111 protein-coding genes, 3 pseudogenes and 2 riboswitches (2 of these 116 cut by a window edge) are annotated in these 115,343 nt (G+C 37.7%); of the genes and pseudogenes, 30 read left to right on the forward strand and 84 right to left on the reverse strand.

What is annotated here, in order from left to right; genetic code table 11:
* Positions 1-641: the 3' portion of a tryptophan--tRNA ligase gene (gene trpS / locus LT143_RS00645; protein WP_246938609.1), read on the forward strand. Its footprint begins 346 nt before the window's first position; 641 of the gene's 987 nt are visible here — the last part of the coding sequence; its start codon lies off the left edge, out of view; its stop codon occupies positions 639-641.
* A gap of 102 nt (positions 642-743) precedes the next feature.
* On the opposite strand, the gene LT143_RS00650 is transcribed toward trpS, so the two are convergent.
* From LT143_RS00650 to LT143_RS00695, 10 genes are all read right to left on the reverse strand, one after another.
* Entirely contained in the window at positions 744-1,496 is a 753-nt protein-coding gene (locus tag LT143_RS00650; protein WP_246938610.1) for a YjbA family protein, read from the reverse strand.
* A 118-nt stretch (positions 1,497-1,614) separates the two neighbouring features.
* Positions 1,615-1,824: a YuzI family membrane protein gene (locus LT143_RS00655; protein ID WP_246938611.1), complete on the reverse strand. Its 210-nt coding sequence runs from the start codon at positions 1,822-1,824 to the stop codon at positions 1,615-1,617.
* A gap of 335 nt (positions 1,825-2,159) precedes the next feature.
* Positions 2,160-3,080 carry an oligopeptide ABC transporter permease gene (opp4C, locus tag LT143_RS00660; protein ID WP_246938612.1) on the reverse strand — a complete coding sequence of 307 codons (921 nt, stop codon included), beginning with the start codon at positions 3,078-3,080 and terminating at the stop codon, positions 2,160-2,162.
* Between the two features lie 10 nt (positions 3,081-3,090).
* The gene (opp4B, locus tag LT143_RS00665; protein ID WP_246938613.1) at positions 3,091-4,056 is read right to left on the reverse strand and encodes an oligopeptide ABC transporter permease; all 966 of its coding nucleotides are present in this window, start codon (positions 4,054-4,056) and stop codon (positions 3,091-3,093) included.
* 177 nt (positions 4,057-4,233) lie between these two features.
* Positions 4,234-5,997, reverse strand: a complete 1,764-nt coding sequence (gene opp4A / locus LT143_RS00670) for an oligopeptide ABC transporter substrate-binding protein (protein WP_246938614.1) — start codon at positions 5,995-5,997, stop codon at positions 4,234-4,236.
* A gap of 75 nt (positions 5,998-6,072) precedes the next feature.
* On the reverse strand, positions 6,073-7,059 hold the full coding sequence (locus LT143_RS00675) for an ABC transporter ATP-binding protein (protein WP_246938615.1): 987 nt from the start codon (positions 7,057-7,059) through the stop codon (positions 6,073-6,075).
* Positions 7,059-8,087 (reverse strand): ABC transporter ATP-binding protein, encoded by a 1,029-nt coding sequence (locus LT143_RS00680; RefSeq protein ID WP_246938616.1) that lies wholly within the window; start codon positions 8,085-8,087, stop codon positions 7,059-7,061. The genes LT143_RS00675 and LT143_RS00680 overlap by 1 nt, the downstream gene beginning before the upstream one ends.
* Before the next feature lie 147 nt (positions 8,088-8,234).
* Positions 8,235-9,026: a DUF2268 domain-containing putative Zn-dependent protease gene (locus LT143_RS00685; RefSeq protein ID WP_246938617.1), complete on the reverse strand. Its 792-nt coding sequence runs from the start codon at positions 9,024-9,026 to the stop codon at positions 8,235-8,237.
* 138 nt (positions 9,027-9,164) lie between these two features.
* On the reverse strand, positions 9,165-10,403 hold the full coding sequence (gene fabF, locus LT143_RS00690; protein ID WP_246938618.1) for a beta-ketoacyl-ACP synthase II: 1,239 nt from the start codon (positions 10,401-10,403) through the stop codon (positions 9,165-9,167).
* 86 nt (positions 10,404-10,489) lie between these two features.
* Positions 10,490-11,422, reverse strand: a complete 933-nt coding sequence (locus LT143_RS00695) for a beta-ketoacyl-ACP synthase III (RefSeq protein WP_246938619.1) — start codon at positions 11,420-11,422, stop codon at positions 10,490-10,492.
* A gap of 193 nt (positions 11,423-11,615) precedes the next feature.
* Here LT143_RS00695 and LT143_RS00700 point away from each other — a divergent pair, with 193 nt between their 5' ends.
* Positions 11,616-11,882 (forward strand): YppG family protein, encoded by a 267-nt coding sequence (locus LT143_RS00700; RefSeq protein WP_246938620.1) that lies wholly within the window; start codon positions 11,616-11,618, stop codon positions 11,880-11,882.
* A gap of 161 nt (positions 11,883-12,043) precedes the next feature.
* Here the strand turns inward: LT143_RS00700 and LT143_RS00705 are convergent, their stop codons facing one another.
* From LT143_RS00705 to LT143_RS00720, 4 genes are all read right to left on the reverse strand, one after another.
* On the reverse strand, positions 12,044-12,229 hold the full coding sequence (locus tag LT143_RS00705) for a ComZ family protein (protein WP_246938621.1): 186 nt from the start codon (positions 12,227-12,229) through the stop codon (positions 12,044-12,046).
* Positions 12,230-12,243: 14 nt separating this feature from the next.
* A complete protein-coding gene (locus LT143_RS00710) occupies positions 12,244-13,200 on the reverse strand; it encodes a BMP family ABC transporter substrate-binding protein (protein WP_246938622.1) in 957 nt (318 codons plus the stop codon).
* A gap of 137 nt (positions 13,201-13,337) precedes the next feature.
* Positions 13,338-14,210 (reverse strand): NAD-dependent epimerase/dehydratase family protein, encoded by an 873-nt coding sequence (locus LT143_RS00715; protein ID WP_246938623.1) that lies wholly within the window; start codon positions 14,208-14,210, stop codon positions 13,338-13,340.
* A gap of 183 nt (positions 14,211-14,393) precedes the next feature.
* Complete coding sequence (locus tag LT143_RS00720) at positions 14,394-15,125, reverse strand: alpha/beta hydrolase (protein ID WP_246938624.1); 732 nt, start codon at positions 15,123-15,125, stop codon at positions 14,394-14,396.
* 484 nt (positions 15,126-15,609) lie between these two features.
* On the opposite strand from LT143_RS00720, the gene LT143_RS00725 reads away from it, so the two are divergent.
* The gene (locus tag LT143_RS00725) at positions 15,610-15,798 is read left to right on the forward strand and encodes a YjzD family protein (RefSeq protein ID WP_246938625.1); all 189 of its coding nucleotides are present in this window, start codon (positions 15,610-15,612) and stop codon (positions 15,796-15,798) included.
* 152 nt (positions 15,799-15,950) lie between these two features.
* Entirely contained in the window at positions 15,951-16,229 is a 279-nt protein-coding gene (locus LT143_RS00730) for a hypothetical protein (RefSeq protein ID WP_246938626.1), read from the forward strand.
* A 5-nt stretch (positions 16,230-16,234) separates the two neighbouring features.
* Here LT143_RS00730 and LT143_RS00735 read toward each other — a convergent pair whose 3' ends face one another.
* From LT143_RS00735 to LT143_RS00755, 5 genes are all read right to left on the reverse strand, one after another.
* Complete coding sequence (locus tag LT143_RS00735) at positions 16,235-17,254, reverse strand: nuclease-related domain-containing protein (RefSeq protein ID WP_246938627.1); 1,020 nt, start codon at positions 17,252-17,254, stop codon at positions 16,235-16,237.
* A gap of 249 nt (positions 17,255-17,503) precedes the next feature.
* Positions 17,504-20,095: an ATP-dependent chaperone ClpB gene (gene clpB, locus LT143_RS00740; RefSeq protein WP_246938628.1), complete on the reverse strand. Its 2,592-nt coding sequence runs from the start codon at positions 20,093-20,095 to the stop codon at positions 17,504-17,506.
* A gap of 173 nt (positions 20,096-20,268) precedes the next feature.
* Positions 20,269-20,448, reverse strand: coding sequence for a YjzC family protein (locus LT143_RS00745; protein ID WP_246938629.1), 180 nt, complete (start codon positions 20,446-20,448; stop codon positions 20,269-20,271).
* A gap of 251 nt (positions 20,449-20,699) precedes the next feature.
* A complete protein-coding gene (locus LT143_RS00750) occupies positions 20,700-21,011 on the reverse strand; it encodes a metal-sulfur cluster assembly factor (protein WP_246938630.1) in 312 nt (103 codons plus the stop codon).
* Positions 21,012-21,060: 49 nt separating this feature from the next.
* Positions 21,061-22,389 carry a Na+/H+ antiporter NhaC family protein gene (locus LT143_RS00755; RefSeq protein ID WP_246938631.1) on the reverse strand — a complete coding sequence of 443 codons (1,329 nt, stop codon included), beginning with the start codon at positions 22,387-22,389 and terminating at the stop codon, positions 21,061-21,063.
* Between the two features lie 103 nt (positions 22,390-22,492).
* On the opposite strand from LT143_RS00755, the gene LT143_RS00760 reads away from it, so the two are divergent.
* The 4 genes from LT143_RS00760 (at position 22,493) to LT143_RS00775 (ending at position 25,041) form a co-directional block, all read left to right on the forward strand.
* The gene (locus tag LT143_RS00760; protein ID WP_246938632.1) at positions 22,493-23,311 is read left to right on the forward strand and encodes a Cof-type HAD-IIB family hydrolase; all 819 of its coding nucleotides are present in this window, start codon (positions 22,493-22,495) and stop codon (positions 23,309-23,311) included.
* A gap of 128 nt (positions 23,312-23,439) precedes the next feature.
* The gene (locus tag LT143_RS00765) at positions 23,440-23,592 is read left to right on the forward strand and encodes a hypothetical protein (RefSeq protein ID WP_246938633.1); all 153 of its coding nucleotides are present in this window, start codon (positions 23,440-23,442) and stop codon (positions 23,590-23,592) included.
* Between the two features lie 2 nt (positions 23,593-23,594).
* Positions 23,595-23,798 (forward strand): DUF3813 domain-containing protein, encoded by a 204-nt coding sequence (locus tag LT143_RS00770; protein ID WP_246938634.1) that lies wholly within the window; start codon positions 23,595-23,597, stop codon positions 23,796-23,798.
* Positions 23,799-23,904: 106 nt separating this feature from the next.
* Positions 23,905-25,041: a hypothetical protein gene (locus LT143_RS00775; RefSeq protein WP_246938635.1), complete on the forward strand. Its 1,137-nt coding sequence runs from the start codon at positions 23,905-23,907 to the stop codon at positions 25,039-25,041.
* A gap of 204 nt (positions 25,042-25,245) precedes the next feature.
* On the opposite strand, the gene LT143_RS00780 is transcribed toward LT143_RS00775, so the two are convergent.
* The 3 genes from LT143_RS00780 to LT143_RS00790 form a co-directional block, all read right to left on the reverse strand.
* A complete protein-coding gene (locus LT143_RS00780; RefSeq protein WP_246938636.1) occupies positions 25,246-25,401 on the reverse strand; it encodes a YpzG family protein in 156 nt (51 codons plus the stop codon).
* 164 nt (positions 25,402-25,565) lie between these two features.
* A complete protein-coding gene (locus LT143_RS00785; protein WP_246938637.1) occupies positions 25,566-26,441 on the reverse strand; it encodes a BsuPI-related putative proteinase inhibitor in 876 nt (291 codons plus the stop codon).
* A gap of 70 nt (positions 26,442-26,511) precedes the next feature.
* The gene (locus tag LT143_RS00790; protein WP_246938638.1) at positions 26,512-27,357 is read right to left on the reverse strand and encodes a YitT family protein; all 846 of its coding nucleotides are present in this window, start codon (positions 27,355-27,357) and stop codon (positions 26,512-26,514) included.
* Between the two features lie 258 nt (positions 27,358-27,615).
* On the opposite strand from LT143_RS00790, the gene LT143_RS00795 reads away from it, so the two are divergent.
* Together LT143_RS00795 and LT143_RS00800 are read left to right on the forward strand one after the other, a co-directional pair.
* Entirely contained in the window at positions 27,616-28,464 is an 849-nt protein-coding gene (locus LT143_RS00795) for a DegV family protein (RefSeq protein ID WP_246938639.1), read from the forward strand.
* Positions 28,465-28,646: 182 nt separating this feature from the next.
* Positions 28,647-28,781, forward strand: coding sequence for a DUF3941 domain-containing protein (locus LT143_RS00800; protein ID WP_246938640.1), 135 nt, complete (start codon positions 28,647-28,649; stop codon positions 28,779-28,781).
* Between the two features lie 59 nt (positions 28,782-28,840).
* Here the strand turns inward: LT143_RS00800 and mscL are convergent, their stop codons facing one another.
* The 4 genes from mscL to LT143_RS00820 all read right to left on the reverse strand — a co-directional run bounded on the left by mscL (position 28,841) and on the right by LT143_RS00820 (position 33,154).
* Positions 28,841-29,293, reverse strand: a complete 453-nt coding sequence (mscL, locus tag LT143_RS00805) for a large conductance mechanosensitive channel protein MscL (protein ID WP_246938641.1) — start codon at positions 29,291-29,293, stop codon at positions 28,841-28,843.
* Positions 29,294-29,360: 67 nt separating this feature from the next.
* Positions 29,361-31,013, reverse strand: coding sequence for a methyl-accepting chemotaxis protein (locus LT143_RS00810; protein WP_246938642.1), 1,653 nt, complete (start codon positions 31,011-31,013; stop codon positions 29,361-29,363).
* A 15-nt stretch (positions 31,014-31,028) separates the two neighbouring features.
* On the reverse strand, positions 31,029-32,009 hold the full coding sequence (locus LT143_RS00815) for a BMP family lipoprotein (RefSeq protein ID WP_246938643.1): 981 nt from the start codon (positions 32,007-32,009) through the stop codon (positions 31,029-31,031).
* A gap of 278 nt (positions 32,010-32,287) precedes the next feature.
* A complete protein-coding gene (locus LT143_RS00820; RefSeq protein WP_246938644.1) occupies positions 32,288-33,154 on the reverse strand; it encodes a CvfB family protein in 867 nt (288 codons plus the stop codon).
* A gap of 163 nt (positions 33,155-33,317) precedes the next feature.
* On the opposite strand from LT143_RS00820, the gene LT143_RS00825 reads away from it, so the two are divergent.
* Together LT143_RS00825 and LT143_RS00830 are read left to right on the forward strand one after the other, a co-directional pair.
* The gene (locus tag LT143_RS00825) at positions 33,318-33,809 is read left to right on the forward strand and encodes a YajQ family cyclic di-GMP-binding protein (RefSeq protein ID WP_246938645.1); all 492 of its coding nucleotides are present in this window, start codon (positions 33,318-33,320) and stop codon (positions 33,807-33,809) included.
* 72 nt (positions 33,810-33,881) lie between these two features.
* Positions 33,882-34,751: an SDR family oxidoreductase gene (locus LT143_RS00830; RefSeq protein WP_246938646.1), complete on the forward strand. Its 870-nt coding sequence runs from the start codon at positions 33,882-33,884 to the stop codon at positions 34,749-34,751.
* A 54-nt stretch (positions 34,752-34,805) separates the two neighbouring features.
* Here the strand turns inward: LT143_RS00830 and LT143_RS00835 are convergent, their stop codons facing one another.
* From LT143_RS00835 to asnB, 5 genes are all read right to left on the reverse strand, one after another.
* Entirely contained in the window at positions 34,806-35,108 is a 303-nt protein-coding gene (locus tag LT143_RS00835) for a hypothetical protein (RefSeq protein WP_246938647.1), read from the reverse strand.
* Between the two features lie 16 nt (positions 35,109-35,124).
* Positions 35,125-36,042, reverse strand: coding sequence for an HD domain-containing phosphohydrolase (locus LT143_RS00840; RefSeq protein ID WP_246938648.1), 918 nt, complete (start codon positions 36,040-36,042; stop codon positions 35,125-35,127).
* 76 nt (positions 36,043-36,118) lie between these two features.
* Positions 36,119-36,206, reverse strand: a riboswitch (cyclic di-GMP riboswitch).
* Positions 36,207-36,366: 160 nt separating this feature from the next.
* On the reverse strand, positions 36,367-37,089 hold the full coding sequence (locus tag LT143_RS00845) for a 3-ketoacyl-ACP reductase (protein ID WP_246938649.1): 723 nt from the start codon (positions 37,087-37,089) through the stop codon (positions 36,367-36,369).
* Between the two features lie 82 nt (positions 37,090-37,171).
* A complete protein-coding gene (locus LT143_RS00850; RefSeq protein ID WP_246938650.1) occupies positions 37,172-38,647 on the reverse strand; it encodes an alpha-amylase family glycosyl hydrolase in 1,476 nt (491 codons plus the stop codon).
* A 177-nt stretch (positions 38,648-38,824) separates the two neighbouring features.
* Entirely contained in the window at positions 38,825-40,672 is a 1,848-nt protein-coding gene (gene asnB, locus LT143_RS00855; RefSeq protein WP_246938651.1) for an asparagine synthase (glutamine-hydrolyzing), read from the reverse strand.
* A 377-nt stretch (positions 40,673-41,049) separates the two neighbouring features.
* Here asnB and LT143_RS00860 point away from each other — a divergent pair, with 377 nt between their 5' ends.
* Entirely contained in the window at positions 41,050-41,601 is a 552-nt protein-coding gene (locus tag LT143_RS00860; protein WP_246938652.1) for a DUF2777 family protein, read from the forward strand.
* Here the strand turns inward: LT143_RS00860 and LT143_RS00865 are convergent.
* Positions 41,596-42,276, reverse strand: coding sequence for a hypothetical protein (locus LT143_RS00865; RefSeq protein ID WP_246938653.1), 681 nt, complete (start codon positions 42,274-42,276; stop codon positions 41,596-41,598). The genes LT143_RS00860 and LT143_RS00865 overlap by 6 nt on opposite strands.
* Positions 42,277-42,854: 578 nt before the next feature.
* Positions 42,855-43,199 (reverse strand): YisL family protein, encoded by a 345-nt coding sequence (locus LT143_RS00870; protein WP_246938654.1) that lies wholly within the window; start codon positions 43,197-43,199, stop codon positions 42,855-42,857.
* 165 nt (positions 43,200-43,364) lie between these two features.
* On the opposite strand from LT143_RS00870, the gene LT143_RS00875 reads away from it, so the two are divergent.
* Together LT143_RS00875 and LT143_RS00880 are read left to right on the forward strand one after the other, a co-directional pair.
* Positions 43,365-44,555, forward strand: coding sequence for an ornithine--oxo-acid transaminase (locus LT143_RS00875; RefSeq protein WP_246938655.1), 1,191 nt, complete (start codon positions 43,365-43,367; stop codon positions 44,553-44,555).
* A 222-nt stretch (positions 44,556-44,777) separates the two neighbouring features.
* On the forward strand, positions 44,778-44,927 hold the full coding sequence (locus tag LT143_RS00880; RefSeq protein WP_246938656.1) for an aspartyl-phosphate phosphatase Spo0E family protein: 150 nt from the start codon (positions 44,778-44,780) through the stop codon (positions 44,925-44,927).
* Positions 44,928-44,939: 12 nt separating this feature from the next.
* Here LT143_RS00880 and LT143_RS00885 read toward each other — a convergent pair whose 3' ends face one another.
* Genes LT143_RS00885 through LT143_RS00900 form a run of 4 tightly spaced genes read right to left on the reverse strand, consistent with a single transcriptional unit; the run spans position 44,940 to position 48,410 of the window.
* On the reverse strand, positions 44,940-45,467 hold the full coding sequence (locus LT143_RS00885; protein WP_246938657.1) for a DNA topology modulation protein: 528 nt from the start codon (positions 45,465-45,467) through the stop codon (positions 44,940-44,942).
* A gap of 54 nt (positions 45,468-45,521) precedes the next feature.
* Positions 45,522-46,037 (reverse strand): GDYXXLXY domain-containing protein, encoded by a 516-nt coding sequence (locus LT143_RS00890; protein ID WP_246938658.1) that lies wholly within the window; start codon positions 46,035-46,037, stop codon positions 45,522-45,524.
* Complete coding sequence (locus tag LT143_RS00895; RefSeq protein ID WP_246938659.1) at positions 46,030-47,229, reverse strand: DUF2157 domain-containing protein; 1,200 nt, start codon at positions 47,227-47,229, stop codon at positions 46,030-46,032. Before LT143_RS00895 ends, LT143_RS00890 begins: the two co-directional genes overlap by 8 nt.
* Positions 47,226-48,410: a DUF418 domain-containing protein gene (locus tag LT143_RS00900; RefSeq protein WP_246938660.1), complete on the reverse strand. Its 1,185-nt coding sequence runs from the start codon at positions 48,408-48,410 to the stop codon at positions 47,226-47,228. Before LT143_RS00900 ends, LT143_RS00895 begins: the two co-directional genes overlap by 4 nt.
* 197 nt (positions 48,411-48,607) lie before the next feature.
* Between LT143_RS00900 and LT143_RS00905 the strand changes: the two genes are divergently transcribed.
* The 6 genes from LT143_RS00905 to LT143_RS00930 all read left to right on the forward strand — a co-directional run bounded on the left by LT143_RS00905 (position 48,608) and on the right by LT143_RS00930 (position 50,677).
* The gene (locus LT143_RS00905; protein WP_246938661.1) at positions 48,608-48,829 is read left to right on the forward strand and encodes a spore germination protein; all 222 of its coding nucleotides are present in this window, start codon (positions 48,608-48,610) and stop codon (positions 48,827-48,829) included.
* 12 nt (positions 48,830-48,841) lie between these two features.
* Positions 48,842-49,051, forward strand: coding sequence for a spore germination protein GerPB (locus LT143_RS00910; RefSeq protein ID WP_246938662.1), 210 nt, complete (start codon positions 48,842-48,844; stop codon positions 49,049-49,051).
* A gap of 104 nt (positions 49,052-49,155) precedes the next feature.
* Positions 49,156-49,788, forward strand: a complete 633-nt coding sequence (gene gerPC, locus LT143_RS00915; protein ID WP_246938663.1) for a spore germination protein GerPC — start codon at positions 49,156-49,158, stop codon at positions 49,786-49,788.
* Positions 49,785-49,955 carry a spore gernimation protein GerPD gene (locus LT143_RS00920; RefSeq protein WP_246938664.1) on the forward strand — a complete coding sequence of 57 codons (171 nt, stop codon included), beginning with the start codon at positions 49,785-49,787 and terminating at the stop codon, positions 49,953-49,955. Before gerPC ends, LT143_RS00920 begins: the two co-directional genes overlap by 4 nt.
* A gap of 33 nt (positions 49,956-49,988) precedes the next feature.
* Positions 49,989-50,390, forward strand: coding sequence for a spore germination protein GerPE (locus tag LT143_RS00925; protein ID WP_246938665.1), 402 nt, complete (start codon positions 49,989-49,991; stop codon positions 50,388-50,390).
* Between the two features lie 68 nt (positions 50,391-50,458).
* A complete protein-coding gene (locus LT143_RS00930) occupies positions 50,459-50,677 on the forward strand; it encodes a spore germination protein (RefSeq protein WP_246938666.1) in 219 nt (72 codons plus the stop codon).
* Positions 50,678-50,715: 38 nt separating this feature from the next.
* On the opposite strand, the gene LT143_RS00935 is transcribed toward LT143_RS00930, so the two are convergent.
* From LT143_RS00935 to addB, 5 genes are all read right to left on the reverse strand, one after another.
* Positions 50,716-51,021, reverse strand: a complete 306-nt coding sequence (locus tag LT143_RS00935; RefSeq protein ID WP_246938667.1) for an HNH endonuclease — start codon at positions 51,019-51,021, stop codon at positions 50,716-50,718.
* Positions 51,022-51,101: 80 nt separating this feature from the next.
* On the reverse strand, positions 51,102-54,485 hold the full coding sequence (locus LT143_RS00940; protein ID WP_246938668.1) for an AAA family ATPase: 3,384 nt from the start codon (positions 54,483-54,485) through the stop codon (positions 51,102-51,104).
* A gap of 2 nt (positions 54,486-54,487) precedes the next feature.
* Positions 54,488-55,669, reverse strand: coding sequence for an exonuclease SbcCD subunit D (locus LT143_RS00945; RefSeq protein ID WP_246938669.1), 1,182 nt, complete (start codon positions 55,667-55,669; stop codon positions 54,488-54,490).
* A 156-nt stretch (positions 55,670-55,825) separates the two neighbouring features.
* Positions 55,826-59,572: a helicase-exonuclease AddAB subunit AddA gene (gene addA / locus LT143_RS00950; protein ID WP_246938670.1), complete on the reverse strand. Its 3,747-nt coding sequence runs from the start codon at positions 59,570-59,572 to the stop codon at positions 55,826-55,828.
* A complete protein-coding gene (gene addB, locus LT143_RS00955; RefSeq protein WP_246938671.1) occupies positions 59,544-63,056 on the reverse strand; it encodes a helicase-exonuclease AddAB subunit AddB in 3,513 nt (1,170 codons plus the stop codon). The genes addA and addB overlap by 29 nt, the downstream gene beginning before the upstream one ends.
* Before the next feature lie 161 nt (positions 63,057-63,217).
* Between addB and LT143_RS00960 the strand changes: the two genes are divergently transcribed.
* Positions 63,218-64,360: an MFS transporter gene (locus LT143_RS00960; protein WP_246938672.1), complete on the forward strand. Its 1,143-nt coding sequence runs from the start codon at positions 63,218-63,220 to the stop codon at positions 64,358-64,360.
* A gap of 101 nt (positions 64,361-64,461) precedes the next feature.
* On the opposite strand, the gene LT143_RS00965 is transcribed toward LT143_RS00960, so the two are convergent.
* The 16 genes and pseudogenes from LT143_RS00965 to LT143_RS01040 form a co-directional block, all read right to left on the reverse strand.
* Positions 64,462-65,001: a GNAT family N-acetyltransferase gene (locus LT143_RS00965; protein WP_246938673.1), complete on the reverse strand. Its 540-nt coding sequence runs from the start codon at positions 64,999-65,001 to the stop codon at positions 64,462-64,464.
* 57 nt (positions 65,002-65,058) lie between these two features.
* Positions 65,059-66,552 (reverse strand): class I adenylate-forming enzyme family protein, encoded by a 1,494-nt coding sequence (locus LT143_RS00970; RefSeq protein WP_246938674.1) that lies wholly within the window; start codon positions 66,550-66,552, stop codon positions 65,059-65,061.
* Between the two features lie 299 nt (positions 66,553-66,851).
* Positions 66,852-68,027, reverse strand: a complete 1,176-nt coding sequence (locus LT143_RS00975; protein ID WP_246938675.1) for a thiolase family protein — start codon at positions 68,025-68,027, stop codon at positions 66,852-66,854.
* Between the two features lie 101 nt (positions 68,028-68,128).
* Complete coding sequence (gene fabG, locus LT143_RS00980; protein ID WP_246938676.1) at positions 68,129-68,869, reverse strand: 3-oxoacyl-ACP reductase FabG; 741 nt, start codon at positions 68,867-68,869, stop codon at positions 68,129-68,131.
* Positions 68,870-69,074: 205 nt separating this feature from the next.
* The gene (phaZ, locus tag LT143_RS00985) at positions 69,075-69,986 is read right to left on the reverse strand and encodes an intracellular short-chain-length polyhydroxyalkanoate depolymerase (protein WP_246938677.1); all 912 of its coding nucleotides are present in this window, start codon (positions 69,984-69,986) and stop codon (positions 69,075-69,077) included.
* Between the two features lie 123 nt (positions 69,987-70,109).
* Complete coding sequence (locus LT143_RS00990; RefSeq protein ID WP_336296584.1) at positions 70,110-71,126, reverse strand: 3-oxoacyl-ACP synthase; 1,017 nt, start codon at positions 71,124-71,126, stop codon at positions 70,110-70,112.
* A gap of 6 nt (positions 71,127-71,132) precedes the next feature.
* Positions 71,133-71,312, reverse strand: a complete 180-nt coding sequence (locus tag LT143_RS00995) for a hypothetical protein (RefSeq protein ID WP_246938678.1) — start codon at positions 71,310-71,312, stop codon at positions 71,133-71,135.
* 7 nt (positions 71,313-71,319) lie between these two features.
* Positions 71,320-72,336, reverse strand: coding sequence for a branched-chain amino acid ABC transporter permease (locus LT143_RS01000; protein ID WP_246938679.1), 1,017 nt, complete (start codon positions 72,334-72,336; stop codon positions 71,320-71,322).
* Between the two features lie 5 nt (positions 72,337-72,341).
* Positions 72,342-73,202 carry a branched-chain amino acid ABC transporter permease gene (locus tag LT143_RS01005; RefSeq protein WP_246938680.1) on the reverse strand — a complete coding sequence of 287 codons (861 nt, stop codon included), beginning with the start codon at positions 73,200-73,202 and terminating at the stop codon, positions 72,342-72,344.
* A gap of 21 nt (positions 73,203-73,223) precedes the next feature.
* Entirely contained in the window at positions 73,224-73,925 is a 702-nt protein-coding gene (locus LT143_RS01010) for an ABC transporter ATP-binding protein (protein ID WP_246938681.1), read from the reverse strand.
* Positions 73,915-74,676, reverse strand: coding sequence for an ABC transporter ATP-binding protein (locus LT143_RS01015; RefSeq protein ID WP_246938682.1), 762 nt, complete (start codon positions 74,674-74,676; stop codon positions 73,915-73,917). Before LT143_RS01015 ends, LT143_RS01010 begins: the two co-directional genes overlap by 11 nt.
* A gap of 71 nt (positions 74,677-74,747) precedes the next feature.
* Entirely contained in the window at positions 74,748-76,004 is a 1,257-nt protein-coding gene (locus LT143_RS01020; protein ID WP_246938683.1) for a substrate-binding domain-containing protein, read from the reverse strand.
* Positions 76,005-77,151: 1,147 nt separating this feature from the next.
* The gene (locus LT143_RS01025; RefSeq protein ID WP_246938684.1) at positions 77,152-80,385 is read right to left on the reverse strand and encodes a winged helix-turn-helix domain-containing protein; all 3,234 of its coding nucleotides are present in this window, start codon (positions 80,383-80,385) and stop codon (positions 77,152-77,154) included.
* A 90-nt stretch (positions 80,386-80,475) separates the two neighbouring features.
* Positions 80,476-81,031, reverse strand: a pseudogene (gene lepB, locus LT143_RS01030) (signal peptidase I).
* Entirely contained in the window at positions 81,028-81,678 is a 651-nt protein-coding gene (locus LT143_RS01035) for a TVP38/TMEM64 family protein (RefSeq protein ID WP_246938685.1), read from the reverse strand. The pseudogene lepB and the gene LT143_RS01035 overlap by 4 nt, the downstream one beginning before the upstream one ends.
* A 353-nt stretch (positions 81,679-82,031) precedes the next feature.
* On the reverse strand, positions 82,032-84,005 hold the full coding sequence (locus LT143_RS01040) for a S9 family peptidase (protein WP_246938686.1): 1,974 nt from the start codon (positions 84,003-84,005) through the stop codon (positions 82,032-82,034).
* A 389-nt stretch (positions 84,006-84,394) separates the two neighbouring features.
* Here LT143_RS01040 and LT143_RS01045 point away from each other — a divergent pair, with 389 nt between their 5' ends.
* Complete coding sequence (locus LT143_RS01045; RefSeq protein ID WP_246938687.1) at positions 84,395-84,754, forward strand: YhjD family protein; 360 nt, start codon at positions 84,395-84,397, stop codon at positions 84,752-84,754.
* Here LT143_RS01045 and LT143_RS01050 read toward each other — a convergent pair whose 3' ends face one another.
* Together LT143_RS01050 and LT143_RS01055 are read right to left on the reverse strand one after the other, a co-directional pair.
* Positions 84,755-85,285, reverse strand: a complete 531-nt coding sequence (locus tag LT143_RS01050) for a competence protein ComK (RefSeq protein WP_246938688.1) — start codon at positions 85,283-85,285, stop codon at positions 84,755-84,757. It abuts the gene before it with no gap.
* A 166-nt stretch (positions 85,286-85,451) separates the two neighbouring features.
* Positions 85,452-85,655 carry a hypothetical protein gene (locus LT143_RS01055; protein WP_246938689.1) on the reverse strand — a complete coding sequence of 68 codons (204 nt, stop codon included), beginning with the start codon at positions 85,653-85,655 and terminating at the stop codon, positions 85,452-85,454.
* Between the two features lie 199 nt (positions 85,656-85,854).
* On the opposite strand from LT143_RS01055, the gene LT143_RS01060 reads away from it, so the two are divergent.
* Positions 85,855-86,085, forward strand: coding sequence for an IDEAL domain-containing protein (locus LT143_RS01060; protein WP_246938690.1), 231 nt, complete (start codon positions 85,855-85,857; stop codon positions 86,083-86,085).
* Positions 86,086-86,242: 157 nt separating this feature from the next.
* Here the strand turns inward: LT143_RS01060 and LT143_RS01065 are convergent, their stop codons facing one another.
* On the reverse strand, positions 86,243-87,718 hold the full coding sequence (locus LT143_RS01065; RefSeq protein WP_246938691.1) for a flotillin family protein: 1,476 nt from the start codon (positions 87,716-87,718) through the stop codon (positions 86,243-86,245).
* Between the two features lie 12 nt (positions 87,719-87,730).
* Positions 87,731-88,264 (reverse strand): NfeD family protein, encoded by a 534-nt coding sequence (locus tag LT143_RS01070; RefSeq protein ID WP_246938692.1) that lies wholly within the window; start codon positions 88,262-88,264, stop codon positions 87,731-87,733.
* A 192-nt stretch (positions 88,265-88,456) separates the two neighbouring features.
* Here LT143_RS01070 and LT143_RS01075 point away from each other — a divergent pair, with 192 nt between their 5' ends.
* Both LT143_RS01075 and LT143_RS01080 read left to right on the forward strand, forming a co-directional pair.
* Entirely contained in the window at positions 88,457-89,785 is a 1,329-nt protein-coding gene (locus LT143_RS01075; RefSeq protein WP_246938693.1) for a DUF2254 domain-containing protein, read from the forward strand.
* Positions 89,786-89,913: 128 nt separating this feature from the next.
* Positions 89,914-90,843 carry a processed acidic surface protein gene (locus LT143_RS01080; RefSeq protein ID WP_246938694.1) on the forward strand — a complete coding sequence of 310 codons (930 nt, stop codon included), beginning with the start codon at positions 89,914-89,916 and terminating at the stop codon, positions 90,841-90,843.
* 184 nt (positions 90,844-91,027) lie between these two features.
* On the opposite strand, the gene LT143_RS01085 is transcribed toward LT143_RS01080, so the two are convergent.
* The 13 genes from LT143_RS01085 to LT143_RS01145 all read right to left on the reverse strand — a co-directional run bounded on the left by LT143_RS01085 (position 91,028) and on the right by LT143_RS01145 (position 105,557).
* Positions 91,028-91,918 (reverse strand): TIGR01777 family oxidoreductase, encoded by an 891-nt coding sequence (locus tag LT143_RS01085; protein ID WP_246938695.1) that lies wholly within the window; start codon positions 91,916-91,918, stop codon positions 91,028-91,030.
* Between the two features lie 353 nt (positions 91,919-92,271).
* On the reverse strand, positions 92,272-93,549 hold the full coding sequence (aceA, locus tag LT143_RS01090) for an isocitrate lyase (protein ID WP_246938696.1): 1,278 nt from the start codon (positions 93,547-93,549) through the stop codon (positions 92,272-92,274).
* A 403-nt stretch (positions 93,550-93,952) separates the two neighbouring features.
* Positions 93,953-94,894, reverse strand: coding sequence for a hypothetical protein (locus tag LT143_RS01095; protein ID WP_246938697.1), 942 nt, complete (start codon positions 94,892-94,894; stop codon positions 93,953-93,955).
* A gap of 127 nt (positions 94,895-95,021) precedes the next feature.
* Positions 95,022-96,083 carry an aminoimidazole riboside kinase gene (locus tag LT143_RS01100; RefSeq protein ID WP_246938698.1) on the reverse strand — a complete coding sequence of 354 codons (1,062 nt, stop codon included), beginning with the start codon at positions 96,081-96,083 and terminating at the stop codon, positions 95,022-95,024.
* A 76-nt stretch (positions 96,084-96,159) separates the two neighbouring features.
* Positions 96,160-97,431, reverse strand: coding sequence for a M48 family metallopeptidase (locus tag LT143_RS01105; RefSeq protein WP_246938699.1), 1,272 nt, complete (start codon positions 97,429-97,431; stop codon positions 96,160-96,162).
* Between the two features lie 173 nt (positions 97,432-97,604).
* Positions 97,605-99,128 carry an NCS2 family permease gene (locus LT143_RS01110; protein WP_246938700.1) on the reverse strand — a complete coding sequence of 508 codons (1,524 nt, stop codon included), beginning with the start codon at positions 99,126-99,128 and terminating at the stop codon, positions 97,605-97,607.
* 19 nt (positions 99,129-99,147) lie between these two features.
* Positions 99,148-99,741: a xanthine phosphoribosyltransferase gene (locus LT143_RS01115; protein ID WP_246938701.1), complete on the reverse strand. Its 594-nt coding sequence runs from the start codon at positions 99,739-99,741 to the stop codon at positions 99,148-99,150.
* Between the two features lie 142 nt (positions 99,742-99,883).
* Positions 99,884-99,985: riboswitch (purine riboswitch) on the reverse strand.
* 103 nt (positions 99,986-100,088) lie between these two features.
* Positions 100,089-100,394 (reverse strand): AzlD domain-containing protein, encoded by a 306-nt coding sequence (locus tag LT143_RS01120; protein WP_246938702.1) that lies wholly within the window; start codon positions 100,392-100,394, stop codon positions 100,089-100,091.
* On the reverse strand, positions 100,384-101,097 hold the full coding sequence (locus LT143_RS01125; protein ID WP_246938703.1) for an AzlC family ABC transporter permease: 714 nt from the start codon (positions 101,095-101,097) through the stop codon (positions 100,384-100,386). The genes LT143_RS01120 and LT143_RS01125 overlap by 11 nt, the downstream gene beginning before the upstream one ends.
* 162 nt (positions 101,098-101,259) lie before the next feature.
* On the reverse strand, positions 101,260-101,919 hold the full coding sequence (locus tag LT143_RS01130) for a VOC family protein (RefSeq protein ID WP_246938704.1): 660 nt from the start codon (positions 101,917-101,919) through the stop codon (positions 101,260-101,262).
* 31 nt (positions 101,920-101,950) lie between these two features.
* A complete protein-coding gene (locus LT143_RS01135) occupies positions 101,951-102,727 on the reverse strand; it encodes an enoyl-CoA hydratase-related protein (RefSeq protein WP_246938705.1) in 777 nt (258 codons plus the stop codon).
* 393 nt (positions 102,728-103,120) lie between these two features.
* The gene (locus LT143_RS01140; RefSeq protein ID WP_246938706.1) at positions 103,121-104,674 is read right to left on the reverse strand and encodes a fatty acid--CoA ligase family protein; all 1,554 of its coding nucleotides are present in this window, start codon (positions 104,672-104,674) and stop codon (positions 103,121-103,123) included.
* Positions 104,675-104,822: 148 nt separating this feature from the next.
* A complete protein-coding gene (locus tag LT143_RS01145) occupies positions 104,823-105,557 on the reverse strand; it encodes an MBL fold metallo-hydrolase (RefSeq protein WP_246938707.1) in 735 nt (244 codons plus the stop codon).
* Between the two features lie 253 nt (positions 105,558-105,810).
* On the opposite strand from LT143_RS01145, the gene yhfH reads away from it, so the two are divergent.
* Positions 105,811-105,942 (forward strand): protein YhfH, encoded by a 132-nt coding sequence (yhfH, locus tag LT143_RS01150; protein WP_246938708.1) that lies wholly within the window; start codon positions 105,811-105,813, stop codon positions 105,940-105,942.
* A 489-nt stretch (positions 105,943-106,431) separates the two neighbouring features.
* Here the strand turns inward: yhfH and hemH are convergent, their stop codons facing one another.
* From hemH to LT143_RS01165, 3 genes are all read right to left on the reverse strand, one after another.
* On the reverse strand, positions 106,432-107,370 hold the full coding sequence (gene hemH, locus LT143_RS01155) for a ferrochelatase (protein WP_246938709.1): 939 nt from the start codon (positions 107,368-107,370) through the stop codon (positions 106,432-106,434).
* Positions 107,371-107,391: 21 nt separating this feature from the next.
* Positions 107,392-108,435, reverse strand: a complete 1,044-nt coding sequence (gene hemE / locus LT143_RS01160; protein WP_246938710.1) for a uroporphyrinogen decarboxylase — start codon at positions 108,433-108,435, stop codon at positions 107,392-107,394.
* Positions 108,436-108,666: 231 nt separating this feature from the next.
* Entirely contained in the window at positions 108,667-110,799 is a 2,133-nt protein-coding gene (locus LT143_RS01165; protein ID WP_246938711.1) for a transglycosylase domain-containing protein, read from the reverse strand.
* 199 nt (positions 110,800-110,998) lie between these two features.
* On the opposite strand from LT143_RS01165, the gene LT143_RS01170 reads away from it, so the two are divergent.
* Together LT143_RS01170 and LT143_RS01175 are read left to right on the forward strand one after the other, a co-directional pair.
* A complete protein-coding gene (locus LT143_RS01170; protein ID WP_246938712.1) occupies positions 110,999-111,508 on the forward strand; it encodes an antibiotic biosynthesis monooxygenase family protein in 510 nt (169 codons plus the stop codon).
* A 265-nt stretch (positions 111,509-111,773) separates the two neighbouring features.
* A pseudogene (locus LT143_RS01175) lies at positions 111,774-112,067 on the forward strand (hypothetical protein); the annotation flags it as partial.
* Between the two features lie 113 nt (positions 112,068-112,180).
* Here the strand turns inward: LT143_RS01175 and LT143_RS01180 are convergent.
* The 6 genes and pseudogenes from LT143_RS01180 to LT143_RS01200 all read right to left on the reverse strand — a co-directional run bounded on the left by LT143_RS01180 (position 112,181) and on the right by LT143_RS01200 (position 114,820).
* The gene (locus LT143_RS01180; protein ID WP_246938713.1) at positions 112,181-112,444 is read right to left on the reverse strand and encodes a hypothetical protein; all 264 of its coding nucleotides are present in this window, start codon (positions 112,442-112,444) and stop codon (positions 112,181-112,183) included.
* Between the two features lie 3 nt (positions 112,445-112,447).
* Positions 112,448-112,930 (reverse strand): glycine/sarcosine/betaine reductase selenoprotein B family protein, encoded by a 483-nt coding sequence (locus LT143_RS01185; RefSeq protein WP_246938714.1) that lies wholly within the window; start codon positions 112,928-112,930, stop codon positions 112,448-112,450.
* A gap of 71 nt (positions 112,931-113,001) precedes the next feature.
* Positions 113,002-113,445: a thioredoxin family protein gene (locus LT143_RS01190; protein ID WP_246939169.1), complete on the reverse strand. Its 444-nt coding sequence runs from the start codon at positions 113,443-113,445 to the stop codon at positions 113,002-113,004.
* Positions 113,446-113,454: 9 nt separating this feature from the next.
* Positions 113,455-113,661: pseudogene (locus LT143_RS20545) on the reverse strand (thioredoxin domain-containing protein); the annotation flags it as partial.
* A gap of 15 nt (positions 113,662-113,676) precedes the next feature.
* Positions 113,677-113,790, reverse strand: a complete 114-nt coding sequence (locus tag LT143_RS20665; protein ID WP_418909786.1) for a peroxiredoxin family protein — start codon at positions 113,788-113,790, stop codon at positions 113,677-113,679.
* A gap of 295 nt (positions 113,791-114,085) precedes the next feature.
* Positions 114,086-114,820: a GGDEF domain-containing protein gene (locus LT143_RS01200; protein WP_246938715.1), complete on the reverse strand. Its 735-nt coding sequence runs from the start codon at positions 114,818-114,820 to the stop codon at positions 114,086-114,088.
* Between the two features lie 385 nt (positions 114,821-115,205).
* Here LT143_RS01200 and LT143_RS01205 point away from each other — a divergent pair, with 385 nt between their 5' ends.
* Positions 115,206-115,343, forward strand: the 5' portion of a protein-coding gene (locus LT143_RS01205) for a spore germination protein (protein ID WP_246938716.1). 972 nt of this gene lie beyond the right edge of the window; only the first 138 of its 1,110 coding nucleotides appear in the window; the start codon lies at positions 115,206-115,208; its stop codon lies beyond the right edge, outside the window.

Here is a 115,343-nt window from a genome sequence, read left to right on the forward strand (position 1 = left end):
AAGGAGTTTCTGCATCACTTCTTACTTACCCTCCATTGATGGCAGCTGATATCCTTCTCTATAGTACAGACCTAGTACCTGTTGGTGAGGATCAAAAGCAACATATCGAGCTAACTCGTGATTTAGCAGAACGTTTTAATAAAAAATATAATGATATCTTCACTATACCTGAACCAAAAATCTCTGAAGTAGGCGCTCGAATTATGTCCCTACAAGAACCAACGAAAAAAATGAGTAAATCAGATGAAAATCTAAAAGCGACTATTTTTATTTTGGATGAAGAAAAGCAAATTGAAAAGAAAATTAAAAGTGCCGTTACTGACTCTGAGGGAATTGTTAAATACGATAAAGAGAATAAGCCTGGCGTATCTAACCTTTTAACCATCTATTCTATTCTCTCTAATAAGACGATTGCCCAACTAGAAGAACAATATGAAGGTAAAGGTTACGGAGAATTTAAAGGGGATCTAGCAAAAGTCGTAGTAGATGCATTAAAACCTATACAACAGAAATATCATGAACTAATTAATTCAGACCTATTAGATACCTACTTAGATACTGGTGCAGAAAAAGCAAATACAGTTGCGAATAAGATGCTTCGTAAAATGGAAAATGGTATGGGGCTCGGAAGAAAGAGATAGACTTAAGATACAAACGGACGTTTTATTTAAACATAATCATAGTTATAAACTCAATAATGATATATTAGAATGAAAATTAACAGGGATGCAGCAGCATCCCTGTTAATTTACTCTTGTTTCATGTTCTAATTCCCAAAGTTTTTCAAAGAAGGGTTGTCCCTTAATTAAGTTTTCACATAACTGAACATGACGTTCACTCCAGCCATATTGAACCTCTTCTATTAAGTTCTCACAAACTTCATCTAGTTCCATCTTTTGAATTTCATTGTATTTTGATGGTTCCCAATCTGTATACCAGTATCTAATTTCAGCAACATTCTTAGAATTATATAATTGATCCAATGCCATAAATAAAAGCTGCTTTAATTGACGTTCTTTTCTTGTTAGTCCACTCATAAATTGAGGGGAAGGAGATAGAATATGATATTCTTTATATGTATCCATATTACTTGAATTAAATTGATAGCTAGTTGGCTCTAAGTCTTTTACCATATCATATACTAACTGCTCTTGTCTTGGTATTAGTCTACTCTTTCGAATAGGAATATTGTAACCAATTGTATCAACTGCTAGTATACCGATTCCATCCGTAATAATAAAACAGTAGTCAAGTTGGATACGCTCATGATTTTTGCGCAAATATGCTTTATGAAATACATCATTCATAAGCTGCCCTGGAATCTCAAATAAGTCATTCTCAATGTAATGAAATAATGAAGAATCAATTTTCAGTAATGGCACCTGGTCTAGTAGTTCAACTCGGTCATCCTTGCGCCATTCGTGAAAATGACAGACATTATAACCATTTTCTTCACCCTCAAACCAATTCACCCATACATCATGCAGATACAACATTTATGACCCCTCACTTTATATCTGTTTGTTATGAATCAGTATAGGCAGAACTTGTCTAATTTATTCCAATGACGGAAAGTTCTTGTATTTAATTTTCATACACAAACATTCAATCCTCTTACTCTCTCGTATTCGGTAAATATAAACTGAGCCATATAAAGGAAACCCCTAAAGGTAATAAATAACACTCAATCCGCATTGATATAAATAGTAAGTATTCATAAAGACCATGTCCGTGAGTTAAAAGATTTAGATAAGCAATGGTAGATACCCCACCCGCCACAGAAATACCAAAGCCTATAAGAAAAAATAATAATCGAAAGACCATTTATTGTCCCAACCCTTCTATATTTATACGTCTGCAGGCCTTGTCCATCTGTTTATACATATATATGACAAGCTGTTTCTAAGATATTCCGTTTTATTTCCATAATTATTGGTCTTATGAACAAAAGGAGTAAGTGCACCGATTAGGCTCAGCCATAGCAAATGTTCCTTTGAAAGTGAAAAGGTGGTTGATCTTTTTATTTCTCAAAGGGTTATTTGGCCGAGGAAACACTCTTATGAGGGACTGGAAGTGGGATTTAGATTCATTGACCGTAGTTACCCACAACCTATAACAACAAAAAAACCATCACATATGTGATGGTTTTTTGTGTAATATTAGCGGCTAGATTTAGGGTTGAATGCATCTTTTAAACCTTCACCAACAAAGTTAATAGATAAGATTGTTAGTGAGATGATAGCTGCAGGTGGCACCCAAATCCACCATTTCTTACTTAATACATCTGGACTTCTTGCTTCTTGAAGCATGTTACCCCAAGTAGGAGTTGAAGAAGAAACACCAAATCCTAGGAAACTTAGTCCAGTTTCAACTACGATCATAACAGCAAGTAATAGTGTTGCTTGTACGATAATCGTAGACATTACGTTTGGTAATAAGTGTTTAACAATTACTTTAAATGGCGAACATCCAATTGAGATTGCACTCAATGCATATTCATTTTCCTTTTCTGCTAAGATCTTACTACGTACAAGACGAGCAAGTCCTCCCCAAGATAACAAACTAATTACGACAATTAACGTTAAAAGCCCAGAACCTTGGAAAATAGAATTTAGTACGATAACAAAGATTAAGAATGGAAAAGTTAGAATGAAATCTGTGAATCTCATTAGGATTGAATCTATTCTTCCACCAAAGAATCCAGCAGTTGCACCTACTATAGTACCGATTACACTAATACATAAAGTGATAGTGTATGCTAGTGTTAAGGAAACCTTCCCACCATACAGAAGGCGTGGTAGAATTTCTCTTCCCGCTTTATCTGTACCTAGTAAAAACTCTGACGAAGGCTCTTTTGCCATTTGAGAAAGGTTAACTTTCTGTACTTCTTCATAAGGAAGTGTAATATATTGAGCAAACATAGATACAAGTGTAACAGTTACTAGAAAAACTAATCCAATCATTGCTGGTATATTACGTAAAAATTTTCTTCTTGCAATCACCCATGGAGATTGGCCCTTTGTTACAGTATTCTGATTGTTTACCACAACTGTGCTTTCGTTTTGTGTAACTGGTTCCATGGTCTCACCTCTATTCTAATCTAATACGTGGATCAACTAATCCAAGTAGTATATCCGCAAGTAAATTTCCTATCAGTGTGAAGATCGTAAGCATTAATGTGATAGCTAGAACAACTGAGTAGTCACGTGATCCGATAGATTCTACGAAGAGATATCCGATTCCAGGGTATGTGAAAATTGTTTCAGTAATTACTGCTCCACCTACTAAACTAGCAAAGTCAAAACCGATAAGTGTAACAATCGGAATTAATGAGTTACGTAGAATATGCTTGTTAAAGATAGTAGATTCTTTTGTACCTTTAGCTCTTGCAGTACGAACATAATCTTTTCTTGAACTTTCAATCATATCGTTACGTAAAAACTGCGTGTAACTTGCTGTTGAGAGCGCTCCAAGACAAAGTGCAGGAAGAATCGTGTGCTTAATCTTACTTAAATAGAATTCTAGTGATCCAGGTTCTACACCAATTCCAATACTCCCCGTAGCAGGTACCCAGCCCAATTGAAAGGCAAAGATATAGATAGCAACTAATGCAGTAACGAAACTTGGAATAGCAAGTCCCAAATAATTATAGAATGAAATAGCGTAATCTCCAATGCTATATGGGTGACGTCCTGCATGACGCCCCATAAAGAAAGCAAGCACATAAGTGATTAATAAAGCAAATAAGGCTAAGAATATAGTGTTTGGTAAACGAGATCCTATTAGTTCCATTACCGGCATCTTATGATTAAATGAATCACCGAAATCTCCTTTAAGTACCCCGCCGATCCAATTAAAATATTGAATGTGTACTGGATCATTCCAGCCCATCTTCTCTCGCATTTCTTCAATATAAGCTGGATCTGAGTTTAACGGGTCTACTTTTCCAGTTAGTGCATCTCCTGGCATTAGCTTTGCTAGAGAGAATACCACTACTGAGATAAGGAAAAGTAATGGAATCATTCCTAGTAATCTACGAAGTGTGTAAATTAGCATTATGAATTCCCCTTATCTGTTGTTTATTCTTGTGAGGCTCTTACTGTCGGTTGTCCTCCACTTATTCATCATACCACATGTGGGGGATAACCGACAGTAAGAACTAAATTTGTTTTTAACAGAACACTAAGTGGGAGTTGCCTCCCACCTAGTGAACATTAGTTCTTAGAACTGTTATTATTGTTGTTCCTTAACCCACCATAAGTGTACATCTTTTTGTACAGTAAATGCGTTAGCATCTACGTTTTGAAGACGCTTGTTAGCTGCATAAACATCTAACGGTTGGAACATAAAGATTGATGGTAGTTCATCGTTTACAAGTTTTTGCCACTCGTAGTAGATTTCCTTACGGTGTTCAATTACATCCTTGCTTGCATCTTCAGGGAATTTAACACCAGCTTTGATTAGCTCATCAGATTTAGGATTATCCCATCTCATCATATTCCACTTATCTGTGCTTAACCAGATACCAGATGGATCTGGATCTGTAGCTAGACCCCATCCACCGTTGAATGTTTCAAATGATGGATCGTCAGCATCGATTGAATCATAGAATAAGTTGAAGTCTTTTAACGCTCCACCATTAAGTTGAGCATTAATTCCTACGTCCTTCCAGTTTTGAAGGATGTATTGAGCACGTGGCTCAGCAGTTGACGTACTATTCATTCCGTCAAAGTTTACAGTGAACTTTTCACCATTTGGATCTTCAACGAATCCATCTCCGTCGATGTCCTTGTAACCAGCTTCAGCAAGTAATTCTTTTGCTCTTTCTGGGTTGTACTCATATTGATTGATTTGATCATCAGGAATCTTAGCCCAAGATACTGATGGAAGTGGTACGTTTACGATTTGTCCTAAACCGTTAGAGAATCCATCTAAGATACCTTGACGGTCTAAAGCGTGTGCCATTGCTTGACGTAATAACTTGTTTTGGAACTTAGGGTTGTCAGAAACAACTTTACCAGCTGCCTCGTCCCAACGTCCGAAGTCAAATCCAATGTAATTGTAGCCTAAGCTTGGCTCTTCAAATAGGTTTAAGTTTGGAAGTTCTTTAATATCTGGATATTGATCAGATGGAGCTTCCATAATATCAATTTCTCCACTTTCAAGTAATCCACTTGCAAGTGCAGGATCGATGATTTTGTAAACTACACCATCAAGTAATGGAGCACCTTGCCAGTAATCATCAAAGCGTTCGAATTCAATCATTTCACCAGGAACGATGTTCTTCACTTTAAATGGTCCGAATCCAACTGGGTTCTTACGAACTTGCTCAGAATCAACCATGTCAGCTACTGCAATACCATCATAGTGAGTTTTGTTCATTGGGTATAACCATAGGTTATCAAGTAAGTTTACTACAGGCTCTTCTACAGTAATTGTGATTGTGTAATCGTCAACTACAGTGATACCTTCAATTTTGTCAGCAGTGCCGTCTTTGTAAGCTTGAGCACCTTTGATCATAGATACGTTAGTGAAACGTGGTCCAGCATAGTCAGGGTCAGCAAGTACATACCAAGCAAACTCCATGTCTTCTGCCTTTAGTTCTTTACCATCGTGCCATTTAACACCTGGTTGAATTTTGAAAGTTAACTGAGTTTGATCTTCGTTGAACTCCCAAGAAGCTACGTTTTCTTCAGGTAATAAGTCATCACCAGTAGAAAGTAAACCTTCAGACATAAATGCTAATGCTAGTGAATCATCTTGTCCTTCATAGAATGCATACTCTAGAACACCTTTGAAAGGTTGAGTATAAGCGTAAGTTACTGTTCCACCTGCTACAGGCTCATCTTCAGCAGCTTCTTTGTCGCCTTCATCTGTACCTTCAGTTTCTTCTGTTTCAGGTTCAGTTGGCTCAGCTTCTTCTTTACCGCCACAAGCAGCTAAGAACATTGATAGTACTAATAGCATAGCTACTAGCCATAATACTGACTTCTTCATTGATTTCCCCCCAATAAAATTTAAAGATTTTCTTTAAAGGCTGTATTTGCTAGAACTTAGAAAGAGTGTCTCTCTTTAGTTATAAAGGTGACAAGCTACTCTATGTCCTGGCTTCACCTCCTTTAAAGAAGGTTTTGTTTGCTGACATTCTGGCATCGCATGACGACAACGTGGATGGAATGTACAGCCTGAAGGTGGATTAATTGGACTTGGAACATCACCTTCTAAAATAATACGGTCTTTTTTCTTACGTGGATCTGGCTCAGGAATAGCTGAAATCAAGGCTTGTGTATAAGGATGTAAAGGTTCAGCATATAAGCTGTTCTTATCAGCAACTTCTACTAATCCACCAAGATACATAACACCGATTCTGTCACTCATATGCTTTACGACACTAAGATCATGAGCAATGAATAAGAACGTTAAGCCGAATTCTTCTTGTAATTCTTTTAGTAGGTTTAACACTTGTGATTGTACGGATACGTCTAGGGCAGAAACTGGTTCATCGGCAATAATTAACTTTGGTTTTAATGCTAATGCACGAGCAATACCAATACGTTGACGCTGACCACCTGAAAATTCATGTGGGTACTTGTAATAAGCATCTGCAGGTAAACCTACTTTTGTTAATAATTCCATAACTTCGTCTTTTAGATCATTTTCAGATCTTTTTGTATAGTTACGAATTGGTTCAGATACTAAATGCCCAACCATCATTGTTGGATTTAGAGATGCATATGGATCTTGGAAGACCATTTGAAAGTCTTGGCGAATCTTTCTAAGTGAAGTTCCACGAAGATTAGTAATATCCTGACCTTCAAATATAATTTGTCCATCTGTTGGTTCTAATAGTCGTAAAATTGTTCTTCCGGCTGTTGACTTACCACAACCTGATTCTCCTACTAAACCAAGTGTTTCACCTTTTTTAATTTCAAATGATACACCGTCAACTGCTTTAACTGCACCAATTTGACGTCTAAAAAATCCACCTTTGATTGGGTAATGAGTTTTAAGATTTTTAACTTCTAGTAGTATGTCTTTTTCTTTGACTGCTTGGCTCATTAGTTTGCCTTCACCCCTTCTTTAGGATAGCTAACGTCATACAGCAAACAGGAAACTTCATGTCCCGGGGATACTTCAGCAAGCTGTGGTGTTATCGTTTTACATTCAGCAGTTGCTTGAGGGCAACGACCAGCGAAACGACAACCAACTTGTGGCATGTTTACAAGGGATGGAACAATCCCTTTAATTGTACTTAACTCTTCCACTTCTTCATCCATTTTAGGAATAGCTCCCATTAAAAGCTTTGTATATGGATGCTTAGGATCGTGGAATAATGTATCTACATCCGTTTTTTCGACAATTCTTCCTGCGTACATTACGATGACCTCGTCACACATCTCTGCAACTACTCCAAGGTCATGGGTAATTAATAGTACTGACATATCGTTTACTTCTTGAATTTCTTTTAGCAAGTCAAGAATTTGGGCTTGTACGGTTACGTCAAGAGCCGTAGTAGGCTCATCAGCAATTAGTACCTTTGGCTGACATGCGATTGCAATCGCGATCATAACCCTTTGTCTCATACCACCTGATAATTGATGAGGATATTCGTCAACAATTTTCTCAGGTCTAGAGATCCCAACGCTCTTTAAGAGTGCAATACTCTTTAGACGTGCTTCTTTTTTCGTAATGTTTGTATGATTTAAAAGTGCTTCTTGGAGTTGAAATCCTATTGTAAATACAGGATTTAAAGATGTCATAGGTTCTTGGAAGATCATACCGATATCTTTTCCTCGAACTTTATTAATCTCTTTATCTTTTAATTTTGTAAGATCCTGTTCTTGGAACAGAATTTCACCATCCATAATTTTACCGTTTTCTTTTGGTAGAAGTCCCATAATAGATAGTGACATAACACTCTTTCCACAGCCTGATTCACCAACTATACCAATTACTTGTTTAGGCTTTACAGAGAAAGATACGCCATCTACTGCATTATGATATTTACCACCAATACGGAAACCTGTTTTTAGGTTATTAATCTCTAAGACCGGTGCTCCATTGCTAGGTTTAAGTTTTGCGTTCATTATCACACCTCTGAATATTTTGATAATTCCCAATGTTATCTGAATCTCATATTATTACAATATCATTACAATTGCAACACTCTTTTTATTTTTAAGCTCGGAATAAATCCTTTTAATATTACGCAATCGTTGTTACATGAGGGTTTATTATGACTCTGAAGGGATATATTTACAGTATTCCTCACTCATCAATTTTTCAAGAGATTGTAAAGAATGTTTACATTTAGGTAAAGCTTGCTTCACCATGTAAAGACCAACGGCATATCCAAGCATACGAGGATATCCCTTTAAACCAAACAATAATTCATGATACTTAGGATGCCGCTTTGTAATATGCTTGTTTGGTTCTATAAACTCATTGTACCATTTAAGAAGTTGATCATCACTGTAAAATCTTGTCCACGATGCATTCTGGTCCTCTCCACATTCTTCCTTAACAGATAGTTCTGCGAGACCTTCTAATACCATCGCATCTAACAAAGTCATACTTTCCTCTTCTTTATTTAAATACTTTAATCTGCAAACATGATGATATTCATGTGTTAGCAATGCTTTAATTTCTATGATTTCCAGATTGGGAGATAGAAACATAAATAGTTTATCATAAAAAGCAAGTCCTGACTTCCCCTTGTTTTCTTCCATCATCCTAGTTTCTCTCTGATTGATTGGAAATATAAACACTGGTATATCAGGACCTTTTTGTTTTTTGCGGAGTGAACGATAGAGTTTATCAACCTCACTCCAGTAATCTAATTCAATTAGTTGATTCACTTCTTTATTTCTGTTAAATATAGATGGTTTATACATGCCATATAAACACAGATAATCGTAAATTTCTCGTGGAGAGTTTCCCTTAAAGTATTTTACTAAGTGCTCACAGAGCTGAATTGGGTTTTCCCCTGATTGAGACAACCACTCTTTCGTATCGATGACAGCCAACACTTTTCACTCCTTAACATTTTTACAGCTATTATATGAGGAGTGTATGAACTTGTTAGCCCTTACATATTCATTATAGATGAAATTCCTATAAAAAAACCTGTCAAAATATTTCCATTGACAGGTTGAACAGTATAATTATTCGTATTTTTTGAATATTAATGTAGCGTTGTGTCCACCGAATCCTAGGGAGTTACTTAGGACAGCATACACTTCTTGCTTTCTCGCCACGTCAGGAACATAATCTAAATCACAATCTGGGTCTGGTGTTTTAATGTTTATAGTTGGTGGTATGATTCCTTCTGAAATCGCCATTACAGAAAAAATTGCTTCAACGCCACCAGCTGCGCCTAACAGGTGTCCTGTCATTGATTTAGTTGATCCTACTGCCATTTTATACGCATGCTCTCCGAACACTTCTTTTACAGCCATTGTTTCAAATTTATCATTGTATGGAGTGCTTGTTCCATGAGCATTCATATACGTAATTTGTTCAGGTTGTAAGCCAGAATCTTTTAGAGCCTGTCTCATTGCACGAACTCCACCCTCTCCTGCTGGAGCAGGCTGCGTGATATGGTAAGCATCCCCTGTTGCACCGTATCCAACGATTTCAGCATAGATTTTGGCCCCTCTTTCAAGTGCGTGGTCAAGCTCTTCTAATATTAGGATACCTGCACCTTCTCCCATAACAAACCCATCACGGTTTAAATCAAATGGGCGGCTAGCTGTCTCAGGATCTGGATTAAAAGATAGTGCCTTCATAGAACTGAATCCTGCAAATGCCATATTTGTTAAAGGTGCTTCTGTTCCACCTGTTACCATTACATCTGCATCACCACGTTGTATAACCTTAAAGGCATCTCCAATTGAGTTTGCACCAGATGCACAAGCTGTTACTGTACATGAATTAATCCCTCTTGCTCCTAATGCAATGGAAACTTGACCTGCTGCCATATCCGGAATCATCATTGGTACATAAAATGGACTTACTCTTCTGTAGCCTTTTGCTTGGAAATTTTGGTATTGTTCTTCATGTGTTTCCATCCCTCCAATACCTGAACCAATCCAAACTCCTACACGTGGAGCAATCTCTTCTGTTATAGTAAGGTCTGCATCTTTAACAGCCATTAGTGAAGCTGCTAGAGCATATTGTGTAAATCTGTCCATCTTCTTTGCATCTTTACGATCCATAAATTCTTCAGGATTAAAATCCTTTAGTTCAGCTGCTACTTTAGCTGGAAAATCATCAGGATTAACTCGTGTAAGTGGTCCAATACCAGACACTCCGTTAATTAGGTTATCCCAAGTTGTTTCTAAATTATTTCCGATTGGAGATAGAATTCCAAGTCCTGTTACAACTACTCGTTTTTTTTCCATTGCTACAAACACTCCTTTACCTGTAATAAAATTTATTTGAATGATAGCTGAAGTTAATCTTTAGTTTTGTTTACCCAGAAGGGAGACTATCTTCCCCAGCGTAATGCAACTGCTCCCCAAGTTAATCCTCCACCGAATCCTACCATGACAAGAAGATCATCTTCCTTAATCTTTCCTTGTTCTAATTCTTCTACAATCGCCATCGGAATAGATGCTGCGGATGTATTTCCGTATTTAGCGACTGTTTTTGCCATTTTTTCTTCTGGTAACTCTAGTCGTTGTCTTGCTGCTTCCATAATTCTAATATTAGCTTGGTGCGGGATTAGAAAGTCTACATCTTCTTTATTGAGTCCTGCTTTCTCTAGAACATTAAGACTGGATTCTCCCATTTGACGCACAGCAAATTTAAACACTTCTCTTCCGTTCATTACAATAAAATCATCTTGATATAAATGTTTCGCTCCGCTCCCGTCAGAACCTAATTCAAACGAAAGGATTCCACGACCTTCAGAAACTGGTCCCATAACTGCTGCACCTGCACCGTCACCGAATAATACTGCCGTGTTACGATCATTCCAATCTGTAATCTTTGATAACTTCTCTACGCCGACCACCAAAATGTTTCGGTAAACCTTTGATTCAATGAACTGTTTTGCCATAACCATCCCATACATAAAACCAGCACATGCTGCTCCGACATCAAAAGCAGCTGCATTTTTCGCCCCAAGTTTCTCTTGAATTAAACATGCGACTGAAGGAAATGGATGATCTGGGGTAACAGTAGCCACTACAATTAAATCAATATCCTCAGGAGATATCCCTGCATCTTCAATTGCTTTTTGTGATGCAAAATATGCCATATCTGATGTATCTATATCATCTGAAGCTACTCTTCGTTCTTCAATACCCGTTCTTGTACGTATCCATTCGTCAGAAGTATCTACTATCTGTTCGAGATCCTTATTAGTAAGGATCTTTTCAGGGAGATAGCGTCCAATTCCAATAATTCCAGCATTCATGGAAAAACCCCTTTTCCGTTATTTTATTATCAAATATTATGACTTGGTACTAATTTTATAGTAAATTTATCTTTTTTTCAATTGTTTTCACCTTTCTATTTTTTTGAGGCTATTGTCTATATCACTCGGAAGCTTTCCTCATAAATTAATACTAGATACAACTGTTCTAATCCATTTATTAGGAGGTGTTAACATGAGTGATCAAGCAAATGACAAAAATACCAAGTTAAGTCGTTTTGATCAGTTAATGTTTGGAGCGAGAAAAACGGAGTCAACTGATAAGAGAGAGGCACCTACTAGCAATAACAATAGTCCTAACTCTAGTACCTCTTCAGAAGGAAAATTTGACTTATTTCAAATGATGCAGAGTGTAGATGAGCTTATGTCAAATGTGAAACAAATCAAACCAATGGTTCAACAACTTGCCCCTCTCCTAGATATGTTTAAACAAAAAAAATAGACGCTCAGTGGAAGCGTCTATTACTTTTTTTAAATAAAATGCTCTTTTCGTATAGATTGTTGCTTCGTACAAATCCCAAAAGCCGGATTTGTACTTACTAGTTTAATGTCACCTAATTTTCAATGCTAGTGAGCAACACTTATACAAATAGTATTTGTAGTTTAGTTTTCTGTTGCCTCTGATTTTCCTAGCTCATATGCGTCTGACATCACTTTCGTTAAAAGTTCAATCACGGGCTGCATCTTAGACATATCTAATTCTATACCGGAGTCATCTAAGATGGCTTTTGCCTCGGGTAAGTACTTCATCGCTATTTGCATAAACTGCATTTGTTTTTGTGCATCCATTTTTTTGGCTCCTTTTAGTCAATTTGATTGGGAAGATTACCTGTTTTTATGTAGGTACTCACTGCTTCATCAACATCTGCTATTAATTCTTGACTTACGTCGGGACTATATTTCCCTAAAGTTATAACTTTATCATCAAAATCATAATAAATATTACCACTTTTGAGAGATCCAGCGTTAAATTCTTTTGCTACTTCTTCATAAAGCATATCGACATGTTGTATAGTGCTTGTTAAGACGGTTGCTTGACCAATATCAGACTGATCTGAAATATAGCCAATAGCATATAAGCCATTTTCTTTAATACGCTCAATGACAGGTACATTGAATCCATCTCCTGCAGGGTAGATTACATCTACTCCTTCGTTCATCATACTCTCCAATTGCGTAAGTGCCTTTTGGGGATCATTCCAATCCTCGGTATAACTTATTTTCACTTTTACATCAGGGTTTTGATGGATGGCCCCTTCAAAAAACCCGTTTACCTCTGGTTGCCATTCAAAGGCTGCAATGACACCCACTTTGTTTGTTTTCGTCATCTCACCTGCAATCATTCCACCAAAGAAACCCATTGCATCAGCTTTAAAAGTTAAGCTTGTTACGTTATTTCCACGGACATCTCCGTTAAAACAAACAAAATGAATATCTGGATATTTCTCAGCTAATTTATTAAACCAAGGTGCATATTCACTTCCATGGCCAAAAATTAGATTAACTCCTTTTTCAGAGAGCTCCTCAATCGCCTGAGCTACATTTGCTTCGTTATTCATCGCCTCTTTATAGTAAACATCTACCGAAAGATTGGATTGTATTTTTAGTAAGCCCTTATATCCTTTTGTCCCCCATACTTGGTCATTAATGGTTTCAGGCACTAGTAGGCCAACTTTTTCAATGTTTCCGGTTCCCGTCGCATTCGCACAACCTGATAAGATTATAATAAGAAGTAGAAGTGCAATAAATGGTTTTCTCATAAAAGTGAGTCACTTCCTTTAATAACCTAGATTCAATTTAGTTCTTTCTTTCTAAACTTGTCCAGTTTATTTTACCCTTTAACCATTAAAATGGTAAAGGATAAATCCTGTAATCTTCAATTACCTTTCATTTACTCCTAATTTCTTCCAATATCTTTAGTGAGTGTGTGGATAAACTCTTTTTGTTTCTCTATTCCCTCCTGAATAGATACAGAAGGTGAAAAGGATAATAATTCTTGAGCCTTCTCACTCGAGAGTGTAATAGTATTTTCTCCTCTTTGTTTATTTGATTTATTTATTATATAGGCTATCCCTTTTGCCCATTCGTCTACTTTCCCAGTTGTAATATGAATAATTTCGCTTCTTGATTCTGAAATTCCTGCTTGAACTAATGCCTCAACTGCATCATCAATAAACAAAACATCTCCTTTATACTCATCCCAAGTCTCTCCATGTTTGTGTTCGTTCTGAAGCAACTGATGGTAGGCAAAACGTTCAGGTTGCCAAGGTCCATATAAAGTTGGCAACCTAAGAAGCAGATACGCAAAACTTTTCTTCTTATATTCACTCCTGAGTAGGTCCTCTAGTTTGGCGTATACCCTTCCTCTTTCATTAACAGGTAAACTTGGCGTATTTTCCGTAATTTTCTCATGTGTACGATGATCTACAACTTCTAAAGTTGAAGCAAAAATTAAGGAGGTGGATGTTGATTGACAGTATTGGATTGCTTCTTTTAGAAGGTCTTCTGCTCTCGCTAAGTCTTCTCCTCCTGTAACATCTACACAATAAAATAAAGTATCCACTTCCTGTAGTGATTCCCATTCATTATCTTCTATATAGTTAAAATTTGCATTACGTCCAATCGCCAAAATCTTTTCTTCCTTTAGGTCACTTGCTTGCTCTGATAACTCAATATCTACGCCATGAACAACCACTCCATCATTTAATAACTTGTTTAACAAGTTATAGCCAATGAAATCGAAAGCTCCTATAATAATTGCTTCTTCCAAGTGAATAGCTCCTTTCCATTCTTTCCTCTTCTATCCTATGACGCTTTTTAAACATTCTATGACGATTAACCATACAGATTCCATTTTCTGTGAGAATGAGAAAAGAAAAGCTAGTAATGTTTATTTCTACTAGCTGGACACTAAGCGATAAACACAATAAAAGCCCCATTTTGAATGGGGCTCTTAAAGGGTCTTCTCATTTTTACTAAAAAATTGGAGGATCGAACTTCCTATTCCAAATCTTTTTTCATTAAGATGTAAAGTAAGCTGAATAGGTGAATATTCCTTTCGGCTTTCCTCAAACATTCTAGCTATCTTCTTGGATTGGTAAGTTTGCTCATCTGTAGAAATCCAGATTTTTACTGGAATTGTTGACTGGTGACTCTTTAAATCCGGTAACTGGGCTAACCCATCTTCTATTATATGCTCTTCCCATTGATAAGCTTCGACGACTTCTTTAATCATTCTTTTATAGAATAATTTATTTTCCTGCTCGTGTTTTAATTGCTCCTTTAAGCTTAAACAAGGATTAAGCATGGCTACAGATCGAATATTTTCTCCCATTTGGTCCATAAGTTCTAGACCTGATAAAGCTCCCATTCCCTCTAATAACAGATGTACATGCTCATTTAGTATTTCTCTCTTCATGACAACATGGTATAGTCGCTTTGCAAGGTTTGTGGCTTTAGGAGAGCCCCAATGCCTACCATAAAGGTTAGAGTAAAAGACCGTATAACCACTTCTGACAAACTGTTCAATAAACGTATATCTTCCAGCATTTTGAATCCAGAAGCTTGAGTTGCTGTCTACAAAATGATGGCGATCCCCTATAATAAAAATGGCAAAGCCATTTGGGCGTTCCGGTAAATGAACGACGCTCCATTCTTCGTCTAATAAAAAAAACTGTTGATTCATAGATAACTCCCCCGCTCAGGCTCCGTTCCTGGATAAGATTCGCGCACATAATAATCTATGTAAGCGTCCCTTCTCTTGAAAGGGGAATTGCCTATTTTATTATTCTTTTCTAAAACTTAGGTGCTTTTCTCCTTATTTTAACAGGATTAAGTACCCTTCAAGATTGTTTCATTTCCTCTATGAGCTCATCTAATCGGTTCTTACCTGTGGCTGTTAAGTTAGACTCTTCTTGTTCTAACAAGAGCTCAAGTTCTTTTTGTTTATCAGACATCTAACTCCCTCCTTTAGCTCCACATGTTTGAAGTATGTCTAACTCAATAAATTAGCACCAAATAGTTTATTACAAGTATTTTCCTTTACTATCTATTTTATGACTTTACTAAAATAATTTATGAAAATATTCAATCATATTTTTATATACTTATTTTTATTTCTTACATGTGATACAATACTTTTATATGCTTGTAGAAATAGAGGTGAACGTATGCGTTACTTTTGGACACTTTTCTGGACATTCCTACTCATTCAAATGGTACTTTATGTAGTAAGCTCCATGCAAGGTGGTACATATGACTTTGTTCAAGGCTCCATTATTGCGGTAGTCTTCTCAATCCTGATTTTCATTTTAGGAGATGCATTAGTACCTAAGGAGAATGCTCAAAAACACCATTAAGAACAAAGGTAAACGTGCTACAAACCGTCATTGATTTATGATGGCGCATAGGCCGTCCCTACTTGTTGTTCTAAATATCGTAAACCCTTCAGGCCTCGCTTGAAGGGTTTTCATTATTTTAGGTATACTAGAAGAGAAAGGAGAGATTTCATATGACACTAACAAAAAGGGTTTCCACTTGGATTCTCATTGGTTCATCTGTTTCTTGGTTAGTCTGGATACTAGTCGAAACATTAATTGGAAAAGGTTTGGGTTATAATGTTCCAGGGTTACTATTTGGGTTAGTCCTCACCTTACTTGCGTTTATACTGTATATCTCTTATTTTAGGCTTCAAAATACAAAACTAATTTATATTCTTCTGACTACTGGCTGCCTATTCTCAATCACGTTATACATATATGCATACTTCTTTATGCAAGGTCATCATTAAGGTAGTCACCAGAACAGTTTATTCGGGGCATAGTTCCTGTGTGTTATACAATCACATGAGCTACGCTCCAGATTTAATAAATATCTCTTATCCTTTGTTGCTCCTGTCGATTCAAGGCTCATGGATTGTAATAGGTAAAGTGAGGTACATCTTGATGGTATTTGGAGAAAATCTCTTAGTTCCTTGTTACTAATAGTGTTGCTAATCAGTAATGAGTAGTCTGATAGTGAATCTATATGAGCTGTTTTTGAATGATCATTACAAGCTGTGCAGTACCACTTCTTTCTTTTCCTTTCCATCGGGATGTAGTTACACGGTGGACAATGCACACCTCTTATTACGTCTTCTTTACGTACACCAAAGCTTTCCGCTGATATAGCTTCATGGGTATGATACTTTAATAAAACGGAGGATAATTTTTTCATATCTTTTGGAGTTATGATTTCTTTTTGATATTTGTCTTTAATAAGGTTCATTCTAAAAGGAAGTTCTGCACGATGGATAATGTTGGATAGTTCGTGAGGAGCGTATTCAGGAGATGCCTTTATTAATGTGTGGGGGTTACTAAACACAATTAAAGATTCAACAGGAATATTAAACTTATGTAGTCGGATTAATTCCATAAGATGTAGTCTCTGACGTTTAATCTGAAGAAGTGGATCTGAGAATGCTTCCTCTACACCGTTGTAAGAACGTATTAGTTGATTAAATTTCTTATCAAAATACACGGTTCCTGCGATATTTTTCACTTCAATGATGACGATGAAAGACTTTGTCACAAGTAGAGTATCTAGTTGGAAAAATTGTTCTCGATTAGGTAGCCTTAAATCATGAAAAATGTAATCTTCTTTTGTGTGTAACTGGCTTAACTCGTAATCAATGGATTGTTCACCTTTTAGTCCAGCCTTTCTCCTCAAACATTCATCTTGTAAGGACTGATATTTTGGATGATGCTTCGGTAATCTTCTAAGAAGAGCCTGTAATGTGTATAGTTTTACAGGAAAAGAACGTTCTTTTTTAATCAATTTATCCACTCCTTTAATTTTTTCATCTTATCTTCTACTTCTATCGTGAATTCTCCTCTATTCTTAGGTATGTTTACTGTGCAAAAGATAGGAATTGCACAGTAAATGGAGATTATTGCACAGTAGTTTTGGTTATTCGCACAGTAGCCAAAAAAAATTGCACAGTAACCCCAATTAATTGCACAAGTCTCCACTTCATCGTCCGTTCTTCACAAAAAAAAAGAAAGACACAAACTCATGCCCTTCTCCTTACTTTAATACTAACTGCTCTCCCATATAATCAATTGTGATCACAGAAGTATCAGCAAGCTCACCAGCTATTAGTTTTCTCGCAAGCTTTGTTTCTATGTGTTTTTGGATAAACCGTTTGAGTGGGCGTGCGCCATAAGTAATATCATACCCTTCCTCAACAATATATCTTTTTGCACCTTCCGTTAATTGGAGTTCAATTTTCCGATCGGTTAACCTTGATTCTAGATCAATAATCATATTCTCAACGATATACCCGATTTCTTGTTTAGTTAACGGCTTAAACAGTATCACCTCATCTAGACGATTTAGAAATTCAGGTCTAAAATGAAGTTTAAGCTGGGACATAACATTTTGGCTCGCTTCTTCACTTTCCACGTCAGTTGCTTCTAGTAATAGCTGAGACCCTATATTTGAAGTCATAATTAAAATGGTATTTTTAAAATCGACTGTTTTCCCATGTGAATCTGTTATTCTACCGTCATCTAAAACTTGTAATAATAAATGAAAAACCTCAGGATGTGCTTTTTCTACTTCATCAAATAAGATAACGGAATAAGGATTTCGACGAACAGCCTCAGTCAATTGTCCTCCTTCTTCATATCCTACATATCCTGGAGGAGCACCAACTAGTCTAGAAACAGCATGTTTTTCCATGTATTCGGACATGTCGATTCTAATCATATGTTCTTCACTATCAAATAGAGCTTCTGCCAGTGCCTTTGCTAATTCTGTTTTCCCTACTCCTGTAGGGCCTAGAAACAAGAAAGAGCCAATTGGCTTCTTCGGGTCCTTAATCCCTGCACGTGCTCGAAGAATAGCATCGGACACTAACGTAACAGCTTCATTTTGACCGATGACTCGTTGATGAAGCAGAGTTTCTAATTGTAGCAGTTTTTCTTTTTCACTTTCTACAAGCTTCGTAAGAGGAATTCCCGTCCAGTTTGAGACAATTTTACTGATTTCCTCTTCTGTAACCTCTTCTTTTAATAGTCGTTGTTGATTGCTTTGCGTGATGGACCGTTCCTCTGCCACTCTAAGATCTTTTTCTAATTGAGGGATTCGCCCATGTCTTAGTTCAGCCGCATGATTCAAATCATATTCACTTTCCGCCGCTTCTAATTCACGTTTTGCCTTTTCGAGTGATTCTCTTAAAGTCTGGACACCTAGGATCGCCTCTTTTTCAGATTCCCACTGCTCTCTCATTTTGTTTGCTTTTTCTTTTAGTTTATCCAACTCGTGTTGAACAGCTTTTAATCTTTCTTGGCTGCCCTCATCCTCTTCATTTCCAAGTGCAGCTTCTTCAATTTCAAGCTTCATCATGCTTCTCATGACTTCATCCAGTTCACTTGGCATTGAATCAATTTCAGTACGAATGGTAGCACAGGCTTCATCAATGAGATCAATTGCTTTATCTGGTAAAAATCTATCCGTTATATAGCGGTTTGAAAGCGTAGCAGAAGCAATGATGGCTTTATCATGAATATTTACGCCATGATGGACCTCAAAGCGTTCTTTTAAGCCACGTAAAATTGAAATAGTATCTTCGACTGTTGGTTCTTTTACTAGTACTTGTTGGAATCTGCGCTCTAGAGCAGGATCTTTTTCAATATACTTTCTGTATTCATCGAGCGTTGTTGCCCCTATACAATGAAGCTCACCTCTAGCAAGCATCGGTTTTAACATATTTCCGGCATCAAGAGCTCCGTCTGTTTTACCTGCCCCGACAATGGTATGAAGCTCATCAATAAATAGTAGGATTTTGCCTTCGCTATTCTTGATTTCATTTAAAACAGCCTTTAACCGCTCCTCAAATTCACCACGATATTTTGCACCTGCTACCAACGCACTCATATCAAGGGAGAAGACTATTTTATTTTTCAGCCCTTCTGGTACGTCCTTTCTCACGATGCGAGCAGCAAGCCCTTCAACGATTGCTGTTTTGCCGACTCCTGGTTCGCCAATGAGTACAGGGTTGTTCTTAGTTTTTCTTGAAAGGATTCTGATCACTCTTCGAATCTCATCATCTCTTCCAATGACAGGATCAATTTTACCTTCACGGACCTCATTAACTAAATCCCGTCCATACTTTTCTAACACTTCATATGTTGCTTCAGGATTTGCACTCGTCACTCTTTGCCCACCTCTAATTTCTTGTATCACTTTTAACAGCCTATCCTTTGTTAGATGAAACTTTTTAAAAATGGGATATACTTCATTTCTCTCGCTTTGTTCTGTGAAGGCAAGTAACATATGTTCTACTGATATATATTCATCCTTGAAAGTTTGTGAATATTCTTCCGCCTTTAAGAAGGATTTTTGAAGAGGACTTGAAATATATACTTTTCCATTCTCAATACCGGTTCCACTAACTCTAGGTCTCTTATGTAATAATTGAGATAATTCTTTCGTAACATATTCTTCATCAATATCTAATCTCTTACATATTGAAGAAAAGATACCCTCACTTTGGCTAGAGAGTATATGTAATAAGTGTAATTGATCCACCTCTGGATGAGAAAGTCTGGCTGCCAGCTTCTGAGCACCTAATAAGCCTTCACGAAGTCGTTCTGTTAACTGATTAGAATTCATGACTATACGCCCCCTCCTCTTTATATATAAGGCCTTCTTTGTCAAAATTGTTGCGGCTTTTACTAGAATATACTGCCTGCTTTACACATTTAATGAGTTGCTTGCACAGCAACATGTATTTTAGAAGAGCCCTATATATGGAAAGCCATCTCAAAAAAAGAGATGGCTTTTTATTAAGGCTTGCGTTTATAGCTCCACTTTCTGTTGTGATTGGAGGTTTCAGGAAAGGTATCTCCAGCCTTTAAATGAATCTGCTTTGGATTCATTACATTACTTCCAGTTTCTCCAATCTCCACATAAATACCGTTATTTGGTGCTTTCTTTCCTGGCATGAACTGACGACTTTGTCCCATCGTGCACCCTCCTTTTTAGTAATTGGGTTGCACCATATATTGTACCCGTTATCGTCTTTTTCTTTCATCTTAAACCAGTCTGTGAACTACTAAATATTGGCTGAAGAAGTTGTTATTATGATTGTATATGAAGGAAGAGACTGAATCATTCCGGAATCCATGCATTCTTATGAAAAAGGATAAAGATCTAACGCTTATCTGTAGCCTTTCCATCGCTTATCCAAATAGAATACATATACGGACAGTCTTTCTTAATCAGCTATTCCCAGTGCAATCTTTGCATAGCGAGACATTTTGTCTTTCGTCCAAGGAGGACTCCAAACAATACTAACTTCCGTCTCCTTCACTTCAGGAAGATCTGCTAATGCTTTCTTTACTTCTTCTGCAATTGTTCCGGCAAGTGGACAACCCATTGAAGTAAGAGTCATCGTAACAGTTGCTACGCCTTGTTCGTCCAAGTCAACTCCATAAACGAGACCTAGGTTAACAATATCAACGTTTAATTCTGGATCATTGACAGTCTCGAGTGCACCCATTATGCTTTCTTCCATCGCTTTATCCATTCTTACTCATCCCCTTTCGCTTTATATTTAGTATAACCAACATTGTTTGTTAGTTTAAATCATATGCTTGCTTTTCCTCATAGCGCAAGCTTGTATTCTTTTTCGTATGATAATAAGAAAAGATAAAGGTTACAATTGGTAAACTCCATAGAAAAATAGCATATAGCAGATAGTCTTTCAATGGTACCCCAAGAACAGTACTGCACATGATGGCAAGGACACTCCACGGTATCATTCCGGCAAATAACATCGATGAATCGGCCATTACACGTGCAAAATCTTTCTGATGATTAGACTGTGACCAATTCGTTAAAAACGTTCTCCCTGTTAAGATAATGGGGAGTGTTTGGTTACATGCCAGTAGTGATATACAAAGTGAAGCAAGCATCGTCTTCCATGTTTGAGTATATAGTGCTTCAGATGGATTTTGCCATTTTGTTAAGATTGACTGAAAAATTTGAAGCGACTCCACAATTCCGTTATACGCACCAGCTAATCCTATAAAGGCAACTAATGGAAGCATCTTCTGTAATCCGCCTCCAGATGCCTCTGTTCCTTCCCAAAATAGGAATATATCAATAGGTTGTTGGTGAAAAAGAATAATGGCTAGTGCAGCGATGATACTCCCCAAAAAACATGTCTTTATTTTCACTCTAAGTACTGCCATAAATAGAAGCAGAATGATCGGAAGCATAACAATTAGGTTTTCATTGATCCAACCGCTGTTGATCATACTTGTTTTTGAGGGCTTCACTATATAGTCAATTAATAAAAAGAATAAGAAAGTTATAGTGATTCCTACACTTCCCGTCTTCCATAGTTCCTTTTGAAATCCTTTTCTGTCTACTTCTATCGTATTGGACAACAATTGATTGGCACTTGAAAAAGGGGATGTCCGGTCACCGACAAATGCTCCTGACACTAATGCGCCAGCTGTTATCTCTAAAGGAAGTCCCAATGTAACTGAAGCTCCTATTAAAGGTATACCGATTGAACTTAGCGTACCCACACTTGTTCCAAGTACCATTGATACAACTAAAGCAATTAAAAAAGCTGAAATGAAAAAGAATTCAGGATGTATGAATAAGAGAATGAGTTGAACCATCCCATCAATGGTGCCAGCTGTTTGCCATGATGGGAGCAATAAACCTACTAACAATAGGATGTACATAACTTCTTTTGTTTTCAAGAAGCCTTGAAAACAAAAGGTCAATATCACTTTCAAATGATTACCCTTTTTTAGACATACAATTAGCAAATAAATAAAACCCGGCAAGAATCCTATTAATAGTAATTGTTTAGCTAAAATGGACCATACAACGCCTGCTAATGTAACAAAAATAATCATGATGATTTCAATAATCGTAAATGGCTTCAACATTACACCTTCTAACTAAAATGATCTTGAAAAGTAGACAGCTTAATTTATTTGACGGTAAACTGGTATAGAGTAAACTAATATGTGTGATAAGGAGAAGCCTATGATTAAACCACATTTAATTGCTGTTGATTTGGACGGCACATTATTAACAGAAGAAAAAGTAATCTCTGACCGTACGAAAATGGTTTTACAAAACGCAATGAATGAAGGACACCATGTTGTCATAGCAACAGGAAGACCTTTTCGTTCTAGCCACAGTTATTACAAGGAGTTAGGTCTAACTTCACCAATTGTTAACTTCAATGGGGCTTATGTCCATCATCCTACATCTTCATCATGGGGTACATATCACTCACCTATAGATATTAAAACAGCTCACTCCATTTTTGAAGCTAGTGATGGCTTCACTATTAAGAATATTTTAGCAGAAGTAATTGATGATGTTTACTTTCATTATGATGATCCTGAACTTATGGATATTTTTAGCACGGGAAGTAACAATATCTCTACAGGGAACTTAAGAGAGACTCTTCTTCACGATCCTACGTCCATTCTCATACACGCAGATGAGCATAAGGTTGGAGAAATTAGAAAGCATTTAACAGATGTGCATGCCGAAGTTATTGACCATCGACGCTGGGGAGCTCCTTGGCATGTTATAGAAATTGTGAAGAGTGGATTAAATAAAGCAGTGGGTCTAAAGCTAGTTGCAGAGCATTATCAAGTACCAAGAGAACGAATTATTGCTTTTGGAGATGAAGATAATGACTTGGAAATGATTGAATATGCAGGGCATGGAATTGCAATGGGGAATGCAATTAATGAGCTGAAAACGCTCTCCAACCATGTGACGAAAACAAATGAAGAAGACGGAATTGCACATTATTTAGAAGAAATCCTTAAGCTAAAAAGAAACTAATATATATCTATACAGATTATTGTTATCCTGTTTTAGAAAATTCTCTCTGGCATAGGTTTAGCCTGTTCGCCGCATGCTATTAATGACGCTTAAGCAATAGCGTTATTATCTTTAAGGGGGAATAGATCATGGGACGCAGTAGTAAATCAAATCGCTTTGTTCAGAAGAATAAAGATTTTGTTACTAAACATGATGAACGATTCCCGTATCACTCAACATTAGCTGAAGCCGAAGCAAAGAAGCTAGAAAATGTTGAAACCAGTTCCTATGGAGGCGTTTAATTATGGCCAATCAGCTTTTTCAAAAAGCACGTGAGACGGTTGCTATAGCCAAACAAGCCGCTAATGGAAATAGTTCTGCAGATGCACAACAAGCTATTTTTGTTGCGAAAAATGCTCTTTCATCAGCCTATGCTAATTCAACTGTAGCCGAACAAGAGCAACTTAGCATGATGCAGAATGAACTGGATGATATACAGTCTCAATAAAGATCACAATTGGGACCTGCAGCTACTACGCTGTAGGTCTCTCTTTTCATATAAAGCCCCTTCTGTTACTATTTAATTATCTTACTACTGGGGAGAAGCAACATTCATGAAGGTAATTACTTTAAAAAATAATACAAATGAACATTACTACCCTATTGACCTTATAGATTCTTCTTTATTCTACTTGTCAAAAGTTACAACCATCTTTCCAGTTGCTGACTTTACTATTTATGAAAAAAACAAGAACCGTACGAAAGAAATTCATACCGTTAAGGATGCTGTAGAATTTCCTTATGAATTTCCTTATGTTAGCTACGCGACTCGGACTGTCTCTTCTAACCAAGTCTTTTATACCTTCTATCGTTTTCATTTACTTAGTAAAGAACTTCATGAAATTGGATCTACTCATTTCCCTTTTGATGCTGAACTCGAAGGAGTGTTTATGACTGATCATGAAGTGATGTTCATCATCAGAAAGATGGATCCATCTAGTTACGAAGATGATGTCACACATTATTTGCTGGATGCAAAAAAAGAAAAACAATTTGTGATTAACGATCACACATTTCATGATGCTATTTCAACACCTACCTTGTTTACCCATAAAGGGGACACCTACTTATTGTTGAACCCTTATTATATGGAAACGTGGGAAAAAGAAGACCATGCTCGATATCATGAATTAAATAAAGAAAAGGAATTTATCGGCGTCATTTCTTTAAAGCAATATATGAAAGATGTGAAGTCAGATTACCCAATACATCCGTTAATTATTGACGAGACGGACCGTAATGGATTCATTCGCGTAATTGCTGAAAATGCAGACTCTATTTATTATATACGGAAAGATTTCCCTACTAATAAAGAAGAACTGATTGAGTTAAATAAGGATGATTTTGGAAAGAGAAGCTATTTACTTCCTAAAGGATTTTCCTATCATTCCATCCGGATTTTTAATGATACAGTTTACTTTGTTTCAACAGAAGAGGATTATTTTTACTCACCTATGAAAAAAGAAATTTTCCGTTTAGAGCACACCTATTTTCAGCATCTTCCGGGTGTAATGAACGTGTATGTCCACTATTTAGATGAGCGTTATATCGTGGCTGATTGCTGGACTAGAAATCATGGTGAAGATCTATTCTATGTAGCAATCGTTGATAAACAAGAACGGAAGATTCAATACTTTGAAGATAAAGCATTAGGCTGTGAAGTGTACGACCAAACAATCGTCATTTATTAAGGCTCTTTTCTGAAACTTTGTTGCTATTAGTACAATTATTCTGAATGTATAACCATTTTTAGAAGCAAATCGAGGTAGAATCAGAAAAGAGCAACTCTCTTTATGTATTTTACACAAAGCAACAATCTATACGAAAACAGCCTTTATTAACTACAAACGAAAGAGAGAAGACAACAGTCTTCTCTCTTTCTTTGTAGAAATAACCTAAAACATCCTGTGGGCCTTTGAGTCACTCTTCGCCTTAATAATCGTTTGGGACATCATTGTATGTCCGTTCACTTGAGAACTAGCGTGCTTCGGTCTGGTCCAATTATGGTGAAACTTTTGAGAATGTGGATCTAAGTGATCTTTATAACTCATACGTAGTCACCTCATCAATAGGATTGTTATTTCTAAATATGATATTACGAGGAATATCTCTTTTAATATGTGAAGTTACATTGAGAATCATACGTACAAAAAGATATTCTATTTGGTTAATTTTAAAAAAATCTCCCTCTCATCTGAGTAGGAAGATTCAACAGTTAAAACTGCTCTAAGGTGACAAAGTAAGAATTTACGATTGACCCATCTTTTGCGCTTCGTTCATAGATATGGGCTGTTACTGTTCCTTCTGTAGGAAGCTGGTCCTTAGGTATGGATATTTTTAGTTCAAAGGAAGACCAGGATGGTGCCCCTTCATTTGCAAAGAAAGGTGTTTCTTTAACCAGCTGATGATGCCCGTCTTCAACGGCGTACATAAAGACAGCTTCAAACACTCTCGCTTCCCCTGTTATGACGTATTCACCATTACTTCCTGCTGCTTTTATATTACGGAACGCAGGATTTTGTTTTTGTTCATCCTGTGACCCTTCTGATTCCGATTTTTCCGTTGCTTGAGCCTCCGCAGATGTTTCAATTGTAAAGCTTCCTTCTGCTGTGAATGGGTCTTTTCCGAGTTTTTCTCCGTTCATTTCGATTGGGATGACTGAGGCAACTACTTGATACTCACCAGGCTCTAAAGTTACTCCCTCTTTTTTATACTCCCATACATCCTTATAAGTGACCGATTCACCAGCTTTAAGTTTTAGCATTTCTAATGCCATGGTGAACATCTTCCCTTTAGAAAATCGATACACCTCTTGCCCACTCTGATCTTTCACTACAACTTCAAATTTTTGACCAGAAGAGAATGTAAACTCGACAGGTTCATCTGCATTATTTTTAAAATTCATGGTAAACCCTACGTTCTCTTTAGTAGGCTTAATATCTAATCCTAAATCAATATCTGCTAAATCAATAGATGGAGAGGTTGTTTCTTTTGACTCTTCATCTGCAGAACCTCCGTTCGTCTCCTGTCGATCCGCTCCACAGCCAGTAAATATAAATAAGAAACTAATGAAAAACATAAAGTACTTCATTTTCATACCTCCTGAGAATGATACTTCTACTAATATGGTCGATTATTAGCAAGAAATGTTACATGGAAACTTACCCATCTTTTCGAAAAAACCCAAACACTCCTGTAGACTGAACGATATTCGTAAAGGCATTTTCATCTACTTCTCTAATCGTTCGTTCAAGATCATAAAGTTCGTATCTTGTTATAACAATCATCATCATTTCTTTTGTTTCATTTGTAAATGCACCTTTTGCAGGTAAGATGGTAATACCTCTAACCAATTTAGATTGAATCGCTTCTTTAAGCTCTTTGCTCTTTTTTGTAATAATCAAGGCTGTCAGTTTTTCGTGTCTTGTATGAATGGCATCTATGACACGTGTTGATACATATAAAGCTACTAACGTATATAATGCTTGCTCCCACTCATATAAAAGGCCCGCTGCGATGATAATGAATGAATTAAGAGTGAAAATATAAACACCAACTGGGCGATCTTTCATTCTTGATAGGACCATAGCTATAATATCGACCCCACCAGTTGATGCACCCCATTTTAAGGTGAGTCCAACACCAACTGCGGCAATCACTCCACCAAACACGGCATTTAATAAGATATCCTCAGACACGGAATAAACTGGGATTAATTCAAGGAAGAGAGTGGTTAATGCCACGCTAATAAAACTGTATAATGTGAACGATTTCCCTACTTTCAGCCAACCTAAGATGGTGACGGGAATATTTAGTATAAACAATAATACACCCGTAGAAATAAAGTAAGGTGTATAGTCTTGAACAAGACTTGCAATGAGCTGTGCAATCCCGGTAAAGCCACTTGCATATACATGAGCAGGAATTAAAAATAAGTTTAACCCTACCGCATTTAATAGTGCGCCTATTATAATGATAACTATTTTTTTACTCTCTCCCAAAATCATGGAAATCCCCCTTATTATCCCTATACTCTTAATGTTACCCAATCAAAAATTTTGAAACAAAAAAATACCTTTTTTGCGAAAAGTTTGTTGTTTTCAGCACGATCCTTATAACGAAATGAAACGACAGGTTATTAAATTTACTAAAAGCAAAAATAAACATTTCATGGAATCATGTAAAACAACAAATAATATTGAATGATAAGTATAAATTAGCAGAAAAGCCCCAATTACATATATAATGCAAGTAGAGGTGATGAAATGATGATAAAGTTACTAACAGATAGTGCATGCGACTTACCAAAAGAATGGCTTGAAAATGAGAAGGTTCATCTCTTTCCTTTAGTCGTTCATTTAGATGGAGAAGATTATTATGATATGGAGACCATTGACTCTTCCTCGGTCTTTGATGCCATGAAGAAAGAGCTTGTTCCTAAAACGTCACAAGTACCACCGACACGTTTTGAGGAAACATTTACAAGATTTGCTGAAGAGAAAGCTGATGTCTTTTACGTGGCGTTTTCTTCTCAACTTTCAGGTACATATCAGACAGCTACCATGATGGCTGACCAAGTAAAAGAAAAATATCCTGACTTTAACATAACGATACTAGACACAAAATGCGCTTCACTCGGTATGGGTCTTGTTGTAGTTAAGGCAGCAGAACTCATTCGACAAGGACTTTCCTACGATGAGGTTGTCGTAGAAACAACGCGTTATGCTAATCAGATGGAACACATTTTTACCGTTGACAACCTTGATTATCTTGCTAGAGGCGGAAGGGTATCAAAAGCGTCTGCATTTGTAGGCGGACTTCTTAACATTAAGCCACTTCTACATATGGAAGATGGGAAGTTAATTCCACTCGAAAAAATTAGAGGTCGTAAGAAGGTCTTACAACGAATGGTAGACCTTATGAAAGAGCGTGGTCAAGATTTCACAGGACAAACAATTGGCATTAGTCATGGTGATGATGAAGAAACTGCACTTTACTTAAAAGATAAAATTAAAGAACAAATTGGATGTGAATCATTTATGATTACTAAAATTGGTTCAGCAGTTGGAGCTCATGCCGGCCCTGGTACCATTGCTCTTTTCTTCTTAAAGTAGACTGTTGTTGTTTAAAACCTTATCAGTTAGATGTGTTTAATATGGTTGATGCTGCACACAATTTTCATAATGGTAGAGGAATGTGACAACATGCAGTTTATCTATACGAAAAGAGCCTTACATAAAGAACGCCCTTTTGAGTTACGCTAATCTCGTACCTTTATTTTGAAAGGAGCATCTCTATGACTAGACATACTAGCGATAATGATAAGAAGGCTTTTGACAATAACGCAAAGCGTGCCCAAAAGAATGCAGAACGTGAAGAAAATCGCCAAAAGGGTAAGCGTCAATATTCAAAGCAAACAGATCACTTGTAGAAAAGAGTAAACTGCCTACAGATTTAACACACAAAAAGCTTGGCCCAGTGCCAAGCTTTTTACATGCCTGTATTAATATCAGCTGTACAATTGGGACATTTTGTTGCCTTAAGAGGAATGGTTGTAATACAGTAAGGACACTCTTTATTGGTTGGCTGTGTAGAGGCTTGTTCTTCTTTTCTTTTCATCCTATTAATTTGCCTGATTACAATGAAGATGACAAGGGCTGTAATTAAAAATTGAATGATGTTATTAATGAACACTCCGTAGTTAATCGTTGCTGCTCCTGCATCCTTCGCTTCTGCGAGTGTATTGTACTCTTCTGATCCTAATGTAATGAACAAATTAGTAAAATCTACTTTTCCTAGCAACATCCCAATAGGGGGCATGACGACATCATTAACTAGAGAGGAGGTAATCTTATTAAATGCTCCACCAATAATGACCCCGACTGCTAAATCGATAACATTTCCTTTTACAGCGAAGTCTTTAAATTCCTTTACAAATCCCATTTTCATCTCTCCTTCCTCTTTTACTATGTACAAAAAAGGCCAGCATTATTTCGCTGACCTTTTCCTATTACTTTAATTTAAATTGTGATAAAACTGAGTGTAATTCGTTTGTAAGCTCATTCATAGCTTTTACTTTATCAGCTAGCTTTCCAAACGCTTGTAGCTGCTCGGTAGTGGATGCTGAAATCTCTTCACTTCCTGCCGCTGATTGTTGGACAACAGAGCTAATATTGCCTACTGATTCTAATACTTGATCACCAATTGACTTAGAATGCATCATACCCTCTACAAAACCTTGAATATGGGACGAAATTCCTTGTACCTTTTGGTCAATGTTTTCAAATGCTTCTTTTGTGACGAGCATTGATTGTTCTTGCTTTTGTGATAAGTCAACACCTTGATTAACTGCTTGTATGATATCTGTTAACCCAGTTTGGATTTGATCGACCATACTGAAGATTTCAGAAGTTGCTCTTGTTGATTCTTCCGCAAGCTTTCGTACTTCATCGGCAACAACCGCAAATCCTTTTCCAGCTTCCCCGGCTCGGGCTGCTTCAATCGCTGCATTTAATGCTAGTAAATTCGTTTGACCAGCAATAGATGAAACCGAAGTCGCCATTTCTTCAATCTTGCTAGCATAACCAGCAAATTCTTTTGTCGCTTTTTCAATTTTATTTGTTGAGTTCGTATTTTCAGATAGTAGAAGACGTTGTTCTTCCATCGCACTACGTCCAGACCTAATTGACTCAACAGTTTCTACACTATACGCAGCCGTTTGCTTAGAAGACTCAAGATTTTTCTCGAACTCTTGATCGAGCTGTTCGACTAATTGAACAGATTGCTGTAGGTCTTCAGAGATTGCTTGTGAACCTGATGATAGTTCATCTGTTGAAATAGCTACTTGATTACTTATTTCAATGAGAACATTATTTTCATCTTCTATTTCACCTGCAAATTGTTCTACTCTTTTACTTACTGCTTCAACCGAACCAATGAGCCCACGAAGCTGTTCAACCATCATTGAGAAAGATTGATTTAACTCTCCAATTTCATCATTTTTCCTATAATTAACTTCCTCAACTACAAGGTCCCCTTCGGCAATCTTTCTAGCGTTTTGTGTTAAAAGCTGAAGAGGTCTAGTAATAGAAATAGTCAAACGGTAGCTTAATAGAATAGATGTAATAATAAGAACGATAGACCCTACAAGAGCAACAAGTATGACTGTTTCAATTTTCTTTTTTAATGTTTCTTGTAATTCATCATAATACGTTGACGCATATAAGTTTAAAAGATGTAAGTCATTAATTACGCCATCTGTACGTATGGACTGTCTCTTCACTTCAGAAGCATCATTATTTTCAAGTGCTAACTCCGCTTCAGATTGTACTTTTTCATACTTTACCTTCGCTTTATTAAGAACTTCATTCATGTGTGGAATCGAGCTTACCTTTTCGACCTGACTAAAACGATCCGCAGTAAGTATTAATTGATTAGTAGCTTCTAATTTGTTTCCTTCAGTCATATTAAATGAGAAGTTATTCAAACTTTGCTTCGTAATCTTCATCTCTGCATCAAGCTCTTCTACCGCTAGTAAAAAAGGAACAAAGTCAGTATTAGATTTTTCGATTTCAATCATTTTCACTATGATATAACCTATCATGGCAATAGCTAGCACTAAGCCAATCATAGATTGCAACATAAGTTTCTTTTTTAAGTTCATTCTTACACCTCCTCATTATTGATGAATTGTTGTTGTTCCTGAAATAATATTCTCTTTATAGCTGTCGATCACTTGTAATTCTTGCTCAGTAAAAGGAATGATTCGAATAGGAGCTAAATCTACTCCATTTTCTTTTAACCCAAGTTCAACATGCCCAGTAGGCAGCTCACCATTTTCTACAAATGCAGAGATTACTTGATAAAGAGCTACGTCTACATTTTTAAGCATAGAGGTAATGACCGCTTTTTCCGCATAAAAATATTGATCACTATCTACACCAATGGCAAACACCTGACTAGTTTGTGCTTCACGTAATACGCCAACTCCTGTAAATCCTGCCGCTGCATATAAGACATCCGCACCATTTCCAATCATGTCACGTGCCATCGTAGCACCAAGTTGATCGTTACCGAAGTCACCTGCATATTCAACCATTACTTCAATTGCTGGATTAATCGACTTGGCTCCTTGTAAAAAGCCATTTGCGAACTTGTTAATAAGCGGAACATCAGCCCCACCAATAAATCCCAGCTTATTTGATTTCGTTGTTAAAGCAGCTGCCACACCAGCTAAAAAGCTGCCTTCATCTTCTTTAAAAGTAATAGATGTAATATTGCTAAGCTCAGATACAGAATCTATTAAAATAAATTTTTGCTCAGGGAAATTTTTAGCAACTTTTTCTATATCCTCTTGCACCATAAAGCCTAGTCCTACCACCACATCATTTCCCGCCTCAACAAGCTCCGTTAAACCAGCTTCATACGTACCGGTTTCACTTAACTCACGGTAATCAAATAATATTCCTAACTCATCTCTTGATTGTATTAATCCTTGAAAAGCTGAATCTGAAAAAGATTGGTCACCCAAGCCTACATCAGACAGCATAATTCCGATTTTAATTCGATTTACTTCTTGTGAGTTCAGTTGATTTACAGATGTACAACCTGAAAGAATCAAAGCTAAAATCAACAATAGAGGTAAAAGCTGTCTCCTCATATCTTCACTCCCTTTTTATATTCACATAGAACATATCGACACATTTCGACCTGTCTGAAGGAATTCTTAAGAAGTAAAAATTGTCAAAATAATATAGAATTTAGTTTTCGTTAAAATTCCAAAAGCATGATCTTGTTACTATCATCTACTTTTCATCTAGTTTCTCTTTACTAAATTTTTTAACACGGCTTGTTTTACAACAAATTTAATAAGTAACAAAGTATTAGAAAAAGAGCCATAAAAAATAGACTACTGATTAAACAGTAGTCTAAACACATTTATTTTCTAGAACTAAAATAGGTCCAGCCTTCTTCTTGGTATACTTTATCTTCTTTCATGAGTTTTCCTAATGCCCTCTTGAAAGCACTTTTACTCATATCAAACCTAGCTTGAATATCTTCGCTGTTGCTTTTATCCCAATATGGCATAGCCCCACCGCGGCCTTCCATGTATTCATAGATTACCTTTGCATCTTCATCCATTCCTTCGTGCGCTCTTGGTAATAAGGATACATTGACAGTTCCATCTTCTTTCACATCTATAATTCTTCCTTCAACGGTCTGACCAAGTCTTGGCTCTACTCTACGTTGAGAATCATGGATAAATCCAATATATTTCTCTTCAGTAAAGATATAGGAACCAACCTTAACCGTACGATAGATAATTCCGCGAACATTTTTGTTAAAAGCCTGTCTTGATGCATCTAATGACAGTTCGTGAATAACCGGTTCAGTCGCTAGCTTTCCAAAAAGTCGACCGTTACGATCAAGTTTTAAACTACAGTAAAGCTGATCACCTTCTTCTGGCCATACCTCTTCAAACAGAGGGAGATCATCCTTTGACACTAGCATATCCTTTGTTAATCCAATATCAATAAATACACCCAAACCATAGTTCACCCCAACTACATTTACCCACTCATAGTTGTCCATTGTAATCTTCGGGGTCTTCATCGTCGCGACCGGTCTACCCTCATGATCATGGTAAACAAAAACCTCTATATGATCATCTAGATCTATCTCTCCTATTATTTCACCATTTGGAAGTAATACTTCCTCTTGTTCATCTTCATCTGTTACATAAAATCCAAAGTCCACTTCACGATTAACATAGAGCTTTTGGATGATTCCTGGATTAATTGACATTATGTACCCACCTTCTAAAAATCTTTCTACCTTTCATTGTTACCATTTCGCACCATTATATCACTAAAATCATCAGTGGGTAGTAATTTAAATGCTCAGAGTTGTTTTAAAAGGTGGAAATTTTGTACAATATGTACATGAAATGTATTGTGGAGGGGATTGCATGTCAAAAGAAAGCTCATTTGATATTGTATCAAAGGTAGAATTACCTGAGGTGACAAACGCGATTAGTATTGCCATGAAGGAGATACAAACGCGATATGATTTTAAAGGAAGTAAAAGTGATATCTCACTTGATAAAGAAGAGCTTGTATTAGTATCTGATGACGAATATAAGCTTGAGCAATTAAAGGACGTACTAATCAGCAAACTAATTAAAAGAGGCGTTCCTACTAAAAATATTGATTATGGTAAAATTGAAAAAGCATCTGGTGGAACCGTTCGTCAAAAAGCAAAATTAGTTCAAGGCATTGATAAAGAAAACGCAAAAAAAATCAACACGCTTATAAAAAATTCCGGTTTAAAAGTTAAGAGCCAGATCCAAGATGATCAAATTCGTGTTACGGCAAAGTCACGTGACGATTTACAAGCCATCATAGCAGCCGTTAAACAAGCTGATTTAACAGTGGATGTACAATTTTTGAACTACCGATAACAGAGAATTCGTCTCTGTTATTTTTTTATGACTTTGGCATACTAATTCTAGAACTTTTAGGAGGAGATTAGTATGAGTAATAATAATCAATCGAAGCAAACCCTTCCTCCCCAGCATCAAAACCGACAGCCGGGGATTGAGTCAGAAATGAATCCTTTACCAAAATCAGTGTCTTCTACATACAAAGGAAGTGGTAAACTACAAGGAAAGACCGCTATGATTACAGGAGGAGATAGTGGGATTGGTAAATCTGTGGCCATCTACTTCGCGAAAGAAGGAGCGAATGTAGCCATTGTCTATTTAGATGAACATGAAGATGCACACACAACCAAACAGTTAGTGGAAGCTGAAGGCGTTCAATGTATTCTTTTACCTGGTGATGCAGGAGTCGAATCATTCTGTCAAGACGTCGTCAAACAAACGATGAATGTATTTGGTGGCATTGATATTGTCGTGAATAATGCGGCCGAACAGCACCCTCAAAAAAATCTTGAAGACATTACAGCAGAACAACTAGAAAAGACATTCCGCACGAATGTGTTTTCCTTCTTTTACCTAACAAAAGCAGCATTACCACATATGAAAAAAGGTAGCTCCATTATTAACACCACGTCTATTACTGCCTATGACGGTCATGAAAAACTAGTAGATTATTCGTCTACGAAAGGTGCAATCGTGACATTTACTCGATCATTGTCTAAACAAGTAATTAATAGAGGTATTCGTGTGAATGCTGTCGCTCCTGGACCGATATGGACACCGTTGATTCCTTCGACCTTCACAAGTGAAGAGGTATCTACGTTCGGAGGAGACACGCCGATGAAACGCCCTGGACAACCTTCTGAATTAGCACCTAGTTATGTATTTTTAGCTTCGGAGGACTCTTCTTATATGTCTGGACAGGTGTTACATGTGAATGGTGGGAAAATTGTAAATGGATAGAGAAAAGGATGATGACTTGTAGTAGTCATCATCCCTTCTTACTTTCTAGGTGTATTATCTTCCACGATTAAAATATGGCTTAGGTGGGTCAACTGCTAAGACCTTTGCTCCGTTAATATTCACCCAAGCATATGAATGGTTTACTTCAAGGCCAGTAGTACTAGTTAACGTGTTGTGCACATCTTCTTGCAATTGAAAAGTTGCATCTCCTGTGCTATCTGAGAACTGTAGATAATCACCTAGAAAATTAATATTCACATTAAGATCCCCACTTGAATCATAGGCAGCTGACGACGTTGTACCTCCAACTGTCAAACCTCCAATTAATAATGCTGCAGCAACTAAAATCTTTTTCATTTTCTCTCTCTCCTTTTTATATTTCTTTTTCTAATGATAAGAAAATATCAACGACATCAGGGTGATACAAAGTCTCTCTACAATTCTTAATTTCTGTTAGTGCTTCTTCTTTAGACATCCCTTTTCGATAGACTCGATCAGTCGTCATGGCGTCATAGGAGTCCACCACCGCTACTATAGAAGATCCCATAAGAATGTCTTCTTTTTTTAATGCATACGGATAACCTGAACCGTTGTAGCGTTCATGATGTTGCTCAACAATGGCAGCTGCCTCCATAAGGATGGGAAAATTCGTTTCTTCCATCATAATTCTTCCATAAGTAGGATGAGCTTTCATGATGGTCCATTCTTGTTCCGTTAACTTACCAGGTTTATTTAACACATGATCAGGTACTTTCACTTTTCCTAAGTCATGTAAGTAAGAACCAATATTAAGTTGATGCATTTCTTTAGAGCTTAGGTTCATATTTTCCCCGATTAACATGGAAAGATTTAAAATACGGCTACAATGGTCAGAAGTATAACCATCTTTTTGCTCCACTTCATCAGCAATATTTTTAAATTTATGTAGAATATTACTATAGTGATGGAATACTGGTTGAGATGTCACATAGAGGAATTCTGTATCTACTGTCGCGTAAAATAAGCAATCTTTTTGAATGGGAGCTGCTTTTACATAATCACCCTTCTTCACTACCATCTTGGTGTTATTCAAAGTAACTAATAGCTCACCCTCAATCACATAAATAAATTCAAGGGCGTTCCAACCATCGTCAGGTCCCATTCCCCATCTAGCATCCTTTTTTAGCTTATGGCTAATAACTTCAGTTCCATCAAAGGATGCCATTAGGTCAACTGTCATGTAGGGTTCACTGACCGATTCAATTACCTCTCCAGCTTTACTAAAAGTCAACCCAAAATCCTTAAAGATCATGTGGAGACGCCTCCGGTTAAAAAATAAAAACCCCTCTATATCATAATAAAGGGGCTTTAATACTAGATTAATGCTCGCTTGTAACTGGCTGGCTAGTTTTTCAAAAAAATGTAGCCCCTATAGCTTTGCGTCCTATCATTTCTGATAGTTTGCCCTTTACGAAATATATTCAATTATAGGTCTTTGTAATTATAAATTAGTATAAATATACTATAAAAATAATAGAGTTAAAAGTAAAGTTGTTTTTATCGACATATATAACAAATTAGTGACAAAATCCTTCATTTTTCTCTACTTAGAACTCTATTATTGTTTTGTTTGGTATTATGACGGGTTCGTTGACCATAATCCTGCCGATTTTACAAACACACGGCGATTTAGCTTTAATTGAGACACAATTAACTCTGCTAAATCTTCTGGCTGCATGAATTTCTCGGTATTATTTTCATTAATTAAATTTGTATCAAAAGCTAAATCAGTGGCTACTGTACTTGGTGTTAAAGCAGTTACACGAATATTATGCTTCCTTACTTCTAACATTAATGATTCTGTTAAACCGAGAACAGCAAATTTGGATGCACTGTATGCGCTTGTCACAGGTGCTCCTTTCTGCCCTGCTGAAGAAGAAATATTAATAATGTCACCTGACTTTTGTTCAATCATACCTGGAAGAACAGCTCTTGTGACATTATAAACACCCATTACATTTACGCGAATAATGTTCTCCCATTCTTCTGGTGTTAGATCCAAGAAGCCGCCGAATTTTGCAGTACCAGCATTGTTAACTAGTATATCAATTGAACCAAGGTCACCTTTAATATGTTCGACTGCACTATGTACGGATTCAAGATCACTTACATCACATACTGCGGCAGATGCGTCCACGCCAAATTCGGAAAGTTCCTCTACTACCTTTTCAAGATTACTCATTGTTAGTCCTACTAGACCTACATTTACTCCCTCTTTTGCAAGTGCAATCGCTGTTGCGCGACCAATTCCTCTACCTGCACCTGTAATAAGTGCTGTTTTTCCTTTTAAGTTTTCCAATGTTTTTAGCCCCCTTCTAAATTCACCTTACTAATATACCCTTCTCTGTTACTCTAAATCGTGAAAATTACATACCTTAACGTTAACCTTTGGATCGTTTAGATTTTCTTCTCACGAACCATATAAATAGACCAAACGCTGTCCAAACCCCTACCATGCCTAAAATAAACGGCCAGTTAATACCTGTTCGTTCAGATAGCATATATATATTCGCCGTTTCACGGTCCATCGTCACCATGAATTTTCCATTAGTTGACCTAACAACTTCATCGTTTAGTAAGGCACGTAACTCTAGATCCTCACCAATTGCTGCTACTGGTATTTCAGCGGTCAACGTTTCGTTCGCATTATTGATTGCTACAATTGTGGACTCACCCTTATAACTTCGTTTGAAGATTGCCATACCTTTTTCATTTTCAAAAAGTAGTTCAAAATCACCATTACGCAGTGAGGAGTGATGCTTTCTTATTTCTGATAGCTTTGCAATATAATCAATAATCACTTTATCCGAACGAAATGCCATCATTCTGTGATTATCCGGTACTTCTCCGCCATCTAATGCAATTTCAGTTCCATAATAGACCATAGGTATTCCTGGTGCTCCGTATAAATAGGTTAAGGCTAGTTTCAGCCTTGTTTCAGGATTTTGCTTCTTCTCCACAATCTCCCTTGTAAATCGTACAGTTTGATCATGATCAATAAAATTCCCTACTAGTAAAGGTTCTTCTACCTCGGTCTTTACATCCATCCAATTCTCATACAATCCTGTTAAAGGCTGGTCTCCTTCACGAAACACAACGGTTGCCTCTTCATAGAATAGGTTGTTCTGAAAAGAGTCAAAGGCATTTTCAGCATGTCCTTGATCACCGATTAACAGTAAATTTTCTTTTGCTCGCTTTACTTCCGTGACAAAGGTTTTCCAAAATACTTCCGGTGCCAAATCAGCATTAACGAATCGATAGCCGTCAATATCTGTCTCTTCTATCCACCATTTTGCCATATCTATAAGATATTGTTGTACCTCAGGGTTTGTATGAACAAGTTGTGGTAAATCAGTGACGAAAAGATCTCCTTCACCATTGGTGGTGTACCAACCTGCTTTTTCAGAGTCTTCTAACCAAGGATGAGTAGAGATAATATGAGTGATTGGTAGATCCACAATGATACGTATCTCTTTCTCGTGAGCCGCTTGTACTAATAATTTAAATTCCTCTAACGTACCAAAATGCTCGTCTACTTCATAATAGTCTTGTGGCCAGTAGCCATGATAGCCATTCGCTCCATTATCCACAACCGATGATAGAGAAATGGTAGTAAACCCTAACTCTTTTATGTAATCAAGCTGTTCCATAATCCCTTTAAAGTCACCACCATGATAAGCCAAAGGGTCTTGGATTGTAACATCAATATCGTTACTTAAATCCCCATTATAAAAGCGATCGATTGTAATGGAGTAAATGATTTCATCTTGCCAATTTCGTTCTTCTTTTTCAACAGCCCCTACATGGCTACAAAAAAGAAAGAACGGAATAAGCAACATTAGTACCTTCTTGCTCAAAGTCCGTTCCTCCTAGTGTTAGATCTTTTATTTACTAGATTAGTCATACCTCTAGTTAATTAAACCTCTTACATTATACATAGTTTTTTAGGAATGACAAAGTATAATGCCCACTAAGGCTTATATGAAAAAAAAATAATACACCACCGATGTGATGTATTATTTTTGCTATATTCATTACTCTTTCACATTTATTCCATACTTATTGAACCAAACATGAATCTGAGCAAGATGAGCTAATAGCTGCGGTCCTGTCATAAGCTGACCAAACCAAGGTACAGTAAAGGCATCTCCTTCTGTCTCCACGATTTCTTTTAACTTCTTTTCATCAAAGAAATGATATAGAGCGGAAGACTTATCTTGTAAAATACTCTCTAACCAACCTTTCACTGCTTTTGTGTAGTTCGGATTATGCGTCTTTGGATAAGGACTCTTCTTCCGATATAGTACATCATGAGGTAGAATTCCCTCTAACGCTTTTCTGAGGATTCCTTTTTCACGGCCTTCATAGTTTTTCATTTCCCACGGGATGTTCCACACATATTCGACTAAACGATGATCTGCAAAAGGAACACGAACCTCTAAACTTGCCCCCATACTCATTCGATCTTTACGGTCTAGTAGAGTTGTCATAAACCAAAGCATATTTAGATAGAATAGTTGCCTACGTTTAGCTTGTTCTGGTGTTTCACCATCTAATACTGGAGTTTCTCTCACGGTTTCATCATAACGGTCTTGAACATATTGCTTTAGGTTTAACTTTTGTCTCCAGTGAGATTGAAGAAGTCCTTCTCTAAGGTCTGTTGATCTCATCCACGGGAAGGCACTAGACTTTAAGTCTTCTTCTCTTCGAAACCAAGGATATCCACCAAATATCTCATCCGCACATTCACCAGATAGTCCAACCACGAAGTCTTGTTTAATCTCCTTACAGAACCAGAGTAAAGAAGAATCCACATCCGCCATTCCTGGCAAATCACGTACTAGTACAGCATCTGTTAAATGCTCGACAAGCTGATCAGTTTTAATAACCGAACGATGGTGGACTGTGTTAAACGTATCAGACATAAGCTGAATCCAAGGCTGATCAGAATTAGGTTGGAATTCATTCGCCTTAAAGTATTTATCATTATCTTCATAATCTATTGAATAGGTGTGAAGCGGACCCTTCCCTTCTTTTTCAAAAGCATTAGAAGCAATGGCTGTGATAGCACTAGAGTCGACTCCACCTGATAAGAAGGTACATACAGGAACATCGGAAACTAGCTGTCTTGTTACCGCATCAGTAAATAGCTCTCTCACTTTGGCTGCCGTTTCTTCAACATCATCAGTATGTGGTTTACTCTCCACGTTCCAATAACGCCAAATCTTTAAACCATTTTTTGAGTAAGTGAGCGCATGAGCTGGTCGTAATTCCTTCACACCATTAAAGACCCCGTGCCCAGGTGAACGTGATGGCCCTAATCCAAACACCTCAGATAAACCGTCTAATCCGATCTCAGCTTTTACCGATGGATGAGCAAGAAGTGCTTTTAGTTCTGAGCCGAAAACAAGTTGACCATTTTGCTCATGAAAAAATAATGGTTTTACTCCTAAGCGGTCTCTCCCAATAAACAGCTTTTCCTTTGTCTCATCCCATACAGCAAATGCAAAAATTCCGTTTAAGTATTCGACACATTGCTCGCCCCACTCAATAAATGAAGTTAATAAAACTTCTGTATCTGAATGAGATTGAAACGTATACCCTTTAGATAAGAGTTCTTTTCGAATATCTTCTGTATTGTAGAGCTCCCCATTATAGCAAATTGTATAAGAAAGCTCTTTTTTCTTTCTAGTCATAGGTTGTTTACCACCTGTTGGATCAACAACCACTAAACGCTTATGTCCAAAGGCAACGTGTCGTCTCACCCATACATTCGTGTCATCAGGTCCACGAAGCTGTAACGACTCTGCCATTTTTGTAATGGTGTTTACTTCATTTTCTAATGATTGTTTATAGGAAACCCATCCTGTAATTCCGCACATGATGTCATCATCCTTTCTCTCTTTCTAGAACCCAAAGCACAAGTTCCCCTTACCATTTCCTCTGGGGACTGGGTGTTAGAATACGTGATCCATCGATTGAAAATGAGCTTTTACTCTTCATTAAGAAACACCCGATGGCAAACACTCCTTCCATTCTATGCAGGACTTTTCAAAACGATTCTCTAAGTAGCGTGGTAGCTGGGGTTCTCAACATAAGTAGAAAATGCTTACATGATGATGAGAATAGGAATTCTTCTAGTTAAGCTTGATACGCCTCACCATAATTATTTTTTTTAATAAAATAAAATAACGGATTATAATTTGGTCTATTTCTGTCAAGAAAGAAAGATAGGACTGATTGAATGACGGAGGAAGCCATGAAACTACAACAACGACTAGAGCAACTACCTTTCCAGGAGAGAGCCTACATGATTGGGTCCGTTGAAGCGATACATGACCAATGGGTATTCTTTGATGAACAAGATGAACCTTCCGCTTTAACAGATATTTTAAATGAGCCCTTTGAAATAAAAGGAAAACATGGATGGGAAACTTTTCATACATTTGAAAATGGAATTGCCATTGGGCCTTATAGTTACCCCATCAAAAATGGCGATTCTTTTAAAATAAAAAAACCTCTAACCTATGTATATCAGGAATGGTTAAATGAACTCACTGATGAATCGTTTACGAGGTTTATACACTTAATTAATGCTATGAACTTTTCAGTGTATGATTGTATCTATTGTCATAACTTCTTATTTTATCAAGTCACAAAGAAGCAACGAGATGGTGTCAATTTCATTACTTTTGATAACGGAGAACAGCTATGCTCTGTTCACCATCACTATCAACGAGGGATTCCTCACAGTGATCGCTTCGAACTTACCTTAAATAATGGAAAACGGCATATTTTGACTAGTTTATAACAGGACCTGTTTGGGTCCTGTTTTTTTGTTTTTTGGGGTGAGGATTGGCTTGGCGGAAGTTGCAAGTAATTTGTTGAAGTCGCAAGTAAATGCGGTAAACACGCAAGTATATTGGATGAAGTCGCATGTATTTTCTCGACTCGCAAGTATATCGGGTGAAGTCGCAAGTAATTCTGGAAACTCGCAAGAATTTTGGATGAAGTCGCAAGTTTTTTCTGTACGCGCAAGAAAATGAAGAAAAGTCGCAACTAAATATGAGAACTCGCAAGAATATTGGGTGAAGTCGCAAGTTTTTTCTGTACGCGCAAGAAAATGAAAGAAAGTCGCAAGTAAAATGGAGATCCCGCAAGAATATTGGGTGAAGTCGCAAGTTTTTTCTGTACGCGCAAGTAAATGAAGAAAAGTCGCAAGTAAATATGGAGATCGCGCAAGAAAATGAAAGAAAGTCGCAAGTAAAATGGAGATCCCGCAAGAATATCGGGTGAAGTCGCAAGTTTTTTCTGTACGCGCAAGAAAATGAAAGAAAGTCGCAAGTAAATATGGAGATTCCGCAAGAATATCGGGTGAAGTCGCAAGTATTTTCTGTAAGCGCAAGAAAATGAAAGAAAGTCGCAAGTAAAATGGAGATCCCGCAAGAATATTGGGTGAAGTCGCAAGTTTTTTCTGTACGCGCAAGAAAATGAACGAAAGTCGCAAGTAAATATGGAGATCCCGCAAGAATATTGGGTGAAGTCGCAAGTTTTTTCTGTACGCGCAAGAAAATGCTATAATCTCGCAAAATAACCCAATTAACTTGCAAGAAAACAAGCTAAACCTGCAAGTATGTGAAGAAATTAGCTACTACTCCCACTAACTGAGCATCCAGCTGAAGAGAATAATACCTCGGTGATGCCTCTATCAACGAATAGTTGTCACTTTTCAACGAAATATTCATCTTATCTAACACTTCTCAGGATTTATCTAACACTTTTTCAATCATATCAACGAAACCACCCAATTTATCCGCAAAATGAAAGGCTCTTCCCCCATAGTTTGTTGCTTTCTTCAAAATCCCAAAAGTCGGATTTTTACGGATGTACAGTGGTCTGTACTTTAAATAGAGAGAATTGCTCTTTTCTAACAATGATCACTTCGCTTTTATAGTATTAGAAGGGAGGCTCATTAGAAATGATTCGTTAAAAAAAGTAACAAAGTCTTTGAAGAGAGCCATAAAATAAAAGCCCCACTCTCCTAAGAAAGTGAGGCTTCCATCCTTAATAATCTAATACGACATAACCATAATAAAACACTAACACTAACGCAATTACTAACTGAATCCAGAAAATCTTCGTTGGCTTGCCTTTGCCTCCGCGAGTTAAGATGAATTCTAGACAGAAAATTACCCATAACCCGACAATTCCTTTAATTAAAGCTGCACCTTGGAATTGGTAGTAAGCAGCTAACAAATGTAAACCTGTTCCTAACACGAGTAAGTAAAATAAACGTAGGACCATTTGAATAATTTTTAGTGGTTTTTGTTTATTTGCTTTTAGTAAGTAAACAGCTACAAAGAACAATATTAATGTTAAAAACCAAGTGGTAACATGAACATGAATCATATGTATTTCCTCCTTATCAAATCTAACAGTTGTCCAAACTCATCATACATGATTTTGTTTAAAAAATGAAGATTTAGCGTTGAAATTAACAAAATAGACAACAATATTGTTATAATGGTAAATGGCTATGTAAGTGCTTTAATTATAGAGATTGGAGGATTATTCATGACAAAAACTCAAGAAATCATCTCACAAACAGAAAAGTATGGAGCGAATAACTACCATCCACTACCGATTGTTGTATCAAAAGCAGAGGGTGTATGGGTTGAAGATCCTGAGGGAAATAGATATATGGATATGCTGAGTGCCTATTCAGCTGTAAACCAGGGGCATCGTCACCCAAAAATTATTCAAGCTCTTAAGGATCAAGCAGATAAAATTACGCTTACGTCAAGAGCGTTCCATAATGATCAATTAGGACCTTGGTATGAAAAGGTCTCAGAATTGACTAGAATGGAAATGGTGTTACCAATGAACACGGGTGCTGAAGCAGTTGAAACGGCTGTAAAAGCTGTTAGACGCTGGGCATATGATGTGAAAGGTGTTCCTACTGATCAAGCTGAAATTATTGTAGCGGAAGAGAACTTCCATGGACGTACAATGACAGCTGTTTCTATGTCTTCTAATGATGAGTATAAGCGTGGATTTGGACCGATGCTTCCTGGTATCAAGGTTATTCCTTACGGTGATACAGAAGCGTTAAAGTCAGCTATTACTCCAAATACGGCAGCATTCATTTTTGAACCGATTCAAGGTGAGGCTGGAATTAAGATGCCTCGTGAAGGATTCTTAAAAGAAGCATTTGATATTTGTAAAGAAAATAATGTGTTATATGTAGCAGATGAAATCCAAGCAGGTCTTGGGCGCTCTGGTAAAATGTTTGCTTGTGACTGGGAAGATGTGCAGCCTGATATGTTCATTTTAGGTAAGGCACTTGGAGGCGGAGTGTTCCCAATTTCATGTGTTGCGGCAAATCGTAATGTACTAGGTGTATTTGAACCAGGTTCACACGGATCTACTTTTGGTGGAAATCCTCTAGCTTGTGCCGTTTCCATTGCAGCACTTGATGTGTTAGTAGACGAAAAATTGGCAGAGAGATCACTTGAATTGGGTACATATTTTAAAGAGCAGCTAAGAGAAATTAGCAACCCTGTTATTCAAGAGGTTCGTGGAAGAGGCTTATTTATCGGTGTTGAGCTAAAAGAACCAGCTCGTTCTTACTGTGAAAAGCTAAAAGAAAAAGGTTTACTATGTAAAGAAACACATGAAAATGTCATACGTTTTGCACCGCCTTTAGTCATTTCAAAGGAAGACCTTGACTGGGCCATAACACAAATTAAAGAAGTATTAGCGTAAAAACTTGTAACACCAGGTTATCAACCACTCAAGGTGGTGTCCGATAACCTGGTGTTTTACTTTTTTTACCATTTAGACACAAACAACACATTGTTAGTTTTTAAGAGTTTTTGTAAATTTATCACTACTTTTGACGAATTGGTTTTGAACGCTTATAGAATGTGTATAATATACGTAAATTAGTACGTGTACGACCATTCTTAAGCAAGGGAAAGAAGTTAGATGTTAGAATTATTAATTGAAGAAAAACGTGAAGAAATGATTGTATTAGCGATGGAACTCGGTTTCACCGCTAAAGAAACCGTTGAATGTAGCCAAGAATTAGATGAACTCATACATAGAAAATTAACCTCGTATCAATACATTATGTAATGCTACTGTTCATTATTGACTTATCTGGTGATAAGTCATTTTTATTTGATGTAAGTGACCTGCTAGTTCCCTTCTATGCCTCAAATGGTACACCTTTTTATCGCTACTTACTTCTTTTAGCTTTTGTCTAATGCCAGGAGCTTCTTCCCTCGGAAAGTCATACACCCACTTTAGAAATTCCCAATCGAGTTTTTCTGGACAGCCTTTCCCCATATCTGGTCTTGTTTTCCCATGGTACATAAATCTGCGCTTGATCACACTCCATAAGCACACCCATCTTGAATAATCTAGAAAAATGATAACATCTGCCGCCTTTAATCTTATATCCATTGTACTTCCGTAATTACCATCGATAATCCAAGATTCCTTTTCCATAAGCGTTTCCTGCCATGCTATCCACTCATCTCGCGGTGTCTCTCGCCAATTTTCTTTCCAATAATGAGCATCAAGATGAGTAATCTCAAAAGGTAATTGCTCTCCTAACAAACGTGCAAGCGTTGATTTACCTGCACCACTTGAACCAATAATCATAATCTTCATTGTATCCTCCAAAAACGAAAGCGGATATACGTATGTATACCCACTTTATCTCCATTAGTTCTCTTCGATTAGTTGAACGTTTGTGATCTTCATTTGACCCCATGGAGCAATCTTAATGTAGGCCTCCATTCGATCAGCTTGTTCCTCTAATTCCATTCCAGTCCCTTCTTGGACGAAATATCGCTCAATCCCATATTCAATAAACAGTTCAGATTCATTAAGGTCATATAAATAGCGGCCCTTCATTAATACTTCATTATCATTGATCTCAGGACGATTACGATTTACAGAAACGGCTTCAAAATAGCCCCCTTCTTCTCTTATCACAACGTATACAGGCTCTTTGTAAGAAGGTTCCTCAGAATCCTTCCAGAGTTCTTTTGGTATTGTTGAGATGGTGTAGTGCAGTGTAACATAATCTCCATAGAAAATATCTCTCGGATCTACAGGCTCTGTTTTTAAACGGATCTCTTGACCGAACCAATCTATTGCGTAGTAAGAAACAGACATGGCAAGTAAGAAGAACACTTGTAATCCAATAACTCCGTAAAAGAGAGCGCGCTTACCCATTTCTCTTCACCCCTTTTACTAAAACACGTCTACGTTTCTCAAGGAACCAGCTAAGAATGAATAATATGATTCCTCCAAATAAGAAGAAAATAGATTTCGGCATAAAGCTCCATGCCAACTGAATATATCCAATAAATGAACTCAGAAGGAATAATACCGTTCCAAATGTAGCTTTATCGGTCAACTCATCTCGATATCCAACAATTAGTAGACTTATGGAGTAGATGAATAAGAGTAGTAGGTATAGAACATCCACCATGACTCCAAGAAACATGACTGGTAAGAAGAGAATAAAATCTGAGAGATCAGGAGTCTTCCTCTTTTTTACAAAAAACAGAATGAGGAGACTTATAATTAGTACTCCATATATGATTAATTCAGGATTTGTAAACTCATCAAACGGTATAAAGGAATCGAAGAAAAAGATATTAAACATAGCCAAGATGACAGAAGCAACTAGCATGATCATTTGGACAGGTTTGGTAATCTCTTTCTTTTTAACAACATCCCCTAGTAAATAAAGGCCTAGGAAGAAGACAAACAGAAATTGATGATTCCAGCCCTGGTGAATAATTAGGAGTAAAGCTTGAATAGAAAAAGAAAGTGAGAAGAGCACTGTTATTATGTGATTAGGTCGGTGATACACAAAGTGACCAACACCAAACAATAGAAGTACGCCAAGTACATAATTAAATGTTGAAAATTGTGAAAATGTATATAACTGTCCAACTGTCACAATAATCATCGTGATCAGTAACAAAAATCTACTTTTCCAGAGTTGAACAATGAGCAAACCTGCCAAGCCCCAAAAGATAAAAGGTCTCCCGTCATACGATTGAAAGTGAAACATCTGCCCTAACAAAAAGATTCCGGCCCCAAACGAAAGTAAGCCGATTCCTATTAACCCATTTCCTAAGGTGTCATTTCCTCTTTTGTGTGCCCTATCACCAGATACGTAAAAGCCGGTCATTGAGGTAATGATGATTCCTACCCTTACTAAGTCATGGATTCCATCCCAATTGGAGGCAATGAAAGAAAGAATGCCCAAACCTATTAATACACTGGCAAAAATGGGTAGCAGATTGGAGGATTTCTTGTTTGTGTACCGTTTCAGGATAGCTTCTAGCTGCTCCTTAGAAATTAGCTCATCCTTTACCCATTGTTCACCTTCTTTTACTAACCATTTTTTCATTGGATGGACCTCCTTTTAAATGGCTGCCTTTTTCCATACGTTAACGATCTCCATACCCATTCTACTGGCCCATATTTAAAACGTTGTAACCATAAATTACTAATAAAAATCTGAATGATAAATATTCCAACTGTTAGTAAAAATGCGTGAAAATGACTGATATCCCCGTAAAAGCCAAATCCATATCCGTAAAAAATAGTTGTACAAACTACAGATTGTAGCAAGTAATTAGATAAGGAAAGTCGACCTACATAGGAGAACGGTTGTAGTACCTTTCTCATGCTCTTTGTCTCCATCAATAATACGATGGAAGTTGCATAAAAGAGAGCAAGCGCCGGTCCACCTATAGCATCTTGCAAATATTCTGTAACTATGTTTTTGGTTGTAACGTATGGCAATAGTTTCATAGGTATACCAATAACAAACGAAATCGTCCAGGTCACCCAAATGGCTTTTTTATATTTTCTGGACTCACTAAACCACTTTGATTTTGCCACATAGGCTCCCAGTAAAAACAAAGGCAGAAGAGTGATTAATAAAAATACAGCAGATTCTACGTTATTCACATAAAAGTAGTCTGTCATTCGTTGAGTGGTTACTTCTAGATAACTACCATACTTATAATGCTGAATGGATTGTTCAATGGCAACCTCATCCTTAGGCATTTGAGCATCTTCAGGAGAAAAAATGGTTAAAAGTACTAATAATGCACTAAGAAGTAAAGCAGGAATAAGCAAAATGGATAATCCCGTGACTAGTAATGCCTTGGGTTTTACTTTATAAAACAAGAGCAAAATGCCTCCAAATAACGCATACGTAATTAATATATCACCATGCCAAATTAGAAAAGCATGTATGCAGCCAATTACGAATAACACGAAAAGCCTTCTGACAAATAAACGTTTATAAGCCGTACCTTTTTCCTTCGCTCGATCTAAAAAGATGATCATACCAAAACCAAACAAGAATGAAAAAAGAGTATAAAAGCTTGCCTGTGCAAAAAAGTCAATTACATTCACGGTCCATAAATCGATTCCTTGTAGCTCTCTATTACTCCCTATATAGAGGGCCGGAGAGTGAAAAGAAGCCATGTTGACGAGAAAAATACCAAGAATGGCAAATCCACGCATCACGTCTATTGACAGTATTCTTTCTTTTTCTGAAATGGGGTTCGTTAACATTGTTTCCTCTCCATTACTGTATTTATTTGTAAGCTACTACTATTATACTAAGTAACTTCTAATTTTTGCTAAGGTTCTTTTGTAAAACTTTGCTATTTTTCAGCGGATTAATCCTTGCTATTGGTTCATGATTGTCAACAAAAACGGGCTATTGTCATAAGATATTGCATGTAATCTTACTATAAAGGGTGTTTACTATGCCAGCAATTGTTGGGGCAGTTAAAGTACTTAGTATCGGAGCTTCGAGCGTCTTTAATATCGGGGATGTATTTATGATTACTCCCAGCTCATCAGCGAAAACTTTTTCCGGAGCTGGTTCATTTAACACGGGAGATGGCCTTCGTGTCATCAATAACGCAAGTTCGACCAATACCCAGGATAACGATGCCGTCGATCAACCTATTGTCGATTTAGCTTAGAGGAGGGATAATATGAACTTTTATGTTCATCAAAATATCCATATCAATATGTTAAAAGTAGGAAGTGTCTCTAATTCCTCAGTTCTTCAGATTGGAAGTGCTGGTATGATTAAGCCATTGTCCAACTTATATAATACAGGTGGCTTTAAGGAACCTGCACCTCAAGCAGGTGATCCTTCTGGTGGTATTAGTGGACCAGTTGTACCTTTTTCAACCACATAGTTTACTTCTAGGCATTCACCCATTTTAAGTCTGAACATATGATAAAGAATAGACTATGGATTCTGTGCCAATGACGACAATCTGATGTAAAAGGGTGAGAAGTGATGTCTTACAACTACAATCAATATGATTTCTCAGCATATCTTCAACAGCTATATCAATATATTCAAAAGCAGCAGACAGACATAAACAATATGCAACAATCAATTCAAGCTCTACAGGCGGAAATAAAGGAATTAAAAGCAAAGCCTGCGACGAATATTGAACGGATTGAATATAAGTTCGACCAGTTAAAGGTTGAAACGCTAGAGGGAACATTAAATATTGGATTAAATCCATATAACTCAGATCAGGTAGAAGAGTTTGCCGTCAATCAAGGTGCCTTAAATGTTCCTCCTCAGCAAGCTTTATTACCACAAATCCAACAAAGAATTCGCCAATCCATTCATGATCATCTAGATACAAACGGTTTTGAGACAATCCGAGCAATTGAACAAAAACTCGCCATTCCTCAAAACGAGGCCTATTATGATTTTATGATTCAAGATGTTAAGCGACAGCTTGATGGGCGAATTCAGTATTATCTTGAACAGACACCAAAAGAACAATGGGGTCATGAAGAACGGTCGAATGACGTAGTAGAGCATATTACAGTCCGTATGAAGCAAGATATTGAGCAAGCTTTTACTGCATTTCTTCAGCATTTACCAAGAGAATGGAAGGACGGAAACGCATGAAATTTACAGTCGTAAACAAAGGAATACAAGTAGGACATATTAAAGTGTCAGGTGTCTCCTCTTCCTCAGTTTTTTTAATCGGAGATACAGAGACTATCGCTCTTTCATCAACATTTGACACTCCACCTGAATCGCTGATTATTGGTCCATTTGTTCCTTTAAGATAGCTAAAAGGGGAGCCTTGATTAGGAGGTACTAATTTGTACAGAAGAACCTCAATCGTTCCACACATCTATGTAAACTCACTTGCCTTTAGTTCTGTATTTGAAATTGGCGATGCCCATGCTATTGATCTAACATCAAGAGCTATTGCTGTACAAAGGCAATACCCTCTTTTTGTTGAGAATGAAGCTTCTTTTTCAGACTATCAAGTATTTTCTGAGCCTATCCCAGATCCTGTTTTGGATGAACCTGTTTATTCTACGTTTATACATGAAAATCCGGTCATCAAGGTAGATTCCGTCTATTTAATTGGAGCTTCTAACGCCTCAGTCATGCAAATTGGATCGACAAAGAGTATTAAAGCTGAGGCTCGAGTTAAGCATATCCGACAACTACTCCCTTCCAACAAGAAGCAATCTAAGTCGAACCAATCTAGCTAATATAACATAGGCTACAGTAGATCGTTCTTTTTAAGTAGTTCGACACTTGGAATAAAGGGTGTAGTTTTATGCCATCAATCGTTGGACCCATTACCATCAATAGTATTGGCGGAGGCGTCGTTAATTTTGGAGATTCTTTAAACATATCTCCTACTAGTTCTTCAAAAACAAATGCTGGTTCTGGTGCATTCAACACAGGTGACTGGATTATGACCAATAACGGAATCAGTGTGACCAACTCGATTGATCCAGACGTCAATGACCAGCAAACAACGAATGTAAGCTAACGCCAAAAGGCTCCCCATATTAGGGAAGCCTTTTATGTTTATCGTCCTTTTCTTTTCCGATCATTGGACTTCCGGATTTTCATCAGCTTTCCAGAAGGCTGTTTTCGTATCCACTTCACAAAGCTAGCAAGCTTTTCGTCCTGTCTTAATTCCTCAATTGTACTTAGACGGACAGCAATTTCATCGTTCGTGTACAGCGCATGTATTTGTTTATGGCAAGGTATACATAATTTGGCTGTTGCTCCATAGGTTCCGCCTTTTTCTTTTGGTAAGAGATGGTGAATCGTTGTTTCTACATCTGATCTTCCACAAAGCTCACATATATCCAGCCTTCTCACCTCCAACACTTTCCTTTGGTAATATACCCAAATAGATGAAATTCTAGAAAGGAGTGAAAGGGAACCTTAGGTTTATTTAAATGGTTTTATAAAAGCTCGAGCTTCACTCTTGTCCCTTTTCCAGACGGCTCTGCAGGTTCCACCACTAGTTTCTTTGGCAAACGTAACCTTAACTCGTGTACGTGGCTTATGACCCCAACAGAAAGATTATTTGTATGCAGCTTTTCTAATGCTGTTATGACCGTATCAAGTAAATCACCATCTAATGTACCAAATCCTTCATCTAAGAAGAAGAATTGGAGAGGGTATTCACCGCGCAATTGTATTTGAGCGGATAGAGCGAGTGCAAGCGCTAAAGAGGTTAGGAACGTTTCTCCTCCAGAAAGTGTATTCACTGGTCTTCTAACCCCACCATTCGCATCATCCCTCATGATGAATCCTCCCGCTGAATCTACTTCAATGGCATAACGCTGTCTTGTCAGTAATCCTAATCGTTCAGATGCATCTCTTGCCACACGAACAAGCTGTTCTTCTGCTAGAAATTCTACAAAGCTGTTTCCTTTTAACACCTGTTGAAGCTTTCCTAATTGCTCGACCTCTTGACTCAATTCTATCCGAACTTTTTCAAGTTCCATATATCTCTCATGCTTTTCTTTTAGCAGAAGAAGCGTTTGGTTTACCGAGCCCTTTTGTTCCACTAATTCTTGAAGTAGCTCCTTCATTTCTAGAAATAAAGCTTTTGATTGTTCCCACATTTCTTCTGTAATAAGCTCATCACCTAGTTGTTCTTTTAGCTTATTTAGATCATGATTAGTTTGCTTTTCTTCGTCCAGGTATACTTGTAGTGTTTCCTTTAACTTCTTACTTTCATCAGGTAGTAAGATTGATTTTTGAAGATCACTTAGACCTGTAAACATAGAGTCCTTGCTTTTTTGTTGCCATTTTTCCTTGGCTACTTCAAGTAAGGCTTTAAGATCTTGTAGTAATTGGTGATTTGATGTCAGCTCACCTTCTACCCTTTGGATGGTACGTCCCGTTTCCTCGTAAGTCGTAAACGCTTCTTTTTCCTTGTTATAAAGTTGTTTTAGCTTTATTTCAATATGGTGTAAAAGAGATTCGACATCTTCATCATTCGTAATTTCTTTAATTTGTTTTTCTAATTCATTTATTCTTTCTGTACGGTACTGTAATTGTCCTGTTCCTTCAATTTGCTTCTTTTCTAACCCAAAGAGTTGATCCTTTGCATCCGTTACAAGTTTTTCTTTTTCCTCAAGGAACGGGATACTCTTTTCAATTCGTTCCGATATTTCTTGAGCTTGACGATCCTTTTCAGTCATTTGGCTTACATGACCTTCGAAGCCATCAAGGTTAAAAGTAGGAAACTCTGTTTGCCATTTTTCTCGTACTGCTTGTTCATCATCCTGCCATTTTTTTACCTTCGTCTCTAGTTGATCTAATTCTTCTGTTTGGAGCTTAATAATTTGCATTTGTTCAGAAATCGTTTGTTGTAGCTGTTTTTTATGTGTTAACTCTTTATGAACAAGCTCCTTTTGGTGAATATAGTCCTGATTAATCGCTTTTACTTCTGTTAACAGTGTTACAATGTCCTCTGCCTGAATCATTGCCTCATCTTTTGCGCTAACAAGTGGGACCGAAATAGGAGTAGAGCTTATCCCTTCATTTATTAACACTTCAGCTAACTGCTCAAGCGAGAGCTTTAAAGAGATAATCTGTGGATTTGTCTGTTGAAGACTTGCCAATGATTCTTTCCATTTACTTATTTGACCATCTATATTGCTGTCTTCTTCTGTTGAGGTCACATGCTCTCTCGAATGTTCAATAGAACCACAAACAGGACATGGCTCCCCATCTTTTAATCGTTGTGCAAGAAGTTCTGCTAGTTTTGCCTCACGAATTTGTTCATGTTCCACTCTCAATCTTTCAACGGCATTCTCTATATATAATTTCGTGTATTCAAGCTTTCTTTCCTGTCCACAAACCTGCTCATACATCCTTTCCACCTGCTTAAAGGAGTCTAGCAGTCTAGTATGCTGTGCCTTAACTTGTTTTTGATGAGCCTGAATTTGTGCTTGAGTGTGTGTAAATTGACTCGTTCTTTCTTTAAACAGTTTTTTAGTCTCTTCTACTTGTTCAACTATGAATGCTAGATTGCGATATTGATCTCTTGCACGTTGAAACTGTTCACGCATGGAAGACGAGATGGTTACATCTGCTAGCTGTTGCTTTAACTCTTTTTGTCTTGCCTGTCCTCTCTCAAGTAATGATTTATTCTCAGTTAAGAGCTTTTGATTATGATGTAACTCTTCTGTGATGAGTGCGAGCTGTTTCTGTAAATCTTTACGTTCTTTATCCAGCTGAACTTTTGAGGAGATTAATTCCTTAGCACCTGTCAGTTTTTCTTTTTGGCTTAGAAGAGCAGGTTCTTCTTGTAATCTCGTTTGTTGCGCAGCTCGGTATGCCTCTTCTGCAAATTGATAGTTACTTTTACTATCTTGTAACGTTTTTTCGAGGTTACTAATTTTCTCTTCTGTTACCTGATACCTTTGCTCTGTTTGAGTTAATTCCTCAGCATAAGGTAGTAATTGTGTAGCTATGTCAGATAGAGATATTTGTTTAGCCAACTCGTTCATGCTTTCTTCTCTTAGTTGTAAGTCCTTTAACTTTCTTGTAAGTTTTACTTTTTCTTGCTCTAATTGCCATAACTTTGTTTGTTTCTCGAAAAGACCCTCTACTTCGTGTAACTCTTTCTTTCTTTTCTCCAGCAATATTTCTAGTTCGTTCGCTTCTTTAGTAACCGTTTCAATTGCTTCCCTAGAAGCATCTCCAAGACCTGCTTGTTCTGCAACGATTTCATTCACTTTCTGATTTGCTTCTTGTAATCTTGCTTTTACTTTCTTATTGAGGTCATCTCCATATTGTTCAAGGTGAAATAGCCTCTGAAGCATTTGACGGCGGTCCACTCCCTTTAAGGAAAGGAATTCTGCAAATTTCCCTTGTGGGAGGACTACTGCTCTTGTGAAGTCTTCTATTGTTAATCCTAACAGTTCTTGAATTTTTTGATTAACCTCACCCGTCTTATCAGCCAGGACAAAGCTTTCCTCACCCTTTTCAATCAGACGACAAGAGCCTGCTCGTAGACGGATTTCATCAGCCCTCTTAAAACTTCTTTCAACGGTATAACTCTTTGTTCCTGAAGAATGAAGGAGTTCAAAGGTGAATGATACCGACAATTCATTTTCGGCGTGGTTCATGATTCCTTGTGTCTGGTTGGAAGCCCGTTCCACTTTACCGTATAAAGCCAGTGTCATCGCATCAAGAATGGAAGATTTTCCACTTCCGGTCGGTCCGAAAATCCCGAACACTCCGCCCTCACACAGAGCTCGAAAATCGACCTCTTGCTTTTCACGAAAGCTATGAAGACCCGCAATGGATAAATGAATAGGTTTCATTTTTATTCCTCCCCTTCTTCAGTAGATTGACCTTCGTTTAATAACTCTAAAAACACTTGTAAAAGTTCTGGTTCAAGCTTGGCTCCACCTGTTTGTCTTTCATAAAACCGTTTGAACAACTCGTCAATCGGTAGATTGGTAGATGCCGCTACTTCTGTTTGTTGAAGCTCTTCTTCAAAAATAGGTCGAATATGAATGATCCCTGCATGAGCTTTACGAATTCGTTGAATTTCTTCAATAGACAATGCATTTGTAACATGAATTTCTAAGTCAATCCATGCTTGCTGGTCTTTTTGACTTTCAAGCCAATGGTGAACCTGAGCGACCCCTTCCGTTGCTTTCCATTTGACTAACGGTCTTCCAGAAGATAGATATACTTCAGTGACCTCAGCTTCCTTACCAGGAACTACATCAATAATAGAAACTGACTTTGTATAGCCAGCTTCTGAAAAGCTGTAGGCGAGCGGTGAGCCTGAATACCTAGCAATCGTTTCGGCGCGCTTAATCATCTGTGGACGGTGCAAATGGCCTAAAGCCACATATTGAGCTTGCTTCGGTAGACTTGTTCCTGCAACTGTGTAAGCACCCCCTACTTCAATAGGCCTCTCAGAATCTGAGCTACTACCTCCTTGTACATACAGATGACTCATGGCAATATTGACAGTATTAGGCGAGAACTGTTCACTCATGAAATCAAACATTCCTTTAATCCGTTCATCATATTTATTTCTAAGAGCGAGCTCATCGTTCACTTCAGACAATACTTCTGCTAGCCTTGATTCTGACGGATAAGGTAAAGCCGCTAGTTTCAATGTTTCGCTGGTCGTCGGAACATATATATCCTGAACTTGAATCGTTGGATAGCCAATAATGGAAATCCCCTGCTTCATTGCAAGTGGAGCTGCAGCCAATAAGCGATCTGGGCTGTCATGGTTTCCAGCAATGATGGAGATAGGACGCTTCCCATTATTGGATAAACGTGAAATACCTTCATAAAAAAGCTGTTCTGCTAAGGCCGGTGGATTGACTGTATCAAACACATCCCCCGCCATTAAGATCACATCCACTTTCTCCCGTTCTACGATTTCTACAAGCTCGTCCATAAATTGTGCCTGCTCTTCCAATCGACTACGACCTTCTAACGTTTTTCCCAAATGCCAATCTGCCGTATGCAAAATTCGCAAGACCATCCACTCCCGGTTCATATAATACAACTATTCTACCATAGCTAAAATCTATCAATCTATCATAGAGGATTAACAGTTTCTGTCACTTATTCTTTCTCTCACTCCATAAAAAAAGACGAATCACTTTTCATCATGATTCGTGCTTTTTAAAGCTTATACTTTTACTAAATATTCCCCATCAAAGAAGTAAAGATATTTTTCTTGTAATGGGCGTTTCCAGATTTGTTCAATGGCCTTACTATATAGTTCAACCTGTGTTTCATAGCGTTCCTTTAACATACGCTCTAACTTAGTAGAGTCGTCTGGAAATTTACCAGTTGTCACATCTGTTTTGAAATCCAGCAGAACGGTTCCATGTTCGTCTTCAAACAGTAGATCAATAACCCCTTGTAGAAGAATCGTTTCCGTATCACCCTTCCAGTCCGGATATACTTCTGTTGATGGTAATCCGATGCTAAAAGGAACTTCTCGCATAACATTCTTCGCTTTTAAAATTCGTTGTCCAATTTCTGTAGTGAAAAAGGTGACAATTCCATCGATGTTTATATGTTTTGACTGTTCTTCGGTAAGAAGCTCGTTTACAACCATATAAGCGACTAATTCTTGAACCGTTTCTTTGGTTACAGGCTGATCCAATCGTATATGTTGCATCACCATATGCATCGCTGTTCCTTTTTCTGCAGGCGTTAATGCTTTTTCCTGAAGAAAACGAGGTCTGTCTGTAATAGGTTTTTTCAACGAATTAACCAAGCTTGTTTCACTGTAAGCATCATGTACCTCTCTCATTCTTTTAATTTCGGAAACGGATTGTTTAGAGCGGTGTACAGATGCATTTTTATAGTGATACTCCCAAAAAAGTCGCTCTTCAATAATGTTCTTCCATTCACTCTCAACTGGTACTTTTTCTCCTTTTTTAAGAGCGGTTAGTAAGTTTTCATCAATACTAGATATTCCTTCTTCTACTAATTCAAGCTGAGATGGATCAATGAAAGAAAGGTTCCATCTTGAAGGATGAGTGGATAAAGCATCAAGTTCAGTGGGCAATAACTGCCCTTGTCTTAGCAACTCTCCGTCTTGATGACGAATAAGGGCTGGAGCGACCCAGTCCATGTAACATTTACCTTTAGAACGTTCGAAGCTAGGTAACAGCCATTCTTTATTAGTCAGCAGTCCACTCAATTGTTCAAGTTTCTTTTCTAGCTTTTTTATGGTTCCCACTAAATACAGCTTCTCTTTTGCTCTTGTAAGGGCTACATAAAGGACCCTCATTTCCTCTGCGAGCATTTCATTTCTCATTTTTTGTCTAATCGCAAGCTGAGGCAAGGTTGGATAGCTGATCCGAAGAGTAGGATCTATATATTTAGATCCGAACCCTAAGTCTTTATGAAGTAGGAAGTTACTGTTTAGATCTCTAACATTAAATGGTTTTGATAAGCCTGCCACAAACACAACCGGGAATTCTAGTCCTTTACTTTTATGAATGGTCATGATGCGGACTACATCCTCTTGCTCCCCTAGAGCTCTCGCTGTTCCTAAATCATCTCCGCGATCTTGCATGCGCTCAATAAAGCGAAGAAAACGGAAAAGGCCTCTAAATGAAGTGGACTCATACTGTCTTGCACGGTCATATAGTGCTCTTAAGTTAGCCTGACGCTGCTTACCGCCTGCCATTCCTCCAACAAAATCATAGTAGCCGGTTTTTTGGTAAATTCGCCAAATTAACTCCGATAAAGACCCAAGCCTAGCATACTTTCTCCATTTTTGTAGCATCAAATGGAATTCTGCTACTTTTTCATACGTTTGGCTGTAGATTAAAGATTCCACTCCATTGTGTAGGAACGCCTTTATTGCCTCAAAAAACGACCCTTTTTTATCCTGTAATCTTATATAAGCTAATTCATCTGCCTGGAGGCCAACAATGGGTGATCGCAACACGGCTGCTAACGGAATATCTTGGTATGGATTATCAATAACCTTTAATAGTGACAGCATAATGGAAACCTCAGTCGCTTCAAAATATCCTGAAGATAAATCTGCATAGACAGGTATTCCATGAAGTTTAAACTCATCCATAATTTGTGGAGCCCATGGCATTGATCGAAGCAAAATGACAATATCACGGTAGTGAATGGGTCGATTCGTTCCAAGTTTCCGGTCATATACCTGATATCCCTGGTGAATCATCTCTTTTATTTTGCTAGCCATTAACCTTGCTTCAAGTTGGACCGTTTCTAATTCGACTGGATCAAAACCTGTATCATCCTCTGATTCTGGTAATTCTGTTCCATCGTGATTAATGATAAGTAATTCAGCTTTTGTATCCTCATGCTCTGGATAACTTGCTCCAAGCTTTAGTTCTGCTTGCTCATCATAATCAATTTCACCCACTAGTTCGTCCATTATTTGTTTAAAAATATAATTTGTTCCATCTAAAACCTCTGCACGACTTCTGAAGTTTTGAGAAAGATCAATGCGTAATCCATATTCATTACCATCTGGGGAAAACATTTTATACTTCTTTAAGAAAAGTCCGGGCTCTGCTAAACGAAATCGATAGATGGACTGTTTGACATCTCCCACCATGAATAAGTTCCCAGCATCTGGCTTGTCTTTACAAACAGAACGAATAATAGATTCTTGAACATAGTTGGTATCTTGGTATTCATCCACAAGAATTTCATTAAAATGACGCTTAAAATATAAGGCTGCTGCCGATGGAACATAGCCAACATCCTCTTTATACTCGCGTAATATATTTAAGCAATAATGCTCTAGATCCGCAAAATCAACTAAGCTTTTTTCCAGTTTAATTTTTTCATATTTTTCTCCGAATTTAAGAACGAGCTCTGTCAATGTGTAAACGGAAGACTTCATTTTCATTAAGTCTTTCAAGTAAGATTCTGGCTTACGGTCAAAGTAATCTTCTTTTATTTGTTTAACGGCATTTTTCGCTTGTTCTCTTATATCCTTGACCTGTTCCTTTAGAAACTCGTCGTATTCATCGCCCTTGACCGTTTTTAATTGACTAAACTTTAAGGACTGTATACGGTCATAAAAGTCTGCCCAGCTAGTATGGAAAGCCATTTTGAGTTCATTTATTTGCTGAAGGTCTTCCTCTAAGTTAGCCGCTCTTGGTGCAGGACCAGCTGGCAGTCTTGTTAGTTCAAGTGCTTGATGAAGCATGGCTTCTGCACCGTTCAGTTGCATTTGAATCTCACGTTGAATAACTGATAAAAATGGTAAGTCATCGACATTTGTATGTTCGTCAACATTATAGGCATCAACTAGTTTCTGCAACCAGTGTGCAGGATTGGGATGAGCACGAGATTCATCATATAGTTTTCGAACCATAATTTGTAGGTCACTGTCATTTCGATCGCCCGTATAACGGTCTACTAGGTCAAAAAAGGCTTGATTACCTTCTTGACCATATTCTTCTTCAAATAACTCTTCCATTACTTCTTCTCTTAATAGTTCAGCTTCTGTATCTTCAGCAATTCTAAATGAAGGGTCAATATTAATTAAATAATAGTAACGACGAATGACCTCTAAGCAAAAGGAATGCAATGTTGAAATAGATGCTCGATTTAATAAGCTAAGCTGTCTTCTTAAGTGAAGAGAAGCAGGGTTTTCAGAGATTGCTTTCTCTAGTGCTTCCCCTATTCTGTGCCTCATTTCGGCTGCTGCAGCATTGGTAAACGTTACAATGAGAAGCCTGTCTACATCCACAGGATGATCCTTGTCCATGACCTTACGGATTATCCGTTCAACAAGAACGGCTGTCTTCCCTGAACCTGCTGCCGCTGCTACTAATATGTCCATTCCACCTGCTGTTATTGCTTTCCACTGGTCATCTGTCCACTGTGCGCCCTCAGGCTTTGCTGGTATGGAGATTTTCATGCTGGATCACCTCCTGCTTCATTCGTTCTAGCATGGTAGAATCATCAGATCCCTGTAATGCCCGGTATTGATTTTCATCTAGTCCATCATCAAATTGACAGATTGGTTTATATTGACAGTACGTACACGGTTTTCGGTCCTTAAGTTGATAAGGACTGATATCTACCTTCCCGCTAACGATATCTTCTCCAATCGTTTTAAACGTATTTCGGACATACTTTCTTAAATGTGTAAATTCTTCTTCACTCGCTATAGAGGAATTACTGTAAAATCCTCCCGTTTTCTTCAGTCCCGCCGACACAATATTGGAATGTCCACTCTCAAGCGTTGTGTCCATTAAACGGACAGACTCCTCGTCTCCTAACAGCAAGCCTTTCATCTTAAAACTTTTCAGTAGTTCTTCTTCTATTTCTTCTAATGGTATTTCAGACTTCTTTTTAAGCATTGGATTATGAACATGGAAGTATAATACCCCTGCTGGCTTTGTCTCATGACCAATCCATGTTTTGGAGTTTGCTAGCACAATGTCTAGGTAAGTCAAAATTTGCAATGAAAGTCCGAAGTACACTTCAGATAAATTTAATGCCTTTTGACTAGATTTATAGTCAACAATTCGTAGATACGTTCCTTTAGAACCTGTCGCCATATCAACACGGTCAATTCGTCCTACTAGTTCTAATTTTGCTCCATTATTTAGATCAAATTGAATAGCTGGTAATTGTCCGTTTTTACCAAAACCTAACTCTAATCCTATCGGTGTAAAACCGCTAGCTTTTGCATGCTCGCTTAACACAATGGATGCTCTACTTACGACATTTGCAAGCTTCCGCTTCAGGTAGTGGTATCGATTAGAGCTCAATAGGATTTCCTTTTGAATTTGAGGTGCCAAGATGGAAACAATCTGATGAGCCAATTCGTCACATTGAGACTTTGTTAATTGACTCCATGTCAATTTTTGCTTTTGTAACTCATCTGCCATCATCTTCAGAGCAGCGTGAAAAAATTGTCCAATATCAGGAGCTTCTAGTCGATAAATTTGACGTTCCTGCAAACGTAATCCATAGGAAGCAAAATGTGAAAACGGACAACTTTGGAATAATTCCATTCTTGACACGCTTCCGACGAGTGTTTGCCCGTATAATTCTTCACTAATGGGTGAAGGAAGAGTTTGTTCTTTATTTTGATAGAATAAACTCGCTAACACTCTTGTCCGAAGGCTCTTCCACTCTTTCTTTTGCTCGTAAGCATTATATACATCCCACCAAAATGGCGAAATGGAATAATGCTTTTTCCATAATTGAAGCTGTGAAGCTAAGAAGGTAATTGTCTTATATGGCGTTGAAACATAGTCCATTTGCTTTTCATCAGCTAAGTCTGTTGGATCTTGTAATACTAACTCTTCCTTAATCTTTGGGAATAAGTCCTTTAATCGCTTGATAAAAATAGATGGTACGAGTGATTTACCTTCTTCATTTGCAAGAGGATAAGAAAGCCATAATTGAGACGCTGGAGATGAAACTGCCATATATAAAAGAAACTGCTCATCTAATAGCTGTTGTTTTCCACCCGGAGCAAGCTTTATTCCTACGTGTTGAAGGACTTCTCGCTCCTCTTCATTTAGCACTCCATCCTCACTTGGAACAGCTGGAATTACTCCATCATTAATACCTAGAATAAAGGTAGCTTTTATTCCTGAAAAACGGGAATGCTCAAAGTCCCCAACTACTACTTGATCAATGGCAGGTGGGACGAGAGCAAAGCGGAGCGCGTCCATTCCAGCTTCCATCATGGAATGAAAAATGGTCGTTGACACCTCTTCATTACCCATTAACTCAACAAATTGATCGAGTAGTTCAACGACGGCACTCCATACTTGTGCATGTTCTCTGGATTTTCCCATCTCTTGTTCTTGCTCTGCCTCATAACGCCATTTCTCAAGCTTGGCTGGTATGTCAAGTTCCTCTAAAAAGAAATACAAAGCTTCTGCATATTGTTTACCTGACTTTGCTCTTTTTAATCTAGTTTCTAGTGCTTGTATAGGAGAAGAAATCATATTTCGGAGCCTTTCTATTTTAGACTCCATTTCTTCTTCAGACGTTGTTTTAGCTAGACCCTGTTCATCTATGCCAACAAATCTTCGATACGTCCACTTAGATGTATCCTTCCACCTATGGCCTTGAATTCCGTATGCAAGCACATAGTTTTCCAATAGATCAAATTCTTCCCTTATCACTTCCTCGTCTTCCTCTAAAGGGTACATAAGGTCGGTTTTGACACAGCGGAAGACAGATTCATATCTCCAGTTGCTTGCAATCACGTCTAATACTGATCGTATTAATTCAATTAATGGATGATGTAGCATAGAACGTTTTTGGTCAATAAACAGTGGTATGCCATACTCTTCAAAAACCGTTTCCAGTAAATCATGGTACACACTTGTATTTCTTAAAATGACAGCCATGTCACGGAATCGGTATTGTTCTTCACGAACAAGTCGTAGCACTTCCTTCGCTATCGACTCTACTTCTGTTCTTCGGTTAACGGCAGCCGCTAGTTTAATCCCTTGAACTTCGGTTGAAGTAACAGTCGGCCTTGACTCAAAATGTTTCTCAAGATGCAATAGTGCTGGGAAGTGTTGCGATCTAAGATTGCTTGTTTGAACATGAACCTCTAAGTCTTTCCCACACGCTTTTGCCATTTCTTGAAAATGCAAAAAGGTTTTGCCCGTCATATGAAAAAGCTGTAATTCATGAGGTTGGTGAGTTAGTGGTCGGTCCAATGTTAAGGCAATTTGTACTTCTTTACACACCCTTAAGAGCTGTTCAAGTACTAGTAATTCCTGTGGTGTAAAACTATGGAAACCGTCAATATATAAAGTGGCATCCTTAAGATAACTTGAATGTGGGATTTTCTCAGTGAGTAGTCTTAAGTAGTCCTCTGAATCAACGTATTTTTGGAACAACAGTTGTTCAAATTCATCATAAATAATGGAGAAATCATGAAGCTTGTGAACGAGTGTAAGGTCTTGATCATCTGCTTTGTGTAAATTATTCAACTGTTCTCTTATACCCTCTGGTGTGACACAATACCTTTTACACTCTTGAATCATGGATTCAATATGCTCAACAAATCCAGCTTTCTCCGCTGCTTTTCCGTATACGACAAAGTCTTGCTTACGCTTCTCTATGATTCTTCTAATTAACATGCTTGTTCCAACGTTATTCAGATGGTAACGACTCATTCCACCTGTTTCCTGTAGGATACGCCAAGCCAATCTTGTAAAACTAAACACCTGCGTACGAAGCATTCCACCAAGCCCTGGTGTTTGTATTAAGTCATATTCAATTTGAAAGGTCATCTGATCCGGAACAAGGTAAACAATAGGCGGTCCAATTGGCTGTGAACGCAATTCGGTACGAACCTCTTCTAGTAATCTGTGCGTTTTCCCGCTCCCAGATCTCCCCAAAATGAGTTGAAGTGTCATTCTCTGACCTCTCCTTTATAATAAGTATTCGCTATCTATCTATTTTACTAGATTCGTTTTATCTGTTTCAATGCACAGTATATGGAGAAGACGACTTACCAATAGAAGTATCCTTGAATAAGATACTACAATAGTTGACCAGTAAAGGGTGTGAATAGCTGATGGGACCTAATTTACGCGTTATTGCGTTTTTACTTATTGTAGCAGGTACATTTGTCGCATGTAACATTTACACATTAATTCCCATATATGATGTGTTATCTGTCAATTTCATGACCAATACCTCTACCATAGCACTTGGTAGTACAGCGTTTACCCTTTTTTATGCAATGGGGTTATTATTTTTTGGAACCATGTCTGATACGATTGGTCGCAAGCCTGTGATCGTCATTGGTATGCTAACTTTTTCAGTGGCAAGTCTTTTGGTTGGTTTTGCTAACTCTGAATTCATGTTAATTCTCACAAGAGGAATTCAAGGTTTTGCAGGTGGTAGCTTTGCACCTGTTGCCTTTGCCTATACATTTGACTTATACACGGGTAAACATCGTGCCCTCATATTAAGCCTAATAAATACTGGTTTTTTAGTAGCTGGAATTTTAGGCCAGATCATCAGTACAGGCATTACCATAGATTGGGGTTGGAATTTCGTATTCTACTTTTTTGCCATTATTTATTTTCTATTATTTTTATTATCAATAAAACTCCTTCCTACAATGAAGAATCAATCTCCGTCGGATTTTCAGCTAAAAAAGACATTCCATCAGTTTTCCAAATTTATACACTCTAGGAATCTCCTGTTATGTTATTTCATTACTTTTAGCCTTCTGCTGACTCCTATTTCTTTCTATGATGCATTGAGTCAATATCTACAACCTACCCGCACAGAAGAAGAACTTTTTTCCATAAGAGCCATCGCTTTACTTGGCACCATTTTTTCGTTTTTCGGCGGGCCCATTCACGCTAAGTTTAAATTAAAGGGTAGCTTTTATATTGGACTATTGCTATTAATTGGCAGTTTACTTCCCATGCTTTTCTTCCCTACTTACGAGGTGATTTTATATTCCGCTATTGTTCTGGTTGCCTCCATAAGTATCCTAATTCCAACTATTATCGCCATTATTGGAACGATTGAAACTAAGGCTCGAGGCAGTGCCATTGCTCTTTATTCATTTACTCTTTTAGTGGGTGCCAGCTTTGGGTCCCTCCTTACCTCGATGTTTGAATTTCGTGGTGTGTTAGTCTTCTTACTACTCTACGGAGTCTTAAATATTTTCTTGATGAGAAAAATTTCTTATTCTGTATAACCATTTTTTGTGTAAGGAGATAATGATTAAGGAGGGGTCATTTTTCTTTTTAATGATTTGGAAGCCATAATGCAAAGAGGACCAACTAATGGGTTGGTCCTTTACTTTTGGAAATATTCTTCTCGAAGTATACCATATAGTAACAGATCAAAACGTTTATTATCACGTTCTAGGAAAGAGCGATATGCCCCTTCTTTCACAAACCCTACTTGTTCATACAGTTTTATAGCGTGTTCATTATACGCAAAAACAGTAAGCTGTAGTCGATACAAATTAAACTCTTGAAAGGCAAGCTTCATCGCAAGCTGTAGAGCTTCCCTTCCATATCCTTTTCTGCGGTTGGTACCCCCGATTCCTAGCGAAATCCAAGCAGTACGATGATTCCAGAGTATTCCCTCAATCCCTACTATCCCAACTATCTGACTTGTTTGAAGGTCTCGGATAGCAAATAAGTAATCCTTTTCTGAAGTAAGTTCAATCATTTTTTGTATATCCGTTACCTGTTTTGGAATAGACAATAATGCGTCCATGTTTCTAGTAAATTCTTCATCCCCGTACCAGCTCGTTACAATAGCTGTATCTTCTTCTTTTAAGCGATCTAAATAAAGCTTCTCACCTTTTAATAGCGAAAACTGTAGCATATATCATTCTCCCTTTGACTACATTGTACCGAAAGAAGAATGAACTCTCTAGAAAAATTATCCAATTTCTGAATGGTGCTCATCTTTTAGAAAGCGTTTGTCTATTTTTCCAACATGCGTTTTCGGTAAATCTGACATGAGCCTGAAAAGTTTAGGAACCTTATATTTTCCTAGTTTTGCTAAACAATAATCCTTTAGTTCTTCCGTTGTGACTTGGTGGTTCGGTAGGACGGAGACAAATGCGGTCACCACTTCTCCCCATTTCGAATCTGGTAGACCCACAACAGCTACCTCAGATACGGCAGGGTGATGTTGAATACAGTGTTCCACTTCAAGAGGATAGACATTTTCGCCTCCAGTAATGATCATTTCTTTTTTCCGACCTACAATATAGTAATAGCCTTCCTCATCCCTTTTAGCTAAATCGCCCGTGTGTAGCCACCCTTGTTGAATGGTCTCATTGGTTGCTTCTGGATTATTCCAATACTTTTGAAACACATGATTTCCATACAAGAGCAGTTCTCCTACTTCATTCGGTCCAGCAAGCAGCCCATCATCTCTTACAACCTTGACTTTATTGAACATCATCGGTTTTCCTATTGATCCTTTTTTCCCCATAGCTTCAACTGGATCGATATAAAAATTATTAGGACCTGCTTCTGTTAGGCCGTATCCCTCCTTGAAGGCCACTCCTTTTTGAGCAAATGCTTCATAGATAGGAAGTGGACAAGGGGCTCCACCTGAAAGGAAGGTCTTCATATGTTGAAACTTGGCTACCTTGAAAGCCTCTGTTTGAATCATTAAGTGATACATCGTTGGAACCATTAATGATATGGTACATTTCTCTCTTTCAATCAAGTGTATCGCTTGTTCTGGGTCAAAATCATTGGCAATTAGAACGGTACCACCCATTACTAAAATAGGGAGCGTAAGAGCATTTAGTCCACCGGTATGAAACATAGGTAAATAGGTTAACGTGACATCTTCCGCCTTGAGGTTCCAGCTGACAACGGTATTAAGGGCATTCCAACCGATATTGGCATGCGTTAAAACCACACCTTTAGATTTTCCAGTTGTACCACCTGTGTAGATAATAGTGAGAGGATCATCCTCAGTTATACGTTCATCAGTTTGGTATGAATGACGATTGTTAAAAATTGTTTCATAGTCTTCATGATCAAGCTGAATGAGCTTTTCACAATTCGGAACAATGTGACGATGTTTCGAGTGAAAGCCCAAAATTGATGGTGTACAATCCTCTAAGATAGCTTTTATTTCTAAAGCTGATAAGCGCCAATTCAACGGTACAAAAATAGCTCCCATTTTCATGCAGGCAAACAAGAAATCAAAATAACTTATATGGTTAGGGCAGATTATTGCCACTCGTGATCCCTTTTGTAATCCTTGCTTCTCTAAAAACGTCGCTAATGTATGAGCACGTTGGTTCATTTCTTGATAAGTCCAACGTTGATTCGTTTCCGCGTCAACAACCGCAATTCGATCAGGTGTTAATTGTGAGCGCTTCTCAATCCAGTCCAGATCCCATCTCACATGTACTCTCCCCTTTTGCAACTTTGTATGTGAATTATCATAAATAGTAGTAGTTGCAAATGAGTTACATGGGCCTATATCGGCAAGAGTAGACGAACAATTTTCTTAGCATCGTGATTTTTTTTGGGGGAGGTGCTTCGGAGGCAATTTTTCGCGAGGGGATAGAAGAAACTGGACTCAGTGATTAGTGAATTAATATAGTTATTGAGTCTCGTTTGCGAAAAAAAGGAGTGCAATACCACTCCTTTTAGACATTTTTTACTAAGTTTTTCTCCAACTGTTGAGAGCTATGGTTTGTTTTATACTCTTTCAACAAAGACAGCTGCACCCATTCCACCACCAACACAAAGTGAGGCAATTCCTTTTGTTAGTTCGCGTCGCTGAAGTTCATGGACGAGACTTGTGACGATGCGCGCACCTGTGCAACCAACAGGATGCCCTAAGCTGATTCCACTACCGTTAACATTTACAATCTCACGGTTTAGCCCAAGCTCTTTTTCTACTGCTAAGTATTGAGCCGCAAAAGCTTCGTTCACTTCGATAAGCTCAGCATCTTGCAATGTCCAGCCAACGCGTTCAAGTCCTTTTTGGACAGCAGGAACTGGACCTCTTCCCATTACTTTTGGATCTACACCCGCAACAGAGAAACCAACGATTTTTGCTAATGGTTGTATCCCTCTAGCCTTAGCAGTCTCTTCATCCATCAGTACTAATGCAGCTGCACCATCATTCAACCCAGAAGCATTCCCCGCTGTCACCGTTCCATCTTTTCTAAACACAGGCTTTAATTTAGCCAGGTCTTCTTTTGTAAGCTGTGGCCTAGGGTGTTCGTCTTTTGTGACAACCGTTTCACCTTTTCTTGTTTTCAACGTAATTGGAACAATCTGACTATCAAAATACCCATTTTCAATGGCATGGTTAGCACGCTTATGGCTTAAGTAAGCAATTTCATCCTGCTCTTCTCTAGAAATTTCATGAAGATCTACAAGATTTTCTGCTGTTTCACCCATCATGATTTTATGTATTGGATCCTCAAGAATCTCCCAAACCGTGTCCGTGATTTGGCCATGTTGCATTCTAGCACCCCAACGATGTTGCTTTAACACATAGGGACTTGAACTCATCACTTCCACACCACCAGCAACCACAATATCAGACAAACCGGTTTGTATTTGAAGTGCCGCAGAAATAATCGCTTGCATTCCAGAAGCACATTGACGTTGGATCGTATATCCCGTCGTCTCATCAGAGAGCCCTGCTAGTAAAGCAGCGGTTCTTGCTGTATTCGGCTCATCTGTCCGCTGAATACAATGCCCCAAAATAACCTCGTTCACATCATTCGCACCGAGTCCACTTCTTGAAACAGCCTCCTTCAACACAGGTACCATTAAATCCGTAGGCAACAAATCCTTAAATGCACCACCAAAATCTCCAATAGGTGATCTCACCGCAGAAGTAATAACTACATTTCTCATCATAATCCCCCTTTTCTAGTTATGGACAAGATCGCTTCATCGCATTAAAGCGACGGGGGCCTGGCCCCCATCACGTTAAAGTGGTAAAGCTATTATTGATGCTACATCATGATTCCACCGTCGACGTTTAGGACGGTTCCTGTTACATAATCTGAGTCACTTGATGATAGGTACAGGTATGCTTTAGCAATATCTTCTGGTTTTCCTAATCTTTGAAGTGGAACCATAGCAAGCATTTGTTGAATAACTTTGTCTGGTACTGCTGCCACCATATTCGTTTCTGTGAAGCCCGGGGCAACGGCGTTTACATTGATTCCTTTTCTACCTAATTCTTTTGCCCATGTTTTTACCATTCCGATAACGCCTGCTTTGGTCGCAGCATAGTTCGTTTGACCAACATTTCCATAGACACCAGAGACAGAAGAGGTAACTACAATTTTCCCGCTGCCTTGTTCGACCATGTGTGGCACAACTGATTGTGTACAATGAAACACACCTGTTAGGTTCACATCAATGACTTGTTGGAAATCTTCAGTTGAAAGTTTCGTTAACATACCATCTCTTGTGATTCCAGCATTATTTATTAAGATATCTATGCGACCATAGGCTTCCATAGTCTTGGAAACCATTTGGTCTACACTAGCACGGTCCGCCACATTAACTTGAACAAATAATACGTCTCTCCCTTGTGCGCGTAACTCTTCTGCTTCCTTTGATCCCAATTCCTCGTTAAAATCAGCAAGGACGACGCGGGCCCCTTCTTTCGAGAATAATTTGGCTGCTTCAAGTCCAATTCCATTTGCTGCTCCTGTTATGATGGCAACCTTGTTTTCTAGTCTCATTTTCGTTCCTCCACTTTTATATTTAAGGCTGTTTTCGTAAAGATTGTTGCTTTCGTAAAAATCCCAATTGCCGGATTTTTACTCGGTAGTACAACGTCCAGTGATTTAAATAGAGAGAGTTGCTCTTTTCTAACAATTATCACTTTGATTTTGCGTACAAAATAGGGTGGGTTTTAAAAAAATTAGCTTGTAAAACAACAAAGTTTTAGAAAAGATCCTTATTTAAAAAGGTTGTTACGGTACTTACTAGCTGATTTAAATCATCGATTAACGGCGAATGGCCACATTCTTTTAACTCTACTGCCGTTAAAATGTCGTGATTTAAATCTGCTATAATTTCATCTGTCATTGGTTTGGTTACGACTAAGTCACGTTCTCCACTTAGGACGAGTGTGGGTATTCTGATTGAATCTACTAAGTTATTCCCTTGAGTTAACCCATTGTGTACCTTACTAATATTAAAAGTATTTAATGCATGATAGACCTCCACTAAGTTTCTTTGCGTCAGCATATCATCTACATACTCTTCATACTTTTCAAGTGTCGGTTGATTAACATTATAAATAGCAGCATTCCAGACAGCCTTGAGGAACTCCCTGTTTTTCTGATCGTAAGCTCCTTGAATTGGTATTGAACGGACTGGGTCCTTCCTGATGTCATCTAAGGACTGATATCGACTAGTCACATCAAGATGTCCCTCCTCATTTACCCCATAAAACGGATAACCTCTTGTAGAAGCTGAAGCTAAAAGAATTAATTCGGTTGCATAACCTGGGTAATCCGCCTCAAACTGCATCGCAACAGCTCCACCTGTAGACCATCCCATCAACGTGAAATTCCTTAATTCAAGTTCATCCACAAATAGCTTTACATCATCAGAGAAATCTTTAATGCTTGATATTGGAGTATTGTAACTTGAAAGACCAAATCCTCTCAGGTCCATTGCAAATACAGTGAACTCACTAGGTAGCGCTTCCATAAAAAGATCCCAATGCTTAGACGAAGTCATATTTCCGTGCAGTAAAAGTAACTTTTTATCTCCTCCCACACGTTCACGATAACCATAACTTTCATTGTTTATTAGCTTTATAGTCTTTAATTGGATACTCAACGCCATTCTCCTCCTTATGTAATCAATTATTTAAGAAACAACTGACTTCTGTTAACGAAGGTTTCGCTTTATTACATTAACGTATCGGGGGCCTGGCCCCCGATACGTTAATGCGTTAAAGAACGATTATTATACCGCTGCTCCCCAGCGTATGGTTGTGGCACCCCATGCGTAGCCAATTCCTGCGCTGACTAGAACTACAAGGTCACCGTCTTTGAGTTTCCCTTGTTGGGAGGCTAGTTCTAGCGAGAGAATTTGGTCAAGTTGGCCCATATGACCGTAGTTTTCTAGATAGATAGATTGTTTCTGAGAAAGTCCTAGTTCCGTTAGGACGTAGTCATGGGCTGATTTTTTCATGTGGAGGATGGCAATGTAATCAATATCTTCTTCCGTTGCCTTGCTTTTTTCTAGCGATTTTCGAATGACCCTTAAGAAATTTTGCATAGATTTTTCCTCTAGGCGCTTTTTCATTCCTTCTGGATCGATGACGTCTAATTGATTACGTTTTGCTTGTATGGCTTCTATGGAGATAGGTTCTTTCGTTCCACCTGCTACCACTACGACGTCCTCTGAGAAGCTTCCATCTGTCATCAAATGACTTTCAAGGAGAAGATTTTGTTCAAATCCCTTTTGAAGGATCATTGCTCCTCCACCCGCTGATAAATTGTACATAAACCGTGTCCTCGGATTTTCATAATCTATGAAATCAACATTTCGATATCCTCCAGCTAACAGAACCGTCTGTATGCTTGGATCGGCAATCATCATATCTTTGGCCACTTTCAAAGCCATTACTGTTGTACTGCACCTTAAAGCAACATCATATGCCCAGGCATTTAAAGCTCCCACTTCCTGCTGTAGCTTAATTCCTGCAGTCCAGAGCGGATATTCTTTGTGCTCTTCACCAATATAAATCACTAAATCAATATCTAAAGGATCAATCTCAGCGCGCTTGATTGCTTGCCTTGCTGCTTGGATTCCCATTTGACACGTATGGTCATCTGGCCCTGGCACCGGTTTTTGTTTTATGCCTAGCTTCTGTTCGACCACCTCTATGGGAATGCCGGACTTCTCAGATAGTTCTTCACTTTTCATCACAGTCTCCGGAATATACATTCCGACACTTCTAATTCCAATAGATGCCACCTAACTTCACTCTCCTAAAACCCGCTTCATATAAATCAACATATCTTCTAAACTTTGAACTGATATTTCTTCTTCCCCTTGTACATGCTTTATTTTGATTCTCCACAGCTTTTTACCGGTTACTTCTTGAACTTCAATACAATTACACCTGATGACAAAAGACGAGATTTGTTGTGTATCGTCCATCACTGTTCTACCTCGACACATCGACTTTTTGCTCAGCATGCTTTGTAACTTTTCTAGACTGCTTACGATTTTCAAACAAATCCTTAACCGTTCCGACAATCCCTTTTGGGAAGAACATTACGGCTAAAATATATATAATTCCGAAGAAGATGATCCATCTTTCAAATATCCAATGAACCTTTGCTAAGTCAGTAAGCCAGTGGTGAGCCCACTCTATTAGCCCCGCCCCAATAATCGCTCCGACTAAAGTTCCTACTCCTCCAATAATTGTCATTAATAAAGCATCTAACGTAATATCCATTGTAAATACTGACGTGTTAACAAAACGTAATGTCAGTACATAAAAAGAACCTGCAAGACTAGCTATAATACCTGCGACAATACTAGCAAACACCTTATAATGAAGGATTTTATAGCCTAATGACTCCGTTCTAGATTCGTTTTCTCTAACAGCCTGTAGCACCTTTCCTACAGGTGAATTTGTGAAGCGTTTCAATGCAAAAAACACAAGAATCATGAGAAGTAGTGTTGTAAAATATAAGATTTCACGTTCTTTTAACGCATCTGGTATCCCAAATGTAAAACCATCGTTACCACCAGTTAACGATCTCCACTTTTGCGCACCTACTAAAAACAACCCAGCGAACGCCAAGGTTAGCATTGCATAGAAATGACTTTTAAGTCTTAACGATAAGACCCCTACGATGAAACTAACAATAGCTGCAATAATGACGCCAATTACGATCCCAATAACCAGTGATAGGAATGTTGCATCCATTCGATCTAGTACGACTGCCGTCGAATAAGCACCAATCCCAAAAAACATGGCATGACCAAACGAAACAATTCCTGTGTAACCAAGCAGTAAATCATAGCTCATCGCTAAAACAGCAAAAATGAAGATTTGTGTAAATAAGATCAGCAGCTGCCTTTCATCATTGATAAATGGAAATATCAGTAACAATACTCCTACTAATCCATAATAAAAGGTTGGTTTTTGTAAGCTATTCTGCACAATATTCATTGCTCTCACCCCTTTGTCTGGAAAAGTCCCTGTGGTCTAAAAATAAGGACAATTACCATTAATAGCATATTAACTGCCAGAGAAAGCTCAGGAACATAATAAGCCATAAAAGAACCTGACAATCCTACTAAAATAGCAGCTAATACAGAGCCAGTAATATTACCCATACCGCCAATAACAACCACGATAAAAGCAAGAATCCCAAACTCTAATCCCATTTCTGCATATATAACTCCTGAGTATGGTCCGAGTAGCACTCCACCAAGTGCAGCCATAGCAGAACCAATCATAAATACAAACATAAACACTTTTTTAATATTAATTCCTAAAGCCTGCACCATCTCTTTATCCATAACACCCGCTCTAACAATTAATCCAAGTTTTGTTTTTGTTAATAACAAGTGAATGCCTAAAAAGACAAGAGCACCTACTAAGATAATAAATAGACGGTATTTGATAACTATCACTCCGCCCCACTCCCAGCTACCTGATAGCCACTCTGGCGTAGTCGAGCTTAATTGGTTTGGACCCCACACAACCTTTAGTAATTCACTTAAAACAAGCATGACTCCAAGTGTTATTAAAATTTGTTGAACATGATTACCGTACACGGGCTTAATAATGAATCGTTCCATTAACAAACCTAGAATAAGTCCTACGACAATTCCACTCACAATTCCAACAAAAAAATTACCTGTAATTCCGTATGACCAAGCCCCTGCATAAGCACCCCATGCAAATAAGCCACCATGAGCAAAATTCAGCACGTCCATTAATCCAAAAATTAAGGTTAAACCTGCTGCTAATAAAAAAATCAACATACCCGTTGCCAATCCATTAATGGCAAGGTTTAATAAAACATCCATTTGCTGACCTCCTCTCTTACCTTACGCAATACCTAAATATTTTTGACGAAGCATTTGATCTTCTTTTAGTAATGACATTTGACCATCTAAGACCGTTCTACCATCATCCACGATATAAAAATAATCGCCAATGGTACTCGCCATCATGAAATTCTGTTCCACAAGGATAATAGTTGCTTCCTTTTTTAGTTCCTGAATGGCATTCATCACACTCTCTACAACAATAGGGGCAAGTCCCTTACTTGGTTCATCTATTAATAAAAGCTCATTATTACCGACAAATGCCCTCGCCATAGACAGCATTTGCTTTTGTCCACCACTCAGAGTTCCACCCGCTTTTTTCCAAAACTTCTTTAAGTCCGGAAAAAGAGTTAAAATCCAGTCCAGTTTTTCCATTGTTTCTTTATTCTGGTCTTGCATCGCAACCTTCATATTCTCTTCAACTGTTAAACCACTAAAAATCCCTTGATTTTCTGGAACATACCCAATCCCACGCTTTGCGATTTCATAGGTAGGTAGCCCTTGTATCTCTTGGTTATTAAAGAAAATCTTGCCATTTGAAGCTGGATTCAAGCCCATAATAGATCTAAGTGTCGTTGTTTTCCCTGCACCATTACGACCTAATAACACAGTTACTTCTCCTTTTTTTGCAACAAAGGACACACCCTGTAATATGTGGTATTGCTCAATGTACGTTTCGATATTCTCTACCTTAAGAAGCATCGTGTAAGCCCCCTAAATACGCTTTTTGTACCGTTTCGTTCTCCATAATCTCCTGTGGTGATCCATCTGCTAATAGACCCCCATTAAACAAAACCGTTACAGAATCGGATAAATCCATAATCATATCCATTTTGTGTTCAATTAAAATAATTGTCTTTGATCCTTCTTCTTTAATTTGCCGAATAACCTCTAAGATCGTTGGCACTTCTTCAATTGACATCCCAGCTGTTGGTTCATCTAGTAAAATAACTTCTGTATCAAGTGCTAACAACATAGCAATCTCAAGCTTTCTTTTTTCACCATGTGCTAAATTTTTTGCAAGAGCAGTAGCTTTCTTTTCTAATAACACTTTCTTTAATAACTCATAGGCTTCCTCTTCAAGTCCTTTAATAGATTGAAAATGAGAAAAGAAGTTATAGAGAATTCCTTTTTTAGACTGCACAGCTAACCTTACATTTTCAAGAACTGTTAAATTAGGAAATACATTCGTGATCTGAAAAGATCGGCCGATCCCTTTTCTTGCTCGTTCTGTTGGAGATAATCGAGTGATACTTTCTCCTTTTAATAGTACATCTCCCTTTGTAGGGGATAGCTGACCACTTAACAGATTAAAAAAAGTTGTTTTTCCTGCACCATTTGGACCAATTATAGATTTGAAATGACGGGAGGGAACCGAAAAATTCACTTCATTAACCGCTACATGTGCTCCAAACGAAATGGTTAAATCCTTGGTCTCAATTATTTTTTCCAAACTCTTTCACCTACCTGATTAGAATAAAAGGAACTTAAGGTATACAACCAAAAGTTCCCTAACCTTATTTCTTACTTATTACGAACGGGTGGAGCTGTTTCTTCTGGTGATAGCTCACGAATTAAAACAGGAACTGGATAATCTACACCATCCACCTTTTCAAGCTTTACAGCATATAACGTTTGAAGTGCCTGATGATCCTCTGCTCTAAACGTCATTTTGCCTTTTGGCGTTTCGAAGCTCATCCCTTCCATTGCAGAAATCAGGGTGTCCGCTTCTGTATTTCCTTCTGTTTTCTTAATTGCTTCAACAATGGCAAGTGCTGCACTCATTCCACCTGGTGTGAATAAGTCAGGTACGGCACCATTGTGGCGCTTCTTATGCTCTTCAACTAACCAATTATTAATATCGTTTTGTGGTAATGTATGATAGTAAACGGTGAATCCTTCCATGCCTACAAGTGCATTCATTGTAGATAGGGCTGCAATATCAGGAGCACCTGTTGAGATCTTAATTCCTTTTTCTTGAACCTTCATATCTGAAATTTGGTTCCAAGGAGAGTTTGCTCCTGCCCAAACAACAAATAAGTAATCAGGCTTTGCTTCAATAATCTTTTGAATATTTGACGTAAAGTCTGTTGCAGCAGGATCTGCAAATTCTTGATGCACGACTTCTGCACCTAATTTTTCTGCTGCTTCTTTAAATGCTGCAATTCCATCTTGACCGAAAGAAGAATCCGGAGCTAATGTTGCAATCTTTACTCCATCTTTCGCGATAGCTGCTGCTCCAGCTACGGCATCTTGAGAAGAGTTACGAGCTGTTCTAAACACATACTTATTCCATTCAGAACCTGTGATACTATCAGCAACGGCTGGTTCTACCACCATAACCGTTTCATATTCTTCAGCTAATGGAAGAACTGCTAGAGTGTCACCTGAGCTAGAAGAGCCTACTAGGAAATCAACTTCATCTTCTTCTAATAATTTTGTCGCTTTCTGAATAGCTACTTCAGGTTTTGTTTCAGTATCTTCTACAATGAATTCAATTTTTTGACCGTTGATTTCCATCGTTCCATCTGTTCCATAATCTAAACCAAGTTCAAAACCACTCACTGTTTGTTTTCCATATGCTTCAAGGGCCCCTGTTAATGATGCAAGTACACCAATCTTAATTGGTTCCTTTTCAGCAGTCTCTTCTCCTCCTGATTTCCCTTCAGTTCCCGATCCGCTTCCCTCATTTGAAACCGTACCAGAACCACCACATGCTGATAAGAGAAGAAGAAAGGCCATCATAAACGGAAACAATCCATGCCATTTCTTTTTACCCATACTCAATTTCCCCCTTTTCATTACATCTCCATTACGTTTGGAAACGTTAACCATACTGTATTCGGTCAAAGTTACAAATGAGTTACACGAAAAGCTGAAGCGCCTTGCTCAGGCCCGACAAGCAAATGTTCCTAAGCAAAGAAAAGGGTGGTCTTTCCCTTTTATTTGCTTAGGGTTATTTGACTCGAGGGCCTAGGCGCTGAAGCTAGACAATACGAAAAGCTGAAGCGCCTTGCTTAGCTCCGACAAGCAAATGTTCTTCGGCCAATAAAAGGTGCCTTTCCCTTTTATTGGCCGAGGGTTATTTGACTCGAGGAGCTAGGCGCTGAAGCGAGACAATACGAAAAGCTGAAGCGCCCTGCTTAGCACCGACAAGCAAATGTTCCTCGGCCAATAAAAGGTGCCTTTCCCTTTTATTGGCCGAGGGTTATTTGGCTCGAGGGCCTAGGCGCTGAAGCTAGACAATACGAAAAGCTGAAGCGCCTTGCTTAGCTCCGACAAGCAAATGTTCCTCGGCCAATAAAAGGTGCCTTTCCCTTTTATTGGCCGAGGGTTATTTGGCTCGAGGGCCTAGGCGCTGAAGCTAGACAATACGAAAAGCTGAAGCGCCTTGCTCAGGCCCGACAAGCAAATGTTCCTAAGCAAAGAAAAGGGTGGTCTTTCCCTTTTCTTTGCTTAGGGTTATTTGACTCGAGGGCCTAGGCGCTGAAGCTAGACAATACGAAAAGCTGAAGCGCCTTGCTCAGGCCCGACAAGCAAATGTTCCTAAGCAAAGAAAAGGGTGATCTTTCCCTTTTATTTGCTTAGGGTTATTTGACTCGAGGGCCTAGGCGCTGAAGCTAGACAATACGAAAAGCTGAAGCGCCTTGCTTAGCTCCGACAAGCAAATGTTCCTCGGTCAAGGATGACAAAACGCAAGAATATTACATCAACCCGCAAGAATAACTGATAAAGTTGCAAGTAATTGACTCAAACTTGCAAGTAAATCAGCTTGTCGCAAGTATTTTCCCAAACTCGCAAATAAATGCCTTAAAGTCGCAAGAAAAACTCGTAAACTCGCAAGATAAAATCTCCATATTGCAAAATGAAAAGTAAACTTTACACGATAGATTCAAACTAAGGATCCCCACCCGTTAAACAACCTTCATTACTGCATTTTTGTAATCATTTCATGCATTTGTTTGGTTGGTTCCATTGGTTCTACACCTAATTCTTCTTGGAGGCAATCGCAGCATTTTTTATACCACTTAATGGCTTGTGGGCGGTTATTTTTTTGATAAAAACAGAACATTAGTAAGCGATATGCCTCTTCCCATGTCCGATCTTTTGTTAAGATGTTTTCACACCAGTGGATGGCTTCCTCATAGTTAGCGGTTTGGACAGAGAGTTGGGCCATTTTTTCAGCACCACGTAGATAGTACACTTGTAATCTTTCACGTTCGGATATACACCAGTCCTCATAGCGTCGTTCTGGTAAGTAATCGCCTTCGTAAAGTTCTAATCCCTTCGTTAAGAAACTAATTGCCTTCTCGTTATCTTTTTCTTTCAACCCCGCCCGGATCCATCGCTCAAATTCGTCAGCATCCAGATAGATACTCGCTTTCGGATTCAACCCGTATGATTGACCATCTCGGTTAAAGAAAAACGGATTAGACCGCGCCTTTCTGTTTGGTTCAATGGCAGTATTTAGTGCGTTAAAGGCTACTTTGAAATCTCTAACTGCTGCTTTTTCTTCTGTATCGGGCCAGACAAGCGAGAATATAGTGTCCTTTTGTATGTAGTGATGTCGTTTTGTTATAAAAAGCTCAAATAATTCTCTGGCTTTAATCCGCTGCCAGTCTTTCTCTCGTACTTCTTTATCACCAATCCATACCCTAAACCTACCTAGTGATTGAATTCGTAACGTATATCCTGGATGATGATCGACATCATGATAACCTAATTCGTTTAGCAAAGAAGTCACATACTGACGTTGAATTCCTCTCGCTTGCGCCTCAATTAATAGCGGCGTCATGGACTGGAGATCTTTCGGTCCAAATGTTGTCCGGTTGGTAAAGATAAATTCATACCCTCCGATTTGCACATTATTAAGAAAGGACGTGAATGCCTCCTGAAACTTAATTTCTTTTTCTGTTTGGTAGTACAGGAATGATTTCCACAAGTATGTGAGACAGCTTCCATACTGATCACCACAAAATTCAAATTGATCTTGTACTTTGGACAACCAATCTTCTGCTTCCTCATATTCTTCTGCGTAAAAGCAAGTTACTGCGATACACAACTGAATTAGAGCGGATAACCATAAGTCGTTTACCTGGTCGGTTTCATTCAATGCCTTTTTTCCAATTTCCATTGCTTTTTCAAAGGCACCTTCTCTTCCGTAGAGCATGCACAGACCCATTAATGGCTCTGCCTTCCCCCTTGGCACTCGAAGGTCATCCATCATCTCCAATGCTGTCTCATAGCATTTTTTAGCTAGTGATGGATCATAACGATCAATTAGCTGTACAGCATGCCCCATCCGAATCCAACCACACGCTTCAACAAACGGAGCCTTATAACGAATCCCCTCTTGTATGCCTGTTTCGGCTAACTCTTTTGCCTGTTCTGCCTTCCCCACAAAACTTTCAATTAAGGACAACAACAGGTTTGTCTCACGATGGGATTGCTGCAAATGTGTATGTTCAATAGGAGAATGCAACCCAAAATTCTTGGAACTTAGTAAGTTTCGTTTAGCTTCAAGAAGACTACCCGTTCTTAGTTTTAGGCGTGCCTCTAAGTTGCCAACATCATTTAATTGATAGATATTCAACGCTTTTTGAAACCACTTTTCTGCTTTTTTCGCTTGACCTGCATTTACTAGATTTTCAGCCATTAGTAAGTAGATCTTTGCTTTTTCATTTGATGAAGCGTTTTCATTTTTCTCCATAAGATCAATGGTGCGCTGAAGCAAACGGTCTGCTTTACCTGGAGAAATCGTATCTAAATAAATATAAGCTTGCCCTTGTAACGCCTGGCATTCTCCCTTAACATCTCCAGCCTGTCTAGCCAGGATGGCTGCTTGGTGATAATGTTCCTCTGCCTCACGGTATACACATTGATATCTGAGAACTTCTCCTTGTAGGTAATGAAGTCGGTAGAATACTCTTTTTTGGTCAGTTGAAATTCGCTGAAGTCTTTCTAGTAAACTTTCAAGTTTCCCACTCTGTATAAGAGTCTCGCCAAACTCATTTAGCAAATAGGCAATCTCTTCAAATTCCCCAATTTGTTCTAGATGATAAATGGCCAATTCCAGGTGATTGCGCTTTTTGTAAAATTGAGAAGCTCTTTTGTGCAGCTGGTTCTGTTTTGATTGTTGTTTACTCAGTTGACGTTCAAGGAATTCCTTAAATAAGGCATGATAACGGTACTGGTCCTGCCCTATTTGCTGTAGAAATAAATTCTTTTGGATTAGTAGCTCTAGCATCTCTTTTGATCCAGAAATTCCAAGTACTTCATCACAAATGGAAGGAGTCAATTCTTCAAATATGCAAGTTTGCTCAAGAAATTGTTGAATCATTGGAGGTTGCTTTACTAGCACTTCCATTGCTAGGAACTGAAACAAATCTTCCATCGAGCTATACTTATTACGCAACAACTTTGACAAATCTCGGTGATGATTTAATTGTTGGATGACCATCTGCAAGGCAATTATCCAACCCTCTGTAAGCTCATATATTTGATTAATCTCTTTTTCTGTAAACTCTAAACTGTACACATCTGTAAACCATGCTTCAATGTCTTCTTTTGAAAACACTAAGTCCTGTTCATTAAGTTCGAGCAAGGCACCCTTTAGCTTTAAATTGCTGATAATATTCCACTGTGGTCTCGTTCTACTTATGAACACTAAACGTAAATTGGTTGGTACATTTTCTAAAAACCAAAGTATCCATTCTTCTATTTGACTAGAATGCTGAACAAGATGAAAATCATCAATGATTAACAAAATCTCATGATCCATTGAGATAATCTCATTCACTAGCATTGCACTGAAGCTACGAATCTCTTCATCTCTTGCATATCGGTTCATCTTGTTTACATATTGTATAAGTTCTTCTCCAAAACCTGTATATTTCTGTTTAATAGCTGATATAAAGTAAGTTAAAAAGGGGATAAGCTCATCTTCATAGCTTGAAAGGCTGTACCAACAATAAGTCTTTTTTGAATCAGCCAAAAAAGTAGCAACTGCTGTACTTTTACCGAATCCTGGACCCGATTGGACAATCGTTAAGGAGGTGTTAAACATAGTTTGTAGCTTCTTTGTTAACGAGGGTCTTCGTAGAATATCGTCCTTAATACTTGGAGGTGTTAGTTTTGTTTGAAGAATAAAAGAGGAAGACATATCATCACACCCTACTAATAATTGGTTTTTCTTCCTATTTTATCATACTAACTTACAATTCTGAACAAAAGAAAAAACCCTAGTTCGGGTTTAAAAGGAAATATCAATATGTTGAAAAGGGTAATAACGAAGGTTTACTTTGCCAACGACTTGATTAATAGTAATACATCCAAAATGTCGACTGTCATAGCTACCTAACCGGTTATCGCCAATGACAAAAATATGTCCTTCCGGAACTGTCTCTTCTCCAGTTAGCTCTAGTAAAGAAAAATCGTTCGTCAATTGATTAAGCGTATGAACCTCATCATCACCAAATAAAAATGGTTCTTCAACTGCCTTGCCATTAATAAACAAATTTCCATCCTTATACGAAACTTGATCACCTGGTAGCCCAATTACTCTCTTTACAAAGTCAGATTGATGATCTGCACGAAATACAACTACGTTGGTTGAACCTATTGATTTCATCAAATTGATAACTCAATTTATTGACTACTAGATTACCTTCTTGAAGTGTAGGCGTCATTGAGCTTCCCTCTACAATATAGTTAGAAAAGAAAAACTGTTGTAAGAAAATAGCCAACACAACACCAATAAAAATCGGATGAAGTATTCCTTTTGCACGAACCTTGGATAGACTCATCATGATTCTCCACTACTCCTCCTTACCGTTTTCTGCTCTTTTATATGTAGATAACTCTCTACTTTCTTGCCTACAAGCCACAGAATAAAAATAATGAGTCCCACAATGGCAGTCCGGATTGGCTGCTCTACTAATGATCTTAAATCATAACCGATGAAGCTTATGATAAATACCATTACCATTTTTCCTGTTAACACAGCAAGCACAAATTGGTAGACACTTACACGTGATAAAGCGGCAACCACATTAATGATGGCAGATGGCGAAAACGGAAAGCATAATAACAGAAATAATGGACCAAAACCATGATGTTCAACCCAATCCATTAGTTTTTTCACTTGTTTATTTCTACTTAAAAATTGGAAAAAGCGCTTTTGACCTAGTCTTCTAATAACAAAAAAAACGATAATCGCTCCGATACTTGTTCCAAGCCATGAATATAGAAATCCTAGCCATAATCCAAAGGCGGCTGCATTGGCAACCACAAACGCAAATAACGGTAGAAAAGGGAATATTGCCTCTAGCATCGGAAGAAAAATTCCTGGTAAAGGCCCTAGGTCTCTATATTGTTGCATTAACTCTTCTATATTTTTAAACGTAATAGCATCCTTCATAAGAAGCCAAAATTGCTGCAGCGAGTCCATGTCCATTGATAAATTCTCCTCAACTAATACTATTCTTTATTGTACACAAGATTGCTTCAAACCAAAAGAAAAGTAGATGGTTAAGAAGGCTGTTTTTCTTAATGTTTTAGTTTTAGTAAAGCTTTATGCTTTATAAATATAAGAAAAGCTTTGTCTAGATTGTTGCTTTCGTAAAAATCTCAAAAGACGGATTTCTATTCGATAGTACAATGTCTAGTGTTTAGATAGAGAGAGTTGCTCTTTTCTAAACGCTTTTCTTCAGATAAAACAGTCTAAAAAGCAACAAAGTTTTTGAAAAGAGCCATAAGAAAAGCCATATTGTAACATCTACAATATGACTTATTGTTTAACTTTCTTATTTATAAGTATTCATCAAACCAACCGGCAATATGATTGAGTCGGTGGATACGCAGGTTCGGGTTACCACTTCTAGATAATTCATGATTTGCTTCTGGGAATCGAACCAATTTAGTTGTTTTCTTTTGATGCTTTAAGGTAATATACAGCTGTTCAGCTTGCTCTACCGGACAACGATAATCCTTTTCACCATGCAGGATTAGAAGAGGTGTCTCAATGTTTCCAGCATACTTTAATGGCGAGCAGTCCCATAGTCGGTCATAGTCAAAAGATTGACCTCTTAATACTTCCCACTCTGCAAAAAAGTACCCAATATCACTGACACCGTAAAAGCTAATCCAGTTTGAAATACTGCGCTGTGTTACGGCCGCCTTAAAACGATTTGTATGACCGACGATCCAGTTTGTCATAAAGCCTCCATAGCTTCCACCCGTTACACCAAGACGCGTCTCATCAATAAAATCATACTCTGATAATACATAGTCTACAGCAGACATGATATCTAAGTAATCTTTTCCACCATAATCGCCACGAACGGCATCAACAAAGGATTGACCATAACCATCGCTACCTCTTGGATTTGTAAATAATACTGCGTACCCCTTTGCAGCAAGCACTTGGAATTCGTGGAAGTATGTGTTGGCATACATAGCGTGAGGTCCTCCATGGATTTCAACAACAAGAGGTACCTTTGTACCTTCTTTAAAACCTACCGGCTTCATTAACCAGCCGTGAATTTCCCAACCGTCTTCTGCATTAAATGTAATGGGCTCAGCAGATGATAGCTCAATATTCTTTAAATATTCATCATTTACAAAAGTAAGCTGTTTTTTCTCACCATTTTTCATATCAACTAAGAATAAATCTCCAGGATGAGTAGGTGTACTGATTGCTACAACCGCACGATGTGTCTTTACATCTACGGTAAAGGAGTATACATGTTGTTCGTCATGGATCACAGGATACACTAAGCCCTCCACATCTCCATAATAAACAGCTGTGCTACCATGATCACTTGCTAAAAAATAAAAGCCTTGACTATCTTCTGTCCACACTAAGCCTCTAGATATACTCCCTGAATGGAAATCACCGATTGCAACATCACCTATTTGAACATCCCAATCTCTCGTTAAACACGTCATTTCTTTTGTTTTAGCCTGGTAAAGCCAGATCTTTGATAGGGTTGCGGATTGGAACTCTTGCTCATGACCTATAAAAGAAAGGATTTCTCCATTAGGTGACCAACTAGCTTGACTAAAGCTACCGCCACTTGTTACCTTGTCCATTCTTTTTTCCTTTATGTTATAAATGTATAGGTCTGAAATAAGCTCATAATCTGCTTCTGCAGACGGATTTGCAAAAATAGCGACCTCATTTCCGTCTGGTGATACGGCACCAAGTGTAAAATCATAATGGCCTTTAGTTAAGACTGTCAACTCTCCAGAATCAATTTGAACCTGTGCTATATGAGTATGTTTCTGATCTAAAAATCCGCTTGCGTCTGATTTATAAAATAGTTTTTCAACCACTAAAGGCTCTAGTAATTTCTTGTCTTCCTTCGGTTGCTCTTCTAAACCATTCTCACCTAATGATAGGGCTACGAATATATTCCTCCCGTCAGGAGCCCATTTAAACTGGGAAATACCATTAGGCGACTTCGTTAACTGGCGAGGCTCTCCTCCTTTTACATCCATCAAGAAGAGTTCGTTTTTCTCTGCTCTACTTGATAGAAAGGCAATGGTTTCACCATCTGGTGACCAAAGAGGCTGAGTATCTCTTACTTTTCCGTATGTAAACTGTTTGATATTATTACCGTTCTGATCTCCAACAAATAAGTGAGAATAATATTTATGTTCCTCTTCATTTGTTTCAGTTTGAACAAATACAATCTGTTCACCACTTGGAGAGAATAATGGATTGTTAACAGACTTTAATTTATATAGATCGGTTGATTGAATTCCTCTTTTTTCGCTCATAATGAATTTGCCACATCCTTTTTTTATTTGTATTGACTCCTTTTCTAAAGGCTGTTTTCGTATAGATTGTTGCTTTCGTAAAAATCCCAAAAGCCGGATTTTTACTTGGTAGTACAGTGTTTCTGCTTTAAGTCAAGAGAGCTGCTCTTTTCTAATCTAAAAAATCAGTTTAATCATATTCTAAATATGGCGAGATTGCTGAAAGATTAGATAGAAAAGCAACAAAGTTTTAGAAAAGAGCGTTTCAAAAGACTTTGTTGCATTGTTATATATTTCGATAATTGAAATAGAGTTCCTTCTAAATGAATTGGATTTTTTTCTTGCAACTTTACTGTAAGTTTACTATTATATAAATACGAACACTTGTTCCTTAAAAGAGGTGAATTGACTTGACACGAATTTCAGATGAAGACCGTTCTATACTGGAGCAATCACTATTTCTCCCCATGGCATTAACCGTTTTTCAACGAGATCTTGCTATCATAGAAAAAGCGCCATTTAAATTAAAGCAACCCTATATTCGTTGCATAGAAGAATCTATGAACCATATTCAGCGTGATTTAGCCATTTTAAAACACGAAATGAAGAAAAAGAAGATGAAGGCTCAACAACTTACTCGTGATGAAACCTTCACCTCCTTTGTATTCGTTTATAAGGGATATGAGGAACAACATAATTACTTTAACCCTAGAATCCGAAATAACGTTCAATCTATTATGGAAAAATACTTATTACAAACAAGAGCATAGTCAACGGACTTCACTGTGGTGAAAGTGTGGCGAAATCATAAATGAGGATTTACGGAAATCTGGAGATATCCTGCTAGATAAGGTTGTTCGAAGCTGAGCAGTACGATATAACTGATTTTCAATTGAACCCTTTGAAATAGGTAACACAATTTCCTCTTTGTTAGAAAAAGTTAACAAGGTTTCATCATATTTAGTAGTTTGGATACTTTGTACAAAAGAGTGGGAAATCCATGAGCATTGTTGACGATTGGGGGATGATGTTGGAAAGAAGTAAATATAATTCGTTGGGTCAATAACAATAGGGGCTTTATGGGTGATCCCCATTATAAATTTGGTGGCTTCACGTCTACCTTTTAAACTGCTTCCAAAGAAGTGACAGCTCCGATCAATAATATCAATGGGCTTCATTGTCACCATATACTCCCGGTCCATCTCCTTAACAATTGAATGGACACCTTTATCAGTGACTTCAGGTAAAATAGCCATGGTGTAAGGACTAATTTCATATTCAGTTAAGATTTGTTTTTTCAAATGTTTAGCTCCTTTTCTATAAATTTAATTCCATAATAAGACAAATCACAACAAAATAAAAGTATAAAACTACGTTTTCTAAATAATTATTTTATAGAGTTTCATTAATTGCATGAAAAAAGTGATTTTCCTCATTCTGAAGAAAACCACTTTTATCCATACATTATTATGAATTATTAAACACTTGCGAGATTTCCTTTTCCGCAAGATACTCATTACCCTCTTCTACTGTAATATGCTCATCAACGGAATCCCCCATATTAGAACCACTGAAGTGATCAAACGCTGATGATACTGTCATTTGAGGATTAAGTGGTGTTCCTAAAGGGATTTCACTTTCTTTTCCAACACCAGGGTATTTACCTTCCATCCTTCAAACACCTCCCATCATATCGTTCCCTTGTTAGCCACAGATTATCCGAGTCCCCTTATTTTTATTCAGAAAAGGAAATATTTTATTAGTTATAAGAATATTCAAACAAATAATGGAATACATATAATATCCCACTTTCATTAGCGGGAAAATAAAAAATGTGTCTCTTTAGGGAGAAACATGGGGAGTGAAGTTTATGAAAGAAAAAAATTCATACTCTGATATCCGAAAAAACGATACAAAGCACAATCACACCAATCAAACTGATGTCAACATATATGTACAGATGTTATTGGATGACATCCTATTTAAGTCAAGAATTAAAAAGCTAATCAAAGAAATCGATGTTGCGCTTGACCAACGTGATTACTCTTCCTTTCAACGACTATCAAAAGAGTACAAGCAACTAGTACAAAGTTCGACGTGATCAACCAAAAGTGCAATGTACCACTTAACCTCAGTAAAATATTCTGAAGAGAAGAAAATAGTTAAGTCCCTTTTCTTCTCTTCAGGTTATTTAACGAGTGTAATTGGTTACTTGCACCACTAACATAATAAAAAGCCATGCTTCGCATGGCTTTCACTTACTGTTCAGTATTAGAAGGTATGATCGTCGTAGATGGAGTTTTACTTGGCTCCACTTTCTTTGTGGTAATGTTATTTATAATGTCCACCACATCAATACCAGAGACGTCCTTAAGCATCTCAGGTGCAGTAGCCATGAGCTGCGTAACATAATTACTTACTCGGTTCGCACCATCACCATTCCCTGTATCCACAACAGTAATCTTATCAATATTTCCTAGTGGCTGTGCAATCTTTTCTGCAAGTTCAGGAAGCATCTTCGCAAGAATATCTAGAACAGCTGCTTCACCGTAGTTTTTATAAGCTTCTGCCAGCTTTTCTTTCGCTTCTGCTTCTGCCAGACCTTGAAGTCGAATAACCTCTGCGCGGGCACTACCTTGTGCACGTTCTGCTTCTGCTGTTGCCTTCGCTTCTGCTTCAATTTTATACTTAATCGCATCTGCTTCACGCATTCTTTTTGTCTTTTCTGCTTCTGCTGCTTGTTCAACAGAGAAACGATCTGCCTCTGCTTTTTTCTTAACTTCTGCATCATACTGCTTTTCACGACGTAGAATTTCTTTTTCCTGAAGGTCAATTTCTCTTTCTTTACGTACAATCTCAATCTTCATACTTTCTTCAACAGCCTGCTGTTGAGAACGTGCTTCCGCAATTTTATAGGCCTGATCTGCCTCTGCCTTCGCGGTATCCTGTTCACGTTTAAACGAGGCGACTTTAAGTTCTTTATCTTTTGTTGCTTCAGCAATTGCTGTATCACGAATAAGCTCAGCACGTTGTCCTTCTTCTTCTGCTACAGCTTTTTTTATACGAGAATCTCTCACTGCTTCTGCCTCTGCAATTTCTGCATCACGTTTTACAGCTGCAATTCTCGGGCGACCTAACGCATCTAAGTAACCATGCTTATCACGTACATCTTTAATCGTGAAGGAAACAATTTGTAGTCCCATTTTCTTTAGATCTTTTGCTGCAACACCCTGCACTTCTTGAGCAAACCGGTCACGATTACGATATACTTCTTCAACTGTCATTGATCCTAAGATTGCACGAAGGTGACCCTCTAGTACTTCTTGCGCCTCACTTCTTAAATCTTCAATAGGTTTACCTAGGAACTGTTCCGCTGCTGTTGCGATTTCTTCAACAGAGCCTCCAATCTTAATAATGGCCACACCATCAGCCATTACAGGAACACCTTGCTCTGTATATACTTCTGGAGTTGTTACATCCAACTTATGAGATAGTAACGAGATAAATTCTGCCTGTTGGAAAATTGGAAGAATAAACGCTCCTCCACCCCTAACGATTTTAATTTTTCTACCAGTATCATCTGATAGAACATTTTTCGTTCCTAAGAAGGAACCAGTTACAATCATTGCCTCATCTGAGCTAACGGTCTTATAGCGAGCCCAAAATGCAATCCCTAACACTAAAAATACGCCAAGAACAATAATCGGAATTAGTAAATACGGTTCTAAAAACATGTAATGCCCCCCTTAATCTAATTGTTCATAAGGCGACACAAGTAATGTGTCATCTCTTATTTCAATCACTAAAGCTTTTACACCTGATGGAATGTCTATGTCTTCGAAGCTCGCAGCAATTTGATTTGAAGCTCCACCGCCAATAGAGAGTAGGATTTCTCCATAGCCGTCTTTAGGGATCGGAATTGTAACCTCTCCTACTTTCCCTACAAAATCCTGGACAGAATAGCCTGTTGAGTTTTCTGTATTCTCCATTGGTTTTACATAGAGTAAGTAAAAAAAGATGCTAAGAATAAGACCAATACATAGGGATAATATAAAGATAATTGGCTGCGAAATGGATGTATAGATCGTTAACAATATGCCAGCCCCACCAAATGCAGTTAATGCACTCATAATTACCGTTGTATTAAAAAAACCTGGTAGGTCAAACGCAAGCGCCTCCATCATTCCATCCATCATATTTCCTAAAAAGTCATCAAAGATGACAGTAAGTAAAGTAAAAATGATTCCTGTTATTAAACATCCCCAATAAAACTCCAGCATTCAAATCACCTCCTGCTCAATATGTAATACGGTTTAAACCAAAGAAAGGTTTCTTCAATTTCACTTAATTTTCACAAGGTGCATTTAACCGTTTTGGAAACAAACCTTTATAAAAATCCATATCTGTGTAAATGCTAATCAATGATTGCTAATTTCATTGTACATGAAAAATTGGAATTTGGTGGTAGATTTATGAAAATCAGTAAAATATGGTATTTTATCCGGGAAAGTATTTGGTTTATCCCTTTTCTATACGGATTTATTTCTATTATCCTTGCGATTGGGAGCTATTATCTCGATAACTATATTGCTCATCATCCTCATCTTTATAAAAAGATCCCGATTATCTTTTTAGCTGATATTGATTTAGCTTTAACCGTTTTAAGCTCCATTGCAACAGCCCTATTAACAATGACTACAATAACGTTTTCCTCCATCATGATTGTATTGACTACTTTTCTATCTCAATTTTCTCCCCGAACTCTGCAAAATTTCATTGCAGATTCACCCACACAGAGAGTGCTGGCCGTTTTTGTGGGAGGGTTTATTTATACCGTAATTCTTCTCTTAGTTACAAGAGAAACCAAAGTTCATCAACTTTTTATTTTGCCAACGTTTGCGGTAATTTACGCGCTTATATGTCTAATCTTTTTTGTATTCTTCATTCACCACGTCTCGAGATGGATACAGGTAAGTAACTTAATCTTTGATATTACGACCAATGCTCTGAAGATATTAAAAAACCATTTTATTGACAAAAAGAATGTCCATCCTGATGCACCTTGGGAAGATTGGGAATACCCTGAAGTTTTGCAATCTACACCTCTTATTGTATATCCTGAAAAACCTGGGTACCTTCAAAGCATTGATACAAACGGTTTGCTAAAACAAGCTACACTTGATAATAGTATTGTTCGAGTGGAAGCAAGAGTTGGGGAGTTTGTAGATATTGATTCTCCTCTGTTATCCATTTGGAAAATGGAAGAAAAAGAAATTGCTCACAACTATTTACGGTTCATTTCACTAGGGCTAGAAAGACGAACCGTACAAGATATTGAATTTGGCATCACCAAACTGGTAGAAATTGCATTAAGGGCGGTCTCACCAGCTATAAATGATCCAAATACAGCAATCAATTGCATTGCACAAATTGGGAAAATCTTAGCCGTTATGTCTTGTAAGCATCTTCCAAGACCCTTTTTAAATGATGAGAACCGGAGTCTAAGGATTATCATAGATCAACCAGATTTTAAGGAGTACTTATATAAATCTTTTTACCAAATAAGGCATTATGGGAAAGATGATATCTCTATCATTTCATCTATTCTACAAGCACTTATTCATATCGCAACAAAAAGTGATACTGAAACGAAAAAAGAAGTTTGGGAATTCGCTCAATATATAGTAGAGGGTATTAATAGAGATGCCATTTTATCTTTAGATAAACACTATCTAAATGGAAGGCTCCATGAGCTCGCCAAACAGACAGGACACCGAAAAGAAGCCTCATTACTTACATGAAGGCTCTTTTTGTTGCTTTCAAAACATTTACGACTTTTAGCTTATTAGAGTCATCTATAACATACATGAAATGGGGAATTCAGCAAATACTACCAATGAATATAAAAATTGGATTGGAGTAATCGATGTTGAAATACCTATCATGTATGCTCATTTTCGTATTTACGTTCCTATCTCCTCTACTCATTCAAGCTGACACTTTAGATGAACTGGAGACATACTTGAATCATATTGGTTGGTCTCAAGTTGACTTAGAAGAATACTTAAATAAACAAGGACTAAGTACGGAGCAGGATTATTCTCCAAAAGAATTACTTGAGAAACTTGGGACACCGGTGAATGAAAGCAACATACGTTTATTATTGAAGCAATATAAGCTTTCAAGGCAGGAACTCGATCAATTATTACATCAAGTTGGAGAGAATGTAGAAGAGTATTCTTTTATTGAGGATTTAAACGAAGCAGTTTCTTATTATATCGAGCATGCTGAGGATATTGCTGGCCTTTCAAATTTCTTATCGTATATCGGATTAACCGAACATGAAACAGTAGGTTTGTATCAACATATCCAATCACTAGATCCGGTTTTACTAAAGAAAAGCCTTTTAACCATAAACCAAAGAATGGCTCAGAATACAAGCTCAGAAGCAATGGAACCAACCAACAAAGAGGAGCTTTTCCCCTTTTTCAATGAAGTATTATCTGTGTACAACTTGACTGCGACCTATCATATAAATGCTTCTACTAGCGAAGGCGCATCACAAGAACAACTTAATGGGGAGCGTGTAAGAGTCGAACTATTTAATCAAGCAGGGAATCGAATCGGCGATTTACAGTTTTCATCAGACATGCTTTCGCCAGACTTTATTACGCAAACCAGTCAACAGCTGTTAAGAATAGGTGAGACGAAACATGCTATACAACTAATACCATCTGATATTCAAACCCAGCCCAACGCTAGTCACTCTCCCTACGTCAGTCTTGTATATGGGGCCATTTTATTACTCGGCAGCACGGTCTTTTATCTTATTTCCAGAAATAAGGAGACACGCTCGTGACAAAAATACCTATGATTTTAGGAATAATGGCTATTGCCTTCATTATACAAAATGGATAGGAGTTACATACGCCGAATACGGAAATTAATGAAGAAAGGTCTTCCCCATTGAAAGGATCCTCTACTGTTGAGGGTCAATGGGAAGACCTGGATTACGCTTCATAAAGGTTTCATGTGTTTCAATGTCACTTTTTTAAAATATGGGTTAAGCAGTCGTCGATCTTATTGTATGTAAACCGAAAACCTTCACGTTGAAGTCGCTCAGGAAGAACCCATCTACTCTTCAACACTAGCTCCGTTTCTGTTCTAATGACAATCGATCCTATTTCTAACATCCATTTAGGCGCGGGTAGTCCTACTGGCATTTTCATTATTCTTCGAAGACAATTCATTAACTCACTGTTACTAACAGGTTGTGGGGCTGAACAGTTGAATACGCCGCTTAAATCCTTTCTTTCCTTCAAAAACATAATAATTCGAAAAAGGTCTTTTACATGAATCCAACTAAATTTCTGCCTCCCTGATCCTTGCACACCACCGAGACCAAATCTTACTAGGTTTTGATAAGGAGTCATCACTCCACCATCTTTTCCTAAAACAATGGCAATTCTTAAAGCAGCCTGCCTCGTCTTAGGAAGTTGAAATGAAAAGAACGACTCTTCCCAAGCTTTTGCTACATCAACAGAGAAACCTGTGCCTATTTCACCTTGTTCTTCTGTCATTGGTCGGTCTTCTGCATGTCGATATATGGTAGCTGTACTGGAATTCAACCACAATTCAGGAGGCTCGCTACAGGCTAAGATTGACTCACCAAGTATTGTAGTTGTTGAGGTTCTTGAGTTCATAATTTCATTTCTATTTTTCTCGTTGTACCGACAATTAACTGATTTTCCAGCGAGGTTAATTAATAATTCCGCACCATCTAATGCCTCTATTATTGCTTTTCGATCGCTCCAAGAGATATGATTGGGCTTTCTTGAAATAACCTTCACTTCATATCCTTGATTTTGAAATTGATGATGAAAATAGCTTCCTATAAATCCTGTTCCTCCTGCAAGGACCACTTTTTTATTCAAGATTCCCACTCCTTTCTGACTAAGCTAAATAGATTCTATATCTCTATTATAAAGTTATAGTCTATATTTTCCAAAGACTGTTTTCTTGGTTGTTCTCTAAAAATGGTGCCAATAATCAAAGGCTCTTTTCTAAAACTTTGTTGCTTTTGGTACAATTATTCAGGGTGTACAACCAGTTTTAGTAGCAAAACGAGGCTAGATTAGAAAAGAGCAACTCTCTTTATATATAGTAATAACTAAATACTAAGTTAAAAATCCGGTTTTTGGGATTTTTACGCAAAGCAACAATCTATACGAAAACAGCCTAATCAAAAAAACCAAGCAAACGGATAGCTTGGTTTTTTCGAATCTTTTTAACTAGTAAACTGTTCTTCTTCTGTAGAACCTTTTAAAGCTGTTGTAGATGAATTTCCACCTGTGATAACTTGAGCTACCTCATCAAAGTAACCCGTTCCAACCTCTCTTTGATGACGGGTTGCAGTATACCCGAATTGCTCACTATCAAATTCAGCCTGCTGTAGCTCAGAGTACGCACCCATGCCTCTTTGTTTATATCCTCTCGCTAGTTCAAACATTGAGTAATTCAATGCGTGGAATCCAGCAAGTGTAACAAACTGGAACTTATACCCCATCTTGCCTAGCTCCTGTTGGAACGTTTCAATGGTGTCATCATCTAGCTTCTTTTTCCAGTTAAAAGATGGTGAACAGTTATAAGCTAGCAGTTTACCTGGGAATTCCTTATGAATAGCATCTGCAAATGCCTTTGCTTCGTCAAGGTTCGGTTCAGACGTTTCACACCAGATTAAATCTGCGTAAGGCGCGTAAGCTAAGCCTCTTGCTATCGCCTGGTCTAAACCAGCTTTTGTTCGGTAGAATCCTTCTTCTGTTCTTTCCCCTGTGATAAATGCATGGTCATTTGGATCAATGTCACTTGTAATTAAATCGGCAGCATTAGCATCTGTTCTTGCAATAAGGACTGTAGGGACTCCCATTACATCTGCTGCTAACCGCGCTGAAATTAAGTTCTTCACTGCTGTTTGTGTAGGAAGAAGTACTTTACCACCTAAATGGCCACATTTCTTTTCAGAAGATAGTTGATCTTCGAAGTGTACGCCAGCAGCACCTGCTTCAACCATTGATTTCATCAACTCAAACACATTTAGCTGACCACCAAAACCAGCTTCAGCATCTGCTACGATTGGTGCAAACCAGTCGGTGTTACCGCTTCCCTCTAAGTGTTGAATCTGATCGGCTCTTTGTAACGCCTGATTGATTCTTTTTACAACAGAAGGAACACTATTAGCAGGATATAAGCTTTGGTCTGGGTACATCTGTCCTGAAAGGTTTGCATCTGCTGCTACTTGCCATCCACTTAAGTATATCGCCTTTAAACCTGCTTTTACTTGTTGAACAGCTTGGTTTCCGGTTAATGCTCCGAGAGCATTCACATAATCTTCACTGTGTAATAAATCCCAAAGTTTGGCTGCGCCGCGTCTTGCAAGAGTATGTTCGATGTCAATTGATCCTCTAAGCTTTAATACATCTTCTGCACTGTACGGTCTTGTAATTCCCTTCCAGCGTTGATCCATTTCCCAGCTTTCCTTTAAAACTTGTAATCTTTCATTAGACATGTTGCATTCCCCCTCTAATTTGTTATAACACAGTTAATTATTTCATAAGTTATTATATAACAGAGATTATAAATTTGTAACCCCTTTTTTAGAAAAATTCTCCAAAAAAATTTCTGCGTATTAACTTTAGCTATAGAAATCCTTAATAAATCGTTGATATCATAGGCTTTTCCCCATAAAAAAAGGCTCATCCCGTATGATTGTTGCTTTCGTAAAAATCCCAAAAGCCGGATTTTTACTTACTAGTATAATGTCGACTACTTTTCATCTAGAAAGTTTCTCTTTTCTAACGTTATATACGTCCTATTATCACGTGGAACAAGCTTAACTTCAGATAAACTGGTTTAATAAGCAACAAAGTTATAGAAAAGAGCCTAAAAAAAAGACTTACAAACGTAAGTCTTTAAACAGCCTCTTCAACTAGTTGTTTCTTTTCAAGATCAAGATTGTTAATCTGTGTTATAACACGAAGCTGTGCGGCGTGTATTCTTCTAACAATCGCTAATAGATGATCATTGTAGGCCTTCACTTGTTCTAATGAATCAGTGATTTGATTTTGAATAACCCAATCTGTAATTAATCCATCAAAAAAATAATCGGCAAACTTAGTTAAGTAGGATAATTCAATAGTCTCGGTAAATTCTGGCCCAATATCCTCAAGTTCTTTATGTAGTTTCTTCGCCAAAAACTGTGCATCCTGCATATAGCTTTTCGCATCATCTAAATGATTGTGCTTTAGCGCTGTTGCTAAAATTCCTCCACCAAATATATCAAAAGATCCCCAGCCTTTTGCACTCTCGAGAGAAGCAACTGCATTTTTTAAACATGTTTTAACACTTTCAGCAGCTATTAGTGCTTCTTCTAAATCCTGTTTGTGTAAATGTAAAGAAACAACTTTTTCATCAAGGCTGTCTAATTTTAGTAAGTACGTTGACTGTTTAGCTTTTAATACTCTTTCTTTTTCAAGATGATACTTCTGTAGCTCACGCTCAGTATCCTGAATTCCTGCAAGCATATGTTGTAATGTAAGTATTTCATCTTGAAGAGCTCTCACTTCCGCTTTGGCTTCATCATACTGCAACTTAACAAGTGCTGTCTCTTGTTTTTCCTGAAGAAGTCTCTCTTCCTTCGTACCTAGCATTGTTAAGAAAATGGCATTGATACTTAATCCTTCTAACTTTTCAACGTCCTGGTACTCCATATGTAATACTGCTCTTAAGTTATCTAACTTCATCGTAACTTGTTCAAGTTCTTGGTTTGATGCATCTAACTGTTTTTCCAATTTCCTCTTCATACGAATTTGTTCTTGGGCAATTCTAATCTTTTTATTAAGCTCTGCTACCATTAAAAAATTCCCCCTTTTTCAATCTGACGAGGTTAGGTCGAGAAAAGTTTCACTTTTTATTCTTTTTTTTGTTTTTTACCTATCAAGTTCAACTTTAGCCTAAAAAAAAGACCGCCTAAAAGACGATCTATCTCATTAATGAAGATACTTGTTCCTTTGTAGGCAACGCCGTCATAGCTCCTTTTACAGAAGCAGCAAGGCCACCAGATATACTGGCAAATTTAGCAAACTGAACGAGTTCTGTCATCGATAAGGAATTCAAATCTGTATCTTGCTCACTTAGTTGATAGAGAATAGCCGACACAAATGCATCACCTGCTCCTGTTGTATCAACAGCCTTTACCTTCATTGCCTGTACTCTTTCCGATTCACCCTTATAGTGAATAATACTTCCTTCCTCACCTAAAGTAACGAGTATAAGCGGAATATGATATGATTGCAATTCCAGTAGTCCTTCTGCAATATCTGCTTTATCAGTTAGGAACGTTAATTCTTCTTCCGATATTTTAAGCACATCTGCTTCTTTAAGTAAGGACATGATTTGCTCTTTTGCAGCTTCTGGAGTTTCCCATAGCCCTAAGCGTAAATTAGGATCATAGGATAGCAGTAGTCCTTTTTGTTTCGCAAGACGAACCGCCTCTATAGTAGCTGTTCGTGCCGGTTCTTGGATCATAGAAATTGAACCAATGTGAAGCACATTATGTTGATCAAAGAAATCTGGGGTAATTTCCTCTTTTGAGATAAGCTGATCTGCACTTCGTCGAATATAGAAATCAAAGCTTCTTTCTCCACTTTCTTGATTCGTGACAAATACTAAGCCTGTTTTCGCTTCTTCTGTTTGGTAACATTTTTGGACGTTTACTCCATAGTTATCCAATGTCTGAATTAGAAAATCACCTAGCACATCTTTCCCGACTTTACCGAGAAAACTTGCTTTTCCACCTAGTCTTGCAATACCTACAGCTACGTTGGCTGGAGCTCCGCCAGGGCATTTTTCATAGGTTATATTGGAAGAATCAAGTGGAATAAAATCGATTAATGCTTCTCCGAGACAAATAACACCTTTCAAGGTTCCACCTCTATTTATTAATTTTTCGCTCTTTTCACATACTTCGTTGCTAATTAGTGAAGTTATAGTAAATAACATACCGTTCCGTTCCTTTGCGCTCCAGACACTTCTTCTAATCATATGTCTAGATTCAAAACCTTTTCGAAAAGAGCCTTATTTATTTTTACCCCTAGTGTACACTACAACTTTCTTTTTATCACTTTTTTTCCACTTCTTTTATTTCATAGGTTTCTAAGTAGTGAATTCGTTCTAGCATGGTTGGGTGCGTGTATCTAAAGATCTTCACGAGTAATGGCGGATTAATTTGGCTTAGGTTTGATTTAGATAATTCTTGAAAGGACCCAACCGCTGATAGCTGATCACCTGTTAATTCGATTGCATAGCGGTCAGCTTCAAGCTCATGATGTCGTGAAACAGCATTGCTCACCGGTGTAAATGCAAATGATAAGAGTGATAATAACAAGAAAAACAAAGGGATCGTGGCTATATCAGAAGCGTGGTTTATCCCCATTCGATGTCCCCATCTTAACACAATCATGTTCATGATACGATAAATTAGGTACAAGCCAGCTAGAGAAACGGCTAAATAGCTAATGATTCCTAAGAAGACGTGTTTTTTCACATAATGTCCCATCTCATGAGCCATGATGAAAAGCACTTCTGGGTCATCTAGCTTATTCAGAGTCGTATCCCATAGGACAATTCTTGAGTGATCACCTATACCATTCACATATGCATTCATGGCATTGGTCTTTTCAGACATATTCACTTCAAACACATGTTGAGCTGGAATTCCCGCTTCATCTGCAAGCGTAAGTATTTTTTCTTCGAGTTCTTTATCTTTTAAAGGATAAAAATCATTATAAAGAGGATCAATATAGACTGGCTGAATAAACGTTAGAAACAAAGTAAATGGAACGGAAAGAAACCAAGCATAAAGCCACCAGCGCTTTTCGCTTTTCCGCATTAAGCTGTATAAAACAACAACGATAATAGCTGTTAGTAAAAAGTTAATCCAAAAATCGAGCATAAAATCTTTCATCCACCCTTGAAAAGGTTGGACACTGATACCATATTGTTTTGAGAGATTGTAACCATATAGTTTAAACGGAAAAGATAAAACAGTCGTAAACAGGGTCATCCAAAATAAATAAATTGTAACTTGTAACCCTCTTGTTCTCACTGTCAGTTGAGACCAATCTTGAATCTTTGCTGATAGTCCAATGCCTAATAAAATAAATAATAATAACCATTCATATGGTGTGGAAAGAAAATATAATATGTTTCTAACCTTTGAGAAGTCTTCACTTAGTAATAGTTGTTGATTATTCATAAAAGTTTGTGGGTCTGCTGCCGTTCCCTGGTATGCTTCTGGAATAGAAGTATCTGCCCATTGATAAATATATAGACAGATTACAATGCTAAACAGAATATACGAAATAATAGAACCCCATACAGCTTTCTTCATTTTCTGTCCCTCCTAACTAGTCCTCTTTTTATTTTTAGTCCAGATTGGAAGAAATAGAACTGTTTGTCTGATTATGCCATGTTACATTTTTAATTAGAAAAACTCAATATCCTTAAACATACAAGAAGGGAACTCCTATTCAAAGAAGTTCCCTCTCGACTAAACCATAATAATTATGATGCAACCTTTTGACCAACTGATATGCTATGATCGCTTTTCACTGCTGCGTTAGCATGTTGATAGGCACAGTACACTAAAAAGATTGCTACTAGTAAATATGCCAGTGAATATTGTGGAGCTGCATTAAGCGCAAGCTTTGGTGCATGCATGAAACCAACAAATGAAAGGAATGCACCTACCAATGAAAAGATACTTGCTTTTACATATTGTTTATCAATAATAAAGACCGTTATGGAACCAAGGACAATTGCTGTAAACATTGCTCCTTGACCGAGTGGCACGATACCTTCAGAGATCTTGGATACCACTTCACCAGCCGCATTATTAAAACGTGTCATTACATAGTTAGCTAAGTACGGAAGCATCGCTAGAGCTACGGCAGGGTAATACTTGTTTTCATTAGATTGAAAAGCTGTAGATACCATAGAAATACCCACGAATACTAAAATTGGAGCGACTGCTGCAATAGGAATTACCGCTGCAAGGACCGCAATCATACCTGTCATCGCTGCTAGTCCGAAAACGATCGCATTTAGAATACTGTAACCACGTCCAGCTCCCATCATTTTAGATCCAACCGTAGCAATATATACTGTTGTCGGGAATAAACCACCAAACACAGCCCCGAGCATCGTCCCCACTCCGTCTACTGCTTGACATTCGCGGACATCATAGGAGTCACCTGCTGCAGCCATAGCCTCTACGTTATTCATCGTTTCAATTGCATTATATAGCGTGATAGGTAAGACCACTGCTAGTAATCCAATTAAAGCTCCAAATAAATAAGTCATTCCTTCTAATCCAGCGAGAGTAGGTAAGAGTGGATAAAATCCAACATTATTTAATCCTTCCACTAGTTTATCAGTTGATTGGTGACCAAGGCTAAAAGCTAAAATAGTACCCATTAAAATAGCAAACAAAGCAGTTGGGATTTTAAACGGCATGGTCAATTTACCAACAATACCAACAATAATAATTACAAGCGTAACTAACCCAACAACTGGAATTGAAAACGTATTAAATAACATTTCACCAGCAATGAATGTTAATGCCACACCAGCCAGTGCTCCTAGCATAGCTGCTCTTGGAATATGGTTGCGGACCCAATTCCCAGTGATACTTACTATTGCCTCAATCAGACCACTTAGAAATGCGGCCGCTACAGCAATTTTCCAAGCTAGCTCTGGATCATTAGTAAGTGCTTTGGCAGGTGCAAGAACACCAAATAAGAATACGAACATAACAGGCGTACTTATACCGTATGAAAGAGCGGTAACATCAACCCTACCTTCTTTCTTGGCCAGACGTTTTGCCATATGAGCATAATACAAGTTTCCAACCATCACTGCTACTGCTGCACCAGGAATTACTTTTCCAAAAACAATACTTGTTGGAAAGCCCATACCAAGCATAGTAACAGCTATAATAACAAAATTTGCTAAGTTATTTTGAAAGAGTGCAAAGAATGCGTCAGTGTCCTCTTTTTTGTACAAAGGATAGTGTACGGCTTTATTCATGTTGGTTAACCCCTATCAATTATGTATTTTGTAGCACAGGTTCTGGTAAAAATGTAACTTTTCCGTTTTGTAGTGACTGAATACGGGCTAATGACTCAACACGAAATCCTGCCTCTTCTAGTTTTGCTCTACCATCTTGAAACGATTTTTCAATAACAATTCCAATTCCTGCAATGCTTGCTCCAGCCTGCTCGACAAGGTCAATTAAACCAAGGGCAGCCTGTCCATTTGCAAGGAAATCATCAATAATTAACACGTGATCATTAGATGTAAGAAAATTCTTTGAAACCGTAATATCATTTGATTCTTGCTTAGTGAATGAATAAACGCTACTTGTGTACACATCGTTATTCATCGTAAGAGATTTCTTCTTTCTTGCAAACACGAGTGGAACTTCTAATTCATGTGCAGCAATAAGGCTAGGAGCAATGCCAGAAGATTCAATCGTTAACACTCTAGTAATGTTACCGTCACGAAATCTAGTAGCAAACTCTTTACCAATGTTTATCATTAGATCCGTGTCCAATTGATGATTCAAGAAAGAATCAACCTTGAGTACACCGTCTGATAGAACTGTACCTCTTTCTTGTATGGCCGTTATTAACTGTTCCAATATAAAGTCCTCCTTCAAAAGCAAAAAGCCGAATGACAGAAATCACTAAGACTAAAAAAGTGATTGCTTACCATTCGGCTTTTCATGGTTCATTTATGACTAACTAGAAAAATAGATAAGTATAGTCTGAATGAATAGATAACTATTGTAAGATATCACTTGTAGTCAAGTCATTTACGGTAACCAGGTAGAAACTTGTGGGCCATATCCCCACGATTATACAAGTGTTTTTATTAAATTGTTCGTGTATGAATGTGATTATATATGATATTAAATAAAAAAGGAACCCTAAAACTGTTTTTTCCGAATAAAAATTTCTTGAATATACTATAAGTTCGTTTTTAGCGTTATACAAATACCGAGTAACAAGTTAGTACGGCGATGGTCCCTAGGACAACGACAATAACATTTGCTCCAAAATAGGCAATGCCAAAAGCAATGACCGCACCAATAATCCCAAACCATGGATCCTCACTTATTAGAAAGATACCTGGAACAATGAGGGCACCTAATGTCGCAAACGGAACATTTTTTAGGACCCCTTGTAAAAATGGATGGAGTTCCTTTCCTCCTAAAGATACGAGTGGAATCATTCTAGGAATATATGTGACGATTGCCATTCCAATAATCATAAGGATAATACTATGATCCATGCTGTTTCACCTTTCTTCCGACAACTACTTCTACTAACACTGATGATAGTAATGTTGAACTTACAATGGCCCACCCAGGTGCCATGAAGAGATAAAAGATACTATTAAGAACCGCTGCAGCTCCTGCTAAGTACACAACTTTACGTTGCTTTTTTAGAGAAGGAACGAGTAAAGCTACGAACATCGCATAAAGAGCAATTCCCATACTTTCCTGTAACCTGCTAGGCAAACTTGATCCAATTAGATAGCCTATGACAGAGTTAATAACCCAGCTTCCATAAGAAACGGAGATGACCCCAAACATAAAGCCTGTTGATATTTTTCCTTCTCTTGTTGCCACAACCGAAAACGTCTCATCCGTAATCCCAAAAGAATATATAGCCTTTATCGGTTTAGGGGCATCTTCTAGTTTTTCATACAAAGAGGCACTCATGAGAAAGTGTCTAATATTGACGATAAAAGTAGTTAGTATTATCTCAAAGGCCCCTGTCCCTAATGAGATTAGGCTCAGTGCAATATATTGTGAAGCACCGGCAAACACGAGCAAGCTCATTAAAAAAGTCTCTGTCACGGTGATACCAGTTGCCTTCGCTAAAAGTCCAAATGTTAACGCGATTGGCATATACCCTATACCAATACTGATTCCTGCTTGTAAGCCATATGTAAACGGTGATGGCTTTTTCTCAATTGCTGTCGCTCCCAACATTTTTACCCCTTTCACTTATCCTCTTAAAATGTATTCTTATTTTCTATTATCCTATTCCTTTTTGCAATGAAAAAATCTGTTAGGGGAGATGGGGGTTGTTGTGGGTATTCAAAAAAAAATACCTCAATCCATTAGATTAAGGTATTCTTCTCCACGATTTTAACAAGTGCAGGCCATTTGTACATTTCCATCTGGATCTTTAAAATTAAACCAGGCAAAGTGTTCACCAATTCTTTCGATCTCTCTAACTATCTCGATATTTTGGCTTCTTATAAATTGGTAAGCCTCATCGATATGATCCACTTTAAAGTTTGCGATTGGATTCGGACTTGGTTGATGTATGTATCCTGGGTCAAATGTATGATCATCTAAGGTTAAACCCGTTGAACTAGTAACTGGGATATTGTACACAGGGGACTCGACCTTTGTAAGGTCATAAGGCAATCCTAAAACAGTACTGTACCATTCTACTGCTCTTTTTAAATCTGTAACATGGATAAACACAGCACTTAATTCATTTTTAATCGGTGACACATTTGAAGAAATGGTCATTTGTACGATCCTCCATTTTATTAAATAAGGCTCTGTAAACCTTATTGTTGCTTTTCGTTCCAGAACACTCGCTTTCCGTGGGCAGTAAATGAAGGATATTTTCTCTATCGTGAAAAATCCCACTCCTCGGCAAAAACCGTGCCTGCGGGGTCTATAAGGACAAAGTGAACTTCCTTTGTCCGCGACCCGCTCTCCCACAGGAGTCTCGCGTCCTTCCACTTCAATCAACTCTGCTAAAAAATCAACACTGTACTTTAACACAGCCATTAAATAAGCTAGCCAAGCCTTTACGAATCTCCTACTTCCCTCTGAAAACAGGCTTTCTTTTTTCACTAAATGCCTCGAGTGCTTCGATCCGATCTTCAGTAGGAATGGTTACTTCGTACGCTTTTCGTTCGAGTTGAAGTCCTGTTTGAAGGTCTACATTCATCCCTTGCTTGATTGCGAATTTTGCTTGTTGAAGTGCAATAGGTCCATTTTTCGTCATCTCACCAGCAAAGGATATGGCTTCATCTAGTAGCTGCTCAGGCTCTACCACCTTTAATAACAATCCGTATTGAAAGGCCAGCTCTGCATCCATTCTTTTTGCAGTTAAGATTAACTCTAATGCTCTAGATTCCCCAATGATTCTAGGTAATCTCTGTGTTCCACCTGCTCCTGGAATAATCGCGAGACTTGTTTCTGTTAGTCCCATAAGTGCACTCCTGGATGCTATTCGAAAATCACAAGACAAGGCTAATTCCATCCCCCCACCAAAAGCAAATCCATTCATCGCTGCAATCGTAGGTTGTGGTAATTGATCAATGGCGGTAAAAACCTGATTAATTTTATTTAGATTTCGTTTGACCTGCTGAGTCGTTAATGTTTTTCTTTCCTTTAAATCAGCTCCAACACTAAATGATTGATCTCCTGCTCCTGTAAAAATGACGACTCGCACTTCTGGGTTTAATCTAATTTCTTCAACGACAGCCTCTAACTCACATAGGGTATCATAGTTAAAGCTGTTTAGACTTTCAGGACGATTAAGAGTGACAAATGCCACGTTATTTTCAATTTTAGCAAGTACAAGCTCCATGATTGGGCTCCTTTCAATTTGGCATAAATACTAATTGATTAAGACTTAGTAATTTGTTTCACTCGTTACGCTCTAGTTAGAGTGTAAAAACGCTTTCATTTCACTTTAAGAGTGTTTTCATATAGATTGTTGCTTTCGTAAAAATCCCAAAAGCCGTATTTTTACTAGGTAGTACAAAGTCTTTGCTTTAGATTTAGAGAGTTGCTCTTTTCTAATCTTTTAAAAATCAGTTTAATCGTATTAAGTATGAAGAAATTGCTGAAATATAAGATTGAAAATCAACAAAGTTTTAGAAAAGAGCCTATTTAATAAATACTTCGCTAAAATTTATTTGATTCCTCCCAGTTACATACAAATAAAAAATCGGCCTAAAGTAGCCGATTTTTGTAATTATTATGCATGTAACACTTTATCTTTAAGAGATCTTCTTAAAATTTTTCCAGTTGTATTCTTAGGTAATTCTTCTAAAAACTCTATTGAACTAGGAATCTTGTATTTTGCAAGATGGTCTTTACAGTAGTCTAGAAGATTTTCTACCGTTACTGGCTCTTTTGTTACAACAAAGGCTTTAACTGCTTCTCCGAAATTCTCGTCTGGCAATCCGATAACAGCAACCTCCAAAACAGAAGGATGAGCATAAAGAACTTCTTCTACTTCACGTGGATACACATTGTAACCACCAACAATAATCATATCCTTTTTTCGATCCACAATGTAGAAGTATTCTTCATCATCCATTTTAGCCAGGTCTCCGGTATATAACCAGCCATCACGGATCGTGTGGGCTGTATCTTCTGGAAGCTTATAGTACCCTTTCATCACATTTGGTCCACGAACAATGAGCTCGCCAACCTCACCGACTGGTACTTCATCTCCTAGTTCATTTACTACTTTATTTTCAACATTTACAATACTTTGACCGATGGAACCTGGTTTTCTTGGTCGATCTAATGGATTAAAGCAGGTAACAGGTGCCGCTTCAGAAAGACCATAGCCTTCAGAAACAACCACTTGAAACTTATTTTCAAATGATTTCAAAAGAGCTACTGGCATAGAAGCACCACCAGAGATGCATAATCTTAGAGATTTAAGATCCTCAGCATTTCCTTCTGGGTACTGTACAAGAAAATTATACATCGTTGGTACACCTGCAAAGACGGTTGCTTCCAACTGTTTGGTAATGGTAAATATATCTCCAGGACTAAATCTAGGTACAATAATTACGGTTGAACCATTAAGTAATGGAGCATTTAAAGCTACTGTTAAACAGAAAACATGAAACATAGGTAGGGTTGCAATGACACGATCGGTATCATTAATCTTTAAATAGTCTGCGGTGTCTTTCGCGTTGCTGTAGATATTTTTGTGGGTAAGCATAGCACCTTTAGGCTTTCCAGTTGTACCTGATGTATAAAGTATAACAGCAACATCTTCATCATCAAGCTCTGGTCCTTGATAAGAGTGACTACCTGTAGATACAAAATTAGTAAATGATTGTAATTTTGAATAAACGGATAATTGAGTAAGATCTTGTACTTCTTGTCCCTCTTCTTTTGGAGTGTCAACGTAAATGACTTGCTCTACCTTTGGAAGGAAAGCATTCATCTTTTCAAATAGAGGGATTAACAAATCTAATCCTACGACAACTTTTACATCTCCATTGTTTAAGATATAGCCAATCTCTTCTGGTGTGTAAATTGGATTAATCGGAATGACAGTGGCGCCGGCTCGTAAAGCTCCATATAAAGCAATGACAAAATGCGGGCTGTTTCCTAATAATAGGCCTACATGGTCTCCTTTTTTAATTCCCATGTTCGTTAAGGCATCCGCAAACTTTGAAACGGTCGCATCAAGCTCTACATATGAACTTTGAGTATTCAGAAAATAATAAGCAGGTTTTTCCCCAAATTTGTTAGCATTTTCTCGTAACTTACTACTTATATTCATATAGTTCCCCCTTCGTGTATATGAATGAATGGTCACTCATTTTACCATCATCATAATTATATTGCATGAAAACGTTTACTTCAAGGAGGATTTTATAGAATTAAGGGAATTTTTCCAAAATAAAGTAAAAAAGATTATTGTGCAATACTTATTTAGTCCATATATATCCCGATTTAGCTAATTGAGTGGTTCCGGTATACGTTTCATTTGCCTGATGTATTAAGTCTTGATGGTTCCCAAAGTGAGGAAGATGTGTTAATAACAGCTCGCCCACGTCTGCTTTCGTAGCTAACATACCTGCCTCTGTACTAGTCATATGACCGGCACTACGCCCATCCATCCCTTTATATAAGTTACATTCACAAATTAACAAGTCTGCCTTCATTGAAAAATGAACCATCTCATCAAAATAGGAAGTATCTGCAGTATATACAACACTGGCTTTCTCTGTTTCTATTCTCATGGCATAGCAAGGAGCTGGATGTTGAGTTTTCAAGAACGTGATCGTAAAAGGTCCAACAGTTAAAGACGCATTTGGGTTATATTCAATACCCTTCATTACACCTTTATAAGTTAACGAGCTAAAACCATTTTTGTCTTCAGCGTGACCGTAGACTGGTAGAGCTGGAAGTTCCATTCCCAAGTACCCTTTTATTAACCTTGCATATTGAAGAGTTCCAATATCGCACACATGATCGTGATGGTAATGTGAGAGGATAACGGCATTAATAGCTTCTGGATTTATATAATTTTGTAGCTGTGATACAACACTGCTACCACAGTCAACAAGAAGCCTAAATCCATCCTCTTCAATCAAATACCCAGAAGTTGCTTCGTTCCTAGCTGGATAGCCACCCCAAAACCCGATAACAGTAACTTTCATTGTAAAAACCTCCTATTTATTAGTCATCACATATAGCTTTACTATTTACTCTTTCTCCTAACCATACTATAAGGCTTTTACAGTATAAAAGAGAGCTTAGCTTAAGATAAATTAATGAATAGTATCAATATCTTATAAGAAAGCGTCGATCCATAGGCATTCGCACAAATTTAAAACTGTTACAAAACAGATATTGACTTAACACCCGTTGTTATAATACAATAAGTATAACAAAACCGAGGGGGTATGCGACATGTTAATCAAAAGTACAGAATTTTTTAAAAACCTTCCACCTAAACAGTGTATGGAATGTGGTAAGGAAATTAATGAGCAGCATGAGTGTTATATGAATCATTGTGAAAACTGTATAAAAATTGGTGATTAATTGTCCTACTCTTATTTAAAACCAAACCTTCTCCCCTTAGAGCTTGTCTAAGGGGTTTTTTGTTTGGCTCTGTTTAATCTTGTTGTTGATTTTCGTTCCAGAACACTCGCTTTCCGTGGGCAGTAAATGAAGGATATTTTCTCTATCGTGAAAAATCCCACTCCTCGGCAAAAAACGTGCCTGCGGGGTCTACAAGGACAAAGTGAACTTCCTTTGTCCGCAATCCGCTCTCCCACAGGAGTCTCGCGTCCTTCCACTTCAATCAACTCTGCTAAAATCAACACTGTACTTTAACATAGCCTTTTGTTTAAAAAGACCATAAAAAAGATCTGCATCCATTGATACAGATCTCAATTGTAAAATAAACTTTTGACTGATTCACCTAGGGTTCACGGTTAGTGTTTGCAGGCTAAGTGAAAATAAACAGTATCTCGAAAGATTTCTAGTGACGTAAAAAACCTCCCGCTAATAGGAGGTTTTCATCTGTATTTACTTAACTTTACTAGAAAGTGTTTCTAATACAACTGTTGCCATTGCGTCGATAAACTCCGGCTTAGCATTTGGCATCTCTGGACGATAGTAACTTACACCAAGCTCATCTGTCACTACTTTACATTCAATATCATTATCAAACAATACTTCTAAGTGATCTGCCACAAATCCAACAGGAATATAAACAAAAGCTTTATATTGCTTTGCTTCATATAAATCACGTGTTAAGTCTTGAACATCTGGTCCGATCCATGGTTCTGGAGTATTACCAGCACTTTGCCAACCCACTTCATAACTAGAGATGCCTGCTTGCTTCGCAATTAAATCTGCCGTTTCTTGTAATTGGTTTGGATATGGATCTCCAGCAGCAATAATCTTCTCTGGAAGACTGTGTGCAGACACAATTAATACCGCATGATTACGTTCTTCTTCCGTCATGCTTGCATATGTCTCTTTTAATTGATCAACCCAGTACTGAATGAATTTCGGCTCATCATACCAGCTTTCCACACTATAGATCGTAGGCCCACCAATTTTCTCGGATTCTTCTTTAGCTCGACCATTGTATGACTTAATACTAAAAGTTGAATAGTGTGGAGCGAGTACAATACTCACAGCCTCTTCAATTCCATCGTCCTTCATTTGTTGGACAGCATCCTCTACAAATGGTTCAATATGCTTTAGCCCTAAATACATTTTGAATTCAATATCATCTTGGATATTATTTAAATGCTTCTCTAAAGCCTCTGCTTGCTCAAGTGTGATTTTAGCTAAAGGTGAAATTCCACCAATCGCTTCATAACGTCCTTTTAAATCCTCTAAACTCTCAGGTGATGGCTTTCTTCCATGACGAATATGTGTATAATAACGCTCTATGTCTTCTTCTTTATAAGGAGTTCCATAGGCCATCACTAATAAACCCATTTTTTTCTTCATGTTAAATGTCCCTCTTCCCTATTACTTTTTTGATAAGCTATACTCATGTACAAATGCAGTAAGCTTCTTTAATGTTTCTACATTTACTTCAGGAAAAACGCCATGTCCTAAATTAAAAATATAACCAGGCTGACTCATTCCTTGATCTAAAATATTTTTCACACGGTCTTCTATAACATCCCATGGTGCAAGTAATACAGAAGGATCTAAGTTCCCCATGACAGGTTTTGTGATTCCCTTTGCACGAGCCTCATTAATTTGAATACGCCAATCTAATCCCACTACATCTAAAGGTAGATCATGCCATTCATTCACTAAGTGGCTTGCTCCCACTCCAAACATAATTAATGGCACATTTTCTTCTCTAAGAGCACTAAAGATTTTTTCCATCGTTGGTTTAATAAATGTACGATAATCTTCAACATTCAATTGCCCAACCCATGAATCAAAAATTTGGAATGCCTTTGCTCCAGCTCGAATTTGAGATTTAGCATATGTAATCGTCATATCTGCTAATTTATCCATCATTAAGAACCAAGCTTTACTTTCAGCATACATAAACGCCTTTGTCTTATGGTACCCTTTTGAAGGACCACCTTCAATCATATAGCTAGCAAGCGTAAAAGGTGCACCTGCAAAGCCAATTAACGGAACAGAAAGCTGCTCTTGCGTTAATAATTTAATGGTGTCTAATACATAAGGAACATCTTGCTCTGGGTGAATTTCACCTAGCTTCTCAACATCAGCTAATGATCGAATGGGGTTAGCTATAACTGGTCCAATTCCTGCTTTAATATCAACATCCACCCCGATTGCAGGTAATGGAGACATAATATCTTTGTAAAGAATTGCCGCATCAACATTATATTGCTCTACTGGTAGCCTTGTAACATAAGCACAAAGCTCTGGTTGATGTGTAATTTCAAAAAGAGAATACTTCTCCTTAATTTTTCTATATTCAGGCTGAGATCTCCCTGCTTGTCTCATATACCACACTGGTACATGATCTGTTTGTTCCCCTCTACAGGCTTTTAAGTATGTATCATTGAATGTTGTAATTGCCATCTTTCCACACCTTCCACATCTGACTAATCTATCCGTTATTTTTCTATTAACCCACTTTACTATACAACATTTATTAAATTTGTGTAGTCATTGAATGGACTTTTCATAAAAAAGTCAAGATTTTCTTGAACTTTTTATTTCATAAAGCTTAATTGTTGATATTTTAAAAGGTTTTCCCTTTGCTTTTGGGAAGTAAACACTAAAAAATAGAGCCTCTTACTATCTAAGAGGCTATGATCCAAATCTTGTGGTAACGACATTTGATGGGGTTCCAGTCTCTTCTGTTTGTGGATTATAAGGGACGACGAATAATTCAGGGAGATTAAATATATTCACGTTTTCCACATCAAAATTACCTTCCCCTGTCACTTCACCAATTTTGTTCCACTCTTCATCTTTCTTTTCATAGATCTGATAAACTACTCTTTGATCTTCTGCATGATTCCATTCAAGCTGAACGGTAAATAAACCAAAAGCCTTAAAGGTTAGATGAGCAGAGAGATTCGTCTCCTTTGGCATTACAATCGGCTTTTCTAGTTCAGAAACACCAGTGGGAGCAATAAAACTTGCAGTTTGATCTAGCTCTGAAGATGCAAGAATCTTTTTAAAAAGCTTCGTTGGGTAAGAACTACCTTTTGTTAAATAATGCTCGTCATTGGTTGTATCGTATCCCATCCACAATGCTCCCACCACATCAGGAGTATAACCTACAAACCAAGCATCACGTGAGGCACCAGATACATTTGTATAAGAAGTAGTACCTGTTTTCCCCGCTAGACTGCCTCCATACTGTCCCGCTTGAGCCGTTCCTTCTTCTACTACCGCTTCTAACATTCTCGTTACATACCATGCAGTTTGAGGAGAGAAGACCTCTTGTTCAACAATTTCTGTTGAGACAATGACTTCACCACTTTGGTTGACCATCTTTTGAATAAAGAAAGGATCAACTACTTTTCCTTCCTTTGCAAAAGCACGGTAGGCTTTTGTCATTTCTAGTGGAGATATGCCTTTTTCTAATCCTCCTAATGCAATGGCTAACCCATTGTCGGTGAGAGATATACCAACCTTATCAACGTATTTCTTCCCTACTTCAATACCAATATTATCCAACAACCATACTGCTGGAGCATTAGCTGAGCTAGTTAACGCTTCGTACATAGAAATCTTTCCTTTATAAACACCACTATAATTCTCAGGAGAATAATCACCATAGCTTAACTTTTGATCGACAAGCATCGAATACGGATGATAGTCCGTTTCTTCTAGAGCAGGTCCATACACAGCTAATGGCTTTAAAGTAGAACCAGGCTGACGCTTTACTACAGCTCGATTAATTCCTTTATGAACATAATTCCTTCCACCAATTACAGCAAGTACCCCACCGTCTTTTGCATCCATTAATATAAAGGAACCCTCAACGGTATCATCGGTACCCGGAAAATATTCTTCCTTCTTAAATAATTCATAAGCAACCTGTTGAATTTGTAAATTAATAGGAACTGTAATGGTGTAACCACCTGTCATGAGTTCTTCATTTGAAAGGTTAAATCGTACTTTCGCTTCATCCATTACCATATCAATGTAAGTGGAAAAAGCAGGGTTCTTCGCATATTCATTTACCTGCAATGAAATAACCTTTCCTTTTGCACGTACCGCTTCTTCTGCGCTAATATACCCTTTTTTATCCATCATATTAATCACTAAGTTCCGGCGTTTTGTACTATTTTCTAGGTTATTTATAGGAGAATAATTAGTTGGGCTTTTCGGAATACCTGCTAATAACGCTCCTTCTTCGAGTGTTAACTCAGAAACTGATTTATTAAAATATAATTTCGCAGCCGTTTCAATTCCGTATGCACCATGTCCAAAATATATTTGATTTAAATACATCTCTAAAAGTTTCTTTTTACTATACTTTCTCTCTAAATTAATTGATATTATTGCTTCTTTCGTTTTTCTCAGCCATGTTTTCTCATTAGACAAAAAAACATTCTTCGCTAACTGCTGAGTGATGGTGCTTCCACCCTCCACTTTACTTCCCGCAATTAAGTCTTTATATAGGGCTCTGAAGATAGCTTTAAGATCAATACCATGGTGTTCATAAAATCTCGCATCTTCAATAGAGATAAAGGCTTCTTGTACATGTGTAGGAATTTCATCAATGGTTACTAAATCTCGATCTTCAATATATAACTTTGAAATAACACTCCCATTTTTATCTATTAATGTTGTAGTGGAGTCCATTACTAATTTTTGCTCATCAATGACTTTATTACCAGCAAGTAATATGAAAAAATAGCCTGTAACACCGACTATTATGGTTGAAACGAGCGCAATCGCTCCAATCAGCAGCTTACGTTTCATGGTATGTCACCTCATTTGTCTCATGCTTACTTCTCCATCATACACTAAATTCGACATTTTTTTCATGATTTCCACTTATTCACTTAACATAAGATTAGTATCTTATAAAACATTCATTTTTATGTATGTTTTACCAAATGCACCTAATTTTACTTAAAAACTTCTAATCGATATAATAGATCCTAGGAGGTGTTTTTAGGTGAACATATATATGACAAGTGGAACTTTAGACTATTTACAAAAGATTGTAGAAAACAATGAGGAACAAAATCTACTCATTCTACAAGATTCAGAAGAGCAAGTCTTATTGATACATGAAACAAATAATGAAAGTATCTTTAATGAGGCGAGAGAATATGAAGTAATTGACCAAACCGGAAAATTACCTGATATGGGCTATGCCGTTTTGAATAATATTCCTGTTACTGAAGAAGGAAGACCGGTATTTGAATACCGATTTCAGAATCGTGCAAGGATGGTAGAAAGTGAACCTGGTTTTGCTGCAATCCGCGTGTTAAGACCTTTAAATAGTGATACATATATCATCTTAACCTTATGGAATAGCGAACAAGATTTCCTAAACTGGCAAACATCAAAAGCTTATGATCACGCACATAAAAAACGCGGAACATCAGAAGGTGTTGATCAACAGCCGATATTCCCAAGACCATCCTATGTGACAAAGTACACAGTTGTAGGATCAAAATAAATGATGTTTAGACATATTGATAGCCAATATGTCTTTTTCTTTGCAAATCACTGTCGAACAGAGTCACCGATACCCCAAGAATATTTCCATGGAAATACAAAGTGTGACAAAAGATATATTCTAAGGAGTTTGACTTCGTTAACCCCTTCCTATATAACTTCTTTGACTTCTGTTGTTATCTCCTTTATAGTTAAATCGCTCTAAATATCGGATTTATGGTAATGCGACGGGATACTACACTGGTCTGTATCATTGGACTGGTGCAGCTGTTACGTTAACTGGAGTTAGATCTATTACTGGTTTAGATGGGATCAGGTTTTTCTTGAATATCCTTAGCTGGTTCAATCGCTGACTTATTCTCAACTACAATCGGTGCTGGTGCTGCAACACTAATTGCAGTAGGTCAAACTGCACTATTTGGGTCGATGGAGGTACGCTTGTACCATTGGCATTAATTCCTACCTCTACTATTTGTGGTGTCGACCCGTTTGAGCTAGCGAGAAAGAACTTGCTTCCGGTTACGATTGGGTTGGTTGTGACGACGATTGTGGCGATGTGATGTTTTTGATTTTAAACTCAATTAGGAAATGAAAAGTGCCGTATCTTTAAGATGATACGGCACTTTTATTCTAAAAACTTGGCAATATCTCAACTGAAGCTTGGCACTCTTAATCAGTCCCTATATTTGATCGTAGAATCAATAATAACACCTGGCTCATTTTGACTTAAAAATAAGTCGAATGCTTCTTTTAAGACAGCTAATTGCTGTTCTTTATGATTAGGTTGCCCCACAGGACTTCCATAAGGAAAACGTAAATGTAATGTCCTAGGCGGCTTTACTATTTCCGCTAATTCCTTAAACAAGTTTAACGTCACTGTAGGAATATGATTTTCTTCTAGAATTCTAGCGACTAGACCAGCCGTTTGTTGGCACAATGGTCAGGTCGGAACAAGGATGGCTAAATCTGTGCCCTGCATGACTAACTTCTTTACGAGGTCTGGTGTGGTACGTGTTGTTAGAGGATGTGGAATCGGAACATATCCCATAAAACTATAATGATTGGGTGTTAAAGATTTTATAAATTTCTGATCAACCAATTCCTTTAGCCTTTCTATTGGAAAAATGCAGTTGATATCCTTATAAGCATTTGTATGGTCGTAGTGTTCATGAAAGTGATCAAGTTGTGATAATGGTGTTTCCAAAGGGATTTCTCGGTATGAAGGATCCCCCAATCCATAATGATCTGTAAACGGTGTTTCCCCTTTTACATAGACACCAGCTGTAGAAATCAAGGTCACCTTTGATTCAGTTATTTTTTTAGTAAAAGGCGTCCAAGGAGCATTAGTAGCATATTGTAATTGAAACTCGGGAACCCATTTTTCTCTTATTACTTTAATCAGTTTATCTATCTTATCTGACAATATATAACCCTCCCTTTACTTCCTACATAACTATCTAAAAAACGTATAAAGGATCAGTTCCTCTATACGTTTTAGTTAAAAGTTTTTATTTCCTTATTAGCTGTTGTTCCAGGTATTACGCAACCTTCAGGACCACAGTCTAAACCATCCTTTAAGAGTGCTTCTTCTGCCTTTTCTTTTTCTAATTGCTTCTGTTGCCATTCAATATCTATAGTGGGAGAAAATTTCTCAGGATGTCGAATATACCAACGCTGCTTTCTAATTAGAAAATTATCCGTATCAAGGAGGAGAGCTTCATCTAATTCTTTTAAGGACTCTTCCTTCTTTCCATTCTTGGAATACTCCATCCCAAGTTTGAATTTTGTTTGGGATAGTAGTTTCTCTAGATCAGTTACATTGTTTCCTGGATTGTAATATTCATCATCTAAGACGACTTGTTCCACTTCACCAGATATTAATTTTTCAACAGCTTCAACATGTTCCGGATTGGAAACACTAAAGCCTTGTTTTATCAAACGAATTGTTCCTTGTTTATCAATAAAGATACCGTTTGGGACAATTTTGAATCCAAATAAATTGGCTAATATATTTTCTGAATCAACAACGGTTGTGAAACTCTTATCCGATGCATAAGGTTTTGCAATATCTGCGCCCTGGATATCTACTGAAACCGATAAAATCTCAAAATCTTGCTCTTTGAATTTGTCATAAAAATTCTGCCACCCTGGCAGTTGTTCACGACATCTTCACCACGATGCCCACATAAAAATAAGGGTATTTTTCCCTTTATAGTCACTGACTGATACTTGATCTCCATTTAAATCAGTTAACGTTACATTCTTTATTTCAGTTAATAACATAAAAGCACCTCCTATAGATAGTGTACCTAAGATATGATTAAATTTTCAAACTATTTGTTTGGATAAGATGAATTTCTTGCTGTAACATTAGTTATGTAGTATGCCCATTATAGAATGCTTTTTAGGTCTTTTGTTGATTGTAACAACGATTGTGGTGATGTCTTTGATAAAAATGATATAAAAAGGCTCTATTCGTAAAGATTGTTGCTTTCGTAAAAATCTAAGGAAGCCGAATTTTTTCTCGGTAGTTTAGTGTCCTGTGCTTTAAATCTAGAGAGTTGCTCTTTTCTAACAATTAACACTCGCCAATTGACACAGTAATATTAATCTTTTCTGTGGAAGATATTTCAAATTCATGTTTTGCAACGGCGATACGGATTCTCTCTGCAATTTCTACTGCTTGTTTATTAGGACAATCTGGTAAAATGACAGAAAATTCTTCTCCCCCATTCCTAGAAACTGTATCAAACGATCTTGTTGTTTGCTTCAACACATTCCCTAGCTCTTTTAATACCAAGTCCCCCACTGGATGCCCATAAGTATCGTTGATGTTCTTGAAATGATCAATATCAATTAGAAGGATTGATAATCTTTCTTTCCGCTCTTTAGCATTCGTAACATGTGTATTCCAAATGGAATCAAATTGTCTTACATTATTTAAGCCTGTCAAGAAGTCTCTCTCAGCAGAGTCTTTTAATATTCTAAAGTTCTCATTCGAACGGACTACATAGTCAGAAATATAATAGATTATAAATCCACCTAGAATTGCTATTGCTCTGTAGTAAGTTAAGACTATTGATAGTTTGTGAGGATCCTTGACTAAAAAGAACAAAGCTAAGAAAACAATGACGATATTACTACCATTTATATAAATAAATTTTCTAAAAGTGGTGATATTCTTTTTGGAAATATAAAAGCTTATGACTGTAAGTACTAGTAATACTACTAGCGCGGTTAAAGATGATATATTTACTCCAAAAATAAGGACTCTGGCAGAACCAATGACGATACTTGCAATGGCGCCACTCATTATTCCTCCATACAACACGGCTGTTATAACAGCAAAGTTCCTCAAATCTAATATTGTCGTATCTGTGAGAATAAGATTAAAGTGATCCCTAACACACCTAAAATTAGTCCATCTACAATCTGATTTCTAAAAGAAGCATTCATTGGCTTATTTTTAAATATCTGTCCCGATATAGATAAAAACGTAACCACAAAGGCCTAAATTAATTAACAAGTCCTTAAACACCGCGTGGCTCCCCTTTCTTTCAGAAAACCACACAAAATATAAAATCTATGAAATATGTAAAATCCTAAATAACCCTTTCATACTAGTTGGTCCTTTATACATAATCTTCCGCCATATCGTACATAATACCAGTAAATTATGCTTAATAGGTTGGTCTAATGTGAATATACTCAAATCACTCTTAAGAAATAAGAAGCATGAACCACAGTCGGAGATAGGTAATCAAATCCTACCTGATGATCTTACTGAAAATCTCCACCTTATAAAAGAGATATTCATGGCACCTTTAAATGAAGAT

The organism is Bacillus pinisoli, assembly GCF_023036475.1.
Lineage (GTDB): Bacteria > Bacillota > Bacilli > Bacillales > SA4 > Bacillus_BS > Bacillus_BS pinisoli.

Excerpts from the sequence above, each read along its gene's own strand:
- LT143_RS00650 (WP_246938610.1), bottom strand. The coding sequence starts at position 1,496 with ATGTTGTATCTGCATGATGTATGGGTGAATTGGTTTGAGGGTGAAGAA.
- LT143_RS00655 (WP_246938611.1), bottom strand. The coding sequence starts at position 1,824 with ATGGTCTTTCGATTATTATTTTTTCTTATAGGCTTTGGTATTTCTGTG.
- opp4C (WP_246938612.1), bottom strand. The coding sequence starts at position 3,080 with ATGGAACCAGTTACACAAAACGAAAGCACAGTTGTGGTAAACAATCAG.
- opp4B (WP_246938613.1), bottom strand. The coding sequence starts at position 4,056 with ATGCTAATTTACACACTTCGTAGATTACTAGGAATGATTCCATTACTT.
- opp4A (WP_246938614.1), bottom strand. The coding sequence starts at position 5,997 with ATGAAGAAGTCAGTATTATGGCTAGTAGCTATGCTATTAGTACTATCA.
- LT143_RS00675 (WP_246938615.1), bottom strand. The coding sequence starts at position 7,059 with ATGAGCCAAGCAGTCAAAGAAAAAGACATACTACTAGAAGTTAAAAAT.
- LT143_RS00680 (WP_246938616.1), bottom strand. The coding sequence starts at position 8,087 with ATGAACGCAAAACTTAAACCTAGCAATGGAGCACCGGTCTTAGAGATT.
- fabF (WP_246938618.1), bottom strand. The coding sequence starts at position 10,403 with ATGGAAAAAAAACGAGTAGTTGTAACAGGACTTGGAATTCTATCTCCA.
- LT143_RS00695 (WP_246938619.1), bottom strand. The coding sequence starts at position 11,422 with ATGAATGCTGGAATTATTGGAATTGGACGCTATCTCCCTGAAAAGATC.
- LT143_RS00700 (WP_246938620.1), top strand. The coding sequence starts at position 11,616 with ATGAGTGATCAAGCAAATGACAAAAATACCAAGTTAAGTCGTTTTGAT.
- LT143_RS00705 (WP_246938621.1), bottom strand. The coding sequence starts at position 12,229 with ATGGATGCACAAAAACAAATGCAGTTTATGCAAATAGCGATGAAGTAC.
- LT143_RS00710 (WP_246938622.1), bottom strand. The coding sequence starts at position 13,200 with ATGAGAAAACCATTTATTGCACTTCTACTTCTTATTATAATCTTATCA.
- LT143_RS00720 (WP_246938624.1), bottom strand. The coding sequence starts at position 15,125 with ATGAATCAACAGTTTTTTTTATTAGACGAAGAATGGAGCGTCGTTCAT.
- LT143_RS00725 (WP_246938625.1), top strand. The coding sequence starts at position 15,610 with ATGCGTTACTTTTGGACACTTTTCTGGACATTCCTACTCATTCAAATG.
- LT143_RS00730 (WP_246938626.1), top strand. The coding sequence starts at position 15,951 with ATGACACTAACAAAAAGGGTTTCCACTTGGATTCTCATTGGTTCATCT.
- clpB (WP_246938628.1), bottom strand. The coding sequence starts at position 20,095 with ATGAATTCTAATCAGTTAACAGAACGACTTCGTGAAGGCTTATTAGGT.
- LT143_RS00745 (WP_246938629.1), bottom strand. The coding sequence starts at position 20,448 with ATGGGACAAAGTCGTCAGTTCATGCCAGGAAAGAAAGCACCAAATAAC.
- LT143_RS00750 (WP_246938630.1), bottom strand. The coding sequence starts at position 21,011 with ATGGATAAAGCGATGGAAGAAAGCATAATGGGTGCACTCGAGACTGTC.
- LT143_RS00760 (WP_246938632.1), top strand. The coding sequence starts at position 22,493 with ATGATTAAACCACATTTAATTGCTGTTGATTTGGACGGCACATTATTA.
- LT143_RS00765 (WP_246938633.1), top strand. The coding sequence starts at position 23,440 with ATGGGACGCAGTAGTAAATCAAATCGCTTTGTTCAGAAGAATAAAGAT.
- LT143_RS00770 (WP_246938634.1), top strand. The coding sequence starts at position 23,595 with ATGGCCAATCAGCTTTTTCAAAAAGCACGTGAGACGGTTGCTATAGCC.
- LT143_RS00775 (WP_246938635.1), top strand. The coding sequence starts at position 23,905 with ATGAAGGTAATTACTTTAAAAAATAATACAAATGAACATTACTACCCT.
- LT143_RS00780 (WP_246938636.1), bottom strand. The coding sequence starts at position 25,401 with ATGAGTTATAAAGATCACTTAGATCCACATTCTCAAAAGTTTCACCAT.
- LT143_RS00785 (WP_246938637.1), bottom strand. The coding sequence starts at position 26,441 with ATGAAGTACTTTATGTTTTTCATTAGTTTCTTATTTATATTTACTGGC.
- LT143_RS00790 (WP_246938638.1), bottom strand. The coding sequence starts at position 27,357 with ATGATTTTGGGAGAGAGTAAAAAAATAGTTATCATTATAATAGGCGCA.
- LT143_RS00795 (WP_246938639.1), top strand. The coding sequence starts at position 27,616 with ATGATGATAAAGTTACTAACAGATAGTGCATGCGACTTACCAAAAGAA.
- LT143_RS00800 (WP_246938640.1), top strand. The coding sequence starts at position 28,647 with ATGACTAGACATACTAGCGATAATGATAAGAAGGCTTTTGACAATAAC.
- mscL (WP_246938641.1), bottom strand. The coding sequence starts at position 29,293 with ATGGGATTTGTAAAGGAATTTAAAGACTTCGCTGTAAAAGGAAATGTT.
- LT143_RS00810 (WP_246938642.1), bottom strand. The coding sequence starts at position 31,013 with ATGAACTTAAAAAAGAAACTTATGTTGCAATCTATGATTGGCTTAGTG.
- LT143_RS00815 (WP_246938643.1), bottom strand. The coding sequence starts at position 32,009 with ATGAGGAGACAGCTTTTACCTCTATTGTTGATTTTAGCTTTGATTCTT.
- LT143_RS00820 (WP_246938644.1), bottom strand. The coding sequence starts at position 33,154 with ATGTCAATTAATCCAGGAATCATCCAAAAGCTCTATGTTAATCGTGAA.
- LT143_RS00825 (WP_246938645.1), top strand. The coding sequence starts at position 33,318 with ATGTCAAAAGAAAGCTCATTTGATATTGTATCAAAGGTAGAATTACCT.
- LT143_RS00830 (WP_246938646.1), top strand. The coding sequence starts at position 33,882 with ATGAGTAATAATAATCAATCGAAGCAAACCCTTCCTCCCCAGCATCAA.
- LT143_RS00835 (WP_246938647.1), bottom strand. The coding sequence starts at position 35,108 with ATGAAAAAGATTTTAGTTGCTGCAGCATTATTAATTGGAGGTTTGACA.
- LT143_RS00840 (WP_246938648.1), bottom strand. The coding sequence starts at position 36,042 with ATGATCTTTAAGGATTTTGGGTTGACTTTTAGTAAAGCTGGAGAGGTA.
- asnB (WP_246938651.1), bottom strand. The coding sequence starts at position 40,672 with ATGTGCGGAATTACAGGATGGGTTTCCTATAAACAATCATTAGAAAAT.
- LT143_RS00860 (WP_246938652.1), top strand. The coding sequence starts at position 41,050 with ATGAAACTACAACAACGACTAGAGCAACTACCTTTCCAGGAGAGAGCC.
- LT143_RS00870 (WP_246938654.1), bottom strand. The coding sequence starts at position 43,199 with ATGATTCATGTTCATGTTACCACTTGGTTTTTAACATTAATATTGTTC.
- LT143_RS00875 (WP_246938655.1), top strand. The coding sequence starts at position 43,365 with ATGACAAAAACTCAAGAAATCATCTCACAAACAGAAAAGTATGGAGCG.
- LT143_RS00880 (WP_246938656.1), top strand. The coding sequence starts at position 44,778 with ATGTTAGAATTATTAATTGAAGAAAAACGTGAAGAAATGATTGTATTA.
- LT143_RS00885 (WP_246938657.1), bottom strand. The coding sequence starts at position 45,467 with ATGAAGATTATGATTATTGGTTCAAGTGGTGCAGGTAAATCAACGCTT.
- LT143_RS00890 (WP_246938658.1), bottom strand. The coding sequence starts at position 46,037 with ATGGGTAAGCGCGCTCTCTTTTACGGAGTTATTGGATTACAAGTGTTC.
- LT143_RS00895 (WP_246938659.1), bottom strand. The coding sequence starts at position 47,229 with ATGAAAAAATGGTTAGTAAAAGAAGGTGAACAATGGGTAAAGGATGAG.
- LT143_RS00900 (WP_246938660.1), bottom strand. The coding sequence starts at position 48,410 with ATGTTAACGAACCCCATTTCAGAAAAAGAAAGAATACTGTCAATAGAC.
- LT143_RS00905 (WP_246938661.1), top strand. The coding sequence starts at position 48,608 with ATGCCAGCAATTGTTGGGGCAGTTAAAGTACTTAGTATCGGAGCTTCG.
- LT143_RS00910 (WP_246938662.1), top strand. The coding sequence starts at position 48,842 with ATGAACTTTTATGTTCATCAAAATATCCATATCAATATGTTAAAAGTA.
- gerPC (WP_246938663.1), top strand. The coding sequence starts at position 49,156 with ATGTCTTACAACTACAATCAATATGATTTCTCAGCATATCTTCAACAG.
- LT143_RS00920 (WP_246938664.1), top strand. The coding sequence starts at position 49,785 with ATGAAATTTACAGTCGTAAACAAAGGAATACAAGTAGGACATATTAAA.
- LT143_RS00930 (WP_246938666.1), top strand. The coding sequence starts at position 50,459 with ATGCCATCAATCGTTGGACCCATTACCATCAATAGTATTGGCGGAGGC.
- LT143_RS00940 (WP_246938668.1), bottom strand. The coding sequence starts at position 54,485 with ATGAAACCTATTCATTTATCCATTGCGGGTCTTCATAGCTTTCGTGAA.
- addA (WP_246938670.1), bottom strand. The coding sequence starts at position 59,572 with ATGAAAATCTCCATACCAGCAAAGCCTGAGGGCGCACAGTGGACAGAT.
- addB (WP_246938671.1), bottom strand. The coding sequence starts at position 63,056 with ATGACACTTCAACTCATTTTGGGGAGATCTGGGAGCGGGAAAACGCAC.
- LT143_RS00960 (WP_246938672.1), top strand. The coding sequence starts at position 63,218 with ATGGGACCTAATTTACGCGTTATTGCGTTTTTACTTATTGTAGCAGGT.
- LT143_RS00965 (WP_246938673.1), bottom strand. The coding sequence starts at position 65,001 with ATGCTACAGTTTTCGCTATTAAAAGGTGAGAAGCTTTATTTAGATCGC.
- LT143_RS00975 (WP_246938675.1), bottom strand. The coding sequence starts at position 68,027 with ATGAGAAATGTAGTTATTACTTCTGCGGTGAGATCACCTATTGGAGAT.
- fabG (WP_246938676.1), bottom strand. The coding sequence starts at position 68,869 with ATGAGACTAGAAAACAAGGTTGCCATCATAACAGGAGCAGCAAATGGA.
- phaZ (WP_246938677.1), bottom strand. The coding sequence starts at position 69,986 with ATGGCGTTGAGTATCCAATTAAAGACTATAAAGCTAATAAACAATGAA.
- LT143_RS00995 (WP_246938678.1), bottom strand. The coding sequence starts at position 71,312 with ATGGACGATACACAACAAATCTCGTCTTTTGTCATCAGGTGTAATTGT.
- LT143_RS01000 (WP_246938679.1), bottom strand. The coding sequence starts at position 72,336 with ATGAATATTGTGCAGAATAGCTTACAAAAACCAACCTTTTATTATGGA.
- LT143_RS01005 (WP_246938680.1), bottom strand. The coding sequence starts at position 73,202 with ATGGATGTTTTATTAAACCTTGCCATTAATGGATTGGCAACGGGTATG.
- LT143_RS01010 (WP_246938681.1), bottom strand. The coding sequence starts at position 73,925 with ATGCTTCTTAAGGTAGAGAATATCGAAACGTACATTGAGCAATACCAC.
- LT143_RS01020 (WP_246938683.1), bottom strand. The coding sequence starts at position 76,004 with ATGGGTAAAAAGAAATGGCATGGATTGTTTCCGTTTATGATGGCCTTT.
- LT143_RS01025 (WP_246938684.1), bottom strand. The coding sequence starts at position 80,385 with ATGTCTTCCTCTTTTATTCTTCAAACAAAACTAACACCTCCAAGTATT.
- LT143_RS01035 (WP_246938685.1), bottom strand. The coding sequence starts at position 81,678 with ATGGACATGGACTCGCTGCAGCAATTTTGGCTTCTTATGAAGGATGCT.
- LT143_RS01040 (WP_246938686.1), bottom strand. The coding sequence starts at position 84,005 with ATGAGCGAAAAAAGAGGAATTCAATCAACCGATCTATATAAATTAAAG.
- LT143_RS01055 (WP_246938689.1), bottom strand. The coding sequence starts at position 85,655 with ATGGAAGGTAAATACCCTGGTGTTGGAAAAGAAAGTGAAATCCCTTTA.
- LT143_RS01060 (WP_246938690.1), top strand. The coding sequence starts at position 85,855 with ATGAAAGAAAAAAATTCATACTCTGATATCCGAAAAAACGATACAAAG.
- LT143_RS01065 (WP_246938691.1), bottom strand. The coding sequence starts at position 87,718 with ATGTTTTTAGAACCGTATTTACTAATTCCGATTATTGTTCTTGGCGTA.
- LT143_RS01070 (WP_246938692.1), bottom strand. The coding sequence starts at position 88,264 with ATGCTGGAGTTTTATTGGGGATGTTTAATAACAGGAATCATTTTTACT.
- LT143_RS01075 (WP_246938693.1), top strand. The coding sequence starts at position 88,457 with ATGAAAATCAGTAAAATATGGTATTTTATCCGGGAAAGTATTTGGTTT.
- aceA (WP_246938696.1), bottom strand. The coding sequence starts at position 93,549 with ATGTCTAATGAAAGATTACAAGTTTTAAAGGAAAGCTGGGAAATGGAT.
- LT143_RS01095 (WP_246938697.1), bottom strand. The coding sequence starts at position 94,894 with ATGGTAGCAGAGCTTAATAAAAAGATTAGAATTGCCCAAGAACAAATT.
- LT143_RS01100 (WP_246938698.1), bottom strand. The coding sequence starts at position 96,083 with ATGATTAGAAGAAGTGTCTGGAGCGCAAAGGAACGGAACGGTATGTTA.
- LT143_RS01105 (WP_246938699.1), bottom strand. The coding sequence starts at position 97,431 with ATGAAGAAAGCTGTATGGGGTTCTATTATTTCGTATATTCTGTTTAGC.
- LT143_RS01110 (WP_246938700.1), bottom strand. The coding sequence starts at position 99,128 with ATGAATAAAGCCGTACACTATCCTTTGTACAAAAAAGAGGACACTGAC.
- LT143_RS01120 (WP_246938702.1), bottom strand. The coding sequence starts at position 100,394 with ATGGATCATAGTATTATCCTTATGATTATTGGAATGGCAATCGTCACA.
- LT143_RS01130 (WP_246938704.1), bottom strand. The coding sequence starts at position 101,919 with ATGGCTGTGTTAAAGTACAGTGTTGATTTTTTAGCAGAGTTGATTGAA.
- LT143_RS01135 (WP_246938705.1), bottom strand. The coding sequence starts at position 102,727 with ATGGAGCTTGTACTTGCTAAAATTGAAAATAACGTGGCATTTGTCACT.
- LT143_RS01140 (WP_246938706.1), bottom strand. The coding sequence starts at position 104,674 with ATGAATATAAGTAGTAAGTTACGAGAAAATGCTAACAAATTTGGGGAA.
- LT143_RS01145 (WP_246938707.1), bottom strand. The coding sequence starts at position 105,557 with ATGAAAGTTACTGTTATCGGGTTTTGGGGTGGCTATCCAGCTAGGAAC.
- yhfH (WP_246938708.1), top strand. The coding sequence starts at position 105,811 with ATGTTAATCAAAAGTACAGAATTTTTTAAAAACCTTCCACCTAAACAG.
- hemH (WP_246938709.1), bottom strand. The coding sequence starts at position 107,370 with ATGAAGAAAAAAATGGGTTTATTAGTGATGGCCTATGGAACTCCTTAT.
- hemE (WP_246938710.1), bottom strand. The coding sequence starts at position 108,435 with ATGGCAATTACAACATTCAATGATACATACTTAAAAGCCTGTAGAGGG.
- LT143_RS01165 (WP_246938711.1), bottom strand. The coding sequence starts at position 110,799 with ATGAAACGTAAGCTGCTGATTGGAGCGATTGCGCTCGTTTCAACCATA.
- LT143_RS20665 (WP_418909786.1), bottom strand. The coding sequence starts at position 113,790 with ATGTTATTAACTGAAATAAAGAATGTAACGTTAACTGATTTAAATGGA.
- LT143_RS01200 (WP_246938715.1), bottom strand. The coding sequence starts at position 114,820 with ATGAGTGGCGCCATTGCAAGTATCGTCATTGGTTCTGCCAGAGTCCTT.